Origin of the sequence: Sphingomonas sp. 22176 (assembly GCF_052045505.1) — a bacterium.
In the GTDB taxonomy this organism is placed as follows: Bacteria; Pseudomonadota; Alphaproteobacteria; order Sphingomonadales; family Sphingomonadaceae; genus Sphingomonas.
Window position 1 is genome coordinate 1 of record NZ_JBQEPL010000008.1, and the last position, 115343, is coordinate 115343.

A 115343-nucleotide genomic window follows, 5' to 3' on the forward strand; every position below is an offset into this window, starting at 1 on the left:
GCGGGAGGGGGAGCTAGGCGCTCAAGCCAGCTGGCAGATATCCAGCACCTGCATGTCGGTATAATCCTGGTTCTCGCCGGCCATCGCCCAGATGAAGGCATAGGCCTTGGTGCCCGCACCCATATGGATCGACCAGGGCGGGCTGATCACCGCTTCCTCGTTGGCCAGGACGATATGCCGGGTCGCCTCGCCCTCGCCCATGAAATGCATCACCCGATCCTTCTCCAGGTCGTCGAGCTCGAAATAGAAATAGATCTCGCTGCGGCGCTCATGGACGTGCGGCGGCATGGTGTTCCACACGCTGCCCGGCTTGAGCACGGTCAGCCCCATCACCAGCTGCGCGCTGTCGCACACGCCGGGGATGACCAGCTGGTAGATCGTTCGCTCGTTGGACTCGGCGAGGCTCCCGCGCTCCAGCGCATTGGCATCGGCGATGCCGAGCTTCCGGGTGGTGAACGCCTTGTGCGCCGGGCAGGACGCCAGATAGAAACGCGCGCCTTCGCCGGAGAAGATCACCTCCTGTGCACCCATGGTGACGTAGAGGCAGTCCTTGTTGCCGAGCGCAAACGCCTCGCCGTCCACCGTCACGGTGCCGTCGACCGCGCCGACATTCACGATCGCCAGCTCGCGCCGCTCGAGGAAGGGGTGCCCTTGGGCCGATTTCGGCTCGGCCTGCGCGGGAAGCCGGACATCGCCGCCCGCCACTTGCACCCCGCCGATCACGAAGCGATCGGCATGGGTGTAGTTGAGCACGCATTCGCCCGCCCGGAACAGGCCGGAAATCAGATAGCGGTCGCGCAGTTCCTCGTTCGACACGCAGTCCATCATGTCCGGATGCGTGGCGTAATAGGTGCGGTCGAACATCGTCTCTCTCCCAGGCCGGGCGCTTATGCCACCGGTGTCTATCAGGCTCTATCGAGCTTGTAGGCCTTGCGGACAAGCCCGTTGGTGAGCTCGAACGCGAGTTCCGCCGCCTCCCAGTCGAGCAGCCGCCCCTCGGCGACCAGCTGCGCCAGGAAGCCGCAGTCGATCCGCCGCGCGACGTCGTGGCGCGCCGGGATCGACAGGAAAGCGCGGGTGTCGTCGTTGAAGCCGACGGTGTTGTAGAAGCCCGCCGTCTCGGTCACCTGCTCGCGGAAGCGACGCATGCCCTCGGGGCTGTCGTGGAACCACCAGGCCGGGCCCAGCTTGAGGCACGGATAATGGCCGGCCAGCGGCGCCAGTTCGCGCGAATAGACGGTTTCGTCGAGCGTGAAGAGGATGATCGACAGATCGGTCGACGTGCCGAAGCGATCGAGCAGCGGCTTCAACCCATGGACATAGTCGGTCGCCATCGGGATGTCGGCGCCCTTGTCGCGGCCATGGCTGGCGAACAGGCCGCCATTGTGGTTGCGGAAGCTGCCCGGATGGATCTGCATCACCATCCCGTCCTCGACGCTCATCGCCGCCATTTCGGTGAGCATCTGGGCGCGGAACAGCTCGGCATCGGCCGGGGTCCAGTCGCCGCCGAGGACACGCGCGAACAGCGCGGCGGCTTCCGCCTTGCTCAGGTTCGCGGTGCGGGCGGAGGGGTGGCCGTGATCGGTCGCGGTGGCACCGGCGGCGCGGAAGTCGGCGCGGCGTTTGCGGTGCGCGGCGAGATAGCCGTCCCAGCTGTACACGTCCTCGCCGGTCTTCTCGGCGAAGATCTTGAGCGCGCCGTGGAACTGCTCATGCTCGACGTCGATCACCGCATCCGGGCGATAGGTGGTGACGACGCGCCCCGGCCAGCCCGATGCCTGCACGGCGTGGTGCGCGGAAAGATCATCCTGCGGCCCCTCGGTGGTGGCGAGGAACTCGATGTTGAAGCGGTCGAACAGCGCGCGCGGGCGGAAATCGTCGCTCGCCAGCTTGGCGTTGATCGTGTCGTAGTAGAAATCGGCGGTCTCGCCGTCGAGCGCGACGTCGAAGCCGAACACCTCGCCGAACACATGGCCCAGCCACATGGCGGACGGCGTGCCGCGGAACAGGTAGAGGTGCTCGGCGAAGGTGCGCCATGCCGCGCGCGGATCGGTGGCGGGCATGCCGGCCTTGCTCGGCACGCACAGCGCGTCCAGCGACACGCCCTGCGAATAGAGCATGCGGTAGATGTAGTGGTCCGGCGAGAGCAGCAACTCGGTCGCGTTCGACCAGTTGGCGTTGGTCGAGAACCAGCTCGCATCGGTATGGCCGTGCGGGCTGATGATCGGCAGCTCGGCCACCTCGCGGTACAATTCGCGCGCGATTTCGCGGGTGCGCCCCTCGGCCGGCAACAGCCGGTCGGGATCGAGCTTGAGCGGCTTGGCCATCGGAGACTCCGGACAGGTCAGAGGAAAATCAGGCGTCCATGTCGACGCGGGCGAGCCGCGGCGACAGGAAATGCACGCAGGCGAGCGCGACGAAATAGGCGCTGCCGGCCACCGCGAAGAGCGGCCAGTAGCTGCCGATCCGCGCCAGCACCTGGCCGGCATAGAAGGACATCAGGATGCCGCCCACGGCGCCGACGGTACCGCCGATGCCGATCACCGAACCCACCGCGCCGCGCGGGAACATGTCCGCCGGCAGCGCATAGAGATTGGCGGAAAAGGCCTGGTGCGCCGCGGTCGCGATGCCGATCACGGCAACCGCCATCCACACGCTGCTCAGCGATTCCGCGAACAGCACCGGCAGCACCGCGAAGGCGCAGACCAGCATCGTCAGCTTGCGCGCGACATTGGCGGTATAGCCCGCGCGCATCAGCCGCGAGGACAGCCAGCCGCCGGCGACGCTGCCCATGTCCGACACGAGGTAGATCGCGGCGAGCGGCAGGCCGAACGTCTTGAGATCGAGCTGGTAGCGCTCGAACAGATAGCCCGGCAGCCAGAACAGGAAGAACCACCAGACGGGGTCGATGAAGAACTTGCCGAGCGCATAGGCCCAGGTCTCGCGCTTCAGGAGGACCGAGCCATAGCCGAGCTTCTGCACCTTGTCGGCCGGGTCCTGCTCGATCCACGCAAGCTCGGTCTCGGTCACCTTGGGGTGCTCGCGCGGGGTGCGGTAGAGCATCCACCAGGCGATCAGCCAGACGAAGCTGACCACGCCGGTGATGACGAAGGCCGAACGCCAGCCCCAGGCGATCACCATGTACGGGATGACCAGCGGGGTGAGCACCGCGCCGATGTTCGCCCCGGCGTTGAACACGCCGATCGCAAAGGCGCGCTCCTTGGCCGGGAACCACTCGGTCACCGCCTTGATGCCCGCCGGGAAATTGCCGGATTCGCCGATGCCCAGCGCGAAGCGGGCAATGGCGAACTGGGTGATGTTGTGGGCCGCGCCGTGGAAGATATGCGCCACCTGCCAGACGATGAAGGCGATGGTGTAGCCGACGCGCGCGCCGACCTGGTCGACGATCTTGCCGAACAGGATGTAGCCGACGGCATAGGCGAACTGGAACCAGATGATGACGCCGGCAAAGTCCTGCTCGGTCCAGTGCAGGTCGGCCATCAGCGTGGGCTTGAGCACGCCGATCATCTGGCGATCGATGTAATTGATGATGGTGGCCGCGAACAGCAGCCCGCAAATCACCCAGCGATACCGCCCCACCCGTTCCACGGCGCCGCTTACCGCGGCTTCGCCCTTGCTCGCCATCAACTCTCCAATCCCACTCCGCCGTCCCGGGATCAGGCGATCCCGATCGAGCACTGCACGCACAGCGCCGGCCCGAACCGCGCCTCGACCTTCTGCCCCGGCTGCACCGGGTGGACGCCAGTGACGGCGCCGGTCGATAGCCATTGGCCTGCCGCCAGGGGCAGCCCCTTGGCCGCGCGTTCGAACAGGAAGCGCACCGCTCCGATCGGTCCATCGAGCATGGCGCTCGCAGTGCCGGTTCCAGCGACCTCCCCGTCAATCGTTAGCGACACCGGCCAGTGAAGGAAATCCTCCCCAGAAGATATACGGTATTCGATCAGGAAGCCACCCGCCTTGTCGAGGTCTGAACTGGCGACCGCAGGACCTCAGCGATGTGCTCGACTACCCGGGGGGCCGTCATCGCTTCGATCTCGTCTCGCGCCGACGATCCCATCCGCACAGCCTGATACCGGTAGCAAACTGCCGGATCAACGCCACCGGCGGCGTGGACCGGAAAGGGCGGGCTCAGGCGGCAGCGCGCAGGTCGCGCTCCAGCGCGGCATAGCGTTCGGCTTCGTCCCGGATCCCCAGTTGCGCGTAGAACATCGCCAGGTTGCCGGCCGCCAGATAGCTCCCGCAGCCGATCACCGATCCGTCGAGCATCGGCTGCTCGCCGATCTCCAGGCAGCGCAGCCACGCACCCTCCACCACCGGCAGCAGCTCGTCCAGAGCGATGTCGGGCGCCTGGCTGGCCCATTCGAGATACAGGTCGGCCACGGCGAAATAGAAGTCGGGCGAAGCGGGCCAGGCGGACTGTTCGGCATCGACCAGCGCCAGCGCGTCGTGCAACCGCCCCGCTTCCTTCAGCGCGCGGATCGTGGAGAGCACCACCGCGTGGCGATAGGCCGCGCCGGGCGGGGTCAGGCGATAGGCCGTCTGCAACGGTTCGACCGCCGCCTCAGCCGCGCCGCGAACCAGATGTTCGCGCCCGAGCTGGTGCCAGAGATAGCCATCGTCGGGCGTCTCGGCGAGCGCCGCCTGGAGCAGCGCTAGGTTGCGACCATGTTTCGCGGCAAGCTGCGCCTCGGCATAGCCGTCATGCCCGATGCGAAGAGCGCATGGGACCAGCGGCAACTGCGATACCGGCTGTTCGTGTATCCGACCGGCATAGCGAACGCCGCGCGGCAACAGGCGCGGCAAGAAGCGGCGGGCAGCATTGCTTTCGCCCCCCTCGTTCCGCAGCTGCGGGCAGCCGATGAACTGCGCCGCGGCCACGCGCGCGGGCGGCAGCGCGACGGAGGATAGCGCCTCGAACCCGCCCTCCAGCCATTCGTCGGCGTCGAGCATCAAATTCCAGTCCGCGTCGGAATGATCGAGCGCCGCGTTGCGCGCAGCGGCGAAATCGTCACACCAGCGGAACATGTGCACCATGGCGCCGCAACGCTCGGCGATCGCCACGGTGTCGTCGGTGGAGCCGGTGTCGAGCACGATCATGCGGTCGACATGCTCGCGGGCACTGTCGAGCGCGCGCGCGATCGACCGCCCCTCGTTCCGGGCAATCATCACCAAAGCCAGTCGTGTCACGCCCGTTTCATCTCCTCCCGCTGCGGCATGCATCGCAGCGCCATCCTCATTGTAGCGCGGCGGACAGCCGACCGGGCGCCGAGCGGCCCCGCGCGCCGCTTTTGTCAGCGATGCGTAGAAAATTTTGCGTTCATCCGTGGTTGCGCGCCCCAGACACGTTCCTCGAATAGTGTGGATCGCCTGTCCCGGCCGCCGGCGCGGCTTGGGCGGCTAAATCTTGACGGTCACCCCCTGCCCGCCACCGGGGTGCCCCCGCCCGAAGCAGACGGCTGGGCGAGCTTCTACGCGCCGCACACGCGACGAAAAAAACGGCCGGGAGATCGCTCTCCCGGCCGTTTCATTCCTGTGGCCCCGAAGGTTCAGGCGGCGGCGAGGCGCGCCGTGCTGCGAGCGCGCCGACGCAGCGATGCGCCGACAAAGCCCATGCCCGCGATCATCAGGCCCCAGCTGGCCGGCTCCGGCACGCCGCTCGGGCCGAACACCGCGACCGGGGTCGCCGTGCCGATCGTCGCGCCGGCGAGGCCGGCCGTGCCCAGCGTCGTCTGGAACGCGGCCGCTGCTTCGTTGGTCAGCGTCAGCACCGAACCTGCGCCCAGGTTGAACAGCGAAATGTTGTCGCCGAGCGTGAAGCCGTTGGCCGAGGCGCTGCCCCGCACCAGGCCGGCGGCGGTGTCGATCTCGAAATTGCCGATGCTAAGCTTGTTGCCGCCTAGCGAGAAGTTCAGGCCCGATCCGGCGTGGTCGATCAGCGTCGCGCCAGTGGAATCATTGCGCGATCCGCCGGTGATCAAGAAGGCGGCGACGAGGTCGTTGCCTACCTTGAAGGCGCTGGCGGTGCCATAGGTGGCGACCTTGTAGCCGAGCGAATTGAAGGTGCTGGTCGCGGTAAGGTCGATGGCGGTCGCGCCGCCTATGATCGGTGCGGCCGAAGCCGCGACGGGGGTAAGCGAGAGGCCCGCAACAAGGGCCGCCGCGCTCAAAGCGCCTTTAATCATCCGGATATCTCCTGAACAGGGTACAACACGCCAGGAACGGCCGCATGGATCATGCCCGCATCATGGCAGCCCCCGAACCGCGCGCTGCGGCCACGAGTTCCGTCGACTTGCCTTGGCAACCCATCGACTTGACCGAAAAATTAACCATTTAGCGGCGGACCGCCGGATTCCGTCGACCGCCTGCACGGCGACGCATGAACCTCAGCGATTGAGCCGGTGGAGCAGCTGCGCGCGGAGCCTTCGCGCAGCCATTGCGTCGATCGGCGCCAGCGGCCCGCGCGCGGCCTCCGGCAAATGCGCGGCAGGTCGCGCGGGATCGCCGAACACATAATAGTCGAACAGCGCCTTCCAGGCCTGCTTCTCGGCCGCAGGGCGATCGCGCAGGCTGAGCAGGCCGTGGAGCAGGGTCAGCTGGGGCGTATCCAGCCAGGCCGGGCTGGTGTTCCACCAGTAATTCACCAGCACGTTGAACGGCGCCAGCGCCTCGACATGGTGCCACCACATCGCAGGATAGAAGAGCAGGTCGCCCGCTTCCATCTCCGCCACCTGCGCCGCTGCCATCGCAGCGCGGAAGCCGGGGTGACGATCGAAATCGGGCGCGGCGAAGTCGACCATGCTGACCACCTGGCCGCCCGGCGTCGGCTCAAGCGGGCCGGGGTAGAGATTGGCGATCTGGTCGGGCGGGAACAGCGTGAAGCGCCGCCGGCCGACCGTGCATACCGCCAGATTGTGCGACATGTCGTAGTGACAGGTCGCGGTGGTCCGGTTGCCGATCCAGATGCTCGCGAGGTGCTGTGCAAACATCGGGTGATCGAGCACCAGATCGTTTTCCGCGCGGAAACCCGGCAGATATTGGTCGAGATCGGTCGAGCCGACATAGAAGCTCGGCGCGTCGGGGGCGCCGATGCTCGGGCGCATCGCATCGAGCAGCGCGGTCAGCGGCTCGCGACGACTGCTGAAATTGAGACCGGTGACGGCTCCGTCGTAGAAGAAGCGACCCTGGATTTCGGGCGCGCCGGTGAACGTCACCACGGGGCGACCGGCATCCAAGCGCTGCAGCAGGTCCATCGCCGCATCAACGGAGGCGAGGCCGGCCCGTACCAGCGGCCAGTCGGCGGCGATCCCCTTGAGGATTACAGGCGCCTGGTCGGCCATCAGCTGGTCGAACGGGATCGCATCGGGGGCGATGCCCTCGATCACCCGTACCGCCGGGGCAACACCCGCCAGGATGTTCACCGCACGGCGCCCGCGTTCTTCCGCTCGATCAGCGCGCTGATGTTGCCGAGCGACGCGGCGACGAGATAGGCGAGGCCCAGCACGTTGGCGCGGTGCAGCCGTTCGAGCGCCTCGGGCGCCAGCGCCGCCAGCTTGTCGCGCGACAGCATCTGGAAGCCGTCGATCCGGTAGCGCTGCTCGTCGTGCAGCGTCACTTCGATGACGTTGCTCTCGAGCAGGCCGAACTCCTGAAACAGCGCATAGACCGGCGCCGCCGCGCCGATCCCGCCATGGATCCGCCCCAGCACGCGCGAGACATGCTCGAGATAGCGGCTCGCCCCGCCCTGTGGCAGGAACAGCAACTCGCCCTGCGCCGTGCCGACCCGCGGGTCGTCGAGGTCGACATGCACGGTCGGGCCCTCGTCGGGATCGAGGCCATCGCCGGGGATTCCGATCGAGAAGGGACCGCGCTGCTGGAGCGCGGGGATATAACGGCTGGTCCAGCGTTCGCCGTCGAAGAACAGATTCTCGTCCAGGTCGAAGCCGGTGAGCGCCACGGCCTGCAGCCCCTCGCCTTCCGCCTCGCGGAACAGGATCGGGAACTCGCGCTGCACGGCTTCGAACTCGGTGGGGAAGATGAGGGTCTGGTTGGCGGCATCGCCGAATTCCGCGCCGTGGCGGAAGGCGACGCGCAGATCCTGGTGGAGCACATTGTCCAGCGCGACCGGGTTCGTCATTCGAAACATATCCATCTTTCCGGGCCTCGCGCCCGGTTCGTCGGGACCATGGCGCAAAGCCGCGCCCCCCTCAACCATCCGCATCCGCTCCGGGCAAAGGAAAGGGCCGCTGCCCCCGGCAGCGACCCTCCCTCTCCACTCGCGCGGATGCGCGGTAGCTCAGAACTTGAAGCGCACGCCTGCCAGAAAGCGACGGTCGAGTTCCTGCGCGAACCACAGCTCGCTGGTGTCGCGGGCATAGGTCCGCACGCTCGCCTTGGTCAGGTTGATGCCTTCCAGCGAGAGTGCAATCTGCGGCGTTATCTCGTAGCTCACATTCATGTCGAGCTGGCCGAAGGGCGCGGTGAACTCGGGGTTACGCGAGCCCTGGCGGTTGATGCCCGACAGATAGCTGTCACGCCAGTTATAGGCGAGACGGGCCGAGATGCCGTTCTTGTCGTAGATCAGCGTGGTGCTGAAGGTGTCGCTGAGGCCGAGCAGCGCGAACTGGTCCTGGCCCGGGTCGGCACCCAAGTTGAAGCCCACGTCGCCGCGCACCAACGTGTACGCCGCAGCGACACCGAAGCCGGTGTTGCCGAGGAAGTACTGGCCAGCCAGCTCGACGCCGTAGATCTCGGCGTCCTTGTTGTTGACCGGCTTGGAGACCTGGAACTGATACAGCGGATCGGCCGCGGTACCGCGCAGGTCATACTGGTTGTTGATCGCCTTGACGTAGTTGTCGTCGAGCGCACGGGTCGAGTTGTTGTAATTCGCCTGGAACTCCGTGGTTGCTGCCGCCACCGAACCGCGGTTGGCAATCAGTGAGGACATCACGAACAGATTGACGTCGCTGATGTCGGCACCCAGCCCCTTCAGCGCGTCCTGCGCCTGACCCGAACGCGTACCCGCGGCGCCCGAGCTAGGATCGCGCAGGCCGAACAGCGGCGAGGTGAACTGGCCGTTGCCGACGAAGTTGTGCACCCGCTTGTCGAAGAAGGCGACCGAGACATAGCTGTCCGGCTTGAAGTACCACTCCAGCGACGCGTCGAAGTTATCCGAGATCAGCGGCGATAGGCTGGCGTTGCCCACTGACGCCGTCGGGATGCCGCCATTGTTGGTCGGGCGCGGCGGACCGCCCAGCGTCGTCGCGGTAAACAGGCTGTTGTAGTTCGGACGCGCAATCGTCTTGCTGTACGACAGGCGGGCGAGCAGGTTACGCTGCAGTTCGACCTGGAAGTCGACCTGCGGCAAGATGTTATCGTAGGAATGCGACTCATCAAACTGGGTGGTGTTGGTCAACGAAACCACCACGGTGAAGTCGTTGTCCGAAACCCAATCGACCGCGGACGGGATCGCCACCTGCGAGATCGAGCGCGACTTGGTGTGCTCGTAGCGGATGCCGGCGACCAGGCGTGCGGGCGCATTGCCCACTTCGCCTTTCCAGGTCAGCTGGCCATAGGCTGCCCAGATGTCTTCCTTGACGCGATTATTGTTGTTGCCGGTGATGCCGATCGAATTGCCGCGGCCGCCATAGTAGGAGGACAGGATCGGATAGAGCTTCGCCGCGTCGCCGCGGAAGGCGATCTTCGAGTCCGGATCCGAGCCCGGATCGTACTTGTCGAACTTGCACTCGAGGCAGAACGACGTGACCAGGCCCGGTGCCAGCCGCTGGACGTCGCCCGGATTGGCGATGCCCCAGTCGCCCAGCGTCTGCTGGGTGCTGACGAAGGTCTGGCGCATGTCGGTCTTGCGGTAGTTCGCACCGAACTCGAACTTGCTGTCGCCGCCCAGATCCCAGCCGAAGTCGGCACGCATTTCGCGGACCAGCTGTTCCTGGGTCGACTTGTTGGTGCGGCCGATCTGGCTGCCGAACGAGTTGAGGTCGAGCGGGACCGAGCCGAGCGTGATGTCCTGCTTCGGAATGCCGGCGCCGCTATAGTCGACCGAGTGGGCCGCGACGACGTTGGCACCCATGCCGACCAGCGTCGAGCTGACGCCGTTCGGATTGTCCGGCAGGCTCGACGACTTCGAGATATGCCCGTCGAGGCGCAGCGACAGGTTGCTCGCCATCTGCCATTCGGCGTTGAGGCCGAAATCGGTCAGCTTGTTCTTCTGGGCACGCGACTGCGCCTCGAAGCCCTCGTCCTTGAAGCCGTTGATCGTCTCGTGGAGATAGTTGGCGGTGGCGACGGTGGTGTTGCCGTCGAAATGCACTTCGTCGAACGGACGGCTGAACCAGTTGGACAGGTCTGACCGGGTCTCGCGCTGGCGGTTCTGCGCGAACAGCCCGTCCGCAGTCAGCGTCAGCGCGTCGCTCGGCTTGAATTGCACCACGGCCTGGCCGTTGATGCGCTCGCGGCTGCCTTCGGCATAGTGGTAGCGGCTGTCGTTCGGGATGGCGACCAGCTGGTTAGGGTTGCTGGGCACGCCCTTGACGATGGTGCAGCTGGCGCTCAACGTCGTCTGGCTGGCCGGGCACACCGTGTTGTTGCGGGTGAAGCCGCCGGTGACGAAGCTGCTGTACGGAACGATGTTCCAGTCGTTCGACGTCGCCGAAATCGAGGTGAAGTTGCGCTTCTGGTAGCTGCCGAACAGCTCGACGCCGAAGCGCTGATCCGCGTCGCTCCAGCCGACCACGCCCGAAAATTCCGGCGTGACTTTCGCGCCGCAATCGAGGCAGCCGTCGACGCTGGTGTCGTACACCGCCTTGGCGCCGACGCTGCCGTTGAAACCGGGCTTGCTGCCGCTGTCGAGCGGACGCCGGGTAACGACGTTGATCGTCGCGCCGATACCGCCCGACGGCACCGCGGCGCGGCCGGTCTTGTACACTTCAAGCGTGCGGACGCCTTCGGTGGCGAGGTTCGAGAAGTCGAACGAGCGGGTGGTGCCCTGCGCGCCGTCGGCGTTCTCGTCACCACCCACGACCGAGATCGCCGCCGTCGCAAGCTGGCGGCCGTTCAGCGTAACTAGGTTGTACTGCGGACCGAAGCCGCGGACGGTGACCTGCGAGCCTTCGCCATTGGTGCGGTTGATCGACACGCCCGGGATACGCTGCAGTGATTCCGCCAGGTTGGTATCGGGGAACTTGCCGATGTCTTCCGCGGAGATCGCGTCGACGATACCCGGGGACTCGCGCTTGATCGCGATAGACCGTTCTAGAGAAGCACGAATACCGGTGACGACGATTTCTTCGCCCTGCCCGCCTTCTTGCGGCGCCGCAGCCTTGGCAACGTTGTCGGCCTGTGCGTGTGCAATCGTTGGCAATACCATGCAAGCAGCCACTGCAATCATGGAAGCCGAGCGCGACCATATAGTCGAACGCGAAACGCTCTTCATGTCCCCTCCTATGCCGACATTGTTCGTCGGAAACCGTTATTGTTGCGAACGCCCCGATGCTTTCGCGACGGCGATATCGCTACCATCGGTCTCAACATTGTCAATGTAGGAAACATAAAGCTGTCTGACAGGTTTGATTTTGTCCGTCAGTGTGTTTTCAATGTTACAGCCTGAAATAAGCTTTCAGACGTGAAATACGTTTGCACGCGCTATTGCAGCGCAACAATCTGTTGGACTGAAACGGGTTACACCGACCGTTGTGCGGCAGGCGGGTTATTCCGCGCGCGCTAACAGGCGGCGGGCCTGTTCGAGATGCGGACGGTCGATCATCCGGCCGTTCAGCCGCAGCGCCCCGGCCTCGGGATGGGCGCGGAAAGCCTGCACGATTTCCTCCGCCGCGGCGATTTCGGCGTCGCTCGGGGTGAATCCGCCGTTGATCGCTTCGATTTGCGCCGGGTGAATCGCCAGCATGCCGGTGAAGCCGTCGCGACGGCCACGCGCGACATAGGCCGATAGCCCGTCCAGATCGGCAATATCGGGATAGACCGTCTCGATCGCCGCAACGCCTGCAGCATGCGCGGCGAACAACGCCAGCGAGCGCACCATCGCGAAGGGCGCGGTATAGCCGCCGTCTTCCTCCCGCGCACTGGCCGCGCCGATTGCGGCGGGCAGGTCCTCCGCCCCCCAGGTAAGCCCGGCAAGATGCGCGGCGACTTCGCCATAGCTGCCCAGTTGGAATAGCGCGGCGGGCGTTTCGGTGGCGATGGGGAGGATCGGCGGGCATGCAGCGCCTGCCTGGGCGACCAGCGCCACCAGGCTGCGGATCGCGGCGGCGCCATCGGCCTTGGGGAGCACCAGCCCAGCCGGGCGGCATGTGGCGATGGCGGCGAGATCGTCGGCGATCGCGGGGGTGCCGAGCGGATTGACGCGGACGAAGCAGGGCGTGTCGGGCATGTCGCCCAGCCATTCGGCGATGGCGTCGCGGGCGAAGTCCTTGCGCTCGGCCAGTACCGAATCCTCGAGGTCGAGGATCAGCGCATCGGCGCCGCTCGCCGCCGCCTTGGCAAAGCGCTCCGGCCGATCGCCCGGCACGAACAACAGCGACCTAAGACGCATGGCACCCCTCTCCCGATTTGAGCGGGATGCCATGGCATCATCGGGGCCGGGCTGGCAACTGCCCGGCCTTGGCCCTCATTCGCCGCTGCCGGGCTCGGCGATCTTGCGGTGCTGCTCGGCAGTCACCGATTGCGGCAGCACGCCGGCGCCAGCGACCTGCAGCTTGTTGGACAGGCCGGAGACGATGTTGTCCGTCCCCTTCATCAGCGCCGTCCAGCCATCCTTGGCGACATCGGCCGGATCGGACTTGCTCTCGCTCTGGCCGACCTTGGTGTCCATCATGCCGGCGCGCTCGAAGAACTCAGTCTCGACCGGGCCCGGCAGCAAGGTGGTGATGGTGATACCCTTCACCTCCTTGAGCTCGTTGCGGATCGCAGCGGCGAAATTGTCCACGAACGCCTTGGAGCCGTTGTAGACCGCCTGGAAGCTGCCCGGGATCCAGCCGGCGATCGAGCCGGTGATCAGCACCTTGCCCTCGCCCGCGTCACGCATCTGGCGCAGCACTTTCTGCAGCAGATAGGCGGTGCCGGTGATGTTGGTGTCGATCACATGCCGCCACTCGGAGACCTCCTGATCGAGGAAGCCGCCGCCCAGCCCATGGCCGGCATTGGCGCAGAGCAGGTCGACCCGCCGGCCGCCGGCCGCAGAGAGCAGCCGGTCGACGCCCTCGATGGTCGACAGGTCGGTTTCCACCGATTGCACGTCCACGCCCTCGCCCTTCAGCGCGGCGGCGGCGTCGACCAGCGGGGTGTCTGCCACCACCAGCAGGTCATAGCCGTCGCGCGCCGCAAGCCGCGCAAGTTCCAGCCCGATGCCGCTCGAGGCACCGGTCACGATCGCGAATTTGTCTGCCATTTCCGTGCCTCCTTATTCGGCCGCCAGCGCCATGCCGGGCTTCAGCACGACCTTGGTCACTTCGTTCTGGTTGTCGTGGAACATCTTGTAGCCCTCCGGCGCCTGCTCCAGCGGCAGCGTGTGGCTGATCAGGAAGGTCGTATCGATCTTCTCTTCCATGATCGCGTTGAGCAGCGCAGGCATGTAATGCTGGACATGGGTCTGGCCCGTCTTGAGCGTCAGCCCCTTCTCCATCAGCGCGCCGAGCGGGAACTTGTCGACGAAGCCGCCATAGACCGCGGGCATCGAGACGCGTCCACCCTTGCGGCAGGCGAGGATCGCCTGCCGGATCGAGTGGATGCGATCGGTGCCGAGGAAGGTCGACTTCTTGATCTGGTCGAGCACGTTGTCGACAAAGAAGCCGTGCGCCTCCAGGCCGACGCTGTCGATCACCGCATCGGGGCCGATGCCGCCGGTCATCTCGAACAACGCGGCCGCCGTGTCCGTCTCCTCGAAGTTGATCGTCTCGGCGCCGAAGCGGCGGGCGAGTTCGAGGCGGCGCGGGAAATGGTCGATCGCGATGACGCGCTCGGCCCCCATCAGGAAGGCCGACTGCACCGCGAAGAGACCGACCGGACCGCAGCCCCACACCGCGACGGTGTCGCCCGGCTCGATCTCGGCATTTTCCGCCGCCATCCAGCCGGTGGGCAGGATGTCGGACAAGAACAGAACCTTGTCGTCCTCGACCCCGTCCGGGATGACGATCGGGCCGACATCGCTGAACGGCACGCGGACATATTCGGCCTGGCCGCCGGCATAGCCGCCGGTGAGGTGGCTGTAGCCGAACAGCCCGGCCATGGGCTGGCCGTACATTTCCTGGCCGATGTCCTGGTTGTCGGCGGGCAGCCCGTTCTCGCAGCCCGAATATTGGTGCTTGCCGCAATGGTAGCAGGAGCCGCAGGCGATGGTGAACGGCACCACCACGCGCTGCCCCTTCTTGAGCGTCGAGCCGGCACCCGTTTCCACCACTTCGCCCATGAACTCATGGCCGAGGATGTCGCCGGCCATCATCGTCGGGATGAAGCCGTCATAGAGGTGGAGGTCGGAGCCGCAGATCGCGGTCGAGGTGATCTTGATGATCGCGTCGCGCGGGTTGAGGATCTCGGGGTCGGGCACCGAGTCCACGCGGACGTCGTGCTTGCCGTGCCAGGTGAGTGCGCGCATCAGTTCCGCTCCTCTTCGAGTTGTTGCTTGGTGCGGGACGAGGTTGCGATCTCGCCGGTTTCCATGAGTTGCTTGAAGCGGCGCAGATCGCGCTGCGCCTGCATCTTCGGCTCGCGCTGGAAGATGCGCGATAGGATGCGCCCCAGGGTGCCAAAGGGCTGGTCGTAGTTGATCGTCGCCACCACGACGGTGCCGCGGTTGCCGGCATCGCGAAACTCGATCCGGCCGCTATTCGGGATGTCGGCGCCTTCCTCGGAAGCCCAGGCGATCAACTCGCCTTCGCGATCCTCGGTAATCCGCGAATCCCATTCGACGGTGCCGCCGCCGGGGGATTTCACCACCCAGTGGCTGCGCTCACTATCGAGCACGTCGATCCGCACGACATTGTCGAGGATCGGCGGCAGGTTGCTGAAATCGCGCCAGAAGGCGTAGAGTTCGGCACGCGGGCGGTTGATCGTCACGGCGCGGGCGACGAGCTTGTCGCCGCGCTGGACGATCAGGCCGTCGGTCGCCTGATCGATCGCCTGCGATTCCTTGTTGGCAGTACTCAGCGGCGCGTCGTCGTGCGACGCGCGGTTCATCGTGTCGGCCATAATGCCTCCGTTGGCGGTTCAGCCCTGCGGCGAACCGGGCAGCTTCGGGGGAAGATCGTCGTCGCCCTCGGCGGGTGCCGGGGTCGACGTGGCGGCGGGGTTGGTCTCGGTCGAACCGGGGTCGCGCTGTTCGTCACGCACCTCGGGATCGTTCGGCGGGGTGGCCATGATCCAGTCTCCTGCACTTGGGGGAGGTGCAGAAGGTAACCACCGGGGCGGGCACGGGTTGCAAATTTTGTTTGAAGTAACGTGGGTTAGGTCGCGGTAGGCAGATACCGACCTTACCCCCCTCCCGCATACGGGAGAGGGGGGGGTAAGGTTTACCGCCCGTAGATCCGGTCCAGCACCTCGGCCGAGCGCGCGAAATGCTCGGCGTCGGGATCGAAGCGCGGCGAGCGGGCCAGCTGCTCCGCCCAGGCCGCGGCCGCACGACCGCCCCAGGCGTCCGGCGGGCTCGCCAGCTCCGTCTTGGAGGTGCCGGTGAACCGCTCCGCCACGAAGTCGTAGAAGCTGCCGCCGACATTGCGCAGCGCCGCCCCGCCCTCGGTGCCGTAGAACACCGCGGAGATCTCCGCATCGGTGCCGGCATGCACCCGCCACGAGCAGGCGAGCCGCACATCGGTATCGCCCGCCCGGAACGCCGCGGTAGCATAATCCTCCACCTGCATCGCGCCGAGCGGCTCGCCCTGTGCCCGGAGCGACGCCGAAACACCGTCGACGGCTGGAAAGCCCAGCGTCCACAGCGCCAGATCCACCAGATGCACGCCCAGATCAATCACGCAGCCCCCGCCCGACTGCGCCGGATCGTAGAACCACGGCTTGTCCGGCCCATAGGCGTTGTGGAACACCAGATCGACCGCGAAGACATGGCCAAGCGCCCCACCCTGCACCAACTCGGCAATCGCGCGCATGCCATCGGTATGGCGGTAGGACAGATCGACGCCCAGCAGCCGGTCGGCGCTACGCGCAGCGGCGATCACCGCGTCCACCTCCACAGCCGCCCGGCCCAGCGGCTTCTGGCAGAACACCGCGACACCCGCCTCCAGCGCACGGATACTCTGCTCGGCATGCAGTGCGCTGGGCGTGGCGATGACGATGCCGTCGAGGTCCAGCGCCAGCATCTCCTCCAGCCCTTCGACTGCCTGCGCGTCCGGAGCGAGCGCCCGCGCCTGCTCGGCGCCCTCTGGTGATGGATCGGCAAAGGCGGCCGCTTCAATCGAGCCGGTGGCGAGCATCGCCTCCATCCGGTGACGACCGATCCAGCCGGTGCCGAGGAATCCTACGCGCGGCTTCATCGCAGCATCACCAGCGCTTTGACGAAATGCTCGGGCTTGTCGCGGGTCGCGGCCAGCGCCTCGCCGAGTTCCTCCAGTGCATAACGATGCGTGTAGAGCGGCGTGGGGTCGAGTTGCCCGCTCGCCACCGCGTCCACCGCCTCGCGCAGGCCCTGCATCTGCACCGCGGGATCGCGCTCATGCGCGTTGATCACGTCGATGCCCTTCCAGTTCCAGCCCTGCATGTTCACCTGGCGCGGCCCATCCTGATGATAGCCGGCCACGACCAGCTTGCCGCCGAACCCGACCAGTTCGCCCGCCAGATCGAGCGGCCATTGCTTGCCGACCGCTTCGATCACCCGCGCGCACATCGCCTCCTCCGTCAGCGCTTTGACCGCGTCGATGATCGCGTAGTGATCGTGCATCGGGATCGTCTCGACCGCGCCGAAATGCTTGGCGAGATCCAGCGATTCCTGCCGCCGCGAAATCGCGATCACCCGCGCGCCGGCGTCGCTGGCGAGCTTGGTGAGCACCGCGCCCAGAAAGCCGATACCGATGATCGCCACCGTCTGGCCTTCGCGAATGTCGCTGCGGCGGAAGATGTTGAAGGCGCAGCCCAAGGGCTCGCCGGGAAAGGGCTGGCCGGACAGGCTGTCGGGCAGCTTCACCACCATGTCCGCCTTCGCCACGTCGTAATCGGCGAAGCTGCGGAAGGAGAGCGAGGCCACGCGGTCCCCCGGCATCAACCCCTCCACGCCCTCGCCCACCACATCGATCTCGCCCCAGCCCTCATGGCCGAGCCCGCCCGGATCGCCGGGGAACTGGCTCCAGGGCTGGCCCTGCCAAGGCTCGACATTGGAGGCGCAGACGCCGCAGCCCTCCAGCCGGATGCGGACTTCTCCCGGCCCCGGCGCGGGCAGCGTCGCGGTCTCGATCCGGATCTGCTCCGGACCTTCGAGGATCGCCGCGCGCATCATGCGTTTTCTCCATGCAACCAATTGATTTGACGCGATGTTGTCGAACGATGATCGAACCACGCCAGGGCATGGGCGCCACGCTCCGCCAGAACATCGAAGACCTCACGGCGCGGCAGCGCGAGGATGCCCTTCGCGCACCGCTCAGTGACAAGGTCGCGGATCGGATCACCCGCTTCACGGGATCGATGACGTTCGTGGTGCTGCATCTGGTCCTCTTCGGGCTCTGGATTTCGATAAATCTGGGCGTTTTGCCGGTATTGCCGCGCTTCGACCCCACCTTCGTGGCGCTGGCGATGGTCGCGTCGGTGGAGGCGATCTTCCTCTCGACCTTCGTGCTGATCAGCCAGAACCGCATGGCGGCGGTGGCCGATCGGCGCGCCGACCTCGATCTGCACGTCAACCTGCTCGCCGAGCATGAGCTGACCAAGCTTGCCGGGCTGGTGGCGCGGATCGCGGAGAAGCTGGACATCCGGCCGGACGACCCCGCCTTCGCCGAGATCCACGCCGATGTGGAGCCCGTTCAGGTGCTCGATGCGCTGGACGAGAGTCGCAAGGAAAAGGGGATCGACTGAGGATCCCACCTCACTTCCCCGCGATGAACGCTTCCACCGCCGCGTACGCGTCGTCGTCGGGCATCTGCTCCGGCGGGTGCTTGCAGAACCACGCCGCCGCGGGGAGGATCGCTCCGCCCAGCCCGCGGTCCTGCGCCAGCTTGGCGCAGCGGATCATGTCAATCGCCACCCCGGCGCTGTTCGGGCTGTCCTCCACCGACAGGCGGAGTTCCAGGTTCATCGGCACGCCGCCGAACATCTGGCCTTCCATCCGCAGGAAGCAGATCTTGTTGTCGTTCTGCCACGCCACATAGTCGCTGGGACCGACATGGATGTTCTCGTCCTCCAGCCGCGTCTCGGCGACCGACTGCACCGCCTCGGTCTTCGATTCCTTCTTCGACGCCAGCCGCGAATGGTTGAGCATGTTGAGGAAGTCGGTGTTGCCGCCGGTGTTGAGCTGGTAGGTCCGCTCCAGCTTCACACCCCGCTTGCGGAACAGATCGGTCAGCACACGGTGAACGATCGTCGCGCCGAGCTGTGCCTTGATATCGTCGCCGATAATCGGCACACCCGCCGCCTCGAACCGCGCCGCCCATTCGGGATTGCTGGCGATGAACACGGGGATGTTGTTGACGAACGCCACCCCGGCTTTGAGCGCACATTCGGCGTAGAATTCGGTCGCCGCCTGCGATCCGACCGGCAGATAGTTCATCAGCACATGCGCGTTGGTCTCGCGCAGTGCCTGCACGATCTCTTCCTTGCTCGGCTCGGCACCGTCGCCCAGCATGAAGGTGCGGTCCGGAGCATAGTCCGCCATGTGATCGGCGACGCCGTCCAGCACCTTGCCCATCCGCACCTTGGCGCCGGTCTGCTGCACTTCCTCGCAGAATATCGCGGTGCAGTTCGGCTTGGCGAAGATCGCCTCGGCGACGTCCTGCCCCACCTTGCGGCTGTCCACGTCCCAGGCGGCGACGACCCGGATGTCGCTGGGCGCATAGCCGCCCAGTTCCGGATGCATCAGCCCGACCATGTCGTTGGCGCCGGCGCGATAATGTTCGATGCCCTGGACGAGCGAGCTGGCGCAGTTGCCGACCCCCACGAGCGCGACATTGATGGCATGGCGGTCTGGGGACAGCATCAGGCGGACCTCCTCTCGGCGGCGAGACGCTCGTCGCGGTTGAACAGCAAGGGGTTGAGCTCGGGCTGGCTGGTCGCCAGCGCCACAGGGGTGACCGGCGCCGTCACCGTCGCGGTGCCGGCATAGCGATCGATCATCCAGGCGCAGAAATCGGCAAAGGCCTGCGGATCGCGCGCCGGGCTGGTGTGGTGCGGCGCGACGCCCAGATGCTCGGGGGTGAAGCAGAAGGTGACGGTGACGTCGAAATCCGCCAGCGCCTCCATCTGCCGGTCGAACCAGTCGACCGCGTTCTCGCGAAAGCTGTCCGCCCAGCTGAGCCCGGTGCGGATGCGACGGGTGCCGAGCCGCTTCATCCACGCCACCGCCTCGTCGAGCCGGGGATCGTGGAAGTGGAACCACTGCATCAACCCCACTTCGGCGGCATGCTCGGCATAGACGTCGAGCGCGGGCTTCGGCGTCCCGTCCTCCCGGATCAGGCCAAGGTAGAAGTGACGGTAATAGGAGGAGCCTTCCGCCTCGCGGTGGCGGGTCTCCGCGCCCCAGCTGGTCGGAAGGTCGAACAGCGAATACCAGAAGACGCGCTCCGCCTTGCCGCGCAGCAGCTCGACCGTGCGGCGCAAGCCGAATGCCTGCACTTCCTCGGCACCGAACGAGCTGACACCGACCTCGGTCACCCAGACGGGCTTGTCGGTAACCGCCTGGATCTCGGCGATCTTGTCCGGCCAGGCGGACAGCGGCCACAGGTTCCAGTCGAGCGGGAAGCCATGCACCGCCACCACGTCGACCGCATCGAGCGCGCCATGCGCTTCCATTCGCTTCAGCCAGTGCGGGTCGATCGGCGACATGCCGCCGAGCACGCGCGGCAGCGTGGGGTTCACCGCACGGATAGCGTTGCCTGCCGCAATCACATGCTGCGCGAACAGCGACCAGTCGGGATCGATCGCCGGATCCCAGTGCGACTTGTTGTTGGGCTCGTTCCAGAGCATCGCCGCTTCGATCATGCGGCGTCTCCTTTCGCCGGGTAGACGGCGGCGGGGCCGTACTCCGCGTAGGGAACCTCGGCGACGCGGCACCAATAGACCTCGGACTCCGGGTTTGCCTCGATCGTGAAGCCCGCTGCGCGCAGCATTGCCTGGCTGGCCGCGGCGTTGGCCGCCCACCAGTTGGTCCAGTCGTTGGCGAACTGGCGCTCGATGAAGTGCAGCTTGGGATAGCCGGGATCGTTGAAATAGGCCGGCGGATCGAAGGTGCCGGGCATGTGGAAGGGATGATCTTCCGGCACCTCGGCGACCGAGTCCGATCCCTGCTGCATCGTCTGGAACAGCATGTACTCGCCCGCGACATGTTCGCGGATCAGGTCCAGCGCCAGTAGCGGATGGCGCAGATGGTAGAGCACGCCCATGAAGATCACGATGTCGAACCGGCGGCCGAGCGCCGCGACGTCGTACACCGAGCGGTTCTCGAAGCGTACATCGTCGAAGCCGAGCGCCTCGGCCGCGAAGCGCGCCTGCGCCAGATAGCGTTCGTCGCTGTCGATGCCGAGCACCTCGCCTGCCCCGCGGCGCTTCATCTCGAAAGAATAGAAGCCCGCATTGCAGCCGATATCCAGCACAGATCGACCTTCCAGATCCGCCGGCAGCGCATCGGCGAAGCGCGCGAACTTGAAGGCGGGATAGTCGCCGAGAAAATGGTCGGGCGCGGTTTCTACGCCCTGGATGCGGATGTTCTGGAACCATGGCCCTAGTGCGTCGATCCGCGCGCGCAGATCGTCGGCCGGCGCGGGCCGCGCGGCTGCTAGGTTCTTCATTCCTGTCCCCCGTTGAGCTTGAGCAGACGCGCGCCCCAATTGCCGATCAGCAGCGTGCTGACCGAGCCGGGGTCGACGTCGAAGGCGAGCAGGCGATCGAGGCCCAGCCCGAGATAATGGGCGATCACGCCCCGAATGATGTCGCAGTGGCTGACGCAGAGCAGCGTCCCGTTCCACCCGCGCTGCACCAGCGCATCGAGATGGCCGACGGCGCGGTCGGTAGCCTCCGCCATCTTCTCGCCGTCGGGCGGGCGCACGGCAGAGCGCTGGCGGTTCCATTCGCGCCACTCGGCATCGCGCTCCAGTTCGTCGAAGCTGCGGCCGGTCCAGGCGCCGAAATCCACCTCGTCGAGCGCGTCCACCACCTGCGCCCGCACGCCGATCCGGCCGCCGATGATCTCGGCGGTGGCGCGGGTGCGCTCGCGCGGGCTGGCATGGATCGCGGCGATCGGCTCCTCGCGCGCGAAATAGGCGGCAAGCCACTGCGCCTGCGAATGCCCGGCGGCGGATAGCGGCGAGCGCGCACTGCGGCCGCTCAGCACCTGACCAACATCGTCATGTGCGCCGTGCCGGATCAAATGTACTTTTGCAGTCATCAGCAGGTTTGCAGCCCATCAGCATCAACTTAGATGCTTCCGTAACAACTGCTCTGCCGCAATGGTTCCAATTAACCTAAATCATCTTCGCATATTCAACAAGTTAAATCTACTTGTTACGCCCCGATCGACGGGAACAAAGATGAAGAAGAAGCTGTTTGCTTCATCGGCGGATGATTTCTCTAGCAAGTCATCATTCTGTCACGACTTACCTAGGTTAGTTCTTAAGGCAGGAAAGCATCGACATGGCGGAAAAGGTGCTCGTAACGGGCGGCGCGGGGTTCATCGGGTGCCAGGTATCGGCCGAGCTGCTGCGGAGAGGGCATCAGGTCCGCGTGCTCGATTCCATGCTGGAGCAGGTCCATGGCGACCGCGAGCGACCCGAAGCACTGGACTCTGAGGTCGAACTGATCCGCGCCGACGTGCGCGATGGCGATGCCGTCGCCCGCGCGCTGCAGGGCGTCGACAGCGTGATCCACCTTGCCGCCGAAGTCGGTGTCGGCCAGTCGATGTACGAAGTCGAGCGCTATACCTCCACCAACGATGTCGGCACCGCGGTGCTGTTCGAGCGGCTGATCGACACGCCCGTCCGCCGGGTGGTCACCGCCTCGTCGATGAGCATCTATGGCGAAGGCCTGTACCGAGACGCGGACGGTGAGTTCGTCGAGAATGCCGAGCGTGGCATCGTCCGCGACGGCCAGCAGCAGTGGAACCCGCTCGACGCGCAGGGCCGCCCGCTGGAGCCGGTCGCCACGCCCGAATGGAAGCGGCCGAGCCTCGCCTCGATCTATGCGCTCAACAAATATGTGCAGGAGCGCACCACCCATATCATGGGCGCGCCCTATGGCATCGAGACCGCGTGCCTACGCCTGTTCAACGTCTATGGCCCCGGCCAGGCGCTGTCGAACCCCTATACCGGCGTGCTGGCGATCTTCGCCTCGCGGCTGCTCAACGGCCAGCGCCCGATGATCTTCGAGGACGGCGAGCAGCGCCGCGACTTCGTCCATGTCAGCGACGTCGCCCGCGCCTTTGCCGAGGCGCTCACCCTGCCCGAGGCCGCCGGTCAGACCTTCAACATCGGCTCGGGCGACGATCGCTCGGTGACCCAAGTCGCCGAGGCCCTCGCCCGCGCAATGGGCCGCAACGACGCCGCGCCGGAGATCGTCGGCAAGACGCGCATCGGCGATATCCGCCACTGTTTCTGCGACACTAGCCTGGCGCGCGAGAAGCTCGGCTTCGAAGCACGGCAGGATTTCGAGACCGGACTCGCCGAGCTCGCCGACTGGGTGCAGCAACAGACCGCCGAGGACCGGGTCGGCCACGCACGCGCCGAGCTCGAAAAGCGGGGCCTGGTCGCATGAACGGCGGTGACGAACGGCCGATCCTGATCACCGGCGGCGCCGGCTTCATCGGATCGAACCTCGCCGACCGTCTGGCCCGCCAGGGCGAGACGGTGGTGATCTACGATGCGCTGCGCCGCCCCGGCGTGGAGCGCAACCTCGCCTGGCTGCAGGCGCGGCACGGCGACCGCATTCGCCCGCTGATCGCGGACATTCGCGAGACGGCCACGCTGGTGGAGGCGGTGCGCTCGGCGCGCGCAGTATTCCACTTCGCCGCGCAGGTGGCGGTGACCACCAGCCTCACCGATCCGACTGCCGATTTCGAGGTCAACATCGCCTCGACCTTCGCGCTGCTCGAAGCCGCCCGCACGGCTGCAGCCCCGCCGCCGGTGATCTTCGCCTCGACCAACAAGGTCTATGGCGACCTTGCCGACCTCGACTTCGAGCTGGGCGACAACGGCTACCAGCCCGTCGACCGCGACGTGCATGCGAACGGCATCGGCGAGGCACGCCCGCTCGATTTCCACACGCCCTATGGCTGCTCCAAGGGCGCGGCCGACCAGTATGTGCTCGACTATGCCCGCAGCTTCGGCTTGCCGACCGCGGTGCTACGGATGAGCTGCATCTATGGCCAGCGCCAGATGGGCACCGAGGACCAGGGCTGGGTCGCGCATTTCCTGATCCGCGCGCTCGAAGGGGCGCCGATCACCCTCTATGGCGACGGCCACCAGGTCCGCGACATTCTCGATGTGTCCGACGCAGTCGATGCCTATATCGCCGCCTGGCGACAGATCGACCGGGTTTCGGGCCAGGCCTTCAACCTCGGCGGCGGCCCCGCCAATGCGGTGAGCCTGCGCACGCTGCTCGCGCATGTCGAGACAATCACCGGCCGGCCGCTCGACCTCCATTTCGACGACTGGCGCGCGGGCGACCAACGCTATTTCGTCGCGGACACGAGCAAGGGGCGTGCGGCGCTGGGGCTCGGCACGCCGACCGGCTGGCAGGACGGCGTCACCGCGCTGGCCCGCTGGCTAGGCGAGGAACGCGGCCTGACGATCGGTCGCCCGGCGCAGCGCGAGCGCATGGCGGCGGCCGCACTGTGACCATGGGTGCGCCGCTGCGACTGCTGCTCACCACCGACACGGTCGGCGGCGTGTGGCAGTACAGCATCGACCTTGCTGGCGCACTGGCCGATCACGGCGTCGAGACGGTGCTGGTCCAGCTCGGGCCTGCGCCCAGCGATACGCAACGCGCCGAAGCGCAGGCCATAGCGGGCGTCACCTTCCTCGAAACCGGCCTTCCGCTGGATTGGCTGAGCGACGGCCCCGCCCCCGTACTCGCAGCGGGCGCAGAGATCGGCCGTCTGGCGCGACTGCACGGCGTCGATCTCGTGCAGCTCAACATGCCCACGCTTGCAGCGTCCGCAGAGCCGGGCGTGCCGGTGCTGGCAGTGACGCATGGCTGCGTCTCGACCTGGTGGCAGCATGGTCGCCCCGGGATGGCGCTCGACCCCGGCTTCGTCTGGCACCGGGCGCTGACCGAGCAGGGACTGCGCACGGCCGATCAGGTGGTCGCCCCCTCCGCCGGCTATGCCGAGGTCGTGCGGGACTTTTACAACCTGCCCGTCCTCCCGACCGTGGTGCACAACGGCCGCGCGCCGCTGGTGACGCCCCGGCACGAACCCGCGCAGGACTGTGTGCTGACCGTCGGGCGGCTGTGGGATTCGGTGAAGGGCGCCGAACTGCTCGACGCTGTGGCGGCCCAACTCTCCGTGCCGTTCCACGCCGCGGGCGCCGCTACGGGCCCGCATGGCGAGACCGTGCGGCTGGAGAACCTGCACCTGCTCGGCCAGCTGGACAGCGCGGCGCTCGCCAAGCACCTCGCCGCCCGCCCAATCTTCGTCTCCGCCGCCTGTTTCGAGCCGTTCGGCCTTGCCGTGCTGGAGGCAGCGGCCGCCGGATGCGCGCTGGTGCTCGCCGATATCCCGGTGTTCCGCGAGCTTTGGGAAGGCGCCGCCCTGTTCGTCCCGCCCCGCGACGCCGCCGCCTATCATGCCGCGATCGAGCAGCTGATCGGCGACCTCGCGCTGCGGCACTGTCTGGGTGACGCCGCTGCCGAGCGCGCCCGCCGCTACACGCCTGCCCGCATGGCCGATGCCATGCTCCCCCTCTACCGCCAGCTCGTTGCCGAGCGCGCGCCCGCCGGAAAGGTCGCGGCATGAAGATCGTCTATTTCACCCATTCGCTCGCCTCGTGCTGGAACCATGGCAACGCCCATTTCCTGCGCGGCGTGCTGAGCGAGCTGATCGCCCGCGGCCATGACGTGAAGGTTTGGGAGCCGGAGGACGCCTGGAGCCTCACCAACCTGCTCGCGGATCATGGCCAGGCCGGCCTGGCGCCCTATCGCGAGGCCTATCCCGAACTGAACTCCCATACTTATACGCCGATGTGCACGCCGGCAGAGATGATCGGGGACGCCGATCTGGTGATCGTCCACGAGTGGAATGATCCCAAGCTGGTTTCCCGCATCGGCCATGTCCGCGCGATGGGCGGCAAGTTTACCCTGCTGTTCCACGACACCCATCACCGCGCGGTCAGCGAGCCCGCGGCGATGCAGGCCTATGACCTCAACGATTATGACGGCGTACTCGCCTTCGGGGAGACGCTTGCCGAAGTCTATCGCGGCTGGGGCTGGGGCAACCGCGTCTGGACGTGGCACGAAGCCGCCGATCTGCGCCGCTTCCAGCCGCCCGCGCAGGACGGCGAGCGCGAGGGGCTGGTCTGGATCGGCAACTGGGGCGATGGCGAACGGACCGAGGAGCTGGAGCGCTTCCTGTTCCAGCCCGCCGCCGAGGCCGGCCTGCCGCTCGACATCTACGGCGTCCGCTATCCGGATGAGGCCAAGGCAATGCTCGCCCGGCACGGCGCGCGCTATCATGGCTGGGCCCCCAACGCCCGCGCGCCCGAGATCTTCGCCCGGCACCTCGCCACTGTCCATGTGCCGCGGCGCTATTATGCGACGATCCTGCCCGGCATCCCGACGATCCGCGTGTTCGAGGCGCTGGCGTGCGGCATCCCGCTGGTCTCCGCGCCCTGGGACGACGCCGAGCATCTGTTCCGCCCCGGCACCGACTATCTGGTCGCCCGCGACGGCGTCGAAATGACCCGCCACCTCAAGGCGCTGCGCGACGACCCGGATCTCCGCGCCTCCCTGGTCGCCCACGGCCTGGAGACGGTCCGCAGCCGCCACAGCTGCGCGCACCGCGTCAACGAACTGCTCGCCATCGTCGCCGGCCTCGCCCGCCCCCATTTTGCCAAGGACGCCGCATGAAGATCGCATTCTACGGATCCAGCCTGCTCTCTTCCTACTGGAACGGCGCCGCGACCTATTATCGCGGCATCCTAAAGGCGCTGGCCGCGCGCGGCTATGACATCACCTTCTACGAACCCGACGCCTTTGACCGCCAGCAGCACCGCGACATCGATCCGCCGTCCTGGGCGAAGGTAGTGGTCTATCCCGCCACCAACGAAGGCCTGCGCAGCGTGTTGGCCGAGGCGCGCGATGCCGATGTGGTGGTGAAGGCCAGCGGCGTCGGCGTGTTTGACCGCGAGCTGATCGAGGCACTGCGCACCGCGCCGCGTCCGGATGCCGTCCGCATCTTCTGGGACGTGGATGCCGCCGCGACGCTCGACGAGATGCGCGGTGACCCTGCCCATCCGGTGCGCGCCATGCTGCCGGAGATCGACCTGGTGCTCACCTATGGCGGCGGCCCACCGGTGATCGACGCCTATACCGCGATGGGCGCTCGCGAATGCATCCCGGTCTACAACGCGCTCGATCCCGAGACGCACCACCCCGCCCCCGCGGACCCGCGTTTCACCGCCGATCTCGCGCTGCTCGCCAACCGGCTCCCCGATCGCGAGGCGCGGATCGAGGAATTCTTCCTTCGCGCCGCCTCGCTCGCGCCGGATCGCCGCTTCCTCCTTGGCGGCAATGGCTGGCACGACAAGGGGCTGCCGGGCAACGTCCGCGCGATCGGCCATGTCGGCACCGCGGACCACAACGCCTTCAATTGCACGCCACAAGCGGTGCTCAATGTCGCGCGCGATTCGATGGCGGCGATCGGCTTCTCCCCTGCCACCCGCGTGTTCGAGGCCGCCGGTGCCGCCGCCTGCCTGATCACCGACGCCTGGGAAGGTATCGAGCTGTTCCTCAAGCCCGATTCCGAAGTCCTCGTCGCGCGCGACGGGCAAGACGTGGCCGAGCATCTCGCCACCCTCACCCCCGAACGCGCCCGCGCGATCGGCGTCGCCGCCAAGGCCCGCGTGCTGGCCGAGCACAGCTACGACCTGCGCGGCGCGCAAGTCGACGCGATCCTGAAGTCCCATAAGCCGCGCGAAAGGAAAGCCGCATGAAGCTGATCGTTCTCGGCCTCAGCCTCGGCTCCTCCTGGGGCAATGGCCACGCCACTACCTTCCGTGCCTTGCTGCGCGCATTCTCCGCACGGGGGCATGACGTGCTGTTCCTCGAACGCGAGGTTCCCTGGTACGCCGGCGCGCACCGCGACCTGGTCGATCCGGACTTCTGCCGCCTCGAATATTACCGCACGCTCGCCGATCTCGACGCTTGGCGCGACGCGATCGCCGAGGCCGACGCGGTGATCGTCGGCTCCTATGTGCCGGACGGGGTAGAAGTAGGCGCGTTCGTCCAGGGCACGGCGAAGGGCGTTACCGCCTTTTACGACATCGATACGCCGGTCACCCTCGCCAAGCTGGCGCGCGGCGAGTTCGAGTATCTCACGCCCACGCTGATCCCCGGCTATAACGTCTATCTAAGCTTCACCGGCGGCCCGACGCTGAACCGGATCGAGCGTGAACTCGGCAGCCCCGCCGCCCGCGCGCTCTATTGCTCGGTGGATACCGACTCTTATCGCCCGCTGGACGTGCCAAAGCGCTGGGACCTTACCTATCTCGGCACCTATAGCCCCGATCGCCAGCCGACGCTGGAGAAACTGCTGCTCGAACCCGCGCGCCGCTGCCCGGACAAGCGCTTCGCCGTCGCCGGCCCGCAATATCCGGACAGCATCGACTGGCCCGAAAATGTCGAGCGGATCGAGCATCTGCCCCCGGCGGAGCATCCCGGCTTCTATTCCGCTTCGCGGATGACGCTGAACGTCACCCGCGCCGACATGATCGCGGCGGGCTGGTCGCCCTCGGTGCGGCTGTTCGAGGCGGCGGCGTGCGGCACCCCGATCCTGTCGGATCGGTGGGAAGGCATCGAGAGCCTGTTCGTCCCCGGCGACGAAATCCTGCTCGCCGATACGACCGAAGACGCCGTTACGGCGCTCCACCGCGAGGCCGACGCGATCGGCACGGCCGCGCGGCGGCGCCTGTTCGAAGGTCATGACGCAGCGCACCGCGCCGCGGAACTCGAAACCCATCTCAACGAAGCCAGAGCGCGGCCGCACGGCACGCGCCGGGAGAGGAATGCCCCGATGCAGCACAACGACGAGAAGAACCTGATCCTGGTCGCCGGGGGCGCCGGCTTCATCGGCTCGCATCTTTGCGCCGAGTTGCTCGACCGCGGCGAGCAGGTGGTGTGCCTCGACAATCTCCAGACCTCGAACCTCTCCAACCTGCACGGGCTGGAGGGGCGCCCGGGCTTCGAGTTCGTCCGCGGCGACATCGTCGACGAACTGCCGGAAACCATCCTGGCACGTGCGCATCGCTTCAAGCAGATCTACAACCTTGCCTGCGCGGCATCTCCGCCACAGTACCAGGTCGATCCGGAACATACCATGCTAACCAATGTGGTTGGCACCGACCGACTGCTGCGGCTCACCTCGGCGGCTGGCGCACGGTTCCTGCTGACGTCTACCTCGGAGGTCTATGGCGATCCCGAGATGCATCCGCAGCGCGAGGAGTATCGCGGATGGGTAAGCTGCACCGGCCCGCGCGCCTGCTATGACGAGGGCAAGCGCGCCGCCGAAGCGCTGACCTATGATTTCTGCCGCAGCGGACGCGCCGAGGTCCGCGTCGCGCGGATCTTCAACACCTATGGCCCGCACATGCATTTCGACGACGGCCGCGTCGTCTCGAACCTGATCGTCCAGGCGCTCTCCGGCAAGCCGCTGACGCTCTATGGCGACGGCAGCCAGACCCGCAGCTTCTGCTATGTCTCGGACCTGGTGCGGGGCCTTATTCTGCTAATGAATAGCGATATCACTGGCATGGAGCCAATAAACCTCGGGAATCCCCACGAAATCACCGTAGAGGAGCTGGCAGAGAGCGTTTCGACGTTCACAGGTAGCACCGCTGCTATTGAGTATCATCCGCTTCCCACCGACGACCCAAGGCGTCGTAAGCCCGACATTGCGCGCGCTTCTGCGCTGCTCGGCTGGGAGCCGCAGGTCGCGCTATCCGAGGGGCTGGAGCGCACCTGCGCCTGGTTCGCGCAGGCGATGGACGTCCAGCTGCCACAAACGACAGCACTCGAAGTTGCTGCCGAATAAATCAGCGGCTTCCATGTCCAGCGTGCATCTGCCCTGCCCTTAAGGCCGTAGTTCCTTTCGCTAGCAAGCGGCGTACCCAACAATGCCGCGTCTCGCCCTGCCGCATGCCCTCGGGATGCGGCACCGGCGCAACCCATCCCGCTGGCGAGAGGAACGGTCTCGGGTGACGCAGCCCAACACACGCCCTGCAGTTACCGATACAGGCGTTCAGCTCGGGGTCAGCGGCGGATTAGCAAGTGCCTTTGACCCGGTCTGCACGCCGTCCGCAATCCTGGTGGCGCTGCACGCGCTCGTCGACGGACACCATGCCGATCTCCCCTGTTCCCAGGCTTTCGCCGTCGATGCTAGCGCGCACCAGGCCGGCCGCAACGAAGCCTTGCGGCAGGCGGCCGCGATCGGTGCCACGAACGATGCCGTCGACCTAGAACTGCTGGTGCGCGACGCGCTGCGCGCCTTTCAGTTCGGCGAAGCTCGGGGTATTTCGATCACGGGGCCCGGCGTGCTGCTTCGCCCGGCAGCTGCGCGGCTGCTGACGCTCGTCTTCCACGAGCTCACCACCAACGCCATCAAGTTCGGCGCGCTCAGCGGGGCAACGCCGCACCAAGCCCTGCAGATCGCGTGGAAGCACAATGCGCTGGGCGTAGCGGTAGCGTGGGAAGAACATGGGGTCGCGGTCCTGGCCCCGGCAGAGCGGCCACGCTCTGGTTTTGGACGAAAACTGATCGAGAACAATCTCGCTTCCTGTTGCGACGCGCTACCGAGTTTCCGCTTACTTCCGGGCGGGGTAGACTGCAGGTTCACGATACCAGGACAAACCTTGGTATATTGATCCGTGTTAACCTGTTTATTCTGAACTTTGCTCGTGCCCGGCGCGTTGGCGCGGGATTATGCTGACAGCTCCACCCCAGGCGGCGGACGCATCTGCGTCCAACCGACTAGGCGCGCTTGCATCGCTCAGCGATGCCGAGCGTCGTGCCCTCCGGCAGACGGCGGAGTTTCCCCAGCGTATCCGCTGCACCCGCGACCTGATCCTGGCGGGGCAGCGCACGCCGGGGCCCCTCCTCCTTCTCGACGGCTGGCTGGGGCGCGTGCAGTTGTTCAGCGACGGTCGCCGTCAGATCCTCAGCTTCCTTCTGCCCGGCGACGTCGTCCAGGACGCCCGCACCTTTCAGCCGGTAGCGCCCAGCACGATCACGGCCTTGTGCGACGCCGTCCTGTGCCCCGCTCCGGCCGCCGAAGACGAAGGGCTGCGCGAAGCCTATGCAGCCAGCGCCGCGCTGGACGAGATCTACCTCCTCCGCCAGATCGCCCGACTGGGCCGGATGAGCGCCTATGAACGCATCCAGGATTGGCTCGCCGAAATCCACGAGCGCCTGCTGCTCGCCGGGCGCGCGGGACCCGAGAGCTTCCCGATGCCGCTCACCCAGGAGATGCTGGCCGATGCGCTCGGCCTCACCAGTGTCCATGTGAACCGCACGCTGCAGGCGATGCGCCGCGACGGGATTCTCGAATGGCGGGGTGGCATCGTGCGCCTGCGCCAGAGCATGACCTCCGCGCTACGTGGCCGCCCGATGCCGGACAGTGCGTTTCCCGCCTTTCGCAAGGCGCTGGCAGGCTAGGTCAGGATCCGCGGGAAGAAGCTGCTGCAGCGACGGGCATCCGCGCGGCCATGGCGCGGGCGCGCCGCTCATATTCGTCGGCCAATCGAAAATGCGCGAGCGCGGCGGCATTGTCCTCGCAGGTAGAGGCGATTGCCAGCTCGGCACGTGCGCGGCGCTGGAAATAGCTGCGGTCCTCGGAACTTGGCATGGGCGACACTCCGTTGCTCGGATGCCAACACTACACCCATCGGGCACCCGGCAGCGTTCGCGTAGATCAGGACAACGCAAGACAAAGGGCGCTTCCGGAGTCGACGTATGCGCGGTCGAGCGTCTAAAGGCGCGCGCCATGACCGACGCTGCCCTGCCCCGCCCCACCCGCTGCGACCGCGCCTGGGTGGACGACGCCGTCCGTACGATCGACGCCGAGTTCAACCGCTCCGCCGACACCCATCTGGTCCGCGTCGAGTTGCCGGGCGCACCGGGCGTCACGCTGTACCTCAAGGACGAATCGAGCCACCCGACCGGCAGCCTCAAGCACCGGCTGGGCCGCTCGCTGTTCCTCTACGCGCTGTGCAACGGCTGGATCGGCCCCAAGACGACGATCGTCGAAGCATCCAGCGGCTCGACCGCGGTCTCGGAAGCCTATTTCGCCAAGATGATCGGCCTGCCCTTTGTCGCGGTGCTGCCGCGTGGCACCTCGCCGGAGAAGATCGAGGCGATCGAATTCCATGGCGGCCGTTGCCATGAAGTCGCCGATCCGCGCTCGGTCCGCAGCGAGGCGCAGCGGCTCGCCACCGAACTGGGCGGCCATTTCATGGACCAGTTCACCTATGCCGAGCGCGCGACCGATTGGCGCGGCAACAACAATATCGCCCAGTCGATCTTCGAGCAGATGGCGCAGGAAGCGCATCCGATCCCCACCCACATCGTCTGCGGTGCCGGGACCGGCGGCACCTCCGCGACGATCGGCCGCTATCTGCGCTATCGCCGGCTGGAGACGCGGCTGTGCGTCGCCGATCCCGAGGCTTCGGTGTTCCACCGCCATTATCTGGATCGCCGTGTCACCACCGTGGACGGCGCGCCCTCCTGCGTGGAGGGCATCGGCCGACTCCAGCTAGAGCCCTCCTTCCTGCCCGACGTGATCGACCGGATGATCACCGTGCCCGATGCGGCGAGCCTGGCGGCCGCGCTGCGGATCAGCCGCGTGCTCGGGCGCCCCTGCGGCGTCTCGACCGGCACCAATATCTGGGCCTGCGCGACGCTGATCCGCGAGATGCGCGCCGCCGGCCAGACCGGTTCGATCGTCACCTTGCTGTGCGACGACGGCCGCCGCTATGGTTCGACCTGTTTCGATGCGGGCTGGCGGGCAGCGCATGGCTATGAGACCGACACGCACGATCGGGCACTTGACGATCTTTTCCTGCCCCCTGTCTGAAAACGGTCATCAATTCGTCATCCGGCTGCTGCACCCGCCCGCAGGTATTTTCCTGGCGACATGGGAGTGGGGCGCGCGATGACGGACGGGGGCACGACACGGCGACGGTTCCTGACAGCGGGGGCGCAGGCGGCGGTAGCATCGGCGCTGCCCGCCTCGATCGCGCGAGCGGCGGCGATCCCGGCGGACGTCCGCAGCGGCACCATTGCCGATGTCGCGCATGTCGTGATCCTGATGCAGGAGAACCGCAGCTTCGACCATTATTTCGGCACGCTGAGAGGCGTGCGCGGCTTCGGCGATCCGCTCACCATACCCTTGCCGAACGGCCGCAGCGTGTTCGCGCAGGAAGCCACCGACGGCAGGCTGGTCGCGCCGTTCCATCTCTCCACCAAGGAGCATTTCGAGCTGATGCGGGTGGCGGGCACCCCGCACAGCTGGCCCGATGCACAAGCTGCTTGGGATCAGGGCCGGATGCAGCGCTGGGCCGCCGCCAAGACCGAGCGCGCAATGGGCTATTTCACCCGTGAGGACCTGGCGTTCCAGTTCGCGCTCGCCGAGAGTTTCACCATCTGCGACGCCTATCACTGTGCGGTCCATACCGGCACCAACACCAACCGCCTGTTCCTGTGGACCGGCACCAACGATCCCAGCGGGATGATGGGCGGCCCTTCGATCGGCAATTCGCACGACGAGCTGGCGACCAAGGGGGGCTACCCCGATTCCTATCGCTGGACCACCTATCCCGAGCGGCTCCAGGCGGCCGAAATCGACTGGCGCATCTACCAGGACATGGCGGACAATTTCACCGACAACCCCCTGGTCGGCTTCGCCGCCTATCGCGAGGCGCAGCCCGGCTCGCCGCTGTATGACCGCGCGCTGACCACCCATGGGCTCGACCAGCTCCGCGCCGACGTGCTCGCGAACAAGCTGCCCCAGGTCTCGTGGATCATCGCCGATTCCAAGAGCAGCGAGCACCCTGCTCCGTCCAGCCCCGCCCAAGGCGCGGCCTATACCGCCGCGGTGATCGACGCGCTGACCGCCAATCCCGAGGTGTGGGCGCGCACCGTGCTGATCGTCAATTTCGACGAGAATGACGGCTTTTTCGATCACGTCCCCCCACCGGGGCCGCCTTCGCGCGACCTGGCGGTTGCCGGCGGCTTTCTCGGCGCCTCGCAGGTCGACACATCGAACGACTATCACCAGATCCCCAGCGTCGCCGACGACAAGGCGGAGCGGCCAGAGCTGATCGGCCGTCCCTATGGTCTGGGCCCCCGCGTCCCCTGCTATGTCGTCTCGCCATGGAGCCGCGGCGGCTGGGTGAACTCGCAAGTCTTTGATCACACCTCGGTAATCCGCTTCCTGGAGGCGCGGTTCGGGGTGCAGGAGCCCAATATCTCCGCCTGGAGACGTGCGGTGTGCGGCGACCTGACCAGCGCCTTCGACTTCCGCAGCCCCAACCGCAAGATAGGGCCGGTGCTGCCCGATCCGCGCGATCTCGCCACCCGCGCCGCCGCGCTGCCCAGCCAGCCGGAGCCGAGCGCACCGGTGGCCGCGGGCCAAGCACCGGCGCAGGAGCCGGGCATCCGGCGCGCCCGCGCCCTGCCCTATGCGCTCGAGGTGCGCGAAGCCGCCCTCGATTCTAACCAGATCGTGCTGCGCTTCGAATGCACCGGTGTGCCTGCGGTGGTGCATGTCTATGATCGGCTCAAGCTCGACGCGGTGCCGCGACGCTATACGCTCAAGCAGGGCGGCACGATCGAGGCCGAATGGCCGCTCGATTCGGACGGACGATATGACCTCTGGCTGCTCGGTCCCAACGGCTTTCACCGCCATTTCGCCGGCCGGGGCGCTGCTCATGCAGGTGCGGTGCGCTGGCAGCAGCGCGGCGGGCTCACCCCATCGCTGCTGATTGATGCTCCGCAAGGGCTCGTGTCGGATTGGCCCCGCCATTCGCAGCTTCGCGCCGTCGGTGCCGGCGAATCGAAGGTAGCGCTAACGGTTACCGGTGGCTGGTACGATCTTGTGCTGACCGATCCGGATGACCCCGGTTACCGCCGTCGGCTCGCCGGAAGGATCGAAAATGGCAGCGATGGTTGGTCCGAACCACCATTTACCAATGTTAAGGTTTCACAAACCGATTAGGACGCGATACTGTCAGCGCTGACAGAATAACGCGTTGGGGGGCGGGACAATTGAAGTCAGTGGGCTTGGTCGAGCTGGCAAAGATCGCCGGGGTGTCGGTTTCGACTGCATCCAGGGCGCTTTCCAATCATCCCCGCGTCGCCCGAGGTACGCGCGAGCGTATCGTCGCGCTCGCGCAGGAACATGGCTTCCGCCTCAACCAGACCGCCAGTGCGCTGCGCAAGCAGCGTACCGGTGTAATCGGTGTGGTCGTACCGCTGGGGCATGAGGTGGACCAGGCGCTATCCGACCCCTTCTTCATGGGCCTGCTGGGCGGACTGGCCGATGCGCTGACCAAGCGCGGCTATGATCTGTTCCTGTCGCGCGTGGTGCCGCAGGGCCCGCGCTGGCTGGACGACATCATCGCCTCCGGCCGGGTCGACGGCATCATCCTGATCGGCCAGTCGGACCAGCTGGAGGCGATCGAGCGGATCGCGGGCAGCTACCAGCGCATGGTGGTGTGGGGCGCCGCGCGACTGGGCTCGGACCAGATCACCGTCGGCACCGACAATGTCACCGGTGGCGAGCTGGCCGCCCGTCACCTGCTCGCGCGCGGGTGCAAGCGGCTGGCGTTTCTCGGCAATCCCGAGGCCCCGGAGTTCTCCGATCGCTACAAGGGCTTCCACAGCGCCATCGCCGAGGCGAAGGGCGTCACCGATACGGTGGTACCGATCCATCTGACCATGGAAGACGCCTATCGCGAGATGACCGCCTATCTCGCCGCCAATCCCGCCCCGGACGGCATCCTCGCCGCCTCCGACGTGATCGCGATGAGCGCGATGCGCGCGCTTTCCGAGCGCGGGCTGCGGGTGCCGGAGGACGTGGCAGTGATCGGCTATGACGACATCCTGCTCGCCGGCTACACCACCCCGGCGCTCACCACGATCCGCCAGGACGTGGTCTACGGTGCCAATCTGCTGGTCGAGCTGCTGCTGGCGCGGATCGCCGGGCAGAATGTCGGCTCGGTTGCGATGCTGCCCGAACTGATCGTCCGCGATTCGGCCTAGGCCGGGTCGCGCACGGCGGCGCACACTAGCAGCTGGTGGAGCGCCGCGGCGATCGTACGGGCATCGAACGGCTTCTCGACCACGGTCACCGCGTCCAGCCCGATCGGCAGGTGATCGCGGCCATAGCCGCTGACGAACAGGAAAGGGATGTCGCGCGCGACCAGCAGCGCCGCCACGTCGTCGACCAGCGCGCCCTGGAGATTGCCGTCCAACAGCACGGCATCGACCGGTGTGTCGGCGATCGCCGCCATCGCGTCGGCCGCTGTGGCAACGACGCCCGCCACCACCATGCCCGCGTCGCCGAGGATCGTCGCGAGTTCGAGCGCGACCAGCGGCTCGTCCTCGACGATCAGCACTCGCTTGCCGACCAGCGCCGCGCCGCCGCCCGCCGGCAACGCAGGGATCGCCCTGCGCGCGGCGCGCGGCTCCTCACGCAATCGCACCGCGCTGGCATAGGGGATCGACAGCTTCCAGCCGACGCCGTCCTCGCCATAGCTGGGCACGGCGCTGCCGCCCTCCGCCTTCAGGCTGCGCTCGATCAGCGCGGTGCCGAAGCCGCGCCGGGTCGGCGGTGCCGCGGCCGGGCCGCCGCTCTCCTCCCAATCGAGCTCGAGCATGCCGCCCCGCACGCCCCAGTGCAGCCCCACCCGCCCCTCGGGCACCGACAGCGCGCCATATTTGTGCGCATTGGTCGCCAGTTCGTGGAGGACGAGCGCCAGGTGCAGCGCCGGCTCGGGCGCCAGCTCGACCAACGGTCCACCGGTATCAAACCGTTCCGGATCGATCGTGCCGGTCTGGAGCTGGCCTTCGACCAGCTCCTGCAGGCTCGCACCTTGCCAGGTCGTGCTGCTGAGCAGCGAATGCGCGCGCGCCAGCGCATGGATGCGGCCGATGAAGGTCGGTGCGAAGTCCGACGGGCCCGAGGAATGGCGCAGCGTCTGGGTGGCGATCGCCTGCACCGATGCGAGCGTGTTCTTTACCCGGTGGTTGAGCTCGCCGATCAGCAGCCGCTGGGTCTCCTCGGCACGCACCCGATCGGTGACGTCAAGGATCTGGGTGTTGACCGAGAGCAGGGATCCGTCCGCACCCAGCAGTGCCGAACCATAGACTTCGCAATCGAGCGTCATGCCCACTGCCGTACGCATGCGCAGCGGCCGCATGTCGCGAATATGCTCCCCGGCGATCATGCCGCCGATCATCGTGTCGAACCTGGCAGCATGCTCGTTATCGAGCCATTCGAGCTCCGAAGGGCGCAGGCCTGAGACTTCCACCGCGCGCCAGCCGAACATCCGCTCGGCCCCGGCCGACCAGGCGATGATCCGCTGCTCGGCATCGAACTCGACGATCGCGAGCGGGGAATTGTCGCGATGCGCCTTCAGCCGGGCGAGGGCCGCGGCATGGCGGTCGCGCTGGCGCGAGATTTCCTGCCGCTGCCGCGCCAACTCGACGAAGATCTCGACCTTGTTACGCACGATCTGGGGATCGACCGGCTTGAGCAGATAATCGACCGCCCCGGTTTCATAGCCGCGGAAGCGCCGACGCTCGTCGGTGGCGACCGCGGTGAGGAAGATGATCGGCACGCGGCGGGTACGCTCGGTGCCGCGCATCAGCTCAGCAAGCTCGAACCCATCCATCCCCGGCATCTGCACGTCGAGCAGCGCCAGCGCGACGTCGTGCACCAGCAGCAGCTCCAGCGCCTCCATGCCCGAGGCGGCGGTGAGCAGTTCCAGCCCCTCCTGCGCGAGCAGAGCCTCCAGCGCGATCAGGTTTTCGGGCACGTCGTCGACGGCGAGGACCTTCACCGGATCACGCATCGGCCATCGTCCGCAGCCCGACATTGTTGCGCCGGTAGAGGCGCTCGCCCGCGTCGAAATCGGCAAAGGCGTCGGCATGGCGCGAGAAGCGCAGCGTCTCCCGCGCGCCGAGGCCCAGGAATCCCCCGCGTACCAGCGAATCTCCGAACAATCCCAACGCGCGATCCTGGAGGTCACGATCGAAATGGATCAGCACGTTGCGGCTCGACACGAGATGCGCCTCGGCAAACACCTGGTCGGTGGCGAGGCTATGTTCCGCGAAGACAGCGCGGGCACGGAGGCTCTTGTCGAACACCGCGCCACCATAGGCCGCCGTATAGTAATCGGAAAGCGAACTATGTCCGCCGGATAGCCGGTGATTCTCGGTAAATTGCGGAATCCGGCCCAGATCGAAAACCCCCGCCTCGGCCTTGGCCAGCACCGCCGGGCTAATGTCGGTACAGTAGAAGATCGTCCGGTCCTCTAGCCCCTCCTCCCGAAAGAGGATGGCGAGCGAGTAGAATTCCTCGCCATTGGCACAGCCAGCAATCCATATCTTGAGCGAGGGCCAGGTGCGCAGATGCGGCACAACCTTCTCGCGCAGCGACCGGAAATAGGCTGGATCGCGGAACATCTCGCTCACCTGGATGGTGAGGAAGCCCATCAGCTCGGCGAATACCGCCGGCTCGCGCAGCAGGCGGTGCTGGAGCTGCGAGAAGCCCTCGCAGCCGAAGCGCTGGCACGCCCGCTCCATCCGCTTGTGCAGCGAGCTGCGGGAGTAGCCGCGAAAATCATACTGATAGTGCCGCCAAATCGCCTCGAGCAGCAGGTCCAGCTCGATCTCCGCGTGCGGCGGAACAAGGTCGTCGATCACCGCGGCATCCACACCCGCACCAGGCTGAGCAGCTTGTCGATGTCGAGCGGCTTGGCGAGATAGTCGTTGGCGCCCGCGTCCAGGCATTCCTGCTGGTCGCGCGCCATCGCCTTGGCGGTGAGCATCAGGATCGGCAGCGTCCTGCCCCAGGGCTGCTTGCGGATCTCGCGGGTGGCGGTGAGGCCGTCCATCTCGGGCATCATTACGTCCATCAGCACGAGATCGAGCGGATCGGTGAGATGTCGCGCGGATTCGTCGAGCGCGTGCAGCGCCTCGCGGCCGTTGCGAGCGATACGAACCTTGACCCCATGGGGCTCGAAAATGCTCGTCAGGGCATAAACGTTCCGAATGTCGTCCTCGACCACCAGGATCGAGCGACCTTCCAGCGCCGCGTCGCGGCCCAGCGCCTTGGCGATCAGTGCCTGCTGCGGCTCGGGCAGCTCGGAGACGACCTGGTGGAGGAACAGCGTCACCTCGTCGAGCAGGCGCTCGGGCGACTTGGCACCCTTGACGATGATCGACTTGGAATATTTGCGGAGCCGCAGCTCCTCGTCCTGGCTGAGGTCGCGGCCGGTATAGACGATCACCGGCGGGAAGCCGACGCTGTCGTCCTCGCTCAGCCGGTCGAGCAGGTCAAGGCCCGAGGCGTCCGGCAGGTTGAGGTCGAGCACCATGCAGTCGAACGTCTCCTGGCCGAGCCGCTCGAAGGTCTGCGCGGCGCTATGGGCCTGCACCGTCTCCACCTCGCGCGAGGCGAGCAGCGCCTTGACGCTCTCCGCCTGCTGGGCGTCGTCCTCCACCACCAGCACGCGGCGCATCCGTTGCGACATCCTGGCCTCGAGGCCTTCCAGCATGTCGACCAGCTGCTCGCGCCGCACCGGCTTGAACAGATAACCGACCGCGCCGCTCGACAGCGCTGCCTGGCTGTCGTCGTCCACCGAGACGACGTGCACGGGGATGTGCCGGGTGCGCACGTCGCGCTTGATCCGGTCGAGCACCGAGAGGCCGGTATGGTCCGGCAGGTTCATGTCGAGGATCACCGCGTTCGGCACATATTGCCGCGCGAGCAGCGCGCCCTCGTCCGCGGTGCCCGCGATCAGGCACTGGAAACCGAGGTCATGCGCGATGTCGCACAGGATGCGCGCGAAGACGGGATCGTCCTCGACGATCAGGATCACGCGAGAGTCGCCCGACAGCTTCTCGCGATCGTCCTCGCACGGCTCGGCGCTGCGGCGGCGGCCGGGCTTGGGGTTGGAGGGCTGCGGCTTTACCGGCGCGGGGCTGGGGCTCGGCAGCGGGGCCGGCGTCTGGACCAACGCGGGATCATAGGCGTCGGGCAGGATCAGCGTGAAGGCGCTTCCCTCGCCAGGCATGCTTTCCACTGCGACTTCGCCGCCGAGCAGCCGCGCCAGCTCGCGCGAGATCGACAAGCCGAGGCCGGTGCCACCGTACTTTCGGCTGACGGTACCATCGGCCTGACGGAACGCCTCGAAGATCACCTGCTGCTGCTCGGACGGGATGCCGACACCGGTGTCGCGAACCGTGAAGGCGATCCGCCCGTCCGGGCGCCGCGCCACGCCGAGCGATACTTCGCCCTTCGCGGTAAACTTGATCGCGTTTGACAGGAAGTTCTTGAGCACCTGCTCAAGCCGCTGCGGATCGGTCTCGATCTCGCCCGGCGCACCCGCCGCCTGCTCGATGCGGAAATCCAGCCCCTTAGCAGTCGCCGAGGCACCGAACACCGCCTTGAGCTTGTCGAGTACCGGCGCGATGCGCACGCGACGCGGCTGCAGCTCCAGCTTGCCCGCCTCAATCTTCGAAATGTCGAGAATGTCGTTGATCAGCGTGAGCAGGTCGTTGCCCGAGGTTTCGATCGTCTCGGCATGGCGGACCTGATCGGGGCTGAGATTGCCCGCGCGGTTCTCCGCCAGCAGCCGCGCCATGATCAGCAGCGAATTGAGCGGCGTGCGCAGCTCATGGCTCATGTTCGCGAGGAATTCGGACTTGTAGCGGCTCGCCTGTTCCAGATCGGCGGCCTGCTGCTCCAGCGAGCCCTGCGCGCGAGCCAGCTCGTCGCGCTGCAGCTCTAGCGCCCGGGTCTGCGCCTCCAGCTCGGCATTGCTTTGCTCCAGCGCGGACTGCTGCGCCTCCAGCCGAGCGGCAGTGTCCTGCAGTTCGCGGCTCTGCGCCTCCAGCTCGTCATTGTTGACGCGCAGTTCCTCGCTTTGGACCTGCAGCTCCTCCGCCTGCTTCTGCGTGTGTTCTAGCAGCTCGCGCAGCCGTGCGCGATATTTGCCGGAACGGATCGAGACGCCCAGCTGGCCGCTGATCCGCGCCAAGAGCGCCTGCACCTGCGGATCCACCGCACCGGGAAAGCCCAGCTCGAGCACGCCGTTGATCTCGCCATCGGCCTCGGTGACACCAATCACCAGGGTGCGCGGCTGCGCCTGGCCGAGGCCCGAGCCGAAATAGAGATAACCATCCGGTACCTGCTCCAGCACGAACTGGCGGCGATCGGCGATCGCCTGGCCGAGCAGCCCCTCGCCCGGCTTCACCCATTCGGGCAGCGGCGCATCACCCGGCACGGCATAAGTGCCGCGGCGGCGAAAACCCGCGCCGCTGGGATCGCGCACGAAGATCGCGCCCGCCTGCGCGCCGCTATAGTCGGCGAGGAAGCGCAGCGCCGCGGTGGCGAGTTCGTCGAGGGGCAGCTCGCCGGCCACGGCTTTGGCAAGGCCCACCTGTCCCGATTGCAGCCATTCCTCGCGCCGGATCGCCAGCCGGTTGCGGATGAAGGCGAAGCCGATGCCCGCCAGGATCCAGATGATCGCGGTGCCGAGGATGCGGTTGACCAGCACGACCTGCGGATCGACACCCGGCGGGGCCAGCGTGAAGCCCGCAAAGTTGAGCAGGGTTGCCAGCGCTGCGATCACCAGCGGCACCACCGGCCGCCCGGCCGTATAGGCGATCACCGTCGGGAGCAGATACCCCGCCCAGGTCGCGGTGCCGAGCGGCAGCACCGTGTCGGCACCGAACGGCAGCACCAGCAGGGCGGCAAGGCCGGCATAGAGGGGAAGCGAGGGCTTTCGGCTGCGCTGGCTGGGCGACATATGAAATCTCAAAGGGATAGGAGAACCAAGGGGTACCCGCCTTTGGCCCGTCCTCGCAACCCCGACCTCCTGCGGTTGGTGCGCGACATTGCCACACGCGCACCCCTTCCGCTTGCGGGAGGGGAATGGCTGAACCATCGCCCTCCCCATCGGTTACCCCGAAAACTTCAGGAGACGGCAGATGGCGAAGCAGACGAGCGACTTTTTCGTGGAGCGGCTCAAGGCCTGGGGCGTCACGCGGATCTACGGCTATTCGGGCGACGGCATCAACGGCGTGCTCGGGGCGCTGCAACGCGCCGAGGCAAAGGGGGAAGGCATCGAGTTCATCCAGGTCCGCCATGAAGAAATGGCCGCGTTCATGGCGTCCGCGCACGCCAAGTTCACCGGCGAGATGGGCGTGTGCCTTTCCACCGGCGGGCCCGGCGCGACGCACCTGATCACCGGCATGTACGATGCCAAGCTCGACCATGTCCCGCTGCTCGCCATCGCCGGCCAGGCCGAGACCACCGTGCGCGGCGCCAACTACCAGCAGGAACTCAATCTGGACCGGCTCTTCTCGGACGTTTGCGGCTATGTGCAGGAAGTATCAGCACCCGCGCAGCTGCGCCACGTCACCGATCGCGCGATCCGCATCGCCATCGCCAACCGCGACGTGACCGCGATCGTGCTGCCCAAGGATGTGCAAGACGAGCCCTACCAGGATCCGCCGCTCCAGCACGGCTTCACTCGCTCGGGCCCCGGTTATGTCCGTCCGCAGGTGGTTCCGCCCGCCAGCGCGCTCGCACAAGCCGCAGAGATCCTCGATTCCGGGCAGAAGGTCGCCATCCTGATCGGCGCGGGTGCCCGCGGCGCCGAGGCGCAGGTGATCGAAATCGCCGAGCGGCTCGGTGCGGGCGTGGCCAAGGCATTGCTCGGCAAGGATGTCCTCGCCGACGACCTGCCCTTCGTCACCGGCGCGATCGGGCTGCTCGGCACCAAGCCTTCCTCGGACATGATGGCGGGCTGCGATACGCTGCTGATGATCGGCACCGGCTTCCCCTGGGCCGAATTCCTCCCCAAGGAAGGCCAAGCCCGCGCGGTGCAGATCGACATCGACCCGGCGATGCTCGGCCTGCGCTACCCGGTGGAATGCAACCTGCACGGCGGCGCCCTGGAGACGCTGAAGGCACTGCTCCCGCTCCTCAAGCGCAAGGAGGATCGTAGCTGGCAGGAGGGCATCGTCCATGAGGTCACCAAATGGTGGAAGACGATCGAGGAGCGCGCCATGGCCGAGGCGAACCCGGTCAATCCGCAGCGCGTGGTGTGGGAAATGTCGCCGCGCCTCCCCGCAAACGCTATCGTCACTTCGGACTCCGGCTCCTGCGCCAACTGGTATGCGCGCGACTATCGGGTGAAGGCGGGACAGCGTGCCTCGTTGTCGGGCGGGCTCGCCTCGATGGGCGCGGCGGTGCCCTATGCGATCGGCGCCAAATTCGCGCATCCCGATCGGCCGGTGGTGGCGCTGGTCGGCGACGGCGCGATGCAGATGAACAACATGGCCGAGCTGATCACCGTCGCTAAATATTGGCAGCGCTGGGCCGATCCGCGCTTCATCGTCTGCGTGTTCAACAACCAGGACCTGAACGAAGTCACCTGGGAGCAGCGGGTGATGGAGGGCAATCCGCGCTTCCCGACCACGCAGGACATCCCGGACGTCCCCTATGCCCGCTTCGCCGAGCTGATCGGACTGCAGGGCATCCATGTCGACACGCCCGAGGCGCTGGGCGATGCCTGGGACGCGGCACTGCGCGCGGATCGCCCGGTGGTGCTGGAGGTCAAGACCGATCCCGATGTCGCGCCCTTCCCGCCCCACCTCACCTTTGCCCAGGCCAAGGGCTTCATGTCCTCGATGCTCAAGGGCGATGCCGGGCGCGGCGGGGTGATCAAGGAAACCGTGCGGCAGATCGCCAAGGAAATTACTGGCTGACGCGTGCGCGTCGGCAGCGATGCGGCGGGGGCGTGGACGGGCCCTCGCCGTGCAGCGTTTCTACCCGCTCCCGCTGGTGCTCGAGAAACAGATCCCGCCGCGCTGCATAGGGATCGTCGGACTGGCGAACCTTGACCAGCATCTCTTCCTTCCGGTCGCGCCGGTCGAGGATGCGAACCGCAGCCGATCCGAGGACATAGGGACGCGCCCGAAACGGCCCGCCGATCATGGCGGGCGAGGCGAAGAAGTCGACAAAGCCGCCCACCATGTCGCGAACCGTCGTCGGGCCGGCGACCGGCACGAACAGGAAGGGGCCCGGCTTGACGCCGTAATATCCGAGCGTGTCGGAAAAGCCGTTGATCCGCAGCGGCAGGTTGAACGGGCAGCGCTGGGCCATGTCGATCACCCCGCCTACCCCCAGCGTCGTGTTGATCGCAAAGCGGCCGGCGGTCTCGAAGGCCCTGCCCGGCTTCAGCTGGAGCAGGAAATTGGCGAACACCACTGGCTCGCGCAAATTCCGGAAGAAGTTGCGGAGGCCTGATCGGATTGGCTTGGGCACCACGTGCACATAGGTGCGGGCCGCAGGTGCCGTGACGGCATCGTCGATATGGCTGGTCAGCGAAAAGGAGATCGCGTTGACCTTCTCGAACGGGTCCACCGGCGTCTTGTGCGCGCGGGCGGAGACGACGATTTCCGGCTCCTCCCCGCGCTCCGCACTCTGGGTTTCGGCTCCTGCCCCCTGCGTCACCACGGGCCGGGCGGCCGTACCCGCCTGCCGCTCCTGCAGCACGAAGACTGCCGCAGCAATGGCGGGCGCCGCGGGCGGTACAAGCAACGTCGCGACGATCACCGGAACATCGCTCCCGCTACGGCACTGGCGGAGCGGTGGATCGCGGTGGGGTGGGTCACGGGAAATCTTTCGTCAACGGTTCAGTAACAAGACGTCACCGTCGCAACAAACCCGTACCTGCCGACATCGCAAGGGTCCGACCATTACATCCCCAGTACCCCGCGATCCGCCGTTGCCGCCGCAAGATCGGCACGCGCCACCAGTGCCTGGTAGCGGGCATCGAGCGCGCGCAGCCGGGCGTCCGTCGCGCTTTCCTCGCGCTGGTTGATCAGGAAGAAGTCGCTGGCGCCCATGTCGAAGCGGCGCTGCTCCGCTGCGGCCATCTTGCCCGCCAGCTCCGCCTCCTGCGCCGCGAGATCGGCAACCTTGTCGGCGCCGTCGATCCCGATCGCGATGCCCTTCACTTCGATCGCGATCTGCTCTTCGAGCATGCGGTGGCGGGTGCGCAGCCCGTCGATCTCCGCCTTGGCTTCGGCGATCCGGCCGCGGGCGCTGCGCCGTTCGAGCGGCACCGAGAATTTGACGCCGACCATCGCTTCGGCCGGGGTACGCGACGGGCCGCCCGGCCCGATCGCGCCGACATCCTTGCCCAGCTCGGCCCGCGCATCGAGCCGCGGCTTCAGGTCGTTCTCGGCAAGGTCGAGCCGGGCCAGCGACTGGTCCATCCGCACGAGCACCGTCTTCAGGTCAGGCCGAAGGATGGGGCCCGCTTTGCGCGGCGCGATCGCCAGTTCGGGCAGCGCATCGGGCAATTGTTCGGTCGCCGGTAGCAGCGGCACGCCATTGGCATCACGCCAGAAGAAGGAGAGCGCATTGGCCGTCTCCGCCAGCTTCTGCTCGGCCTGCGCCACCAGCGAACGGCGGCGAGCAAGGTTCTGGTCATTCTCGGTGATCAGGATCTGCGGACGTGCACCAAGCTGCACCTGCCGCGCCAGCTGCGACCGGCGCTTCTCGGACAGCGCCAGCAGGTCGCGATAGGCCTTGAGCCGCAGCCCGGCGATCGCCCAGGCCTGATAGGCGCCCATCGCGCGGCGCTGCACCCCGATCGCCACCATCTCGCGCTCCAGCCGGGCAACGTCGACATCCTGGTCGGCAAGGCGCAGCCTGGTGCGGCGCTCGTCGGTCACCCGGTCGCGGAGCAGCGAGAACACCGCGCCGACTTTGAATTCGCCGAGCTGGTTGGTGTAAGCCTTGTCCTCATAGACCGGGAACTTGCCCCGCGAAACGCGGTAGCCCGCGTAGAGCCCGCCGCCGTTGTTATCCAAGGCGCGGCTGGCCTTCGCCTCGACGACCGATCCGTCATAATAGCCGAAGGGCCGTGCTTGCGCGTCGACGTCGAACACCACGTCGAACGCACCCTCGGCGCTCAGCGCCTTGCCCTCGGCCTGGCGCTGCTTGGCCAGCGCCTCGATGATCTGGGGCGCGTTCTGCGCCGAGGAACGCAGCACCTGGTCGAGGGTGAGCGGCCCCTGCGCGGCGGCAGGCACCGCGATCACCAGGGCACAGAGCGCGAGCAGCAGCCGGATCATTTCTTTTTCTTCTTGTAGACGTCCATGCTCTTCTCCTCGGCCTTGTCGGTCGCGGTGCCGAATTCGAGCGGGAAGTCGTTGAGCTGGCGCCAGAGTTCGTAGCCGACCGGCACCGTCTCGCCCTGCACCCAGCCGCGCACCTTGGCGCCGAGGCGGACAAAGCGGTCCCCCGGCCAGGCGAGCGTGCCCGGCATCGGCTCGATCAGCACGCGGAAGAGGCCATCGGGCATCGCCGAGGGATCGACCGAGCGGACCCGCCCGTCGAACAGCCCCCAGGCCATGGACGGCCAGCCGCTCAGCTGGATCGCCGGCCAGCCCTCGAACTCCAGCCGCACGCGGCGGCCGGGGCGGACCAGCGCGATGTCGCGCCCGTCGACCATCAGCTCGACAACGCGCTCGGTGCCGCCCTCGGGCGCCAGCGTCGCCAGTTCGGCGCCGGCGCTGACCAGCGTCGCGCCCGCGGCGGCGTTAAGCGTCTGGATGCGACCATCGCGCGGGGCACGCACAATCTGCACCGCCTGGCGGTTGAGCGACACTTCGATCCGGTTGAGCTTTGCCCGCGATTCCGCGAGCTTGGCGCCCTGATCGGCGACGCGGATCTGCGCCTGTTCATAGTCGCGCCGCGCTGCCAGCCCTTCGTTGAACAGGGTGCGCGCGCGGTTGACCTCGATCGAGGCGACCGCACGCGCGCTTTCGAGCGAGGCGATCTCGGCATGGACCTGGTCGCGTTCGGCGGCGAGGCGATCGAGCAGCGCCGGGTCGTTGTCCGAAATCTTGGCGATCGGGTCGCCTTTCTTCACCGCCTGGCCGTCGGTGACGAACCAGCGCTCGACCCGGCCCGGCACCAGTGCGGTGACCGACTGGACCCGATCATGCGGATCGAGTGCGACCACCTGCCCCCGCCCGGGCGCGGTTTGTACCCAGGGCACATAGACCATGGTGACGCCGAGCAGCGCGATGGCAATCACGATCATCCAGGCGATCGCACGGGCGATGCGCGGCGGGCGCATGCCGGCCAGCGTCGGGAAGTGGCCGATATGGTCAGGCCTGAAGGGCATTGCCTGCCTCCTGCGCAGTGAGGGCGGCGCGGAGCGCGTCGAGCGTTTCGAAGTGTGCCTGGGCGGTCTTGCCCAGCCAGAGATAGCCGTCGCGGCGGATCGCCTCGGGGCGACCGGTGAAGAGGAGCACGGTGGTTCCTGCGTCGCGCAGCGCATCGAGCGCGGCGGTCAATCGTGTTGGAGGGATCAGATCGTAGAGCGGGCCGAGCAGCAGCACCTTCGGCTGCGCGAGCAGCGCGTTGGCGAGCTTGAGCGCCATCAGTTCGCCGATCGACAGCGGATAGCCCGAGGCGGCGAGCGGCGTATCCATGCCCTCGGGCAACTGGCCGATACGCGCGTCGAGCCCGACCAGCGCCAGCGCATCGAGCACCTTGCCCGCCGGGATGCCGGCCCCGGCGAGGCCCAGATAGTCGCGGATGCTGATCTCGACGATGGTCGGACGGTCGAGAACGATGAGGTCCGAGCGAAGGCGATAGACGTCGAGCGCCTCCAGATCGACGCCGCCAACCATCACCAGCCCGCGGTCGGGCTGCAAGTTGCGTTTGAGCAGCATGGCCAGGCGGCTGTCCATCGTCGGGGCGCCGACCACCACCAGCTGCGTGGCCGCCGGGATGGTCAGGTCGATGCGCGCATCCCCGGCCTCCACCTCGCGCAGCCGCACCTCGCCATTGCCCGGCGCTTCGCTGCTGCGGGTGTGGGTTTCGTGGGGGATGGCGTAGAGCAGCGACACTTCCTCGGCCGCCGCGACCATGTCGTAAAAGGCGTCGAGATAGGTGCCGAGCTGGCCCAGCCCGTAGAACACGCCCGACAGGATCAGCTCGGCGGCGACCAGCTGGCCGATCGAGAGCTGGCCCTGCAGGATCAGCCAGCCGCCCATCGCCAGCAGCGCCGCGCTGGCGGTGGCGTAGAGCAGCAGATAGGCGCAGGTCTGGGCGAAGCTGAAGCGGAAGTGGCGGCGGTGCGCGTCGACATAGGCCGCGGTCATCGTCTCGGAACCGTCCATCGCGAAGTCGAGATGGCGGCTCGACTTGTAAAAGCCGTTCGAGGTGCCCAGCCCCTCCAGCCAGCGCGCGGCGTCGTGCTTGGCATGGCTGAGCGCCACCGCCGAGCGGATCGCGCCCGGCGACCAGAGCTGCCAGATCAGCCACACCAGCGCGATCAGGATCACGTTGAAGCCGAGGAAGAACGGGTGGTAGAAGCTCGTCACCGCCAGCCCCACCACCGATTGCAGCAGGATGGTGAAGCCGCCGATGACGAGGCTCGGCACGCTCTTCTGCACCGTCATCAGGTCGAAATAGCGGTTGAACAGGTCTACCCGGCGGGCATCGGCGAAGAAGGGGTTGCGGGCGTGGACCGCGCGGATGGTGATTTCCGCCATGGTGCGCGCGAAGATCCGCCGCTCGAACAACGCCATGATGTGGACGCGCAGGGCCGAGAGGATCACCACGATCAGCAGCAGCGTGAACAGCAGCGCGGAAAGCGTGATCAGCGGCGCGGGCAGCGCGATCTTCGCGACGCTGTTGATCAGCAGCTGCACCGAGATCGGCGTCGCCAGCGACAGCAGGCTGATCGCGATGCCATAGACCATCGCCAGCCGCAGATAGCCGCCATCGGGGCCGATCACCTCGCCCAGCCAGCCGCGTACCTGCCCCCAGCCGATCTTCTGTTTCGCCATCGCTCCACCTTCTCCCTTCCAGATCGATGAAGTGCGGGCCGTGCGCGATAAGCACAATGGCAGCCCGGCTATATCATCGATAGGAAATACCTATGTCTTCGACGCAGGCGACGAGTTCCTGCGCCAGTCTCTTATAGGCGGCGGCGCGTGCCACCCCGCTGCGCCACAGCAGCCCCATCTCCCGATAGTGCCGCCCCCCGCGGAACGGCCGCGCGACCACGTCGTCGCCGGGACGGATCTCCTGTCGCACATAGAGTTCGGGCAGCACCGCCAGCCCCATCCCCATGCCGGCCATCTGGCGGATCGCATCGAGGCTGGTGCCCTCATATTCCTCGCGCACCCGCGCGCCGGCTTCCTCGGCAATCGCGATGGTCTGCTCGGCGAGCCGGTAGCCGCGCTGGAGGGTGAGCAGGTCCTGCCCCGCCAGATCCTCTCGGCCGATCGTCTCGCGCGCCGCGAGTGGATGATCGGCGGCCATGGCGAGGTGTAGCGGCTCGCGGAACAGCCGCTCGACCTGTGCGCCGGGCGCCGCGAGCGGCAGCTGGGCGAGGATGAGGTCATGCGTGCCGGCAGCGAGTCCCTCGACCAGCGCAGCCGGCGGGTTCTCGCGGACATGCACGCGCAGCTCGTGGAATTGCTGGTGCAGCCGGGCGACTAGGCGCGGCAGCAGATAGGCGCCGATCGTGGGCGTCACCCCCAACCGGATCGTGCCGAGCAGCGCCGCGTCCCCCGCGCCGGTGAGTTCGCCCAGATCGCGCACCTCCAGCAGGATGCGCCGCGCGCGCTCCGCCACCTCGCGGCCGAGCGGGGTGAGGAAGGCGCGGGCGCCCCGTTCGACGAGCGGCGCGCCCAATGCCTCCTCGAACTGGCGGATCGCCTGGGAGAGCGAGGGCTGGCTTACCCCGCACAGCGCGGCGGCGCGGGTGAAGCTCGCCTCGCTGCCCAGCGCCACCAGATAGCGGAGCTGGCGCAGGCTGATCTGCTGTTCGAAACCGGAGGCGGCCTTCACATCCATACAGCGTTGCAGTGAAGCACAAACGGCGCCGTTTCGCCTACGGTGTTTCCCTTCAATTCGGCGCTGCCGCCGCCAGAACCGCATATGCCGTGCTCCGCGGCAACAGCAGGTGCCGCAGCATCTCGACATCGTTGGCGATTGCCATCGGATCCTCCACCAGCGCAGCCTGCAACGCGGTGCGCAGCCAGCGGCTGGTACCCGGGTGCGCAAGCACCCAGGCGATCCGGCGGTCGATCGCGGCGATCTCCACCTCGGGCTCCACCGCGCGTCGCGGCGGCGCAATCTCGATCCGCATCGTCAGTCCTCCTGCGCGAAGGGCTGCCACGTCAGGCCGCCGGCATAGCGCCAGGCGACCCGGCCGGCATCGTCGATCGCCAGCAGGTGCAGCCAGTGGTTGTCGAACAGCGCGCGTACCCCGTCGTGCCGGGCGAGGATCTCGGCGATCGCCTCGGGGGGCGCCTCGATCACCACCGTCAGCCGCAGCGGATCATGGACGAGGCGTTCGCCGTCATGCACCGATTGCCAGGGCAGCCCGCCGCGCAGCGTCCCGCCATTGCCTTCGAGCACGCCGATCCCACCCACCGCGTTGTGGAGCAGCTTGTTGCCCGCGCCGAACACGCCCGGCGCGACGCTGGAGCCGTAATATTGCAGGCTGATCCAGCTCGCCACCACCACCGGCGCGGTGAGGATCAGCTCCAGCACCGAGAGATCGGCATCGGCCCCCCAATCGTAATCGTGGAGGAAGGCGCGACCGCCCATCGCGCGGCCCGCCGTCCGTGCGCGCGGCGCGGCGATGAAGGCGCTGCACCCGGCAAGTCCCCATTCGGGCCGCACCTCGGCCCAGTCGCGACCCCGTGCGACGATCTGCGCGACGCCCTCCGCCCGCGGCAGCTTCGCCGCACGGGCAATCGCCGCCTCGACCGAGGCACGGGCCAGCGCCTGCTCCACCTCGGCGAGCAACGGTGCGGGCACGTCCACGTCCTCGGCGAACAGCTGGATGCGGTCGCTGGTGGTGTCGTGCAGCCCGCCGAGCGCCACCGTCTCGGCGGGGATCACGATCCCTCTCGCCGCCAGCCCGCCGCGCACGACGGGATCGTTGAGCAGCCCTGCCAGCAGCCGCGCATTGACGTCGCCGGCATGGCCGCCGCACGCGCCGCACTGGAGCGCGCTGGCGTGGAGATTGTTGGTCACGCCCGCGCCATGTCCCACCAGGATCAGCAGCGGCGCGAAGTCGCTGGTCAGCGACATGGCGCGGAGGATCCGTTCCGCAGCATCGACGGCGTCATGGTGCGGCAAGGGCGGATGGAAGCGCGGCTTGCCCTTCGCCGCCTTCGCCTTGGCCATCCCCAGCGTGCCCTTGAGCAGCTTGGCCGCATAGACCAGCCCGGCCGACTCCACGAAGGCGAAGGAGGATACCGCCGCCTGCTTGAACCGCCCCCAGGCACGGTCGCCGCGGGCATTGGCATGGTCGAGCGCTTCCAGGTGCGGATCGCCGCCATCGTCACTGGCCAGGCCCGGGCGCAGCAGCACCGGCAGCCGCGCCTCGCCTGCACACGCGCCGTGCGGCCGATGCGCCGTGCCGACCCCGAAGAAGCCGGCAAAGCCCTTGGTCCGGATGCCCGGCGCCACCCGCTCGATCGCGGCGCGGATCGGCTCGGAGCGGACGTCGATGCAGAAGGCCATCTGTGCGATCGGCGTCGTCGCGGCCGCCGCTTCCACCGGCAGGTGCAGCCGCTCGGCGAGCCGGCGCTGCTCGGCCCGTTCCGCCGCATGCTGGAGGATCGCGTCGATGCAGCTGTCCTGGCCCGGCTGCGCCGGTGCCTCGTACCGGCCTGCCGCCTCGGCCCAGCGTGCGCGCACGGGAGCATCACCTAGTTCCCACAGCGCCGCTTCCCAGACCAGCCGTACCGCGAGCAGATCTATCAGCGCGGCGTCGACCTCGCCGGCCAGTTCGGCCTGCCAGCCGCGATAACGGGCAAACTGCGCCCAGCCGCCCAGGTCCATCAGCAGCCGCTCGAAATAGCGCGCCGCCGCATCGGCCCGCAGCCCCAGCCGCGCGGCGCTGACGGCGATCGTATCGCTAGCACTTTCCGGCGTCTTGGCGACGAAGGCGCGGAAGCCCGCCAGCCCGAAGATCTCGGGCGTCCGGTCGAGACAGGCTTGCGCCCGCCAGCCGGCATAGGCGCCCTCCCCTTGCGGCGCTGCCCACAAAGCCTGGCCCGCATCGAAATAGCTACCGGCCCAGCCGCCGATCTGGTCCGCGACCACCGAAGGCCAGTCGATCGCGCCCGAAGCCGCGGCGATTTCAGCAAGGGTAGGCAGTGCCACGGGATCGGCCGCGTCGTCGCCGATCTGGACCAGGAACCGCTCGAAGCTATGCGGGCGCTCGATCGGTCGAGCGGCCTGCCAGGCAGCATACAGGTCGATTTCGTGGATCGCGCTCTCGGCGATCCGGGTGCGGTACCAGGCGCGCGGCATGGTCGCCCGGGCACCCCCGCTCCGCGCCAGCCAAGCCGAGGCCTGGGCGAGGCTGCGGCCGGTATGGCCGAGGAAGGGGTTCACCGCGACGCTGGTCGCCAGCGGCCAGAGCGGCGGGATGGCGCGCGCTGCCTGTTCGGCGGCTTCGAGGAGCAGCCTGACATAGCTGGGCTGCGGCGTCTGGGATTGCGGGTCGGCACTGCGGTACATGGGATCAAGCCTTTCCGAGAACCCGGCCGCCGATCATTCGATCGAGCAGCGCGTTGACATAGAAACCGTGGGAGAGATGCGTGCGCAGCCGCTGCGCCGCGGGATGGTCGCACCACAGCGGCAGCATCGCCTGCGCCACCGCGATGCCGCCAAAGGCGACCAGCGCGACGGCGAGCAGCGCCCATTGGAACGGCCCCGGCGCGGGCACTGCGGGGAGCGTGCCGGCGGTCAGCCGCTCGGCCGCGTCGTGCAGCAGGAAATAGGCGGTGGTGGCAAGGATCGCGAAGCCGAGCGTCCGCTGGAGCAGCGCGCGCGGCGCGGCGGGGCTCATGCCTTGCACGATCAGATAGGCGACGCCGAACACCAGGATCGCGCCGAGCGCCACCGCCTGGGGCGGCTTGGTCCAGGCGCCGAAGCCGATCGCCAGCGCGCCATAGAGGATCGCGGCGCCGAGCATCGCCAGCGCCACCGCCGTGCCGTCGGGCTTGGCGACAGGTCCCAGCCGCCGCGCCGATGCGATCCGCTCGACCGCGCCGCCCGAGGACAGGAAGGCGTGCGCCTTGTAGAGCGAATGGGCGACGATGTGCAGCAGCGCCAAGTAGAACAGCCCCAGCCCGCACTGCATGATCATGAAGCCCATCTGCGCGACGGTGGACCAGGCGAGCTGGGTCTTGATCGCCGGCTGAGTGGGCAGCACCAGGCTGCCGAACAGCGCCGTGAAGCCACCCAAAACCGCCAGCAGCGCCAGCGCCGCCGGCGAGGCCAGCATCACATCGGCCAGCCGGATCAGCAGGAAACCGCCGGCATTGATCACGCCGGCGTGGAGCAGCGCGGAAACCGGCGTCGGCGCTTCCATCACTTCGGTCAGCCAGCCGTGCAGCGGGAACTGCGCGGACTTGAGCATCGCGGCGATGCCGATGCCCCAGGCGGCAAGCGCCATCGCCTCGGGCGCGGTGCCGGCGCGCGCGGCGGCGAGCAACTGGGCGATGTCGGTCGTGCCGGTCGCCCGCCAGAGGAGCACCGCCGATCCGATCAGCAGCACGTCGGCAAGGCCGGTGCTCAGCGCCTTCTTGCGCGCGGCACGGCGCGCGGCGGCACGTTCCGGATAGAAGAGCAGCAGCCGGCGCAGACCCTGCCCCGTCGCGATCCACGCGAGCACCAACTGCGGCAGCGTACCGGCGCTGACCAGCAGCATCACGCTCGCCAAGGTCACCGCCAGCCAGGCGAGAAAGCGGCCCTGCCGCGCCTCGCCATCGAGATAGGTCGCGGCGAACCGCACCACTACCCAGCCGACAAAGGCGACCAGCACCAGCATGGTCATGCTCACCACGTCCAGCCGGGTTGCGATGAGGGCGTCTACCCCCGCCAGCGCGAGCGTGCGCGGTCCGGCCCATGCGGTCCATGCCGCAAGTGCGATCGCGGCAACCAGCGCAGCAAGCGCCGCGAGCGGCACGACCTGCCGCGTCCAGCCGGGGCGGAACTGCCGCCCCGCACCCGCCGCGACTGCCGCCGCAGCCAGGAGCCCCGGCCCCATATTCGCCAACCACCACATGCTCACACCGACCTCCTTGTGCTGTCGAGCGGAGCGTTAGGGCTGCGGAACGATCCGATAAAATTCATTGTTTGTCGCGTAACGTTCACTTAAAAAGAACGGATGCGTGACCTGAACTACAACCACCTTCGCTATTTCTGGGCCGTGGCGCATGACGGGAACCTCACCCGTACGGCGGAGCGGATGGCGGTGTCGCAGTCCGCGCTCTCCACCCAGATCCGCAAGCTGGAGGAACGGCTGGGCCACGCCCTGTTCGAGCGCGAGGGCCGCCGGCTGGTGCTCACCGAGGCCGGCCGCATCGCACTCGACCATGCCGACGCGATCTTCGCGACCGGCGACGAGTTGCTCGACGTGCTGCGCGAGACCGGCCGTGCCCGTCAGGCGGTGCGGATCGGCGCGCTCGCCACGCTGTCGCGCAACTTCCAGATCGGCTTTGTCCAGCCGCTGCTCCACCGCGCCGATGTCGAGCTGGTGCTGCGCTCGGGCAGCGCGGCGGAGCTGATGCAGGCGCTCGCCGCGCTCCAGCTGGACGTTGTCCTCGCCAATCGCCCGCCGGCGCGCGACGCGATCACCCCCTATCTCGCGCACAAGATCGCCGAGCAGCGCGTCAGCCTGATCGGCCAGCCCGGCATCGCGGGCGACACCAGCCTCGCCGCGCTGCTCGCCACCCAGCCGCTGGTGCTGCCGACGCTGGAGAGCAGCGTCCGCGCCGCCTTCGACGCGCTCGCCGCGACGCTGGGCGTCCGCCCCCAGATCGCCGCCGAGGTCGACGACATGGCGCTGATGCGCCTGCTCGCGCGCGAAGGCGTGGGGCTGGCGGTGCTGCCGCCGATCGTCGTGCAGGACGAGCTGGCGGCAGGCAGCCTCGTCGAATTCGATCAGTTGCCGCAGATTACCGAGAGCTTCTACGCCGTTACGCTGGAGCGCCGCTTCCCCAATCCGTTGGTAGCCGAGCTGCTCCGGGCCGCGCGAAGCTGAGCTAACACGCTGTTACCGCGAACATTTTCGTGCCAGGATCGCGCAGGCATTCTATAGAAGAGCATGGAAATGCGGAAAATCTGCACGGGGTGCCGCGACGGGGTCGATTTCGACATCCCGTTCGCCATGGCCTTTCAGCCGATCGTCGATGTCGAGACGGGCGCGCCCTTCGCCTACGAGGCGCTGGTGCGCGGCCTCGACGGGTCCGGCGCCTATGGCGTCCTGTCACAAGTGACCGACGCGAACCGCTATGCTTTTGACCAGGCCTGCCGGGTCAAGGCGATCGAAACCGCGATGGCGGCCGGGCTGATGGACAGCGACGCGCGGCTCTCGATCAACTTCCTGCCCAACGCGGTCTACTCCCCCGTCGCCTGCATCCAGCTGACGCTGCAGACCGCCCGCGCCGTGGCGATGCCGCTGGACCGACTGATCTTCGAGTTCACCGAGAACCAGCTGATCGCCGATCCGGACCATGTCGCGACGATCATCGATTCCTACAAGCAGATCGGCTTCAAGGTCGCGGTCGACGATTTCGGCGCTGGCCATTCGGGGCTCGACCTGTTCGCCCGCTTCGCGCCCGACGAAGTGAAGCTCGACATGGCGCTGGTCCGCGGTATCGATCGCGAGCCGCGCCGCCAGGCGATCGTCCGCGCGATGGTCGGCATGTGCAAGGAGCTCGACACGCTGCTGATCGCCGAGGGGATCGAGACGGCGGAAGAGGCGGACGTGCTGCGCAACCTCGGCGTGCGCTACCACCAGGGCTATTGGTATGCCCGTCCCGCGCTCGGCGTGCTCCCCCGGATCAGCCCGGGGGCCTAGTCCTGCCGCGACTTGGCCTATAGAGGAACGGTGACGCCCGCACCGGGCCCCATTTTCTGCAGGCAGGATCCATGACCGTCCTCATCAAGGAAGCCGATCTGATCGAGAGCGTCGCCGACGCGCTCCAGTACATCTCCTATTACCACCCGATGGATTATATCCGCGCGCTGGGCGACGCCTATGAGGCCGAGCAGGGCCCCGCCGCCAAGGACGCCATCGCCCAGATCCTGACCAACAGCCGGATGTGCGCCGAGGGGCATCGCCCGATCTGCCAGGACACCGGCATCGTGACGGTCTTCATCCAGTGGGGCCAGAAGTGCGTGCTGGACAGCGAGCGCTCGCTGCAGGACGTCGTCGATGAAGGCGTGCGCCGCGCGTACCTGCACCCGGAGAACCGCCTGCGCGCCTCGATCCTGCGCGATCCGGCCTTCAGCCGCGTCAACACCAAGGACAACACGCCGTGCGTGCTCAACGTCGAGATGGTCCCCGGCGACCATGTCCATGTCGAGCTCGCGGCCAAGGGCGGCGGCTCCGAGAACAAGTCCAAGTTCGCGATGCTTAACCCGAGCGACTCGATCGTCGACTGGGTGCTTGAGATGGTCCCGAAGATGGGCGCCGGCTGGTGCCCGCCGGGCATGCTCGGTATCGGCATCGGCGGCACGGCCGAAAAGGCGGTGACGCTCGCCAAGAAGTCGCTGATGGGTGATATCGATATGGCCCAGCTCAAGCTGCGCGGGCCGCAGAACGATATCGAAAAGCTCCGCATCGAGATCTTCGACAAGGTCAACGCGCTCGGCATCGGTGCGCAGGGCCTGGGCGGGCTGGCGACGATCCTCGACGTGAAGATCCTCGACTATCCGACCCACGCGGCGTCCAAGCCGATCGCGATGATCCCGAACTGCGCCGCCACCCGCCACGCACATTTCAGCCTCGACGGCAGCGGCCCGGTCTATCTCGACCCGCCGAGCCTCGACGAATGGCCGAAGGTGGAATGGACGCCGTCGAAGGAATCGATCCGCGTCGATCTCGACACGCTCACCCCCGAGGTGGTGGCGAGCTGGAAGCCGGGCGACCGACTGCTGCTCAACGGCAAGATGCTCACCGGCCGCGACGCCGCGCACAAGCGCATCCAGGACATGCTGTCGCGCGGCGAGGAACTGCCGGTCGATTTCAAGGGCCGCGTGATTTATTATGTCGGCCCGGTCGATCCGGTGCGCGACGAGGTGGTCGGCCCGGCGGGTCCCACCACCGCGACCCGCATGGACAAGTTCACCGAGATGATGCTCGCCCAGACCGGGCTGATCGCGATGGTCGGCAAGGCCGAGCGCGGTCCGGTGGCGATCGAGGCGATCCGCAATCACAAGGCCGCCTATCTGATGGCGGTGGGCGGCGCGGCCTATCTCGTCGCCCGCGCGATCAAGGGGGCGCGCGTCGTCGGCTTCGAAGATCTCGGCATGGAAGCGATCTACGAGTTCGACGTGAAGGACATGCCCGTCACCGTCGCGGTGGATGCGACCGGCGAGAGCGTCCACCACACCGGCCCGCTGGTGTGGCGCGAGAAGATCGCCAAGGAACGGCTGCTCCAGCAGGCCTGAGGTCATGGGCACGCCAGACGAGACACGGGCGCGCCGCCGCGCGCGCATCACGCTGGCGTGCCTGTACCTGTTGGCGGGCGTGCTGCACCTGCTGGTGCCACGCCCGTTCCTGCACATCACGCCCGGCTGGGTGCCCTACCCCGCGCTGGTGATCGCAGGCACCGGGCTCTGCGAGATCGCCGGGGCCCTCGCACTGCTGAGTGTACGGCTCCGGAAGCTCGCCGGCGTGATGCTGGCGCTCTATGCGCTGTGCGTGTTCCCGGCGAACCTCCAGCATGCGGTGCAGGATCTTTCGACCGGCACCGGGCTGGGCTGGGCCTATCATGCGCCGCGGCTATTCGTGCAGCCGCTACTCTGCTGGTGGGCGCTGTGGGCGGGCGGGGTTCGCCGCTAGCCGCCGAGCGCGTCCGACAGGTGGCAGTTCTTGCCCGGCGTCAGATTCTCGACGCGCTCGACCTGCAGGATCGAGCCGCCATCCTTCCCTTCCACATAGCGCCCGATCACCTCGCCATAGGCGGGCAGCTTGGCCTTGCGGAGCGTGTCCAGCACATGCCCGCCGGGCGCATCCACCAGAGCATAGCGGTTCTCGGCGAGGTCGCAGCGCCGCAGGATGAGGGTGGTGCCGTCCAACTCGACCGTGCCGATGAAGACATCGGCGCCCTCCTGTACCGGCGTGGCCGCCGCGGCGAACGCGATCAGCATCCCGATCACAGCGGGTTCCCGTCCTTGTCGAGCATTTCCATCTTGTACGAGCAGCCGTACAGCGTCTTGCCCGGATGCGAGGTGACGTTGGACACGTTGAGCGCGATGCGGGTGCGCGCACGAAAATGATCGCCATCGGCGGGGTCGGTGACGTCGCTGATCACCCGCTCGCCGAGGAACTTCCGAAATTTGATCTGCGCTTCCGCCTGCGCCCGCGTCACCTTGCCCGTGGCGACCATCGCGTCGACCAGCCCCTCGGGCCCCATCGCGTTCTCGATCTTCTCCTTGCGCGCGACGACCGCGGGATCGGGCTCGTCGAGGATCGCCAGGATGCCGCTGGAAGTGAAGGCGATGCGCCGCGTGCTGTACGCACCTGCCACGGTGATCGGGGCGGGCAGGTCATATTCCTTCATCAGGAAATTGCCCGACTTCACCGGCTTCCAGCCGAGCTTGGCAGCCAGCGCGTCGTCGCCCGCCACGGCCATAGCGAAGCCGTTATAAGTCGGCGCGTCGAGGCGGCAGGCGATCGCGTCGCGCACATCGATCTTGGTGGGGTCGACCTCATCGTCCTGCACTGCGGCAGCAAAGGCGGATGCCGGCAGCAACGCGGCGAGCAGGGCGATGCGGAAAAATGGAATTGTCATGTCGGCCGGTTATTACGCTGCCGACGAGGCGACAATGGTTTCGCGCCGAAGCGATGCGCCGGCAAGATCATTCTATTCCGGAAGGATGCGTATCCGGCGCTTGCCCCAATAGCTGAGATCGATCGAGAAATGGGCCGGCGCCCCCTTCTTGGTGAAGATCATCTGGTCGCCCCGTCCGCCCTCGCCGGTATAGCTGTACGCCCAGCCCTGCTTCTTCAGCGCCTCGCCCACCTTCATCACCGCGGACTGGTCGCGATCGTGCCACAGCGTTATCTGGCGGAAACCGCTGGCACCGTCGCCGCCGATCAGGTCGAGCGCCGCCTCATAGGGGCCTTCGCCGAGCAGCATCACCCCCGAGCGGCGGCAGCGTAAGTGGCCGCCGTCCATCTGAAGGCATTGGTCGAACCCGGCGCGCTTGGCATCGGCAAGGCTGCCGCTGACCGGCAGGCCGGCATAGGCGAGCGAAGGCGGCGGCGGCGCAGGGGGCTCGCTGTTGCATCCGGCGATCAGCAGGAACGGCGCCAGGGCCAAAGCCCGCCGCCGCCGTCGCGTCGCCTGCAAAGTTGCTCGCATGTCCGGTTCCCCCTTGCTGGGAGCCTAGGCGGCTGCCGGCTCGGGCGCAAACGCGCGCAGGAAGAGATCGACGATATAGTCGGCCTCCTCCTCAATCTCCCCGTCGCTGAACTGGTGGCCCAGCATCGCCCGCTGCTGGGAGCCCATGCAGAGGCTGGTCAGCGCAAATGCGGCCTTGAGCGGATCGGAGCTGCGCAGCTGCCCCTTGTGCATCGCATCCTGAAGATGCGCGGCCAGCAACTCGCGGGTGCGCTGAGGGCCCCGACGGAAAAAAATCTCGCCCATTTCCGGCGAGCGCTCGACCTCGGCATGGATTACCCGATGCAGCTGGATCGCGTCCTTCGACGTCACCTTACGCAACAGGCTGCGGATGAACGCGCACAACGTCGCCTTCAGATTGTCCGACGGCACCAGGAGCTGCATCACCTGCTCGCGATAATCCCGCGTCGCCTCATCGACACAGGCGTCGAACAATTCTTCCTTCGACGCGAAATAGCTCCACAAGGTGCCCTTGGAGCCACCTAATTCCGCCGCAATCGCCGACATGGAAACGCCGACATAGCCCTGCTCCATGAAGTGGCGCTTGGCGATGGCGAGGATGGCGGCGCGCCGATCCTGCTTGCGCGCCTCCCGCTTGCCGAGACATTTGGGGGTTACAATTTCCATAACCGTACTATAGGGTACGATTTTCTATTGACAAGAGGAGAACCGCTCTCCATCTGGAACTCGTACCCAATAGTACGGTTTTTCCAGACCATGATGAGTCGTTTCCCAACAAGGCACTTGTTGCTGTCTGCTGCTGCCGCTTCGGCGCTGGCGGCGTGTGCGCCGGTGCCGAATCTCGGTGCCCGCCCGGAAGTCCGCGCGGCGGACAGCTATGCCGCCAGCCAGTCCTTCGCCGGCACCGCGCAGGCGCAGTGGCCCGTCACCAACTGGTGGACCGCCTATAATGATCCGCAGCTCAACGCATTGATGGACGAGGCTTTCCGCGGTGCGCCCAATCTGGCGGCAGCCGCGGCGCGGCTGCGTTCGGCCCAGGCTTATATCGTCCAAGTGGGCGCCGCTCGGCTCCCGCGCGTCGACGCCAGCGGCTCGGCCGCCGCCAACCAGATCAACACCGGCGACAGCCTGCCGATCGACATCGGGTCGAACGTCCAGACGATCGGCTATGGCACGCTGAACCTCGCGTTCGATCTCGACATCTGGGGCAAGAACCGCGCCCAGCTCGCCGCGGCAACGTCCCAGGCGGAAGCGGCACGGCTGGAGCTGGAACAGGCACGCCTCGCGCTCTCCACCAACATCGCCGCTGCCTATGCCGACCTCGCCCGCCTCGCAGCCGATCGCCGGGTGCAGGAGCGCGCGCTGGACGTTCGCCTCGCGACGCAGAAGCTGGTCACCGATCGCGTGACCAACGGCCTCGAGACGCGTGCCGAAGAGAAGCAGGCGGCCTCTGCCGTACCCGCCGCCCGCGCGCAGCTCGCCGCGATCGACGAGGATATCGGCCTCACCCGCAACCGCATCGCGGCCCTGCTCGGCCAGGGTCCGGATCGCGGGTTGAGCATCGCCCTGCCCGCGGCACCGACCGAGGCGCGCAGCATTCCGGCGGACGTGACGACCGATCTGATCGGGCGTCGTCCCGATATCGCCGCTGCCCGCGCCCGGGTCGAGGCCGCCGCAAGCCAGATCAAGGCCGCCCGTGCCGACTTCTACCCGTCGATCCGCTTGAGCGCATTGGCAGGCTATGGCGCGCTTGGCATTGACAACCTTGTCAAAGGCAATGGCGCTTCGGTCTTCCAGGCGGGTCCGGCGATCAGCCTGCCGATCTTCCATGGCGGCGAGCTGCGCGGTCAATATGCCCGCGCCCGCGCCACCTATGACGAAGCGGTTGCCAATTACGACAACAGCGTCACCACCGCCTTTCACGACGTGGCGGATGCGGTGACCAGCCAGAAGGCGCTCGCCACGCGCCTGGCCCAGAGCCGGCAGGCGCTGGACGATTCCGAACAGGCCTATTCCATCGCCCAGCAACGCTATCAAGGCGGGCTGTCGCGCTTTCTCGATGTTCTGACCGCCGAGGAGAGGGTGTTGCAGAACCGCCAGATCGTTGCCGAATTGGAGGCTCGCGCGTTTGCGCTCGACGTCCAGCTCGTTCGCGCGCTCGGCGGAGGCTTTTCCACCAACAACGCGGCCGCTGCCGCCGCTTCCGAGGTTAAGACCCATGGCTGATGCAGAACCCGCCATCCACTCCGCGCGTGGCGATGCTGCCAATCGCAGCGAACCCTCCCAGGCCCCTGCCCAAACCGACATGGACGCCGGCAAGCGCAAGAACCTGCGCAAGCGGCTGATGCTGGGCATCGGCGGCCTCGTGCTGGTCGCCGGCATTGGCTATGGCGGCTATTACATGGTCGTCGGCAGCCATTTCGTGAGCACCGACAACGCCTATGTCGGCGCCGACAGCGCCAGCATCACGCCGATGACCGGAGGCCAGGTGCTGCGCGTCGCGGTGTCCGACACCCAGACGGTGAAGAAGGGCGACGTGCTCGTCCAGATCGACGACAGCGACGCCAAGATCGCGCTGGCGCAGGCCGAGGCCGATCTCGGCCGCGCCACCCGCCAGTTCGGCCAGACCTCGGCGACCAGCGAAGCGCTGGCCGCGCAGGTCCAGGCCCGCCAGGCCGATATCGCCCGCGCGAATGCACAGGTGACCGCGGCGCAAGCCGATTTCGAAAAGGCCCGCATCGATCTCAGCCGTCGCCAGAAGCTCGCCCCCAACGGCGCTGTCTCGGGCGAAGAGCTGACCTCGGCGACCAACGCCTTCCAGGCAGCGCGCGCCAATCTCGAACTCGCCAAGGCGGGTCTTGCCCAAGCGACCTCGACCCGCGTGGCGGCCAGCGGCCAGCTGGCGGCGAACCAGGCGCTGGTCAGCGGCACCAACGCCAACACCGCGCCGGAAGTGCTCGCCGCGCGCGCCAAGGTGGACCAGGCCAAGCTCGATCTCGCCCGCACGACGATCCGCGCTCCGTTCGACGGCGTGGTCACACGTCGCAACGTCCAGGTCGGCCAGCGCGTCGCGCCGGGCGCCCAGCTGATGCTGATCGTGCCGCTCAACCAGCTCTATGTCGATGCCAACTTCAAGGAAGGCCAGCTGACCCGCGTGAAGGTCGGTCAGCCGGTCGAGCTGAAGTCCGATCTGTACGGCGGCGACGTGAAGTATCACGGCCGGGTCGTCGGCTTCTCGGGCGGCACCGGTTCGTCCTTCGCGCTGATCCCTGCGCAGAACGCGACCGGCAACTGGATCAAGGTAGTCCAGCGCCTGCCGGTGCGCGTGGCGCTCGATCCCAAGGAGTTGCAGCAGCACCCGCTGCGCGTCGGCCTGTCGATGGATGCCGAGATCGACACCTCGGCGAAGTAAGGATTGCCTGCCATGAACGGCCAGACGCAGCGCGGGGGCTTCCTGGAGGGGCCCTCGCTGATCCTCGCCGGCGTGGTGCTGGCGTTGACCAACTTCATGGTGGTGCTCGACACCACCATCGCCAATGTCTCGGTACCGCACATCGCCGGCAGCCTGGGCATCTCGTCGAGCCAGGGTACCTGGATCATCACCTCCTACGCGGTCGCCGAGGCCGTCTGCGTGCCGCTGACCGGCTGGCTCGCGGGCCGGTTCGGCGTGGTGCGCGTGTTCATCTTCGGCGTGATCGGCTTCGGCATCTTCTCGGTGCTGTGCGGCATGTCGACGACGCTCGGCATGCTGGTCGCCTGCCGCATCGGCCAGGGGCTGTGCGGCGGCCCGCTGATGCCGCTGACCCAGACGCTGCTGCTGCGCATCTTCAAGCCCGAACAGCACGCCCAGGCCATGGGCCTGTGGGCGATGACCACCGTCGTCGCGCCGATCCTCGGCCCGATCGCCGGCGGCACGATCAGCGACAACTGGTCGTGGCACTGGATCTTCTTCATCAACATCCCCGTCGCCGCGCTCTGCGCCTTCGGTGCGATGCGGCTGCTCACCAAGGCCGAGACGCCGACGCAGAAGCTGTCCGTTGACCAGGGCGGCCTGTGGCTGCTGATCCTGTGGATCGCCGCGCTGCAGATCATGCTCGACCTTGGCCGCGAGCATGACTGGTTCAACGATCCGACGATCGTGTGGCTCGGCGTGGTTGCCGCGATCGGTTTCCTCGTCTTTCTGGCCTGGGAGATTACCGAGAAGAACCCGGTCGTCGATCTGCGGGTGTTCCGCCACCGCGGCTTCACCGTGTCGGTGATATCTCTGTCCTTCGCTTTTGCGACCTTCTTCGCCTCGGCGGTGATCATCCCGCAATGGCTCCAGTCGAGCCAGGGGTACACCGCGACCTATGCCGGCTATGCCACCGCCTTCTCGGGCGTGGCGGCGGTGTTCATGTCGCCGGTGGTCGCAAAGCTGTCGAACAAGGTGGATCCGCGGCTGCTGGTGTCGTTCGGCATCCTCTGGCTGGGCGTGTCGGCGCTGCTCCGCGTCTACTGGAACAGCCAGGCCGGGTTCTGGACCTTCGCCTTTCCGCAGTTCCTCCAGGGCTTCGGCATGCCCTTCTTCTTCATCCCGCTGACCACGCTGGCGCTGGGATCGGTGCTGCCGGAGGAGACCGCCTCGGCGGCGGGTGTGATGAGCTTCCTGCGGACCATGGCGGGCGCGATCGGCACCTCGATCTCGACCAGCATCTGGGATGACAGCTCGCGCATTGCCCGAAGCGAGATCGTTTCGCGGATGAACACCGATCCGACGGTGAACGCGATGACGGCACAGGGCTTCTCGATCGGCCAGGTGCGCTCCGCGGTGGAGCGCATCGTCAACCAGGAAAGCCTGACGCTGGCGACCACCCATGTGTTCCTGCTGTCGGCGATCATCTTCGTGTTCGCAGCGGGGATCATCTGGCTGACCCCGCGCCCGCGCGGCAAGGTGGATACCAGCGCCGCGCACTGATCTGGATGTATTGGTAGAGCCGCATGGCCCGTTCCAGCGATGGAGCGGGCCATGTGTCGTATATGCGACAGAAACATGACAACATACGTCATTCGCGCATTGACACCGAGCCCCCGAGGGATAGCATCCTGATTGCAAGAAAGAAAAATTTCAGGGGTCGGATGTCTGAATCGGTGCTTTGATCAATAACAGGGTGATCAAATGACCGAATATCGATTTCCAGGCGACGCTTCGGCGCTGCCCGTGCAGATGGTACAGCGGATACGGTCATGCTCTCGTGATCGATACGGCCTGCCTCCTTTCAAATAATTCAGACGGTGCACCGCCAGGGTCCATGCGATCCGGGTAAATCGGTGGCATGCCGGGATGACGTGTTCAGGTCGACAAAAGCAATAGCTTCTCTGTCTTCCCACTATTCGGTCCGACGATTGCGCGGGCCCGGTTCGAACCTGTTTCGATGTGATGTCGCCGCGCTCTCGCAGGGGAGCATGGCATGAGGACGTGCGGCTGCGCCCCAAGGCGCCCCCGCACCTGCGTACCCAATGTCGGCACGACCAACTCCGTTCGCGAAGCCACGCCTCGGGGAAAGGGCAGTCATGCCCCGGGCGGGGCCGACACCCAGCGAACAAGAAAGAACAGACCGCAATCTGAGGAACGAACGAACGACAACCATCAGCCTTCGGGGGGCACGATCGAATGCAATTTCGCGAAACGGCATCGTTCACGGTTCTGGCCATCACCCTGGCGCTCGCCGCCACACCTGCCTTTGCGCAGGACAGCGAAGCCCAGGCTCCGCAAGGGGACGACATCATCGTCACCGGCACGCGCGTCACCGGCCTGCGCGCCGCGGACAGCCCCGCGCCGATCCAGCTGCTGAGCGCCGCTGACCTTTCCCGCACCGGCCAACCGGACCTGATCCAGGCGCTCGCCCAGAACCTGCCGAGCGTGCAGGCGCAGGCGTTCGGCAGCGATCTCCAGGCGCACAATCTGCAGATGAAGCTGCGCGGCCTCAGCCCCAACCACACGCTGATCCTGCTCAACGGCAAGCGCCGCCACGGCACCGCCAACGTGTCGGTCGCCGGCGGCCCCTATGGCGGCAGCGCCGCGCCCGACATCAGCTTCATCCTGCCGGACTCGATCGACCATATCGAAGTGCTGCAGGACGGTGCCGCCGCGCAATACGGCACCGATGCGATCGCGGGTGTGATCAACATCATCCAGAAAAAGGCCGATCACGGCGGCGTGATCGACGTCACCGGCGGCCGCTATTACGACCAGGGCGGCAAGACCTACGCCTTCTCGGGCAATGTCGGCTTCGCACCGATCGAGAATGCCCATGTGAACATCACTGCCGAGAAGAAGCACAAGGGCTTCAGCTTCCGCGGCGACGTCAACCCGCAGGTCTATGGCAACAACGCCAACGCCAGCAAATATCTGACGCTGTATCCGGGCATCAAGAACCTGCCCTACTACCCCTATACGAACCGCATTCTCGGCGACCCGGAGGTCGACCAGACCTCGGTAATGGTGAATGCCGGCTATGATTTCGGCGGGTTCGAATTCTACAGCTTCGGCAGCTACGGCCACAAGAACGCCCGCGCCTATGAGAATGTCCGCACGCCGGACGTGGTGGTCAGCAAGGCGGGCACACCGCTCTATCCGAACGGCTTCCAGCCGCTCGAGGCGATCTCCGAGACCGACTACGCCGTCACCGGCGGCTTCCGCGGCACGATCGGCAGCACCACCTTCGATATCGCCACCACCTATGGCGACGATTTCGTCGGCGTGTACGTCCAGAACTCTGCCAACGCCGCGCTCTACAAGGACACCGGCTTCACCCCCACCGAGTTCCACAATGGCGACTTCAAGGCCAGCCAGTGGAGCAACACGCTCGACCTGACCCACGCCTTCGACATAGGCCTGGCCGAGCCGCTCAACGTCGCGGGCGGCCTCGAATATCGCCGCGAGACCTATGGCATCGTCTCGGGCGACCCCGCTTCCTATTATGGCAGCGGCGCCCAGTCCTTCTTCGGCTACAGCCCGAACGACGCCGGCAATCACAACCGCACCAACTTCTCGCAATATCTCGACATCAGCGTGAAGCCGGTCGAGGCCTGGCTGATCGACGGCGCGGTCCGCCACGAGCATTACAGCGACTTCGGCGACACCACCGTCTTCAAGCTGACCAGCCGCTACGACATCACCAAGGCGATCGCGATCCGGGGCACCGTCTCCACCGGCTTCCGCGCGCCGACGCTGGCGGAGGGCTTCTATTCGGGCATCAATGTCGGCCCGAACAGCGTCTCGGGCGTGCTGCCGGCCAACTCGCCGGGGGCCAAGGCACTGGGCTTCGGAGGCCTCAAGCCGGAGAAATCGACCAACTTCAGCGCCGGCTTCGTCTTCACCCCCAGCCCCCATGTGAACGTCACGCTCGACGCCTATTGGATCGAGATCCGTGATCGCATCCTGATCTCGAGCACCTTCTACGGGTTCAACGGCAAATACTGCCCGCAAGGCTATGCCGGCGCGAACGCGGCGAACTGCGTGGTCTACAATGCCGACGCCTTCAACACCTACAACCAGCAGGCGGTGTATAACGCAGTCGCGACCGCGCTGGGCGGCACCATCCCCAGCTATGTGCTCACCGACGTCAATGGCGAGCGCAACATCGACGGCACCGTCTCGGTCCAGACCTTCGTCAACGGTGCCAAGATGCGCACCCGCGGCATCGACTTCGTCGCCAGCTACGACATGGACAGCGGATTCGGGAAGGTGAACTGGACGCTGTCGGCCAATTACAACGACAACAAGGTCAAGAACATCGCGGCGCTGCCCGCGGCGCTCTACGTCAACAAGGCCAATCCGGCGCTGTCGGCGCTGATCAACAATTACTCGATCATCGAGCTGGAGAACAGCACGCCCAAGTTCCGCGCGACGCTGGGGGCCTTCTGGGAATCGGGCCGGTTCAGCCTGAACTTCCGTGAGAGCTTCTACTCGAAGGTCTATGCGCTGGAATCGACGCCGGGCAACAGCCCGCTCAAGGGCGCCGATCTCCAGGTGCCGGTCAACGCCGCCTTCATCACCGATCTCGAAGGCAGCGCGAAGATCACCGGCGGGCTCAAGCTCTCGGTCGGCGCGAACAACCTGTTCAACCATTATCCGACGGAACGCTCTTTCGACAATATCCGCTCGGCCCAGCTCGCCGCAGGGTCCCGCAGCTATTCGTCGAACCTCTACCCGACCATTTCGCCCTACGGGATCAACGGCGGTTATTATTACGGCCGGCTCAGCCTGAAATTCTGAAGCCTGGCCGGCCGGGGGCGGTTGCCCCCGGCCGGTCGCGTCGCGTGCAAGAACATAACTCGGGAGTGATGTCCTTTGCTTACCTCATCCATGGACTGGCTGATCCCCCTTCTGGGCCTGCTGGTCGCCGGGCTCGCTGCCGGCTTTGCCGGCGGTGTGTTCGGCATTGGCGGCGGCTTCGTCGTCGTCCCCGCCCTGCTGCTGATGCTGCCCCTGCTGGGGGGCGAGCATAGCCAATACGCCCATGTCGCCATCGGCACGTCCGCGGCGACGATCATCATCACCTCGATCCGATCGGTGCTGAGCCACCACAAGCGGGGCTCGGTCGACTTCGAGATCCTCAAATCCTGGGCGCCGTGGGTGGTGCTGGGCGACGGGATCGGCGTGCTGCTCGCCAGCCATGTCGACGGCCGCGTACTTACCCTGGTGTTCGCCAGCGGCGTGCTGCTGATGTCGATCAACTTCCTGGTGCCGAAGCTCGGCAACCGAGTGATCAGCGATCAGATGCCGATCGGCGTCACCCGCGTCGCCATCGCCGGGGGCCTGGGCACCTTCTCCTCGCTGCTCGGCATCGGCGGCGGCACGATCGCGATCATGGTGATGACGCTGTGCGGCCGCTCGATCCACCGCGCGGTGGGCACCGCCAGCGGCATCGGCACGCTGATCGCCATTCCCAGCGCGATCGGCTTCGCGATCATCGGGTTGCGCGAGCCGGGGCTGCCCTGGGGGTCGCTCGGCTTCGTGAACCTGCCGGCGACGGTCGCCATCGCTTCGATGTCGATGCTCACCGCCCCGCTGGGAGTCGCGGCGGCCCACGCCTTACAGCCAGCCATGCTGAAACGGGTATTCGGCATTTACCTCATCGTCATCGCGCTGGTGATGTTCCACAACGCGCTGAAGTTCTGACGCGCGTCTCGATCGAAACAGGGAGACCCACGACATGACCATCCTCGAAACGCTCGATAAGCCCGAAATCACCGAGGACCTGCGCGGTCGCGGCTATTCGCGCCGCGACATGGGGCGCATCGCCGCGCTGCTCGGCGGCACCGTCGCGCTCGGCCGCGCTGCGCCTGCCTTCGCCCAGCAATCGGCCAAGGCGGTGGTCGGTGCGGTGCGCATCGGCTCCAACGAATGCTGGACGGGCCCGCTGCCCGCCGGCGCCGCCGCGGCGATGAAGATCGTCACCGAAGGCAATCGCTACGAACCCAATGGCGAGCACGACCAGCTGTTTGCCGCAGTCTCCGCCGTAGAGGGCCTGCCCGCCACCCATATCAAGGCATGGCCGGGATCGAGCGACCCGCTCAACCGCGCGGCCGTGACCTTTGCCTCGCCGACGCGCGGCATCGTCACCGCCGATCCCACCTATGAGCAGATCTGGCGCACGGCCGCCTGGATCGGCGCCAAGGTCACCAAGGCGCCGCTCGGCCCGCAATACCAGCATGATGTCAAGGCGATGCTGGCCGCGGACCCCAATGCCGGGCTCTATTATGTCTGCTCGCCCAACAACCCCACCGGCACGCTGACCCCGATCGCCGACATCGTCTGGCTGGCCGAGAACAAGCCCAAGGACGCGGTGCTGATCGTCGACGAGGCCTATATCCACTTCGCCGACGCGCCAAACGCCGCCAAGCTGGTGGCCAGCCGCGAGGACGTGCTGGTGATGCGCACCTTCTCCAAGCTGTTCGGCATGGCCGGCATGCGGCTGGGCCTCACCTTCGCGTCGCCCGCGCTGCACGAGAAGATGATGCGCTATGACGGCTTCCAGGTAACCAACATGCTGCCGATGACCGCGGTGGCCTGCGGCACCGCTTCGATCCCGCTGGCCGGCGAGATCAAGGCGCGGCGCGACGAGATGATCGCGGTGCGCGAAAAGACGATCGCGCATCTCCAGAGCCGCGGCCTGAAGGTGCTGCCGGGCAGCCATGCCAACATGTTCATGGTTGAATGGAAGGGCAAGGCGCCCAAGGAAATGATGGCGGCGCTGCTCGCCCAGAACGTGCAGATCGGCCGCTCCTGGACCGCCTATCCCACGATGTCGCGCGTCACCGTCGGCTCGGCAGCGGACATGGAGAAGTTCCGGATCGCGGTCGACAAGGTGCTGATGGCCTGAGGTTTGCGGTGCCTGGCCCGCGTCGCTCCTCCGGGCGGCGCGGGTCCGTTTTGCTCAGCCCTGCGGCGCGATCGGCAACATCGCCTCGAACCGCGCGCCGCCCTCGCCTTCCAGCAGCGTCAGGTCGCCGCCATGCGCGAGCAGGATCTGCCGGGCCAGCGCCAACCCTACCCCGCTGCCCTGCGGCTTGGTGGTGAAGAAGGGGCGGAAGATCGCCGCACGGTCCGCCTCGGCGACGCCGGGACCATTGTCCCAAACCTGCCAATAGGCGGCGCGCTCGTCCCGCCACAGCGCCAGCCCCACCTGCCCGCCTGTCCCCTCGCCCACCGCCTCGGCGGCATTCTGGAGCAGCGCCCAGAGCGCCGCGCTCAGCTGATCGGCATCACCGTGCAGGCGAAGCGGCGCTGGAGCCTCGAACGCCAGCGGCAAGCTCGGCCACCGCGTGGCAAACAGGCGCGCCAGATCCTCCGCGCCTTCGCGCAGGTCGAGCGGCGCGAAGCGCGGCGCCGGCAGCCGCGCCAGCGAGCGATAGGCCTCGCCGAACCGCTGCAGCCCCTCGGCGCGGCGGGCGACGGTGCCCACCGCATCGCGGAGCGCCGGGATCGACGGTGCGGGCTCCTCCAGCATGTCCGCCGCGGTACGGCTAAGCGACGCGATCGGGGTGAGCGCGTTGACGATCTCGTGGCTCAGCACCTGCACCAGGTCGCGCAGCGTCGCCGCCTCGGCGGCCTTGAGCTCGGCATCGATGTCGATCAGCGCGGCGAGCCGGCTCTGCGCGCCACCCAGCGCGAAGTCGCTGGTGGTTAGCGCATAGCTGCGCCCGCCGATCGTCACCGTGGCGGCGCGGCCCGATGCATCGCCGATCGCCTCGACCAGCAGTGCCGGCGGATCGGCGACGAGGTCCGCCGCCCCGAACAGCCGCCGCGCCGCACGGTTGATCGCGGTGAGCCGTCCCTCGCCGTCTAGCGTGACGATCGGCGCGGGGGAAAGGTCAAGCAGCGCGGTCAGCCGCCGCTCGCGATGCGCAGGGTCCGGCGCGGGCATGGGTGCGGCCACCGGCACCAGCTTGGGCCGCTGCGCCTCGGCGATGCCGGTCCCCAGCCCCCAGAGCGCTGCCAGTGCCGACACCAGCGCGCTGGCATAGAGCCCCATGCTCCACGCGGCGGCGAACGCGCCGCCCGCCAGCAGCAGCAAGATGCCCCGCAGCAGCGCGAACCAGCCTCTGGAGGTCACGACTGCCCCACCCTCCCCTAACCCCTCCCGCTTGCGGGAGGGGTTAGGGGAGGGTGTGTGAGGGTAACAAAGGCGACCGTCGCAAACGCGCTGAAGCCTTCCATCCCACGTCTTCCAGCACCTCGCTCAACTTCCCGCACGCACCCTCCCCCTGCCCCTCCCGCAAGCGGGAGGGGAGAAAAGCGCGCGCTAGGCGGTGTGACCTGCGACTCACAGCCCATATTTCGCCATCCGCCGATAGAGCGCCGCGCGGGTCAGCCCCAGTTCCGCCGCCGCGCGACTGACGTTGAACGCATGCCGCTTGAGCGCAGCCGATACCAGCGCCGCCTCGCTTCGCCCGATATTGAGGTCCGCCTTGATCGCACGCGGCTCCAGCGTGTCTTCGGGCAGACTAAGTCCCAGCGCGGGGACATCGATCGCCTCGCCGCCACCGAGCAGCACCGCGCGCTCGATCGCCTGGCGCAGGCCGTGGACACCGTCGGGCCAGGGATCCGCGGCGATTGCCCGCGCCGCCTCGTCGGTCAGCGGGCGCAAGGGCTGGGCGTAGCGCCCGGCATACAGGGCGCAGAAATGCCGGGCGAGCAGCAGCGCGTCCCCGCCGCGATCTGCGAGCGGCGGCAGGTCGATCTCCACCGTGTTGAGCCGAAATCGCAGGTCGTCGCTCAGCGCAGCACGGATGCCCGCCCGATCGCGCCGGCTGGTGGCAAGCACCCGCAGCCCACCCAGGCGGCGCGCCAGTTCTGGCTGCAGCGCCAGCGCGAGCTGGTCCACCGCCTCGATCAGCAGCGTTCCGCCCTCGGCCGCCGCGACCCGCGCCTCGATCATCGCCAGATCCGCAACCGCCGCGTCCAGCGTGACCAGCGGCCGCTCGGCGCGCGAAGACGCGCGGTGGAGCATCTGCGCCGCCAGCGTCTTGCCGCTTCCCGCCGGGCCGGTGAGCAGCACCGCCGCATCGGTCGGCCCCACCCGCGCGATCAGCCCGCGTGCCGCCTCGATCGCGGGCGCCTCGCCGAGCAGCAGGAGCGCCTCCTCGCCGCTCGGCGCCGGGGCGGCGGCCAGCTTCGCTCGGCGCAGCGCCACCGCGCGCTCTACGGTAGCGAGCAGCCGCTCGTTGCTCCACGGCTTGATCACGAAGTCGCTCGCGCCGCCGCGCATCGCCTGCACCGCCACCGCAATGCCGCTATGGCCGGTAACCACCACCACCACCGCATTGCGATCGGCCGCGATCAGCCGGTCGAGCATTCGGAACCCCTCCTCCCCGCTCGTCCGCCCCCGCGCGAAGTTGAGGTCGAGCAGGATCGCGTCGACCGGCCCCTCGGCCAGTCGCACCCAGGCGGCATCGGGATCGGGGGCGCCGAGCACCCGCATGCCATTACGCTCCAGCAGCAGCGTCGCCGCACGGACGATGTCGGGATCGTCGTCGATCACCAGGATGGTCGGCGATTCGGTGGGCACAGGCTTGACCGCTCCGGCTAAGTGTTCGGAATCGGACACTAGCTTGGACACTGTTCGCTTCGAGCGCCAGCCCCTTCTACATTACCTATCAATATCAGCGCTTTAGGTCCGCACGCTGGCGTACCGTACACTGTCCGCCATGGACGTTACGCCTCTTCATACCAACGGCGCCGCAATGGACCGGCGGATCGAGCGCCCGCATGCGCGCCGCCGCAAATTGGCTGTCCGCATCGGCCTCGGCATAGCGGTGGTCGCCGCGGCGGCTGCGCTCTGGTGGTTCCTCCCCAGCTCCGGCAGCCTCGCGGTCGACGCGGCGACGATCCGCATCGCGCCCGTCACCCGTGCCGCCTTTGCCGACTATGTGCCGCTGCGCGCGCAGGTTGCCCCGCTCCAGACCGTGTACGTCACGGCGATCAGCGGCGGACAGGTGGAAGCGCTGATCGCCAGCGACGGCCAGTCGGTCGCCGCCGGTGCCCCGCTCGCCCGGCTCGCCAACCCGACGCTGGCGCTCGACGTCGCCAGCCGCTCAGCCAACATCGCCGGGCAGCTCAGCGCTATCAGCGGTCAGCGCCTGTCGATCCAGCAGAGCCGCGAACAGACCGAGCGCGACATCGCCTCCGCCCGCAACGAGCTCGCTAAATCCGAGGCGCTGCTCCGCCAGAAGCAAATCCTATTCGACAAGCAGATCGTCACCGCCGCCGCCGTCACCCCGCTACGCGACGAAGTCAGCTATCAGCGTGCGCGACTGACTGCCCTCACCCGCAGTGCGGCTGAGGCAGGCAAGATGCTTGCCGACCAGTCGACGGGCGTCGACGCCACCGCCGGCGAATTGCGCGAGAGCCTCGCCATGACCCGCGCCGGCCTTGCGGCGCTGGTGGTGCGCGCGCCGGTCGCCGGGCGGCTGACCGCCTTCACGCTGCAACCGGGGCAGATGATTAAGCCCGGGGACGCCGTCGGCCAGGTCGATTCCGAAAGCGCCTGGAAGCTCACCGCGGACATCGACCAATTCTATCTCGGCCGCGTCCATACCGGCCTCAGCGCGGTTGCCGATCTCGACGGGCGCAGCCTGCCGCTCACCGTGATCAAGGTGCTGCCGCAAGTCACCGAAGGGCGATTTCGTGTCGAGCTCGGCTTTAAGGGCGCCGCGCCCGCGGGGCTGAACCGCGGCCAGACGCTCGACGTGCGCCTCGTCCTCGGCGCCGATCGGCCGGCCGTGGTCGCGCCTTCGGGCGGCTGGCTGGATGCCGGCGGCACCACCGCCTTCGTGCTGACCAGCGACAGCCGCGCCGAGCGCCGGGCAATCACCACCGGCCGCCGCAATCCCGATCAGGTCGAAGTGACCAGCGGCCTCGCCCCGGGCGACCGCATCGTCACGACGCCGCTCGGCACCTACGCCCCCTACCAGACCCTGCTCATCCACTAGGAGCCCGCCATGATCCAGCTCAACGCCATCCACCGCGCTTATCGCTCCGACGAAGTGGAGACGACCGCGCTCGCCGAGATTGATCTCACCGTAGCGGCAGGCGAGTTCCTCGCGATCATGGGCCCTTCGGGCTGCGGCAAATCGACGCTGCTTAACATCCTCGGCACGATCGACCGGCCTACCAGCGGCGCCTATCTGTTCGAGGGCGAGGATATCGCCAAGGTGCCCGAGGCGCAGCTGGCGAAGCTCCGCCGGGATCGGTTGGGCTTCGTGTTCCAGAGCTTCAACCTGATCGACGAGCTGACCATCGCCGAGAATGTCGCGCTGGCGCTGGCCTATCGCTCGATGCCTGCGCGCGAAAAGCGCGAGCGGGTGGACGCCGCGATGGACCGGGTCGGCATCGCCCATCGCCGCAACCACCACCCGCACCAGCTTTCGGGCGGCCAGCAGCAGCGCGCCGCGATCGCCCGCGCGATCGTCAGCGAGCCCAGGCTGATCCTCGCCGACGAACCGACCGGCAACCTCGATACCGAGAACGGCGCGCAAGTGATGGACATCCTCACCCGTTTGAACGCCGACGGCGCGACGATCGTGATGGTCACCCACTCGCCCGCCCATGCCGATATCGCCAAGCGGACGGTGCACATGCTCGACGGGCGGATCCTCTCCGCGGTGCGGCGGGCGGCGTGAAGCTCGATCGTGCGCTGACGGTGCTGGTGCTGCTGCTCCTCGCCGTCGCCCTGCTCCGCCACCTCTCCGCCACCCGCGAACCGGGAACGACGCCATGACCTCCGCGCTGACCAGCTTTTACCGCTCGCTGACCCGCCACAAACTGTTCGCCGCGCTCAATATCGGCGGATTGGCGCTCGGCATCGCGGTATTCCTGGTGCTGACCCTGTTCGTGCGGTTCGAGACCGGTTTCGACCGGTGGATCCCGGGGGCGGACCAGCTCTACATCATCCAGGAAACCTACCACATGCCGGGCTATCCGGAGAAGCCGAGCCCCTACACGATGGGCAACGAGCTGCTGCATCTGCGCGCGGACTATCCGCAGCTGCAGGGCTTCCGGATCGCGCAGATGGATGCGACGGTGCGGCAGGGCACATCGAACACCCGCGAGACCATGGCGGCGGTCGATCCCAATTTCTTCACGCTGATGCGGCTCCCCGTCCTCGCCGGGGACCCGACGCGCACGCTGGCCGATCCGGACGGGCTGATCATCACCCAGCGCGCCGCGACCAGCTATTTCGGCCTCACGTCGCCGATCGGCCGCACCCTCACCGTCATCGCCAACGGCACGACCTATACCTACCGCGTCGGCGCGGTGATCGCCGACATGCGCAAGGACCAGAGCTACACCGCCGAGCTGTTCGTGCCGCTGGTCGCATCCCGCTTCGCCACCGAGTGGTTCGAGCATTGGGGCAGCACCTCGCTGGTGACACTGCTGCGTTTCCCCGACCGCGCCGCCGCGAAGCAGTTCGAAGGCGAGCTGGCCCGCTTCGCCGACCGCCGCGTGTTCGGCGGCGACATCAAGAAGGGGGAATGGGAACAGTCGCTGCGGCCGCTGGTCGACAACCATCTCTACGAGGCGTCCGATCGCGCGGTGGTGACCACCTTGGGCGCGGTAGGCGTGCTCACCCTGCTGATCGCGATCGTGAACTATATCAATCTAGCCACCGCGCGCGCCGGATTGCGGGCCCGCGAGGTGGCCGTGCGCAAGGTGCTGGGCGGCACGCGCCGCACGCTGATCCGCCAGTTCATGACCGAGGCGATGCTGACCGTGCTCCTCTCGGCGGTGATCGGCCTCGCGCTCGCGGAAATCGCACTGCCGCTGGTCAACGCCGCCGGCGGCATGTCGCTGCGCCTCACCTATTGGGGAACGGACAGCGTGCTGCTGCTGTTGGTACCGCTCGTCCTGCTGGTCGGGGCCATTGCCGGACTCTATCCAGCCGCGGTGCTGGCCGGCTTCCGGCCTGCCGCGGTGCTCGCCGCCGCCCGTGCCCCCGGCGGGGGGCGGGCCGGTGCGCGGGTCCGCGCGGCGCTGGTCGTCGTCCAGTTCGCCGTCGCCATTGCGTTTGCGATCGGGACCACCGTGATGCTCGCCCAGGCGAACCATGTTCGCAACGCCGATCTCGGCTTCCGCCGCGACGGCCTTTATGTCGTGCGCTCGCTCAACAGCGGCTCGGTGCTGCCCGAGCAGAAACGCGCGCTGCTGCGTACTTTCGCCGCACTGCCGGGCGTCAGCCATCTTACCCTCGCGCAGAACACACCCGGCGATCAGAGCGTCACCAATTTCTCGTCGATCTATCAACCGGGCATGCAAGGGATTCGGTCGCCATCGCTGATGGATGTGCGGATCGGGGAGAGGTACTTCGACACGTTCGGCGCGCGACTGATCGCCGGCCGGCACTTCGATCCGTCTCGTCCCGCAGACGACATGGCGCAACAGGTTAAAGGCAGCAAACCTGCTTTTAACACCGTAATCAATCGCACCGCGGTAGGCTTGCTCGGCTTCGCCAGCCCGCAGGCGGCGCTTGGCAAGCAGGTGGACGGCAACGGCATGATGACGATCATCGGCGTCGTCGACGATCTTCGCTTCCGCGGCCCGCGCGAGGCTATCGCCGGAACCTTCTACCGCTATGACAGCCGCCCGCTCAACGACGCCTTCATCACGCTGCGGTATAGCGGCAGTCCGCAGAAGATGGCCGACGCGGTGGAAGCGGCATGGAAGCGCATCGTGCCGACCGAGCCTTTCGCTGGCCGCACCATCGAGGAAAATCTCTACAAGGCCTATTACGAGGAGGACACGCGCCGCGGCCGCCTGTTCACCATGGGCGCGGTGCTGGCGATCGCGATCGGCTGCATCGGGCTCTATGGCCTCGCCGCCTTCGACACGACGCGCCGGATCAAGGAGATCGGAATCCGCAAGGCGCTGGGCGCCTCCACCCGCGACGTGCTCCAGCTGCTGGTCGCCAAGTTCCTGCGGCCGGTGCTGCTCGCCAACCTGATCGCGTGGCCGCTCGCCTGGGTGGCGATGCAGCGATGGCTCTCCACCTTCGACGACCGGATCGGGCTGTCGCCGCTCTACTTCCTCCTCGCCTCCGCCATCGCCGTGCTGATCGCGGTGGCGACTGTCATCGGCCAGTCCTGGCGCGTCGCCCGCGCCGAGCCCGCCCGCGCGCTGCGCTACGAATAAGGATCGCACGATGCACCGCCTCGCCTGGCTCGCCCTCTATCGCTCGTTCACCCGGCACAAGCTGTTCACGCTCGTCAATGTCGGCGGGCTGGCGCTGGGCGTGGCGGTGTTCCTGATCCTGTATCTGTTCGTCCGCTACGAGACGAGCTTCGATCATGACGTGCCCGGCTGGGATCGGACCTGGATCGTCGAGCGCACGCTGCAATTCCCCGGCGCGAACCAGGTGAACATCCCGTCGCGGCAGGAGATGCTGGCGCAGCTGCAGGCCGAGCATAGCGGTCTGCAGGGTACGCGATTGCTGCCCGGCGAGGCGGCGCTCCAGCTCGGCACCGGCAGCACCCAGACCACCATCGGGCAGGTCGACGGCAATTTCTTCCAGCTCTTCCCCTTCCCCGTCGTCGCCGGCAACCCCACGGCCACGCTGGCGACACCCGACGGCGCGGTCATCACCGAACGCGTGGCGCAGACCTATCTGCCGGGCGCTCCCGCCGTCGGCCGCGTGCTGAAGCTCACGCTCGGCGGCAAGCCTCGACTGGTGCGGGTCGGCGCGGTGGTGCGGCTGAGCAAGGCAATGACCCAGCCCGGTGACATCTTCCTTCGTCTGCCCGCCGAGGCCGACCTGTACGGCGGGGGAAGCCAAGGCCTGCAGACCCTGCTGCGCATCGATCCGGCCGAAGCTCCCGCCCTGCAGCAGCGGGTCGCCGGGTTCGACCAGCGCCACCCCGATCCCAGCTTGGCCGGCGCGCCCAACGGCATCCGTGTCGCGACCAGCCTGATCCCGCTCAGCGCACTGCACCTGCGCGCGCCCCGTGACAGGATCGTTGTCGCGACGCTGGGCCTGGTTGGGCTGCTCGCGCTGCTGGTGGCAATCGGCAATTATGTGAACCTGGCGACCGCGCGCGCCGGCCTGCGTGCCCGCGAAGTGGCGATGCGCAAGACGCTCGGCGCGACCCGCGGCGCCCTGATCGGCCAATTCCTTGCGGAGTCGGTTGCCACGACAGCGCTTGCCGCCCTGCTGGGTCTGGCGCTGGTCGAGCTCGCGCTGCCGATGGTCAACGCGGTCGGCGGCACCGACCTGCACCTGCACTATTGGGGCAGCGGGACGATCCTGCCGGCGCTGCTGGCGCTGATCCTCGGCGTCGGGCTCGTCGCCGGCGCGTACCCCGCCTTCGTCCTCTCCCGCTTCCGGCCAGCCGCCGTACTCGCGAGCGCGGGCGCAACCGGGGGCGGGCGCAGCGGCCGGCTACTGCGCGCGACGCTGGTGGTGCTGCAGTTCGCCATCGCCATCGCGCTGATGATCGGCACCGGAGTACTGCTCGCCCAGGTGCGCTACACCCAGACCGCCGATCTCGGCTTCGAGCGGCATGGGCTGGCGATGCTCCCGTCCTTCGGTGATCCGGGGCTCGACGCCGCCCAACGCCGCGATCTCGCTGCCGCGATCGCCGTCCTGCCCGGCGTCACCGGGACGGCCCAGTCCGCCATCGCGCCCGGCGGGGGTAGTTTCGGCATCATGGAGGCGCAGCGCGAAGGTGGCGGCGGCAACAAGGTTTCGGTGATCCAGGCGGCGATCGGCCCGGGCTTTTTCCAGCTCTATCGCGCACGGCTGCTCGCCGGGCGCTGGTTCGATCCGAGCCGCTTCGCCAGCGACGATGCCGCCGGTGGGAAGGTCCATGCCGTCCTGATCAACCGGACCGCAGCTGCCCGGCTCGGCTTCGCGAGCCCCGCCGCTGCCATCGGCAAGGCGGTGGTCGGCGGAAAGGAACGGCAGACCATCATCGGCGTGATCGACGATGTGCGCCTGATGGGACCGATCCAGCCGATGGAGGCGCAGGCCTATGCGCTCCAGACCAGCGGCCTGCCGTCGCCGGTGCTGAGCCTGCGCTATACGGGGGACGACACGCGCGGGCTGCTCGACCGTATCGAGACGGTGTGGCGCCGCTACGCCTCGGCCGTACCGCTCAAGGCGCATACCGTCGACCAGCAGCTCTACGAAACCTATGTCCGGGCCGATCTCGAGCGCGCCCGCCTGTTCACCGCCGGCGCAGCGCTCGCGGTGCTGATCGGCTGTATCGGCCTATACGGCCTCGCCGCCTTCGATACCGAGCGCCGGATCAAGGAGATCGGCATCCGCAAGGCACTCGGCGCCTCCACCCGCGACGTGCTGCAGCTGCTCGTCGCCAAGTTCCTGCGGCCGGTGCTGCTCGCCAACCTGATCGCCTGGCCGCTCGCCTGGGTGGCGATGCAGCGCTGGCTCGCCGGCTTCGACGACCGGATCGCGCTGACGCCCTGGTATTTCGTGGTCGCCTCGGCGTTGGCAGCGGCGATCGCGGTGCTCACCGTCCTCGGCCAGTCCTGGCGCGTCGCCCGAGCCGAGCCTGCCCGCGCGCTGCGCTATGAATAAGGCAGGGAGCGCCGGCGCGCGACGCCGGCGCTCCTATCGCAGATGGGTCGCCAGAAAGTCGACGAATACCCGCACCCGCGCCGGCACGTTCGCCCCGCCGACGAACACCGCGTGGATCTGCTCGACGTCGCCGGGGTTAAACGCCTCGAGGATCGGCACCAGCGTGCCGTTGGCGATGTCCTCGGCCACGCTGAACGCACCAACTCGGGCGATGCCGATGCCGATCGCTGCGAGTTGCCCCAGCGTCTCGCCGTTATTGGCCTCCACCCCACCCCGCACCGAAAGGGCAAAGTCGCGGCCGTCCCGGCGGAACGGCCAGACCGGTTCGGCGCGGCGGAAGCTGAAGTTCAGGCAGTTGTGCGCGTAAAGATCCTCGGGCACCTGCGGCGTCCCGTGGCGTGCCATATAGGCAGGTGACGCGACGATCACCCGCCGGGTCTCGCCTAGTTTGCGGGCGGTGAGGCTGCTGTCGGGCAGCGGCCCGAACCGCACCGCCACATCGGCCTGCCCGCCCGCAATGTCGACCAGCGTGTCGGTAAGAGCGATGTCGACCAGAATATCGGGGTACAGCGCCGCGAAGGTGCCGAGCAGCGGCACGACGCATAGCCGCCCGTGCGACAGCGCCGCGGTGACCCGCAACCGCCCTCGCGGACTGCCCTGGTCGGCGATCTGCTGCTCCGCATCGTCGAGATCGGCGAGGATCCGGCGCGCCGCCTGCAGATAGGCGCGGCCCTCGGTGGTGAGCGTGAGCGCCCGCGTCGAGCGCAGCAGCAGGCGCACCCCCAATCGCATCTCGATCCGGTCCACCGCGCGCGCAACGGCCGAAGGGCTCATGCCCAGTTGCCGCCCGGCGCCCGAGAAGCTGCCCTGCTCGATAACCGCGGCGAACAGGGCCAGCGCATGGGCCCGATCGCTACCGCCGTTCAGCTTTGCGTCCATCACACAAATCCTTCGCGTCCACCCCAGGTACCCGGACCGGGCCGCGCCGTCCATCTTTGCTCCGAACAAGCAACAGGAGTGCGACCATGGAATATCGGCAATTGGGACGATCGGGGCTGCGCGTCCCCGCGCTCAGCTTCGGCGCGGGCACCTTTGGCGGCCAGGGACCGCTGTTCAGCGCCTGGGGGCAAAGCGATGCGGCCGAGGCACGGCGGCTGATCGACATCTGCATCGAGGCCGGGGTGACGCTGTTCGATACCGCCGACGTCTATTCGGGCGGCGCATCGGAAGAGATATTGGGCGAGGCGATCCGCGGCCGGCGCGACGCGGTGCTGCTCTCGACCAAGACCGGGTTGCCGATGGGCGATGGCCCGCAGGATTGGGGTGCGTCGCGCGCCCGGCTGATCCGCGCGGTGGAGGATGCGCTACGCCGGCTCGGCACCGACTATATCGATCTGCTCCAGCTGCACGCCTTCGACGCCTCCACGCCGACCGAGGAAGTGATGGGCACGTTCGATCTGCTGATCGCATCGGGCAAGATCCGCTATGCCGGCGTGTCCAACTATCCGGGCTGGCAGGTGATGAAGGCGCAGGCGATCGCCGAACGCCATGGCTGGCCGCGGCTGGTCGCCCATCAGGTCTATTACTCGCTGATCGGGCGCGCCTATGAGGCGGACCTGATGCCGCTCGCCGCCGATCAGGGCGTGGGCGCGCTGGTGTGGAGCCCACTCGGCTGGGGCCGGCTCACCGGAAAGATCGGCCGCGATCGTCCGGTGCCGCCGGGCAGCCGCCTGCACGAAACCGAGCAGTTCGCGCCGCCGGTCGAGGCCGAGCATCTCTACCGCGTCGTCGATGCGCTGGAAGCCGTGGCCGCTGAAACGGGCAAGTCGGTACCGCAGATTGCGATCAACTGGCTGCTGCAGCGCCCCACCGTGTCGTCGGTGATCATCGGCGCCCGCAACGAGGCGCAGCTGCGCCAGAATCTCGGTGCCGTCGGCTGGGCGCTCAGCGCGGAGCAGATCGCCACACTGGATCGCGCCAGCGAGATACTGCCGCCCTATCCCCATACTCCCTATCGCCAGCAGGAGGGCTTTGCCCGTCTGGCCCCGAGGCTCGCATGAAGAACCAGCTGGGCCTCCTCGCCCTGGCCGTCGGCGCGTTCGGCATCGGCGTTACCGAATTCGCGCCGATGGGGCTGCTCCCCGTCATTGCCCACGACCTGCAGGTCTCCATTCCCGCAGCGGGGCTGTTGATCAGCGCCTATGCGCTGGGCGTGGTGATCGGTGCACCGCTGATGACGCTCACCACCGGCCGGGTGCCGCGGCGGATGCTGCTGATCGGGCTGGCGGGCATCTTTACCGCGGGCAACCTGCTCGCTGCCGTTTCCGACAGCTACGCCATGCTGCTCGTCGCGCGCGTGCTGACCTCGTTCAATCACGGCGCCTTTTTCGGCGTCGGCTCGGTGGTGGCCGCCGGACTGGTGGCACCGGAGCGGAGGGCGAGCGCCGTCGCGTCGATGTTCATGGGGCTGACCACCGCCAATGTCGTGGGCGTGCCGCTGGCCACCTGGGCGGGCGATCATCTCGGGTGGCGCGCGTCCTTCTGGGGGATCGCCGCCTTGGGCGTGGTGACGATCGCCGCCCTGCGGATAACCCTGCCCCCGCTCCCCGCCCCCAGCGGCGGGAACGCCCTCGCGGAATTGCGAGTCCTCACCCGCAAGCAGGTGCTGGGCGCGCTGGCGCTGACCGTGGTCGGATCGAGCGCGATGTTCACGGTGTTCACCTACATCACGCCGATCCTGCGCGACGCGACGCATGCGTCGCTGGGCTTCATCACCGCGATGCTGGTGCTCTACGGCCTCGGGCTCACCGCGGGCAACTGGCTGGGCGGCCGGTTTGCCGATCGCTCGGTCGATCGCACCCTGCTGATCACCCTGGCAGGCCTGTCCGCCATCCTGGTCGCCTTCGCACTGTCGATGCCGCACGCCGGCCCTACCGCGGTGCTGATCTTCCTCTGGGGCGTCGCGAGCTTCGCGCTGGTGCCGCCGCTGCAGGTGCGGGTGATGAGCGCAGCGGCGGACGCACCCAATCTTGCCTCCGCGGTCAATATCGGCGCGTTCAACCTCGGCAATGCGTTCGGCGCAGCGCTGGGCGGTGCCGTGATCGCCGCCGGGCTGGGCTATCCGGCGGTGGCACTCGCGGGTGCAGCGACGTCCTTGATCGGCCTGATCGCACTCTGGGCGACCAGCCGCCGCCCGGCCACACCGCAGGAAAGCTGGAGCGGCGGGCAGCGCCCCGCGCCGACCAAGTAATCGCCCTCCAAGCGCGCGCGTGCCTACCCGGCGGGTGCGTGCGCGCTTACTTCCAGCCGGCGGCGCGCGCCTTGCGTTCCGCTGCAGGATCGAGGGGGTCGCCTGCCATCATCTCCTGCGCCGCCGCTATCAGCGCCGGATCTGCCGAGCGGGCCTGCGCATAGCTGGCGGTCGATGCGCGGCCGCCTCCCATCGTCTGCCGCAGCGCCCATCCTTCCGCCTCGTGACAGGCAATGCCGTCGGCCGGCTGCGACCGGAACACGCGGCAATAGCGCCCCTGCCCGTCGCGGAACGAGACGACCATCTGCACGCTGCCCATGGTCGCGGCCAGCTGCTGATCCAGCGCCTTTGCCAGGGCCCCGGCGGCATAGAGCTTGCCCGCCCTTGTCTGCACCACGCCCTGGTCGGGCATTGCCCTGCCGACGAACAGCCCGAGGACCAACGCCGCCGCGACGGCCCCGCCCCAGCGCGCCCATCCCGGTGCCTGCCGGGTGTGTTTGCGGGTCGGCAGCTCGACGACGTTCGTGCGGATCATGGCGGCAAGGTGTTCGGGAACCGGCTCCTGCGCCACCGCGGCGAAATGGCCGTCGAGCCGGGCACGCAGCGCGCGGTGCCGCGCGACTTCCTCCCCGAGTGCGGGATCTGCGGCAATGGCGCGCTCGACCCGCTTCGCCTCGATCGGGCCAAGCTCGCCATCAGCATAGGCCATCAGCAGTTCGGGATTGACGCCCATCATTCTTCTCCCAACTGCGCCATCAGCGCCTGCCGCCCGCGGACCAGCCGCGAGGTGAGCGTGCCCATCGGCACGTCGAGCACCGCGGCCGCCTCCTTGTATGCCAGCCCTTCGATCAGCACGAGCGCGACGGCCTCGCGCTGCTCGTCGGGCAGGGCATGCAGTGCCGCATCGACCTCGCTCAGCGCAACCCGCGCCTCCGCGCCGCCGTCGGCGCCGACATGGAGGCCTGCGTCGGCGTCCACGAAGGTCTCCCCGGCGCGGCGCCGGCTGCGCGTCATGTCGATCCAGCTGTTGCGCATGATCCGATACATCCAACTGTCCATCCGGGTGCCTGGATGCGACGACGCTCGGCCCAGCAGGGCTTTTTCCAGCGCGACCTGGCAAAGATCGTCGGCATCCGCCGGATTCCGGGCAAGCGCACGCGCGAACCGCCGCAGGCGCGGCAGCAACGCTAGCAGATCGTCCTCGAAAGCCGCCAAAGCCCAGTCCCTCGTCTATGGATGAAACGGGTGGTCCGTGCCGTTTCATCCACAGCTTCCGAATTTCGTGCAAGGATGATCCGGTGATGCGACGACTCTGGCACGCGATCGGGCTGCTCCCGCTGTTCACCGCCATGCCGGTCTATGCCCAGCTCGTGCCCGGGCTGCCGCCGCTGCCCTCCCCTTTGTCGCCCGCCACCTTGTCGCCGGATCGCGTTTTGGGGCGCGTCGCCGAAAGGGCCGAGGACGCCACCGGCCAGGCGGCACAGCGGCTCGAGAGCCTGCGCCGAAGTGCCGCCGCCCGACTGGTGCGCGAATATCCCGATCGCATCGCGCTCGATCCCGACGGCTTCCCGGCCCGCGCCGGCGAGGTCGTGGTCGACGATCCGGACGCAGCGTTGTTCGCGCGCATCCAGGAAAAGGGTTATGCCGTGCTCGCGCGCGAGGACGTGCTGGGCGTCCGCTATGCCCGCCTTGCCGTGCCGAGCGGGCGTTCGCTGCGCCAGGGGATCCGCGAACTGCAGAAACTGGGCGCGAGCGGAGTCACCGCCGATCAGCTGCACGCACCTAGCGGCTCCGTGCCCGCAAGGCCGGCGCCGCTCGTCGCGGGCAGCGGGCCGTTCGTGGGCGTGATCGACGGCGGCGCCGCCGGTGCGGGACTCCGCGCCGGTTTCGCCAGCGGTGCGCCGCGCGACAACGACCATGCAACTGCGGTAGCGTCGCTGATCGCAGGTGCGGGTCCGGTCCGTGGCGGCCTCCCCGGCGCGCGGATCGCCTCTGCCGACGTCTATGGCAGCGATCCCGCCGGCGGCAACGCAACCGCGATCGCTAGGGCGATCGGGTGGATGGTGCAAAACCGGGTGAGCGTGGTGACGATCAGCCTGGTCGGACCGGCCAACCCGGTGCTGGCCAAGGTGATCGCGGCGGCGCAGACGCGCGGGACGGCGATCGTGGCCGCGGTGGGCAATAACGGGCCGGCCGCGCCGCCCGCCTATCCGGCATCCTATCCCGGCGTCGTCGCGGTGACCGGGGTGGACGCGCGCGGCCGGGTGTTGATCGAAGCGGGGCACGCCGGGCATCTCGATTACGCAGCCCCCGGCGCCGACATGCTCGCGATGGCAGCGAATGGCCGGGCGATGCGGGTGCGCGGCACCTCCTTCGCCGCCCCCCTGGCGGCCGCCACGCTCGCGCGCTTTTATCCGGAGGCGAGCCCGGGCACGCTGCGGTCCGCCATCGCCAGGGTAGACGCCACCGCACGCGACGCAGGCGCGCGCGGGCCGGACCCCGTCTTCGGCCGCGGGATCGTCTGCGAGCCATGCCGAACCCCGACCCAATAGCCTGAAATCTCACCAAAAAATGCGCTTGGTAAAAATTTTCGGATTTTCGGGATTAAACCGCAAACGGGCGCCGTTCTCCCTTTGTAAGTAGCTTTTTGGGAGAACGGAAATGTTCAAGATCCTCGGTGCCAGTGCGCTTCTCGCCATCGCCGTCGCCTCGCCGGCCTCTGCACAGATCCTCGGCGGCCGCGGCGGGCTTGGCGGTAGCATGGGCGGCACGCTTGGCGGGCTCGGCGGCAGCATGGGTGGTCCCGGCATGCTCGGCAGCACGATCGATCGCTCGTCGCGCGATCTGCCGTTCGGCGGTGACGCGACCAGCAGCCTGCGCGGCTCCACTCGCACCGACCGCAGCGTCGACACCCGCAAGGGCCACGTTAAGGCATCGAACGACAGCAGCCTGGACTCCGCCGTGACGAACAGCGCGCGGGTCGGCAACCGGGCGATCGGCAGCACCGCCTCGGGCAATGCCAGCGGCGGCGGCAGCGCCGATGCGCAGCTGATCGGCACCGACGCGGTGCGCAGCGCGGCGGGCACTGCCCTGGATGGCACCCGGAGCACCGCATCCGCCGTGCGCGATCGTGCCACCACGGGCGCGAACAGCCTTCGGGACACGACGAGCAATGCGGTCGGCCGCGCCCGTGGTGCGGTGCCCAACCCCGGCACCGCTGCCGCCAACGCGGCCGGCGCTGCCAACGGCGCCCTCGCGTCCGGCGCAGGCACGCTCGCCCTTACCGGCTCCACCGCGGCAAGCGCCGCCGGCGCCTTCCCCGTGTCGACGGGGATGCCCGTCACCGATGCCAAGGGCCGGCTGGTCGGCACCGTGCAATCTGTGCGCACTGCCGCCAATGGTACGGTTCAGCAGGTGCTCGTTCGCGTGAAGAACAAGACTGCGACGCTGCCCGCGACGAACTTCACCGGCTCGGGCGATGCGCTGGTGTCGGCCATGGGTCGCGGCGAGGTGCAGAAGACGGCAAACTGAGCGACCCCGAACGTTGCGAACGGACGGACGGCGCACCCGATCAGCTCGGGTGCGCCGTTCTCGACGTCAAGCGTTCGCTAGACGAGCCCCCGCGGCGCATCGGGATCCGCTTCCTCGACGACATTGCCCCGGGGCAAGGCGGAGCAGTCGCCCCGCGCGCGCTCGGCAAAGGCCTGGTGGATCACGCTGCCCGGCGGCACGCTTTCGGTGAGCCAGACATTGCCGCCGATCACCGCACCTGCCCCGACCGTGACGCGGCCCAGGATCGTCGCCCCGGCATAGATCACCACGTCGTCCTCGACGATCGGATGGCGCGGCACGCCCTTGGTGAGCGTGCCGTCCTTCTCCGAAGGGAAGCTTCGCGCACCCAGGGTCACCGCCTGGTAGATCCGCACACGCTCGCCGACGATCGCGGTCTCCCCGATCACCACGCCGTTGCCGTGATCGATGAAGAAGCTGCCGCCGATGCGCGCGCCGGGATGGATGTCGATGCCGGTCTGCGAATGGGCGATTTCCGCGATCACGCGGGCGATCAGCGGCGCGCCGTGCCGGTAGAGGCTGTGCGCGAGCCGATAGGGAATCACCGCATGGATGCCGGGGTAACAGATCAGCACTTCGTCGACACTGCGGGCGGCAGGATCGCCGGCATAGGCCGCCTCGATATCGCTATCGAGAATGCGGCGGATGGCCGGCAGTTCCTGCGCGAACGCCGCCACGATACGCCCTGCTTCCGTGCCCGCCTCCGCTTCGGAGGTCGTGCAGCGCGCCACGATTTCCAGCTGCACCTGCTCGCGTAAAGCCGTCAGCGCCCGTTCGAGCGCCTGTTCGACATAGCGGTGCTCATTATCGGCGTGCACCGAGCTCGGCCCCAGCCGCAGCGGGAACAACGCGCCGGACAAATCGGAGAGGATCAGTTCTAGCCGCCGGCGCGACGGGAAGCGGGCCAGGCCGCACTCCCCCGGCCGATGCGCGGCGCGCCAGTCCTCGCGCGCATGCAGCAGCCCTTGCGCGATGTCGGCGACGTCCCACGCGGCCGCTGCCGGGGCGGTGTCCTTTGAAGGTTCGTTCATCGCGGCTGTGCCGGCGCGTACCGGCGGCCGCCGGGCATCGCTTCCATGGGATCGCTGTTCACTGTCATTGCCGGAATGATATGCCTACTCCAATGCCGCGAAAGGGATAAGAGCTTCGCCGCAGGAAAGGCGAAATTGCTCCCATGGGCCCTCGTACCGGACTAACAACGTTCCGGGCGCGGCCTCTGTTGCCCCTCACCGCCGCGTGACCGCCCAATGCTCCAGTCGCTTGTAGACGATCACCTTGTCGCCGAGCAGGTCGCCATGCCGGCGGCAAAAGAGGTCGAGCTGATCGCGGTCGCCGACCAGCTCGACGCAGATCGTCAGATGCGGATCGGCAATCTCCGACCCGTTCTCCCGGATCGGGCCGCGATTGCTGAAGCCGTACTGGGTGTGCTGCGCGACCGCGTTGAGGATGCCGTCGACCTTCGCGGTGCGGATCAGCTCGCGATAGAGCGGTTTCGCGCGCCACAAGCGCCGCGGGCCGACCTTGTCGGAAGGCTTCAGATAGATGCGCAGCATCCCGACTTCGCGGTGCTGAACGAGGAAACCATCAGGCATGGCAGGGCTTTCGATGAGAAGCAGGGTCAGACGCGCGCGCGCCAGCGGGAGGCGCGGTGCGTGCGGGCATCGCGGAGGGTCGCATCGGGGGTGAGGTGCGCGGCCGGCACCTTGGGCACGGCGACGCGCTGCGACAGGTAGATGCCGTTATGGCCCGAACAGAGATAGGCGACGAAGCACGCAACCGCGATCGGCACCGCATAGGCCGCCCCGAACAGTTCGATCCCCATGAAGGTGCAGGCCAGCGGGGTGTTGGCCGCACCCGCGAACACCGCGACGAAGCCGATCGCCGCGAACACCCCCGTCGGCACCCCGAACATCGGCGCGAGCGCGTTGCCGATCGCCGCGCCGATGAAAAACAGCGGTGTCACCTCCCCGCCCTTGAAGCCTGCGCTGAGGGTGACGATGGTGAACAGCAGCTTCAGCGCCCAGCTCCAAGGATGCGTATCGGGACCGAAGAAGCTGGCGATGGTCAGCCCGCCCGGCGTCGCCGCCAGCGTGCCGAGACCGAGATAGTCGCGCGTGCCGAACAGCCAGACCAGCGCGATCACGGCCACGCCGCCGATGACGGGGCGCAGCGGGCCATAGGGCACCATGCGCTTCAGCCAGCCGCCGAGGGCATGGTTGGCTTCCGCAAAGGCCAGCCCAACCACCCCGAAGGCGACGCCCGCGACACCGGCCTTGACGACGAGCAGCGCGTCGACGGGCACCGTCGCACCGACAGCGTAGACGCTATGATGAATGCCCCAGGCAAGACAGGTCCAGTCGCCGACCAGCGCAGCAACCAGGCATGGCACCAGCGCGCGATACTCGACCCGGCCGATCGCCAGCACCTCCAGCGCGAAGACCGCGCCCGCGATCGGCGTTCCGAACACCGCGCCGAACCCTGCCGCGATGCCGGTCATCAGCAGGATGCGCGTCGCTTCCGCATCCAGTTTGAGCGCGCGGCCGAACCCGCTGGACAGACTGCCGCCCAATTGCACGGCGGTGCCTTCGCGCCCCGCCGATCCGCCGAACAGATGCGTCACGACCGTGCCGAAGAAGATGAGTGGCGCCATGCGCAGCGGTACGCCGCCGCCCGGTTGGTGAATCTGCTCGACGATGAGGTTGTTTCCGCCCTCCACCGAACGCCCGGTCAGATGATAGAGCAACCCGACGGCGCCCCCCCCGATCGGCAGCAGGTAGAGCAGCCAGGGAAACGCGAAGCGGAGCCGCGTCGCCGCATCTAGGCTCCACAGAAACGCCGCGCAGAGGGTTCCTACGGCGGCGGCCATGGGGATCAGGATCAGCGCCCAGCGCAGAACCGACATGGCATGGCTGTGCCGATCGCGGACGAACGCCGCCACATTGAACTGATCGTAGAGATTGCGAAACGTTGCGCGCACGATTCCTCCTTGCTGCCTTGCGGCGCCTGGTAGGAATCATCGGCCCTTGCGAGGGCGGTTCGGCCGAATGGCCTGGTGGAAATCCATCACCGTGTCCGCGCATATGCCGTCCGAGGACGCGCCGGTCAACCGGCGGCTGCACTCTCGTCAGGATTGGCGCGCGGTCGCAATGCTGGACAGGTCGGTCGCGGCGTCGACCGGCACCCCGGTTTCCTTCCGCTCCGAGTAGCGATCCACCAGTTGCCCGGTATGCGGGCGCAACAGGACGGTGAAACGCACCAGTTCCTCCATCACGTCCACGATCCGGTCATAATAGCTCGACGGCTTCATGCGGCCGGCATCGTCGAACTCGTTGAACGCCTTGGCGACCGATGATTGGTTGGGAATCGTCACCATCCGCATCCAACGGCCCAGCACACGCAGCGTGTTGACGCTGTTGAACGACTGCGATCCGGCCGACACCTGCATGACTGCGAGGGTGCGGCCTTGCGTCGGACGCATCCCGCCCGTGTTGAGCGGCAGGTGATCGATCTGCAGCTTCATGATGCCGGTAATCTGGCCGTGGCGTTCTGGGCTGCACCACACTTGCCCCTCCGACCAGATCGACAGTTCACGCAGTTCGTGGACGGCGGGATGATCGTCGCCCGCATGTTGGTCGGGCAGCGGCAGCGTCGCAGGGTCGAAGATCCGCGTTTCGCAGCCGAAGAACTGGAGAAGCCTTGCCGCCTCCTCGATGCACAGGCGCGAATAGGATCGCTCTCGAAGCGATCCGTAGAGCAGCAGGATGCGAGGCGGCGGATCACCAGCACCCAGCCCCAGGGCAGGACGATCGAGCGCATAGCGACGATGAAGCGCCGGCAGATAGTCAGGGTCGGCAAGGTCGCGGAGCGGCATCAGGCAAATCCTATTCGCAGCGCGAGCGCCGCCAGCGTGATGAGCAGGACCGGCACGGTGAGCGTGGCTCCGACCCGGAAATAATAGCCCCATCCGATCCGAACGCCCTTCTGCCCCAGCACGTGCAGCCACAGCAGTGTCGCGAGCGAGCCGATCGGAGTCAGCTTGGGGCCGAGATCGCAGCCGATCACGTTGGCATAGAGCATCGCTTCCCGCACCGCGCCCGTCGCGTGGGCGGCGTCGATCGACAGCGCGCCGACCAGCACGGTCGGCATGTTGTTCATCACCGACGACAGAAGCGCCGCGATCACGCCCGTTCCCAGCGCCGCGCCCCACACCCCGCCCTGCGCGGTGCGATCGAGCAGCGTCGCCAGATGATCGGTCAAGCCGGCGTTCCGCAGGCCATAGACGACCAGGTACATGCCCAGCGAGAAGAGGACGACCTGCCACGGCGCGCCGCGCAGCACCTTGCCGGTCTGGATCACCTGACCCCGCGCCGCGATCACCAGCAGCAGGATCGCGCCGGCAGCGGCGACGGCGCTGACCGGCACGCCGAGCGGTTCGAGCAGGAAGAAGCCGGCGAGCAGCAGGACGAGCACGATCCATCCGGCGCGGAAGGTCGCGGCGTCGCGGATCGCGGCATGCGGTGCGCGTAGCGCCGCCACATCATATGCTTGCGGTATGTCGCGTCGGAAGAAGATCAGCAGCGCGCCCAGCGTGGCGGCAATCGACACCAGGTCGACCGGCACCATCACCGCGGCATAGTCGCCGAACCCGATCTTGAAGAAGTCGGCCGACACGATGTTGACGAGGTTCGACACGATCAGCGGCAGGCTGGCGGTGTCGGCGATGAACCCCGCAGCCATTACGAACGCCAGCGTTGCCCTGTCTTTGAACCCCAGCGCCCGCAGCATGGCGATGACGATCGGCGTGAGGATCAGCGCCGCACCATCATTGGCGAACAGCGCGGACACCGCCGCGCCGAGCAGCACGATCAGGACGAACAGCCGGCGCCCCTTCCCCCCGCCCCAGCGGGCGACATGCAGCGCCGCCCATTCGAAGAACCCGGCTTCATCCAGCAACAGGCTGATGACGATGATCGCGACGAACGCGGCGGTCGCGTTCCACACGATGCCCCATACCACCGGCACGTCGGATAGGGTGACGACACCCGCGAGCAGCGCCACGACGGCCCCACCCATCGCGCTCCACCCGATGCCGATACCCTTGGGTTGCCAGATGACGAGCGCGATCGTCGTGGCGAAGATCAGGACGGCAAGGAGCATCAGGCGACGCGCTGGCCCGAAGCATCAATCACCTGCTCGCCGCCTTCCTTGGCGAACGCACCGCGCTGGCCGCTCGGCAGCAGATCGAGGACGGCTTCAGAGGGGCGGCACAGCTTCACGCCGAGCGGCGAGACGACCAGCGGCCGGTTGCTGAGGATCGGATGCGCCATCATCGCATCCACCAGCGCGTCCTCGGACAGCGACGTATCGCCCAGGCCAAGCGCCGCATAGGGCGTTCCCTTTTCGCGCAGCAGATCGCGCGGCGTGCTGCCGGCACGGTCGATCAACTCGACCAGCAACGCGCGCGCGGGCGGGGTCTTCAGATACTCGACCACATGCGGCTCGATGCCCGCATTGCGGATCATGGCGAGCGTGTTCCGGGACGTGCCACACGCGGGGTTATGGTAGAGGACGATATCGACGGCCACGGGGCGTCCTTTCAGCAGCAGGGGCGAGTTCAGCGATCAGCGGCGCACATAACGCTGCGTCACCCGCGCAGCAGTCTTTGATGAGAAACAGCGTCAGCGCGCGCAGCGCGTCCAGATCGGCTCGGTAGATGATCGACCGGCTATAGCGTTCGGATCGAACCAGGCCTGCGCGGGCGAGAATGCCGAGATGCGCCGACATGGTATTCTGCGGCACCCCGAGCTGGCGCGCGATATCGCCTGCCGCCAGCCCGGCCGGCTCCTCGCGGACCAGCAGGCGGAAGGTGTCCAGGCGCGTTGCCTGCGCGAGAGCGCCCAAGGTGGAGATTGCCGACTCTGTTTCCATATATCCAGCATAGAGGATATAATTTGCGCCGCTAGCCCTTCGATCGTCTTGATCGTCGCGGGCCTGCTGCAGCCGCATTGGAGGAGGTCCACGCGTGCGGCCATGTGGCCGCGACCTGCACGGCACACCGCGGCGAAGCGAAACAGAGCACGCGCGAGGACACCGCCCGCCGAGGTCAGACTGCAAGCATGGCGTTCAGGACGGCACGACCGCTCCATAGCCACCCCCGCCGGGGGTCTCGATGACGATCCGGTCGCCCTTGCCGAGCTCGGCGCGGGCGGTGCCGGCGATCGGTTCGATCCGGCCGTCCGCACGCTCGATCCCCTGGGCCCCGGTCGCCCCGGCGCTGCCCCCCGCCAGGCCGAACGGCGCAACCGTGCGGCGCGAGGCGACCAGCGTCACCGTCATCGGCTCGAGCATGGTGACGGCGCGGACTGCACCGTCTCCCCCCGGCCATTGCCCGGCGCCACCCGATCCGCGCCGGATCGCAAACCGGTCAAGCCGCACCGGATAGCGCAGCTCCAGGATCTCGGGATCGGTGATCCGGGTGTTGGTCATATGGGTGTGGACTGCCGAGGCGCCGGCAAAGCCCGGCCCCGCCCCTGCCCCGCCGCAGATCGTCTCGTAATATTGGTCGGCATCATTGCCGAACAGGAAATTGTTCATCGTCCCCTGCGAGGCCGCCGCAGCGCCCAACGCACCGAGCAGCGCATTGCACAGCGCCTGGCTGACCTCGGTATTGCCGGCGACCACCGCGCTGCCCGGCGGCGGGGCGAGGAACGAGCCTTCGGGAATGATGATCTGGAGCGGCGCCAGACAGCCTTCGTTGAGCGGGATCGCCTCGCCTGCCAGGCAGCGAAACGCGTAGAGCACCACCGCCCGCGTCACCGATGGCGGCGCGTTGAAATTGCCCGCGCTCGCTGGGCCGGTGCCGGTGAAGTCGATCACCGCGGTGCGTGTCGCCGGGTCGATCGTCACCGCCACCTTGAGCGGCGCGCCGTTGTCGAGCCGGTCCTCGAACACACCGTCGCGTAGCCCTGCCACGACCCGGCGGATGCTCTCCTCGGCATTGGCCATGACATGGCCCATATATGCGCAGACCATCGGCCACCCCCGCGCAGCGACCAGCGCCTGCAGCTCGGCCACGCCGCTGGCATTGGCGGCGAGCTGGGCCTTAATGTCGGCGACGTTGACGTCCGGATTGCGCGCCGGCCATTCGGCCTCGGTCAGCAGCCGGCGGAAGGCGGCTTCCTGGAATACCCCGCCATCGACGAGCAGGAAGTCGTCGATTACCACGCCTTCCTCGGCGAGCCGCGTGGATTCCGGTGGAGTCGATCCCGGCGTGAGGCCGCCGATATCGGCATGATGACCGCGATTGGCGACGAAGAAGCGGAGTTCGCCGTCGTCGAACACCGGGGTGATCACGGTCACGTCGGGCAAATGCGTGCCGCCATGGAAGGGATCGTTGAGCGCGATCGCGTCGCCCGGCTTCAGCGTGGAACCGCGCTGCGCCAGCACCGTGCGCACGCTGTCGCTCATCGCGCCGAGATGGACGGGAACGTGCGGCGCATTGGCCACCAGCTGCCCCTCGGCATCGAACAGCGCGCAGGAGAAATCGAGCCGCTCCTTCATGTTGACGCTGCTCGAAGTGTTGCGCAGCACCACGCCCATCCGCTCGGCGATGCCCATAAACTGGGTGTTGAACAGCTCCAGCTGCACCGGATCGGCTACGGCCGGATCGGTCCCGACACGAGCACCGGCGCCGTCATGGTCCAGCACCAGTTCCCCGCCACTGCCCACGCCGAGGACCCAGCCGGGCTCGACCATCGTCGTCGCGGTGGCTTCGCGGATCAGCACCGGCCCTTCCAGCCGATCGCCGGGGCGCAGCGCCCCGCGATCGAGCACCGGCACCGCATGCTCGGCTCCCCCGGTCCATACCGGCACCACCGCCAGCGGGGCTGGGAGCGGCCCGTCCCGCGGCGGCAGCGGCGGCGGTGCCGCGGTGTCGCCGGGCAGCACCGCCTCGACCATCAGGCTCTCGATCACGATCCCGCGACCGGGACTGGCAAAGCCGAAGCGCGCCTGATGCGCAGCTTCGAATGCCGCACGCATCGCCGCCACACCGTCGAGCGGCACGCCGAGCGCGGTGTCGGTGCCAGCATAGCGCAGATGCGCCGTGGCGGTGCGACGCACCTCCACGCCGTCGCCAAGATCCCCGGCGGCTTCGTCGCCCAGCCTTGCCGCCAGCGCATCGAGATCGGCCACGACGGCTAGGGTCAGCAGCTGCTCGACCGAGCGCTGGCGGAGCGCCGCGCGATCGGCCAGCCCCATGCCATAGGCCGAAAGCACCCCCGCCAGCGGATGGATCAGCACCTGCCGCATGCCGAGCAGCTCGGCGACGCGGCAGGCATGCTGCCCGCCAGCACCGCCGAAACATTGCAGCACGAAGCCGGCGACATCCTCGCCGCGCTCCAAGGCGACGCGCTTGATCGCTGCCGCCATGTTGGCGACCGCGATCGACAGGAACCCCTCTGCAACGGCACGCGGGTCCTGCGGCGTACCCGTCGCCGCCGCGATCCGCTCCGCCAGCGCGGCAAAACCCTGCACCACGGCGCCTCGGTCGAGCGGCTGGTCGCCGGCGGGGCCGAAGACGGCGGGGAAATGCTCCGGCCGGATCTTGCCGACCAGCACGTTCGCGTCGGTCACGGTGAGCGGCCCGCCGCGCCGATAGGCCGCCGGGCCGGGATTGGCCCCGGCGCTGTCGGGTCCCACCCGGTAGCGCGCCCCGTCGAAGTGCAGGATCGACCCGCCGCCGGCCGCCACCGTTTCGATCGCCATCATCGGCACGCGCATCTCGACGCCCGCCACCTCTGCATCGAACACCCGCTCGAAACTGCCGGCATAGAGCGCCACGTCGGTGGAGGTGCCGCCCATGTCGAAGCCGATCACGCGGGCGAACCCGGCCCGCTCGGCGGTGCGCGCCGCGGCGACCACGCCCCCGGCCGGGCCGGAAAGGATCGCGTCCTTGCCCTGGAAATGCGCCGCATCGGCAAGCCCGCCATTGGACTGCATGAAGTGGAGCGGCGTGCTGCCCAGCGCACCCGCGACCCGATCGACATAACGGCGCAGCACCGGCGACAGATAGGCGTCGACCACGCTCGTCCGCCCCCGCGCGACGAGCCCGATCAGCGGGCTGACGGCATGGCTGGCGGAGACCTGCGCGAATCCTGCCATGCGCGCGAGTTCGGCCACGCGCGCCTCGGTCCCCGGATATGCCCAGGCATGGGCGAGCACGATCGCGACCGCTTCATGGCCCGCCGCCCGCGCCGCGCGCAGATCGGCGAGCACCGCCGCCTCGTCGAGCGGCACGATGGTGCGTCCCTCGCGGTCGATCCGCCCCCCGATTTCCAGCACCGTGTCGTAGAGCGGGATCGCCGGGCGGATCGCCAGGTCGAACAGCTCCGGCCGCGCCTGGTTGCCGATCGCCAGCAGATCCGCGAACCCGCGATCGACCACCAGCAGCGTGCGTGCGCCCTTGCGCTCCAGCAGCGCATTGGTGGCGACGGTGGTACCCATCTTCACTTCGTTAATGAGGCCCGCGGGCCAGGAATCGTCTGCGCCCAGCCTCAGGATCTGGCGGATGCCGGCAATCGCCGCGTCGGCGTAAAGCTCGGGATTCTCGCTCAGCAGCTTGGCGGTGGAGAGCGTGCCGTCCGGCGCCCGCGCGACGATGTCCGTAAAGGTGCCGCCGCGATCGATCCAGAACCGCCATCCGCCCATGCCGCGCATCCTCACTGACAATTTATCGACGAATCGCAGCATAAATGTTGACAGTTCGCTTGCCTAGCGCAACCTTCCGTCCGGCGCAGGGAGGCAAGGGATGTCGGGTCAGCAGCGGGCGAAAGCGATCGTATCGTCGGCGCATCTCGCCGATGGCGCCGCGCCGGCCCTGTCGGAGCTGGAATTCAGCCTCACCCTCGCCGCCACCGCCTATCATCGCTGGATCGCGCGCTGCGCCGCCGCTTCCGGCATCGCGCTGGCGCCGCTGGAGGTACTGATCCTCCACACCGTCCGCCATCGCGACCGGCCCAAGCGGCTTGCCGACATCGCACTCGTGCTTGATGTCGAGGACACCCACCTCGTCACCTATGCGATCCGCAAGCTCGAAAAGGCGGAGCTGGTGACGACGCACCGCGCGGGCAAGGAAAAGCTGATCGGCGCGACGCAGACAGGCATCGATTTCTGCGCCGCCTATCGCACGATCCGCGAGACCGTGCTCGCCGAACCGATCGCCGCCGACGGTCCGGACGCCGCCGCGCTGGCCCAGGCCGCCGGACTGCTCCGCCGTCTCTCCGGCCAGTACAACCAGGCGGCCCGCGCCGCCGCAACGCTGTAAAGGGCGCGGCGATGCTGGTCCTGTCGGGCATCGTCATCATCGTCCTCGGCTTCGCGCTGCGCATCCATCCGCTGCTCGTCGTCACCGTCGCGGCCTTCGCCAGCGCGGCGGCGGCCGGGCATGGGCCGATCGCGGTGATCGCGCTGATCGGCAAGGCCTTTGTCGACGCGCGCTTCCTGGCCGTCGCCTGGTTGGCGCTGCCGGCAATCGGACTGCTCGAACGTGCCGGGCTGCGCGAACAGGCCCGCGCCATGGTGCAACGCCTGCGGCGTGCCACGGCGGGCCGGGTACTGCTCGGCTATTTCCTGCTGCGACAGGCGGCGGCCGCGCTCGGCCTCACCGCGCTCGGCGGCCATGTGCAGATGGTCCGGCCGATCGTCGCGCCGATGGTGGAAGGCGCCGCCGAGCGCGATGCCGACGCGCCGCTCGACGACGACACTCGCCAGCGCCTGCGCGCCCATGCTGCCGCGGTCGACAATATCGCGCTGTTCTTCGGCGAGGACGTGTTCATCGCGATCGGCTCCATCCTGCTGATCCGGGCGATCCTGCAGCAGGAGGGCGTGCTCGTCACGCCGCTGGAGGTGGCGATGTGGGCGATTCCCACCGCGCTTGCCGCGCTGCTGATCCACGGCGCGCGGCTGCTGCGGCTGGACCGGAAGACATCGCGATGATCGGGCTGGACGCGATCGGGATCGCCGCCGCGACGCTGCCCGCCGCCGTCGCGCTGCACCATGTCCTCGACACGCAGTCTCCGCGGCATTGGCGCAACGCCGCCTTCTGGGGCGCCTTCGCGACGACGCTCGGCGCCGGCCCCTGGCTGCCGGACCTCGTCAATGGCTGCCTCGTCCTCGCCATGGTCGCGCTGGCCACGCTGGGCCTCAAGCCCGCGCCGGTCGCGACCACCGACGACGCCACCCGGGGCACGCTCGCCCGCCGCTGGGGCGGCCGGTTGTTCCTGCCCGCGCTGGCGCTACCGCTGGTCACGCTCGGCGGCACGCTGGCGCTGCCAAATGGAAAGCTGGGGGGCATCGCGCTGATCGAACCCAAGCAGGTCACGCTGGTCGCGCTTGCCGCAGGCGCGGCGGTCGCGCTCGTGCTTGCGCTGCTCCTCACGCGCCCGCCCCGCGGCGCCAGTGCCAGCGAGGCGCGGCGCCTGATCGACGGGATCGGTTGGCCGATGGTGCTGCCCCAGATGCTCGCGGCGCTGGGCGGGATCTTCGCGCTGGCCGGCGTCGGCAAGGTAGTGGCGGGCGGCGTGCTCGGGCTGGTCGCGGTCGACACGCCCTTCGTCGCGACGCTGGTCTATTGCCTGGGCATGGCGGTGTTCACGGTGGTGATGGGCAACGCCTTTGCCGCCTTCCCGATCATGACGCTGGGCATCGGCGTACCGATCCTGATCCACCAGCTGCACGGCGATCCCGCTGCGGTGGCAGCGCTGGGCATGTTGTCGGGCTTTTGCGGCACCCTGCTCACCCCGATGGCGGCCAATTTCAACATCGTGCCCGTTGCCGCGCTGGAGCTTCGCGACCGGTTCGCGGTGATCCCCGTCCAGGCGCCGACCGCGCTGCTGCTGCTCGTCTTCAACATTGCGGCGCTCACGCTGCTCGCCTTTCCCGGAAGCCCGAAATGACCCCCGATCTCGCCGCCAGCTTTACCCGCATCGCGCTCGGCCATGTCGAGCGCGAATATCCGCACAAGGCGGACCATGTGATGGAAGGCGACGCGGACGCCTATATCCCGCATGTCGTCCATCCGATCTTCTACGGCAGCTTCGACTGGCACAGCTGCGTTCACGGCTATTGGCTGCTTGCCCGCGTGCAGCGGCTGTTCCCCGCGCTTCCGGAGGTGCCCGCCATCGACGCCCTGTTCGCGCGCGCTTTCACGCCCGAGAAAGTCGAGGCGGAGCGGGCCTATCTCGACCGGCCCAGCGCACGTGGCTTCGAGCGCCCTTACGGCTGGGCATGGGCGCTGATGCTGGTCAGCGAACTGATCGTCGCCGGCAGCCCCCATGCGGCAACGCTGCAGCCGCTGGCGGATGCGTTCGTCGCGCGGCTCCACGATTTCCTGCCTAAGCTGCACTATCCCGTGCGGGCCGGCTTCCATTCCAACACCGCCTTCGCGCTGGTGCTGGCCGAGCGCTACGCCCGGGTGACCCGTGACGAGGCGCTCCGCACGATGCTCCGCGATCGCGCATGGGCGTGGTTCTCGAACGATCGCAATGCCCAGGCATGGGAGCCGAGCGGCGAGGACTTCCTGTCTCCGACGCTGACCGAGGCACTGGCGATGCAGGCGCTGCTGCCGCGAGACACGTTTGCGCCGTGGTTCGCCGCGTTCCTTCCCGACCTTGCCACCCGCGAGCCCGCCAGCCTGTTCACGCCCGCGCAGGTCAGCGATCGCAGCGACGGCAAGATCGCCCATCTCGACGGCCTCAACCTCAGCCGCGCCTGGGCGATGCAGCGCTTGGCGCGATCGGGCTCCGATGCCGTCGCACGCGCGCTGGACGACGGCGCCGCCCAGCATCTCCAAACCGCCATCGGGGAAGTGGCGGGAGACTATATGGGCGAACACTGGCTCGCCAGCTTTGCGCTGCTCGCGCTCACCGGCACCGATGGAGGATAGCGCCGAAGCGTTCGTCAGCACGCCGCTGCACGACGCCGGAATCGCGCTTGCCTCCGCGTTGGAGCGCCTCTCGTTGCCCTGATCCGCGCTTCAACGCCGCACGATCCACCGATTTGGCTTGAAGCAAGCCACTTCCATCTCGCAGAGTGTGGCCCCTAACAAAGGCCGATGCGGGAGAGAACGGGATGCGTAAGCTGTTGGCGGTACTGGCGCTTCTCACCATGGCGCAAACCACGCCGGACCCACATCTCCCCAAGCCGACGATGGATTCCGTCGCACCCGCCTTGCCCCCGGGATTGCAGCACGCGGTGCTGATCGTGTCGAAGACCAATGGCTGGCGGCATATCGAGCATATCCCACACTCCAACACCGTGCTGGCGGAGATCGCCAAGGGTCTCGGCCGCGCGAGCTTCGTCACCGAGAATGCGGCAGTGTTCAACGACGACCAGTTGCGACACTTCTCCGTCGTCGTGCTCAACAGCGCGAGCGGCGAGTTCCTCACGCCCGAGCAGCGCGCCGCCTTTGCCCGGTTCGTCGCGCGCGGCGGCGGCGTGGTGGCGCTGCACGCGGCGGGCGACAACAGCCACACCGATCCCTGGTATGTCCGGACCGTGATCGGCACCACCTTCATCGGCCATCCGGGCGGCGAGGATCATCTCCAGTCCGCGAAGCTGCTGGTCGACAAGCCGGATCACCCCGCCATGGCCGGCGTGACGCTGCCCTGGTCGCTGGTAGACGAATGGTATTCCTTCGATACGAACCCGGCCGCGAAGGGCATGACCGTGCTCGCGCGGATCGACGAGGGGAGCTATCGGCCAGGCGCCAAGCTGGCGATGGGCGTGCATCCTGTGATCTGGGTCAATCCCTCCAGCAACGGGCGGGTATTCTATTCGGCGCTCGGCCATTCGCCCGAAACCTATGACGATCCCAATTACCGGCGCATTCTCACCAATGCGATCCGCTGGGCTGCACACTAAGCAGCCACATACTGCGCGGCCTAACGTCGCCACCTTTTCGCCCGGTGGGCGTTCAGCGTGCACGTATGCTGAAAAGTGCAATCAACCCCCGCGTGTTCTGGGGCGCTTCTGCGCTCATCCTGGCGCTGCTTGGCGTCACCATCGCCATGCCCGGCAGCGCCGACCTGGCCTTCAAGGCGGCACAGGCCTGGACCATTGATACGTTCGGCTGGTTCTACATCGCCTCGGTCGCGGTGTTCCTCGTCGTCGTCCTGGCACTCGGCTTCGGCCCGGCGGGCAAGTTGAAGCTGGGGCCAGACGACGCCGAGCCGGACTTCCCCTATCTCTCCTGGCTGGCGATGCTGTTCGCCGCGGGCATGGGGATCGGGCTGATGTACTTCGCGGTGGCCGAGCCGATCCAGCATTACATCTCGCCCCCCGAAGCGAAGAGCGGCACGATCGACGCGGCGCGCGAGGCGATGGCGATCACCTTCCACCATTACGGCGTGCACGCCTGGGCGATCTACGCGCTGGTCGGGCTGAGCCTCGCCTATTTCACCTATCGCAAGGATCTGCCGCTCACCCTGCGCTCGGGGCTGGCGCCGATCCTAGGCAAGCGCATCAACGGACCGCTCGGCGACGCGATCGACATCTTTGCGGTGTGCGGCACGGTGTTTGGTGTCGCCACGTCGCTGGGCTTCGGCGTGTCCCAGATGACCGCGGGCCTCGCCTATATCTATGCCCTTCCCGATACGCTGACGACCAAGATCATCGTGATCGTGCTGGTGATGGGCGCGGCCACGCTGTCGGTGCTGAGCGGCGCCGATCGCGGCGTTCGACGCCTGTCCGAGCTGAACCTCGCCATGGCCGTGCTGCTGATGCTGTTCGTGCTGGTACTCGGCCCCACGCTGTTCCTGCTGCGCGCGCTGGTGCAGAATTTCGGCCTGTACCTCGATCACTTCGTGATGCGCACCTTCACGCTCTACGCCTATGAGCCGCGCGCCTGGATGGCCGACTGGACGCTGTTCTACTGGGCGTGGTGGATCGCCTGGTCGCCCTTTGTGGGCATGTTCATCGCCCGCATCTCGCGCGGACGAACGATCCGCGAGTTCGTCATTGGGGTGCTGTTCGTGCCGACCGCCTTCACCTTCCTGTGGATGACGGTGTTCGGCAACACGGCGATCTCGCTGGATCTGGGCCAGGCCTCTGGCGGCATTGCACAGGCGGTGCAGGCGAACCTGTCCACCGCATTGTTCAAGTTCCTCGAATATCTGCCGGCGGCGAGCGTCACCTCGACGCTGGCCATCCTGCTCGTGGCGGTGTTCTTCGTCACCTCCGCCGATTCCGGCGCGCTGGTGATCGACACGCTGGCCTCCGGCGGCAAGGAAGATACGCCGCGCTGGCAGCGTATGTACTGGTGCGTCCTGCTGGGCGCGACCGCGACCCTGTTGCTGGTCGCGGGCGGGCTCGGTGCGCTCCAGGCGGCGACGCTGCTGGCCGCCCTGCCCTTCTGCTTCATCATGCTGCTGCTTGCCTTCGGGCTGGTGCGCCAGACCAATGCCGACCTCGCCGGTGTGGCGCTGTCCGACGACTCCCCGTCGATCAGCGAGCGGCTCAAGCGGCTGGTCGCGCCCGCACGACGGGCGGAGATCCTGCGGCAGATGCATGGCAATGGCGAGCCTGCCTTGCGCGCCGTCTATACGGGCATGCAGGGCGAAGGCTGGACCGACCTGCGGCTCGAGATCGAAGAGGCGCAGCTGACCCTCACCGTCGGCCAGCAAAGCGATCGGCCGTTCACCTATCGCATCCTGCCCCGCTCCCGCCCCCTGGCCGCCTATACCGCGCTGGAAGCCTCGGAGGCGCGGCGCAGTGTCGCCTGGACGCTGGTGGTGCAGACCAGCCAGGGCACCCGCCCGCGCGACATCACCGGCTTCTCGACCGAGCAGATCACCGGCGACCTGCTGAACGAACTGGAACGCTGGCGAACGGGCTGAACACGGCGCGCGAAGGGAGCGATCGGCGGGTGGCAGGCGTTGGCAACGACATGACCTCCAAAAAGCTTCGTTTCTGCTGCACGCTTGCGGCTTCGACTGCCCTGTCGTTCGCCATCCCCGCCATCGCCATGCAGGCGTCCTCCCGAGGCGAGACTGCGCAGCCCTCCCCCAAGGCGACGGAGTCCGCGCTGCGGGCGCTGGCGACGGAGCCGGACGTGCAGCGCTTCTATGCGCATATCGGCTGGCACCCGGTCTGGACCGATGCGCGCGTGCAGGCGCTGAAAGACACCCTCGCAAGACGCGCCGACCACGGGCTGGAGCGGCTGCGGTTTCTACCGGAACCGGCCCCGGCCGAAACGCCGGCAGCGCGCGACGTCGCGTTCACGCGCGCCGCGCTGCTGTATGCCCACGCGCTGGCCATGGGGGTGGTGGATCCCAAGTCGCTGCACGCCGTCTATACTCTGCCCCGCCCGGCCCCCGACCTCGTCGATGGGCTGGCGAAGGCCCTTGAACGCCACGACCTGCAACCCTGGTTGACCGGGCTCGCACCCGGCGATGCAGACTATGCCCGCCTGTCCGAAGCCTATCGCACAGCCGTTGCAAAGCAGCGCGCCGAGAGCGGGCACGCGGACACCATCGCCGCTGCGGGACTGATCCGTCCCGGCGAACGCGACGACCGGGTGCCGGCGATCGCGAAGCAGCTGGCCGCCGAGGGCTATCTGCTGGGGACGGAGGCGGGGCAGCCGCAAGCCGGCGCCCCTGCCAGCCTCTACAGCAACGCACTCGCGGACGCGGTCCGATCGCTCCAACGCGACTACGGCCTTGCCGAGGACGGCGTGATCGGCCCGCGCACGATCGAGGTGCTCAACCTCGGCCCCGCAGACCGGGCGCGGGCGATCGCCGTGGCGATGGAGCGGCTGCGCTGGCTGGATCGCACGCCGCCGGCGACGCGCATCGACGTCAACATCGCCGCCGCGCGCCTCACTTACTATCGCGACGGCGTGGCGGTCGACACGCGCAAGGTGATCGTCGGCAAGCCGGGCCGCGAGACGCCGCTCCTGTCTTCGCCGATCTACCGGCTGGTCGCCAACCCGACCTGGACGATCCCGAAATCCATCGAGAATAGCGAGCTGGCGCATGTCGGCCCCGACTATCTCGCCAGCCACAACATGGTGCGCAGGGGCGGCTATATCGTCCAGCAGCCGGGGCCGGACAATGCGCTGGGTCTGGTCAAGTTCGACATGGTCAACGACCAGGCGATCTATCTGCACGATACCAGCGCGCCCGGCCTGTTCGAGCGCAGCCAGCGGCATCTCAGCCATGGCTGCGTGCGGGTGGAGGACGCACTCGGCTTCGCGCAACGCATCGCCGAGGATGAAGGCGTGGGCGGTCGCTGGCAGGCGGCCAGCGCTAGCGGCGAGCAGAGCTTCGTGCCGCTCCCGGTGCGCATCCCGGTGCGGCTGCTCTACCAGAACGCCTTTGTCGACGAGGTTGGCCGAGTGACGGTCCGCACCGATCCCTATGACTGGAACGGCCCGGTCGCACGGGCGCTCGGCTTCGACGACGGCGCGCATACGACGACGAAGGCCGACGCCATCGACATCGGCCCCTAGGTCAATACCCGGCAACCTCCGCGCCAGGCCTCATTCCGCGGTGCGGATCACCGCGCGCGTAACGTCTCCCATCAGCCGCATGCGTACCGGGATCGGCTGGCGCGTGCTGGCGATCATGACCGCGACCGCGTAGCGGTGCCCGTTGGGCGCGGTGAGCAGGCCGACATCGTTATAGCCGGTGGCGAGCCCACCGAGTTCCTGGCCAGTGCCCGTCTTGTGCGCCATCTTCCAGCCTGGCTGCAGCCCCGACTTCAGCCGCAGGGGACCGGTCTTGCTCGCCAGCATGATTCCGAACAGGCGTTCGGTGGAGGCGTGGCTGAGCAGCTTGTCCTGTGCCAGCAGCGACAGGCCCAAGGTGACGCCGTTGGCGGTCGCGCCGTCACAAGGCGCTGCCAGATAGCGATCGAGTGCCTTGCGGCGTTCAGCCGCAGGCATCGCCTCGCGCGCCTGGAGAAAGCCCCAGCCGCCTGCCCATTCCTTGCGCCAGACCAGACCGGCGGTCTTCGCCTGGAGTTCGCGCTCGCCGGGGCCGAAGCCGACGCCCTCGACGCCCTTCTCCTTCAGCATGCGGCGGACCGCGGCAGGGCCGCCGACCTTCCACAGCAGCACGTCGTTGCAGGTATTGTCGCTGCGGGTCAGCGCGCATTCGAGCAGCGCGCCCACCGTGGTGCGATAGCCGTCCGGGCCGATCAGCGCACGGATCGGCTGATGGAACACCGTCAGGTCGTCCCGCGTCACCGTCACCGGCGTGGCGAGTGACAGGCGCTGGTGGTCGATCGCGTCGAACACCGCGATCGCGACCCACAGCTTGCTGACGCTCTGCTGCGGATGCGGCCGGTCGCCGTTCCAGGCGATCATCCAGCCACGGTCGACATCTCGGACGGAGATCGCCACCTGCCCCTGGAACCCGGCACCGAGGGACTGGACCGCATTGAGCAAGGCTGCGGGGGCCTCGTCGGATCGCCTGGGCCTTTGTGTCGCGGAGGTTGCGTCGATCGGCGGCGCGACTAGCGCGGGGCGTGCAACGGGCGGCGGCGGTGGCGCCTTAACGGCGGCAGGGGGTGCGGCGGGAACACAGGCGGCGAGCAGGACGACCGGCGCGACGCGTGCGCCAATCCGGGCGGCAGTGACGATGAACGGCAAACAACTCTCCCTTTGCCCACCGCTTACAAGCGAACGCTGGAAGATGCACAGCAACCGGCTTCGGTTCGTCGTTCGATAGCCATCATTCGTCGCCGCCGAAGAATCGGCGCGGCAGCGCGGGAAGAGGGGCGCCGCATTTCCCCGAAACGTCTTACCGCCTCAGGACGGCAGGATGGGCGTGTCGCCGAGACGCTCCGCGCCCGAAAACAGCCCTTCGAGCCTGCGCCGGAGATGCGCCGCAAAGGCCGCATCATGTCGGCGGGCGGGCGCTGCCTGTTCCATCAGTTCGTTGAACATCGCCTCGCGCACGCGGTCGATCGCCTCGGGAGGAAGAAGCTTTGCGGTCTCCAACTCGCGGCAAAGCTGCAACAGGCCGGCCGCCGTCGCCAGCGCGCGGAAACCCGCCAGGTTGAGCGAGTGGTGCAATTCGGTCTTGGAATCCTCTGCCATGAGTCTTCTCGGTTCGATGCAGTGAATGATCGCGCGGCCGGTCGGTCGCGCGGAGCATGCGCCTCCCGCCGGGCCATTGGAAAGGTACGCCTCTCAACTCTTTGATACCATTGCACTCGAAGCAATCGAAGATGCACGTCCCGGAAGGTCGCGGGAGACCGGGTGGTGAAGCAAGGCAAGCGGGTCGCGACGGTCTGCATCGCCGGAAACCGCTCGCCGACGTCCTACGACGGCAGCGCGTAGGCGACGACTTCATCTCCGATCGGCGTCTTCATAAAGTGGTGGCCGCCGGCATAGATGGCCAGATATTGCTTGCCGCCGATCTCATAGGTGATCGGGGTAGCCTGCCCTCCGGCGGGCAGCACGTCTTTCCACAGCGTCTTGCCGGTGCGCAGGTCGATCGCGCGGATCAGGTTGTCGGTCGCCGCCGCCACGAAGATCAGCCCGCCGGCGGTTACCACCGATCCGCCATTGTTGGGCGTGCCGATGGTGATCGGCAGCATCGACGGGATGCCGAACGGCCCGTTGGTCCGCGCCTCGCCGAGCGGGCGGTCCCAGATCGTCTTGCCCGTCGCCATGTCGATCGCACGGATGCCGCCATAGGGGGGCTGCTTGCAGAGCATGCCGGTAAAGGGCAGCTGCCAGCCGGCATTGACGTCGATGGCGTAGGGCGTGTGCGCCTGGGGATCGCCGGCACCTTCGGCCCCGCCGATCTTCCCACGGGCCTGGTCGCGCGGTGTCCAGCCACGCTTGTTTGCCTCGGCGCGCGGCACCAGCCGATTGTAATTGGGCATGTCGTTGTAATTGGCGACGATCACCCCGCGCTGGGGATCGACCGCGATGCCGCCCCAATCGGTGCCGCCATTATAGCCGGGATATTCGATCGAATGGCGGTCCGCCTCGGGGGGCGTGAAGAAGCCCTTGTAGCTCGCTTGGCGGAACTGGATGCGGCAGACCATCTGGTCGATGGGCGACATGCCCCACATGTCGCGCTCGGTCAGGTCGCGCTTGCGGAGCGTATGCCACAGCGACACCGGCTGGGTGGCGGCGCGCTGCTGCGGCTCGACACCGATTTGCGGGGCCTTGATCGCGCCGACCGGGGTCAGCGGACGGCCGGTGCGACGGTCGAGGATGTAGATGTCGCCCTGCTTGGACGGCAGCACCATCGCCGGCACCCCCTTATAGTCGACCAGCGTCGCCTGTGCGCCGAAGTCATAGTCCCACACGTCCTTGCGAACGGCCTGGAAGCGCCAGCGCGGCTTGCCGGTGGTCACGTCGAGCGCGACCAGCGAGGTGGCGAACTGGTTCTCCTCCGGACGCCGCAGGCTCGAATAATAGTCTGCCGCGGCATTGCCCATCGGCAGGTAGACAAGCCCGAGCTGCTCGTCGCCGCTCGCCATGGTCCACATGTTCGGCGTGCCGCGCGCCCATTCCTGGCCCGCCGGCGGATAGCCGTTCCAGTCGGGGTGCATCATGTCCCACGCCCACCGCAGCTTGCCGGTGTGCGCGTCGAAGCCTTGGATCACGCCGGAGGGCGCCCAGCGATCCTGCCCGTCGAGCACCTGATGCCCGACGACCAGGATCCCGCGCACCAGGGTCGGCGGCGAATTGATCGAGACATAGCCCCAGGGCACCTTGCCCATGCCCTGCTTGATGTCCGCCTGGCCGTTCGTGCCGAAATCGGCGCAGGGGCGGCCGCTCCGCGCATCGACCGCGATCAGCCGCGCATCGAGCGTGCCTTCGATGACCCGCGTCGCGCAGGGCTGGTCCGCCGCCATGCCGGGCACGGCGTAATAGACCACGCCCCGGCAGGCGGCCGTATACGGAATGGCCTTGTCCGGCACATTGGGATCATAGCGCCAGCGCTGCTCGCCATTGGCGGCGTTCAGTGCGATCAGGATGTTCTTCGGCGTGCAGAGATACAGGCTGTCGCCGATCTTCAGCGGCGTGTTCTCGGCCCCATAGGTCTTGGCGATCTTGGCCGAGCTGGGCATGTCGCCGGTATGGATCAGCCACGCGCGCTTGAGGTTGCCGACGTTGGCGGCGTTGATCTGCGCCAGCGGGGAATATCGCCGGGCGCTGCCGGTACCGCCATAGCTCGGCCAGTCGGCGCCGGTCTGCTGCCCGGAAGGATCTGCCATGCCCTGCGTGCCCGGAGCGGGCAGCGCGCCTTGCATCCAGCCAGGCTGACCGCCGGCGGCGAGCGCCAGATCTACCGCGAGGAGCCCGACCGCAGCCACCGCGCCGCCCATGGCGAACCGCCAGCGCGCGTGCCTGCCGCTCAACGTCGCCATCGCGATCAGCACCGGGACCAGCAGCACCACCGGCGCAATCACCCGTGGCACCTGCGCCCAGGCATTGGCGCCGACCTCCCACCATGCCCAGACGACGGTGAGCACGACGACGGCACTATAGAGCCAGCCGCCGAGTATCCGTCCGCGCACGAGCAACACGCCGGATACCACCATCGCCACGCCGGTGAGCAGATAGTAGAGCGAGCCGCCCAATAGCCCAAGCCACGCCCCGCCGATGGCGAGCACCAGCCCGATCAGCGCAAGCACGGCGCCGACGATGCGCCCGGTCCAGCTCGGATGGGACGGCCCGCTGAAGAAGGCGCTGGTTCGTGTGCGGAACTCGGACATCATCGGCTCTCCCAAGAGCGCCGCGCGGCAGCATCGCGACCGTGCAGCCGGCGCTTTCGTCAGCTTCAGCGCTCAACCGAACCGTCGCGAGCAATGTTCCGTAACAGTCTTAAAAGGGGAGCTCTTCGGCTGCACGCGGGTGGAACCTTGAGCTGGACAGGCAGACCATGGACCGGCGCAATCCTCGTCCATCGATCGGCAAAGCGCGCATCACGCGCCGTCGGTGTCGGACGCCCGACCGGGTGTCGCTGGGCGTGCGGATGGTGCTGGCACTGATCGGGATCGCATTTGCCGCCCCCTGAGCGGACCGCGACCAACTCGCCGGTACAAGTAGCGACGTCGCCCAAGCCCAAGCGCACATGCCGAGGCTGCGGCCGCGCGCGGGCAGACACGGCGGCGCTGAGCCCTATTGGTTCAGCCGGCGCTGAGCAGCGGCCGCGCGGTGGTGTGGCAATGGACCGGCACGTCTAACCCCATCGCGCACGCCGAGAATGCGCGCCGAAGACCCACCGGCACGCTTCAGCAGCCCCAATAATTTCTTCGCCACAAATCCTATCAATATGGAGGACATTGATCCTGCCGGTCGTCGGCCACAGGAGGATTTCCATGTCGCTCAAGATTCTCGACACCTTCCCCGACTTCACCCAGGAATCGACGCAGGGCCCGCTCAACTTCTACGACTGGGCAGGCAACAGCTGGGTCGTGCTGTTCTCGCACCCCAAGGATTTCACCCCGGTCTGCACCACCGAACTCGGCGCGGTGGCGAAGCTGAAGCCCGAGTTCGACAAGCGAAACGTCAAGGCGATCGGCCTGTCGGTCGATGCGGTCGCCCAGCACCTTGCCTGGGCCGGCGACATCGAACGGACGCAAGGCGCGGCACTCAATTTTCCGCTGATCGCCGATGTCGACCGCCGCGTGGCGACGCTGCTCGACCTGATCCACCCCAACGCTTCGGATACCAACACCGTGCGCAGCGTGTTCGTGGTCGATCCCGCCAAACGCGTCCGCCTCACCCTCACCTACCCCGCCTCGACCGGCCGCAACTTCGACGAGCTGCTCCGCACGATCGACAGCCTCCAGCTGACCGACGCCCACAAGATCGCGACCCCGGCCAACTGGCATCAGGGCGACGACGTGATCATCCTGCCTTCGCTCGACACAGAAGCCGCCAAGGCGCTATTCCCGCTCGGCTGGACCGAGCACACCCCCTATCTGCGCACGGTGCCGCAGCCCCAAGCGGCGGACTGAGCGCATGGCCCGCTTCGTCCGCCGCGATCCAAGCCCGGCCGCCCAGCGGCCGGTGATCGGCGTGCTCTGCTGCAACGAGGTGGCGGACCGGCCGATTCAGGCGGTGGCCAGCCGCTTCATCGAGCCGCTCTCGCGCATCTCGGGGGCGACCGTGCTGCTGGTCCCCGCCCTGGCGGAGGTCGCAGACGTGGCGGCGCTCACTGGGCGACTGGACGGGCTGCTGCTCACCGGCTCGCGCTCGGATATCGAGCCGCATCATTATGGAGGCCAAGCAGCACCGGAGTCACGTGCCGACCCGCAGCGCGATCGCGTCGCCCTCGCCCTGGCCGAGCGGATGATCGAAAGCGGCCGGCCGGTGTTCGGCATCTGTCGCGGTCTCCAGGAGATCAACGTGCTGTTCGGCGGCTCGCTGCGCCGGGATCTCGGCGAGGAGCATCACCGCGCAGGTGACATGCCGTTCGAGGCACTGTTCGAGCACCGCCACCACGTGACCCTCACGCCTGGCGGGTTGCTGGCCGGGGTTACGCGGGATGCTGCTATCATCGTCAACTCGGTCCACCGCGAAGGCGTTGACCGGCTGGGCGACGGGCTGACCATCGAAGCGCTCTCGCCGGGCGATGGCTTGGTCGAGGCGATCTCCGCCCGTCCCTGCGGCGCGGAGGTGCTCGCCGTTCAGTGGCACCCCGAATGGAACGGCGCACGCACGGCGACCGATCGCAGGTTTTTTGAAAGGATCGGCGCCGCTTTGCACCCGGCAGCGTTCGGGGGAACGAGCAGGTTTGCTTGCCACCCGCGGGGCCACTAACTACCTGATTTCACCTGCAATGACTTTCAGAACAGGTGCCCCGCGGCCTGAACCTTCACGTGTCTTTGGAGAACGTGCGGCTCTGTGCTGAGCAACGCATTGGGGCAAGGGCAAGCGCTTATACCTACCCTCGCATCACCTGATGCGCCCAGTGGCCTCAGGCGGTTAGCCACACTCGTTGATCGATGCGGCCGAAATGGTCGGCATGTTCGCCCACCTGCATCGCCACGCGATCCCCTGCCCCGAGGAAGCCGGTGCGGAAGGCGCCATGGGCGATCTTCTCGATGGCCCGGCGCTCGGAGATGCAGGTCGATCCGACGAGGGCGTAATCGGCGTTGGAGACGGTGCCCGATCCGATGATCGTCCCCGCGGCCAGGCTGCGGCTATGCGCGGCATGGGCGATCAGCTCGTGAAAGCCATAGACCATGGCGCTGCCATTGGGGCTGCCGAACCATGTCCCGTTCACCGTCACGGTCAGCGGCAGGCAGACACGGCCCTCGTTCCAGGCGTCGCCCAGTTCGTCCGGGGTCACGGCAAACGGCGCGACGCTGCAGGCCGGCTTGGCCTGGATCCAGCCAAAGCCGGTCTTCATTTCGATGGGCGCGATGGTGCGCAGCGACCAGTCGTTGAGCAGGATGATCAGCCGGACATGCGCCAGCGCGTCCTCGGCAGAACAGCCCATCGGCACCGCGCCGGTGATCACGCCGAACTCTCCCTCGAAGTCGATGCCGTCGGCGGCGGAGGGGAACCGCGCATCTTCGGTCGGCGCGAGGAACTGGTGGCTCATGCCCTGATACATCAACGGCCTGTCCGTCTCGATGGGCGGCAGGTTGAACGCCTGCTGCATCAGTTCGCCATGTGTCGCGAACGCCGAACCGTCGAGCCACTGCCAGGTGCGGGGGAGCGGCGCGCGCAGGGTCGCGGGATCGAGCGGCGCGCCCTCCCCGGCCGCCAGCCGCATGTCGAGACCCTGCAGCGCCGGGCGAACCTGGTCCCACCGCTCCACGGCAGAGAGCAGGTTCGGGCACAGGGATCCGGCGGACAGGCAGCGCGCGCCGTCGGCAGAGACGATGACGAGTTCCCCATCGGGCGTGGCATTGTCCCGGGTGGCTAGGCGCATGAGGGGCCTCCTTGTGTCGGGATCGAGGGAAGATCGGCCAGAACCGCATCGACAAGTGCGTCGAGATCGGGTTCGACGGCAAAGCCCCGCGCAGCCGCGCGCGGCGTGACGAGGGGCGGATAGCTGGCGAAGGCCCGGCGCAGCGCGAGGTCCTCGGCATGGGTGATCGCCGTGCCGGGAAAACGGCGCGCAAGCGCGGTGACGAGATCGCCGATCCGAACCCGGAGCGCTGGAAGGGTTACCGGGTCCTGCTCCACGCCGTCGGCGAGCAACGCGTGGGCAAGGTTCGTCGCACAGGCGCGCAGGGAGCTCAGCCAACTCGTTGCATCGGGTGCGACCGGCACGACATAGGCCCGGCCCGTCGCCGCCGCGTGAAACACCTCGCTCAGAAAGGCGGAGCCGAACCCTGCCGCCGCCGGCGGCCGCGCCACAATCCCCGGCAGACGCAGCACGGCCCCCGTGAGCGCACCGCGCCGTGCTGAGTCCGCAAAGGCGAGCTCCACCATGCGCTTGTGCGTGCCATAGACGCTGTCCGGCACCGGCACGGTGCGATCGTCGACCGGTCCGCTAGGCGCCGCCCCGAACACCGCGATCGAGCCGGCAAGCACCAGCCGCCGCCCCGACATCGCCTCGATCAGCCGCAGCGGCACGTCGAGGTTGATCGCGCGCGAAGCCGCGGGATCGCGCTCCGCCGCGCCGCCGGGAAGCGCGGCCAGATGCAGCAGCGCATCGCAGTCACGCGTCGCCGTCTCAATCAGCGCGGGGTCGGTCAGGTCCCCCGCCAGTCGACGTTCCGGACCGGGCTCGGCAAATACCCGGTCGACCAGCAGCAGCTCGGCGGCAGCGCCGCTTTGGCGGAGCTGCCGGACGATCGCCCGGCCGACAAAGCCGTCGGCGCCGGTGATGGTAAGCCGCATGGTCAGCGCTTCAGCGGCTCGTCGAACGCGCCGTCGACCAGGATGAAGGCGATGCGGCAGTTCTTGTCCGACCGGTTCGACCAGCCATGGTTGGTACCGCGCTGGATGACGATGTCGCCGGCGCGCACCGTCGTCTCGCCCTCGTCCAGGATCAGCACCAGCTCGCCTTCGAGGACGATGCCATAGTCGATCGTCTCGGTCCGGTGCATCAGGGCGTGGCGCGAACCTTCGCCATGTGCCGAGGCGCTGCCGGCGCCGACTTCGGCGAAATGGGCACGCGCTTCTTCCGGCGTCATGTTGCGGATGCCGTCGCCTTCGGGCGGAATGTCGAGCACGCGGATGCGGGTGCCTTTCTTCGGCGGCGCGAGCACGATGCCGTCCTCGTGCGGCTCGCCCGAGACTGCGTCGATCGGCGCGGGCGACGCCTGGGTGTTCCAGACTTCATGGAACATCGGGCCAATCGCGCCGCCGACACGCTGGACGCGCGGCACGGTGCCGTCTTCCTGGATGATCGCGCGACCCTGGGCATCATGACCGGTGACGACGCGGCGAATGGGCTTTTCCATCGATAGATCCTTCAAGCGGAGGTGAGCATGGGGGTGCGGCTGCCGGCGATCAGCGCAGCGAGCGCTCCCGCCAGTGCCAGCCCGGTGTAGAGCAGCAGGGTTTGAGAGAGGCCGCCCGTGGCGGGCGCCAGCAGGGAGGCGATCAGCGGGGCGGCGAACTGGCCGAGGAAGAAGGCGCCGGTCCAGGCGCCGGTGCCGGAACCGCGCGCGGCCGCAGGCAGACGGCGCATCGCCCAGGCGAGCATGTTGGGCAGCATCAGGCCGCTGCCGATACAGGCGAGGATCGCGAAGCCGGTGATCGCCTCGAAACCCGGCGCTAGTGCCGCGCCGGCATAGCCGATGGCAACCACGGCGAGGCCCGCGGCGAGCAGCCGCGGCCCGGCATGGGCTTTCCACCGTCCGAACAACATGCTGCCGATCGCGACGCCGAGATTGGTGCCGGCCGCGGCGAGGCCGATCCGCGCGGGCGAGGTCACCCCGCTCCGTTCCAGGATCGGACCGACCTGGACGATGATCGTGTAGAACAGCACGCCGACGGCGACGGTAATCAGCAACACCGGCAGCAACGTGCCGAGCGGCAGCTTGGCCCTACCCGCCGCGCGGCTTGCCCGGTGCACCGGCTCGAACAGCATCGCCGCAACCGCCACGGCGATCGGTAGCGCGACCAGATAGAGCAGGAACGGCCCGCGCGATCCCAGCAGCTCGCCAAGCGCGCCGCCCAGCGCTACCAGCAATATCGCGCTGACGCTCACCGCGGCCATCTGGATGGCAATCCAGCGTTCGCGGCGGGCCCCGTCGAAATAGTCTCCGAGCATCGCGGTGGAGACGGTCATGATCGCCGCCTCGGCCAGCCCGAGCACCGCGCGCGCGCCGATGATCGCGGTGAGGTCCTTCAGCAGCAGCGGCAGCGCGCCGACCAGCCCATAGACCAGCATCGCCGCCAGCAGCACCGGTTTGCGCCCGAACCGATCCGAGAGCGCGCCCGCCACCGGCGAGAACAGCGCGATGCACAGGGCCGGGATGGTCAGCGCCACCGGCACCAGCACCGCCGATCCGGGCACGGGTGCAAACTCGCGCAGCAGCATCGGCAGCACCGGCACCAGCGCGACGATGCCCATTGTCGGCATCACCGCGGTTACGATCAGCAGGATCGCGTGCCGGCTGGACGCGACCTGCGCTCCTGCTGCCCCGCTCATGCGGTGTGCCCGCCTAGCGTTTCGGCGAACCAGTCGGCAATATAGTCGCGGCCATAGGACATGTTGTCGGCCCCGACATGCTCCACCCCGCCCTCCCGCGCGGTGAAGATCTTGAGCTCGCGCTTCGGGCTGTTGACCAGCTGGTCGTAGCAGTCGTGCGCGTACTGGACGCTGATCTGGCGATCCTGGGCACCGTGGGTGACGAGGAAAGGCACCGTCACTCCGTCCATATGGCCGTTGAGGTTCATGTCGGCGGCCTTGGCGAAGAAATCGTCCATGTCGGTGGCGCCGAACGCCCACATCACGTGCGCCCAATAATGCGGCACCGGGTTCTCGCCCTCGCGCTTCAGGCGCTTCTGCTGCACCTCGGCCCAATTATGGTTGGCGCCCCAGCAGGCGCCCGAGGCGAAGCGCGGCTCATAGGCGACCGCACGAGGCGCGAAATGGCCGCCCAGCGAAATACCGGTCATGCCGATGCGCTTGGGATCGACGTCGGGCTGCTGCTCCAGCCAGTCGACCGCCTTCGAGGCCCAATGCTCGGAATGCGGATCGACCGGGAGATTCTGCAGCCGCAGTGCCTCGCCCGATCCGGGCTGGTCGACGCACAGCGTGGAAATGCCGCGCCGCGCCAGCGCCTCGGGCAGGCGCGACCAGTAGAGCAGCTCCTTGCAGCTATCGAGGCCGTTGCAATAGACCACGACCGGCTTGGGCCCGTCGCCGGCTGCGCGGGTGTAGAGCGCCGGCATGGTGCCGGTCTCCAGCGGAATTTCCACCCGTTCGCGGTCGATTTGTCCAAGGACGGTGGAGCGATCGAAGGTCGCCCGCGCCTTGGCATAGGTCTCCTTGCGGCCGGGATGGCCATGGCCCTGCATCCGCTCGCCGGTGAACAGATACAGCGCCGCGCGCTCCAGCTTGGTCGAGGCGGAGAAGGCACGGCCCCGCGCCTCGTCCTCGGCAGCCAGCTCGATCAGCTTGTCGGCCATCGCGACCCACTGCGCCATGAACTGCGGCGTGCCGGCATCGGCACCCGCGGCAGCGGCGTCCTTGATCGGCTGGCACATGTCGACAAGCTCGCCGATCTGCCCCCCGCTCTCCATCGCGATCGCGACCGACAGGTTCCAGATATAGTTGGGGAAATATTCGAACAGCGCCATGGGATCAGGCCTCCACCGCCACGAACAGGCCAGGATTGGGCGCAGGGTGCGGCAGCGTCTGCGGGCCGCCGGTGCCGATGCCCCACTGGTCCATGATCAGCGGTGCGGGCGCGTAGACCTGATGTTGGTGGGCATCGAAATCGACCTCGTCCAGTTCCGAGGTATATTCGGTGACGAACCCGCTGGGGGTCACGAAATAGCTGAAGGTGTTGTTGCCGGCGGTGTGCCGCCCGGGGCCCCAGCCGATATTGATGCCGTTCAGCTTCAGCCGGTGGGCACCGCGCATCATCCCGTCGATCCCTTCCATGTCATAGGCGACATGGTTGAGGCAGGCCGGCCCGGGCAGCAGCGCGATGCGGTGGTGCGCCGAGTTGCAGCGCAGGAAGCACATGAAGTCGCCCAGCCAGTCGCTCACCTTGAAGCCGAGCACCTCGGCGAAGAATTTCACCGCGGCCTGATGATCGGGCGAGTGCAGCACGATATGGCTGATCTTCACCGGCACGCCGTCCCAGCGCGCGATCTCCCGCCGCTGGCCACGCGCGACGTCGCTGGAGACTTCGAACAACAGGCCGTCGGGCGAGAAGAAGCGGAAGCCATAGCCGCCACCAGGCGTGGTAAGGTCGGC

Annotated in this window: 98 protein-coding genes, 1 pseudogene and 1 riboswitch (1 of these 100 running past the window's edge); of the genes and pseudogenes, 41 read left to right on the forward strand and 58 right to left on the reverse strand. The window is 67.7% G+C overall.

Annotated elements, in window-relative coordinates; translation table 11 throughout:
* Nucleotides 1–21: 21 nt before the first annotated feature.
* The 16 genes from kduI to ACTJKY_RS18840 form a co-directional block, all read right to left on the reverse strand.
* Entirely contained in the window at nt 22–864 is an 843-nt protein-coding gene (gene kduI / locus ACTJKY_RS18765) for a 5-dehydro-4-deoxy-D-glucuronate isomerase (protein ID WP_440847619.1), read from the reverse strand.
* Between the two features lie 41 nt (nt 865–905).
* Nucleotides 906–2327: a glucuronate isomerase gene (gene uxaC, locus ACTJKY_RS18770; RefSeq protein WP_440847620.1), complete on the reverse strand. Its 1422-nt coding sequence runs from the start codon at nt 2325–2327 to the stop codon at nt 906–908.
* Between the two features lie 28 nt (nt 2328–2355).
* The gene (locus tag ACTJKY_RS18775; RefSeq protein WP_440847621.1) at nt 2356–3645 is read right to left on the reverse strand and encodes an MFS transporter; all 1290 of its coding nucleotides are present in this window, start codon (nt 3643–3645) and stop codon (nt 2356–2358) included.
* Between the two features lie 32 nt (nt 3646–3677).
* Nucleotides 3678–3866, reverse strand: a complete 189-nt coding sequence (locus tag ACTJKY_RS18780) for a hypothetical protein (RefSeq protein WP_440847622.1) — start codon at nt 3864–3866, stop codon at nt 3678–3680.
* A 283-nt stretch (nt 3867–4149) separates the two neighbouring features.
* Nucleotides 4150–5208, reverse strand: coding sequence for a glycosyltransferase family 2 protein (locus ACTJKY_RS18785; protein WP_440847623.1), 1059 nt, complete (start codon nt 5206–5208; stop codon nt 4150–4152).
* Nucleotides 5209–5567: 359 nt separating this feature from the next.
* Nucleotides 5568–6203 carry a PEPxxWA-CTERM sorting domain-containing protein gene (locus ACTJKY_RS18790; RefSeq protein ID WP_440847624.1) on the reverse strand — a complete coding sequence of 212 codons (636 nt, stop codon included), beginning with the start codon at nt 6201–6203 and terminating at the stop codon, nt 5568–5570.
* Between the two features lie 201 nt (nt 6204–6404).
* Complete coding sequence (locus tag ACTJKY_RS18795; RefSeq protein WP_440847746.1) at nt 6405–7430, reverse strand: cupin-like domain-containing protein; 1026 nt, start codon at nt 7428–7430, stop codon at nt 6405–6407.
* A 5-nt stretch (nt 7431–7435) separates the two neighbouring features.
* The gene (locus ACTJKY_RS18800; RefSeq protein WP_440847625.1) at nt 7436–8155 is read right to left on the reverse strand and encodes a SapC family protein; all 720 of its coding nucleotides are present in this window, start codon (nt 8153–8155) and stop codon (nt 7436–7438) included.
* A 159-nt stretch (nt 8156–8314) separates the two neighbouring features.
* On the reverse strand, nt 8315–11470 hold the full coding sequence (locus tag ACTJKY_RS18805) for a TonB-dependent receptor (RefSeq protein ID WP_440847626.1): 3156 nt from the start codon (nt 11468–11470) through the stop codon (nt 8315–8317).
* 273 nt (nt 11471–11743) lie between these two features.
* On the reverse strand, nt 11744–12586 hold the full coding sequence (locus ACTJKY_RS18810; protein ID WP_440847627.1) for an HpcH/HpaI aldolase/citrate lyase family protein: 843 nt from the start codon (nt 12584–12586) through the stop codon (nt 11744–11746).
* Between the two features lie 75 nt (nt 12587–12661).
* Entirely contained in the window at nt 12662–13441 is a 780-nt protein-coding gene (locus tag ACTJKY_RS18815) for an SDR family NAD(P)-dependent oxidoreductase (RefSeq protein ID WP_440847628.1), read from the reverse strand.
* Between the two features lie 12 nt (nt 13442–13453).
* The gene (locus ACTJKY_RS18820) at nt 13454–14644 is read right to left on the reverse strand and encodes a zinc-dependent alcohol dehydrogenase (protein ID WP_440847629.1); all 1191 of its coding nucleotides are present in this window, start codon (nt 14642–14644) and stop codon (nt 13454–13456) included.
* On the reverse strand, nt 14644–15237 hold the full coding sequence (locus ACTJKY_RS18825) for an SRPBCC family protein (protein WP_440847630.1): 594 nt from the start codon (nt 15235–15237) through the stop codon (nt 14644–14646). Before ACTJKY_RS18825 ends, ACTJKY_RS18820 begins: the two co-directional genes overlap by 1 nt.
* 18 nt (nt 15238–15255) lie before the next feature.
* Nucleotides 15256–15405 (reverse strand): hypothetical protein, encoded by a 150-nt coding sequence (locus tag ACTJKY_RS18830; RefSeq protein WP_164521791.1) that lies wholly within the window; start codon nt 15403–15405, stop codon nt 15256–15258.
* Between the two features lie 152 nt (nt 15406–15557).
* The gene (locus tag ACTJKY_RS18835) at nt 15558–16532 is read right to left on the reverse strand and encodes a Gfo/Idh/MocA family protein (RefSeq protein ID WP_440847631.1); all 975 of its coding nucleotides are present in this window, start codon (nt 16530–16532) and stop codon (nt 15558–15560) included.
* The gene (locus ACTJKY_RS18840; RefSeq protein ID WP_440847632.1) at nt 16529–17488 is read right to left on the reverse strand and encodes an MDR/zinc-dependent alcohol dehydrogenase-like family protein; all 960 of its coding nucleotides are present in this window, start codon (nt 17486–17488) and stop codon (nt 16529–16531) included. The genes ACTJKY_RS18835 and ACTJKY_RS18840 overlap by 4 nt, the downstream gene beginning before the upstream one ends.
* Nucleotides 17489–17535: 47 nt before the next feature.
* On the opposite strand from ACTJKY_RS18840, the gene ACTJKY_RS18845 reads away from it, so the two are divergent.
* Nucleotides 17536–18060 carry a DUF1003 domain-containing protein gene (locus ACTJKY_RS18845; RefSeq protein WP_440847633.1) on the forward strand — a complete coding sequence of 175 codons (525 nt, stop codon included), beginning with the start codon at nt 17536–17538 and terminating at the stop codon, nt 18058–18060.
* Between the two features lie 10 nt (nt 18061–18070).
* Here ACTJKY_RS18845 and ACTJKY_RS18850 read toward each other — a convergent pair whose 3' ends face one another.
* Genes ACTJKY_RS18850 through ACTJKY_RS18865 form a run of 4 tightly spaced genes read right to left on the reverse strand, consistent with a single transcriptional unit; the run spans nt 18071 to nt 21580 of the window.
* Entirely contained in the window at nt 18071–19177 is a 1107-nt protein-coding gene (locus tag ACTJKY_RS18850; RefSeq protein ID WP_440847634.1) for an inositol-3-phosphate synthase, read from the reverse strand.
* Nucleotides 19177–20178: a glycosyl hydrolase gene (locus ACTJKY_RS18855; protein WP_440847635.1), complete on the reverse strand. Its 1002-nt coding sequence runs from the start codon at nt 20176–20178 to the stop codon at nt 19177–19179. Before ACTJKY_RS18855 ends, ACTJKY_RS18850 begins: the two co-directional genes overlap by 1 nt.
* A complete protein-coding gene (locus ACTJKY_RS18860) occupies nt 20175–20984 on the reverse strand; it encodes a TIGR04290 family methyltransferase (RefSeq protein ID WP_440847636.1) in 810 nt (269 codons plus the stop codon). Before ACTJKY_RS18860 ends, ACTJKY_RS18855 begins: the two co-directional genes overlap by 4 nt.
* Nucleotides 20981–21580: a histidine phosphatase family protein gene (locus tag ACTJKY_RS18865; RefSeq protein ID WP_440847637.1), complete on the reverse strand. Its 600-nt coding sequence runs from the start codon at nt 21578–21580 to the stop codon at nt 20981–20983. The genes ACTJKY_RS18860 and ACTJKY_RS18865 overlap by 4 nt, the downstream gene beginning before the upstream one ends.
* Before the next feature lie 245 nt (nt 21581–21825).
* On the opposite strand from ACTJKY_RS18865, the gene ACTJKY_RS18870 reads away from it, so the two are divergent.
* The 9 genes and pseudogenes from ACTJKY_RS18870 to ACTJKY_RS18910 all read left to right on the forward strand — a co-directional run bounded on the left by ACTJKY_RS18870 (nt 21826) and on the right by ACTJKY_RS18910 (nt 31050).
* Nucleotides 21826–22941 carry an NAD-dependent epimerase/dehydratase family protein gene (locus tag ACTJKY_RS18870; protein ID WP_440847638.1) on the forward strand — a complete coding sequence of 372 codons (1116 nt, stop codon included), beginning with the start codon at nt 21826–21828 and terminating at the stop codon, nt 22939–22941.
* On the forward strand, nt 22938–24023 hold the full coding sequence (locus ACTJKY_RS18875) for an NAD-dependent epimerase/dehydratase family protein (protein WP_440847639.1): 1086 nt from the start codon (nt 22938–22940) through the stop codon (nt 24021–24023). Before ACTJKY_RS18870 ends, ACTJKY_RS18875 begins: the two co-directional genes overlap by 4 nt.
* Before the next feature lie 2 nt (nt 24024–24025).
* Nucleotides 24026–25141: a glycosyltransferase family 4 protein gene (locus ACTJKY_RS18880; protein WP_440847640.1), complete on the forward strand. Its 1116-nt coding sequence runs from the start codon at nt 24026–24028 to the stop codon at nt 25139–25141.
* Nucleotides 25138–26250 (forward strand): CgeB family protein, encoded by a 1113-nt coding sequence (locus ACTJKY_RS18885; RefSeq protein WP_440847641.1) that lies wholly within the window; start codon nt 25138–25140, stop codon nt 26248–26250. The genes ACTJKY_RS18880 and ACTJKY_RS18885 overlap by 4 nt, the downstream gene beginning before the upstream one ends.
* Entirely contained in the window at nt 26247–27335 is a 1089-nt protein-coding gene (locus ACTJKY_RS18890) for a CgeB family protein (protein ID WP_440847642.1), read from the forward strand. The genes ACTJKY_RS18885 and ACTJKY_RS18890 overlap by 4 nt, the downstream gene beginning before the upstream one ends.
* Nucleotides 27332–28342: pseudogene (locus tag ACTJKY_RS18895) on the forward strand (CgeB family protein); the annotation flags it as partial. The gene ACTJKY_RS18890 and the pseudogene ACTJKY_RS18895, both read left to right, overlap by 4 nt.
* Before the next feature lie 72 nt (nt 28343–28414).
* Nucleotides 28415–29431 carry a UDP-glucuronic acid decarboxylase family protein gene (locus ACTJKY_RS18900; RefSeq protein ID WP_440847747.1) on the forward strand — a complete coding sequence of 339 codons (1017 nt, stop codon included), beginning with the start codon at nt 28415–28417 and terminating at the stop codon, nt 29429–29431.
* A gap of 163 nt (nt 29432–29594) precedes the next feature.
* The gene (locus ACTJKY_RS18905; RefSeq protein WP_440847643.1) at nt 29595–30260 is read left to right on the forward strand and encodes a hypothetical protein; all 666 of its coding nucleotides are present in this window, start codon (nt 29595–29597) and stop codon (nt 30258–30260) included.
* A 58-nt stretch (nt 30261–30318) separates the two neighbouring features.
* Nucleotides 30319–31050 (forward strand): Crp/Fnr family transcriptional regulator, encoded by a 732-nt coding sequence (locus tag ACTJKY_RS18910; RefSeq protein ID WP_440847644.1) that lies wholly within the window; start codon nt 30319–30321, stop codon nt 31048–31050.
* Between the two features lies 1 nt (nt 31051).
* On the opposite strand, the gene ACTJKY_RS18915 is transcribed toward ACTJKY_RS18910, so the two are convergent.
* The gene (locus ACTJKY_RS18915) at nt 31052–31240 is read right to left on the reverse strand and encodes a hypothetical protein (RefSeq protein WP_440847645.1); all 189 of its coding nucleotides are present in this window, start codon (nt 31238–31240) and stop codon (nt 31052–31054) included.
* Nucleotides 31241–31378: 138 nt separating this feature from the next.
* Here ACTJKY_RS18915 and ACTJKY_RS18920 point away from each other — a divergent pair, with 138 nt between their 5' ends.
* The 3 genes from ACTJKY_RS18920 to ACTJKY_RS18930 all read left to right on the forward strand — a co-directional run bounded on the left by ACTJKY_RS18920 (nt 31379) and on the right by ACTJKY_RS18930 (nt 35655).
* Nucleotides 31379–32467, forward strand: a complete 1089-nt coding sequence (locus ACTJKY_RS18920; protein WP_440847646.1) for a PLP-dependent cysteine synthase family protein — start codon at nt 31379–31381, stop codon at nt 32465–32467.
* Between the two features lie 78 nt (nt 32468–32545).
* Nucleotides 32546–34609, forward strand: a complete 2064-nt coding sequence (locus tag ACTJKY_RS18925) for a phosphocholine-specific phospholipase C (protein ID WP_440847647.1) — start codon at nt 32546–32548, stop codon at nt 34607–34609.
* A 59-nt stretch (nt 34610–34668) separates the two neighbouring features.
* A complete protein-coding gene (locus ACTJKY_RS18930; protein ID WP_440847748.1) occupies nt 34669–35655 on the forward strand; it encodes a LacI family DNA-binding transcriptional regulator in 987 nt (328 codons plus the stop codon).
* On the opposite strand, the gene ACTJKY_RS18935 is transcribed toward ACTJKY_RS18930, so the two are convergent.
* Genes ACTJKY_RS18935 through ACTJKY_RS18945 form a run of 3 tightly spaced genes read right to left on the reverse strand, consistent with a single transcriptional unit; the run spans nt 35652 to nt 41432 of the window.
* Nucleotides 35652–37469 (reverse strand): response regulator, encoded by a 1818-nt coding sequence (locus ACTJKY_RS18935; protein ID WP_440847648.1) that lies wholly within the window; start codon nt 37467–37469, stop codon nt 35652–35654. The two genes, ACTJKY_RS18930 and ACTJKY_RS18935, sit on opposite strands and share 4 nt — an antisense overlap.
* Nucleotides 37462–38334 (reverse strand): CheR family methyltransferase, encoded by an 873-nt coding sequence (locus ACTJKY_RS18940; protein WP_440847649.1) that lies wholly within the window; start codon nt 38332–38334, stop codon nt 37462–37464. Before ACTJKY_RS18940 ends, ACTJKY_RS18935 begins: the two co-directional genes overlap by 8 nt.
* On the reverse strand, nt 38319–41432 hold the full coding sequence (locus ACTJKY_RS18945) for a response regulator (RefSeq protein ID WP_440847650.1): 3114 nt from the start codon (nt 41430–41432) through the stop codon (nt 38319–38321). The genes ACTJKY_RS18940 and ACTJKY_RS18945 overlap by 16 nt, the downstream gene beginning before the upstream one ends.
* A gap of 181 nt (nt 41433–41613) precedes the next feature.
* On the opposite strand from ACTJKY_RS18945, the gene ACTJKY_RS18950 reads away from it, so the two are divergent.
* Nucleotides 41614–43398: a thiamine pyrophosphate-requiring protein gene (locus tag ACTJKY_RS18950; RefSeq protein WP_440847651.1), complete on the forward strand. Its 1785-nt coding sequence runs from the start codon at nt 41614–41616 to the stop codon at nt 43396–43398.
* Here the strand turns inward: ACTJKY_RS18950 and ACTJKY_RS18955 are convergent.
* From ACTJKY_RS18955 to ACTJKY_RS18990, 8 genes are all read right to left on the reverse strand, one after another.
* Nucleotides 43388–44248 carry an MlaA family lipoprotein gene (locus ACTJKY_RS18955; protein WP_440847652.1) on the reverse strand — a complete coding sequence of 287 codons (861 nt, stop codon included), beginning with the start codon at nt 44246–44248 and terminating at the stop codon, nt 43388–43390. The genes ACTJKY_RS18950 and ACTJKY_RS18955 overlap by 11 nt on opposite strands.
* A gap of 143 nt (nt 44249–44391) precedes the next feature.
* A complete protein-coding gene (locus tag ACTJKY_RS18960; RefSeq protein WP_440847653.1) occupies nt 44392–45777 on the reverse strand; it encodes a TolC family protein in 1386 nt (461 codons plus the stop codon).
* On the reverse strand, nt 45774–46835 hold the full coding sequence (locus ACTJKY_RS18965) for an HlyD family secretion protein (RefSeq protein WP_440847654.1): 1062 nt from the start codon (nt 46833–46835) through the stop codon (nt 45774–45776). The genes ACTJKY_RS18960 and ACTJKY_RS18965 overlap by 4 nt, the downstream gene beginning before the upstream one ends.
* A complete protein-coding gene (locus tag ACTJKY_RS18970; RefSeq protein ID WP_440847655.1) occupies nt 46819–48510 on the reverse strand; it encodes an ABC transporter ATP-binding protein in 1692 nt (563 codons plus the stop codon). Before ACTJKY_RS18970 ends, ACTJKY_RS18965 begins: the two co-directional genes overlap by 17 nt.
* 73 nt (nt 48511–48583) lie before the next feature.
* Complete coding sequence (locus ACTJKY_RS18975) at nt 48584–49525, reverse strand: hydrogen peroxide-inducible genes activator (RefSeq protein ID WP_440847656.1); 942 nt, start codon at nt 49523–49525, stop codon at nt 48584–48586.
* A gap of 52 nt (nt 49526–49577) precedes the next feature.
* The gene (locus ACTJKY_RS18980; RefSeq protein WP_440847657.1) at nt 49578–49820 is read right to left on the reverse strand and encodes a hypothetical protein; all 243 of its coding nucleotides are present in this window, start codon (nt 49818–49820) and stop codon (nt 49578–49580) included.
* A gap of 2 nt (nt 49821–49822) precedes the next feature.
* Nucleotides 49823–52213 carry a YbcC family protein gene (locus ACTJKY_RS18985; RefSeq protein ID WP_440847658.1) on the reverse strand — a complete coding sequence of 797 codons (2391 nt, stop codon included), beginning with the start codon at nt 52211–52213 and terminating at the stop codon, nt 49823–49825.
* A gap of 4 nt (nt 52214–52217) precedes the next feature.
* Nucleotides 52218–53765, reverse strand: coding sequence for a proton-conducting transporter transmembrane domain-containing protein (locus ACTJKY_RS18990; protein ID WP_440847749.1), 1548 nt, complete (start codon nt 53763–53765; stop codon nt 52218–52220).
* Nucleotides 53766–53867: 102 nt separating this feature from the next.
* Between ACTJKY_RS18990 and ACTJKY_RS18995 the strand changes: the two genes are divergently transcribed.
* The 4 genes from ACTJKY_RS18995 to ACTJKY_RS19010 all read left to right on the forward strand — a co-directional run bounded on the left by ACTJKY_RS18995 (nt 53868) and on the right by ACTJKY_RS19010 (nt 57551).
* On the forward strand, nt 53868–54743 hold the full coding sequence (locus ACTJKY_RS18995; RefSeq protein WP_440847659.1) for a LysR family transcriptional regulator: 876 nt from the start codon (nt 53868–53870) through the stop codon (nt 54741–54743).
* A gap of 69 nt (nt 54744–54812) precedes the next feature.
* Nucleotides 54813–55562, forward strand: a complete 750-nt coding sequence (locus tag ACTJKY_RS19000; protein WP_440847660.1) for an EAL domain-containing protein — start codon at nt 54813–54815, stop codon at nt 55560–55562.
* A 71-nt stretch (nt 55563–55633) separates the two neighbouring features.
* Complete coding sequence (locus ACTJKY_RS19005; protein WP_440847661.1) at nt 55634–57157, forward strand: fumarate hydratase; 1524 nt, start codon at nt 55634–55636, stop codon at nt 57155–57157.
* Between the two features lie 4 nt (nt 57158–57161).
* Nucleotides 57162–57551 (forward strand): DoxX family protein, encoded by a 390-nt coding sequence (locus ACTJKY_RS19010; RefSeq protein WP_440847662.1) that lies wholly within the window; start codon nt 57162–57164, stop codon nt 57549–57551.
* On the opposite strand, the gene ACTJKY_RS19015 is transcribed toward ACTJKY_RS19010, so the two are convergent.
* The 4 genes from ACTJKY_RS19015 to ACTJKY_RS19030 all read right to left on the reverse strand — a co-directional run bounded on the left by ACTJKY_RS19015 (nt 57548) and on the right by ACTJKY_RS19030 (nt 59742).
* Nucleotides 57548–57868 carry a hypothetical protein gene (locus tag ACTJKY_RS19015; protein ID WP_440847663.1) on the reverse strand — a complete coding sequence of 107 codons (321 nt, stop codon included), beginning with the start codon at nt 57866–57868 and terminating at the stop codon, nt 57548–57550. The genes ACTJKY_RS19010 and ACTJKY_RS19015 overlap by 4 nt on opposite strands.
* Nucleotides 57865–58503, reverse strand: a complete 639-nt coding sequence (locus tag ACTJKY_RS19020; RefSeq protein ID WP_440847664.1) for a hypothetical protein — start codon at nt 58501–58503, stop codon at nt 57865–57867. Before ACTJKY_RS19020 ends, ACTJKY_RS19015 begins: the two co-directional genes overlap by 4 nt.
* A gap of 72 nt (nt 58504–58575) precedes the next feature.
* Nucleotides 58576–59076 carry a hypothetical protein gene (locus ACTJKY_RS19025; protein WP_440847665.1) on the reverse strand — a complete coding sequence of 167 codons (501 nt, stop codon included), beginning with the start codon at nt 59074–59076 and terminating at the stop codon, nt 58576–58578.
* A 24-nt stretch (nt 59077–59100) separates the two neighbouring features.
* Nucleotides 59101–59742: a TetR/AcrR family transcriptional regulator gene (locus ACTJKY_RS19030; protein WP_440847666.1), complete on the reverse strand. Its 642-nt coding sequence runs from the start codon at nt 59740–59742 to the stop codon at nt 59101–59103.
* Nucleotides 59743–59859: 117 nt separating this feature from the next.
* Between ACTJKY_RS19030 and ACTJKY_RS19035 the strand changes: the two genes are divergently transcribed.
* From ACTJKY_RS19035 to ACTJKY_RS19060, 6 genes are all read left to right on the forward strand, one after another.
* A complete protein-coding gene (locus ACTJKY_RS19035) occupies nt 59860–61302 on the forward strand; it encodes an efflux transporter outer membrane subunit (protein ID WP_440847667.1) in 1443 nt (480 codons plus the stop codon).
* Nucleotides 61295–62488 (forward strand): HlyD family secretion protein, encoded by a 1194-nt coding sequence (locus tag ACTJKY_RS19040; RefSeq protein WP_440847668.1) that lies wholly within the window; start codon nt 61295–61297, stop codon nt 62486–62488. The genes ACTJKY_RS19035 and ACTJKY_RS19040 overlap by 8 nt, the downstream gene beginning before the upstream one ends.
* A 12-nt stretch (nt 62489–62500) precedes the next feature.
* On the forward strand, nt 62501–64030 hold the full coding sequence (locus ACTJKY_RS19045; protein WP_440847669.1) for a DHA2 family efflux MFS transporter permease subunit: 1530 nt from the start codon (nt 62501–62503) through the stop codon (nt 64028–64030).
* A gap of 696 nt (nt 64031–64726) precedes the next feature.
* On the forward strand, nt 64727–67333 hold the full coding sequence (locus ACTJKY_RS19050) for a TonB-dependent receptor plug domain-containing protein (protein ID WP_440847670.1): 2607 nt from the start codon (nt 64727–64729) through the stop codon (nt 67331–67333).
* A 90-nt stretch (nt 67334–67423) separates the two neighbouring features.
* Entirely contained in the window at nt 67424–68239 is an 816-nt protein-coding gene (locus ACTJKY_RS19055; protein ID WP_440847671.1) for a sulfite exporter TauE/SafE family protein, read from the forward strand.
* A 34-nt stretch (nt 68240–68273) separates the two neighbouring features.
* Nucleotides 68274–69443 (forward strand): pyridoxal phosphate-dependent aminotransferase, encoded by a 1170-nt coding sequence (locus ACTJKY_RS19060; RefSeq protein WP_440847672.1) that lies wholly within the window; start codon nt 68274–68276, stop codon nt 69441–69443.
* A gap of 54 nt (nt 69444–69497) precedes the next feature.
* Here ACTJKY_RS19060 and ACTJKY_RS19065 read toward each other — a convergent pair whose 3' ends face one another.
* The gene (locus ACTJKY_RS19065; protein WP_440847673.1) at nt 69498–70676 is read right to left on the reverse strand and encodes a sensor histidine kinase; all 1179 of its coding nucleotides are present in this window, start codon (nt 70674–70676) and stop codon (nt 69498–69500) included.
* A 210-nt stretch (nt 70677–70886) separates the two neighbouring features.
* Entirely contained in the window at nt 70887–72131 is a 1245-nt protein-coding gene (locus ACTJKY_RS19070) for a sigma-54-dependent transcriptional regulator (protein WP_440847674.1), read from the reverse strand.
* A 139-nt stretch (nt 72132–72270) separates the two neighbouring features.
* On the opposite strand from ACTJKY_RS19070, the gene ACTJKY_RS19075 reads away from it, so the two are divergent.
* From ACTJKY_RS19075 to ACTJKY_RS19090, 4 genes are all read left to right on the forward strand, one after another.
* Nucleotides 72271–73554, forward strand: coding sequence for an efflux RND transporter periplasmic adaptor subunit (locus tag ACTJKY_RS19075; RefSeq protein ID WP_440847675.1), 1284 nt, complete (start codon nt 72271–72273; stop codon nt 73552–73554).
* Nucleotides 73555–73563: 9 nt separating this feature from the next.
* Nucleotides 73564–74244: an ABC transporter ATP-binding protein gene (locus ACTJKY_RS19080; RefSeq protein ID WP_440847676.1), complete on the forward strand. Its 681-nt coding sequence runs from the start codon at nt 73564–73566 to the stop codon at nt 74242–74244.
* A 94-nt stretch (nt 74245–74338) separates the two neighbouring features.
* Nucleotides 74339–76750, forward strand: coding sequence for an FtsX-like permease family protein (locus ACTJKY_RS19085; protein WP_440847677.1), 2412 nt, complete (start codon nt 74339–74341; stop codon nt 76748–76750).
* Nucleotides 76751–76760: 10 nt separating this feature from the next.
* Complete coding sequence (locus tag ACTJKY_RS19090; protein WP_440847678.1) at nt 76761–79151, forward strand: FtsX-like permease family protein; 2391 nt, start codon at nt 76761–76763, stop codon at nt 79149–79151.
* 33 nt (nt 79152–79184) lie between these two features.
* Here ACTJKY_RS19090 and ACTJKY_RS19095 read toward each other — a convergent pair whose 3' ends face one another.
* A complete protein-coding gene (locus tag ACTJKY_RS19095; protein ID WP_440847679.1) occupies nt 79185–80090 on the reverse strand; it encodes a LysR family transcriptional regulator in 906 nt (301 codons plus the stop codon).
* A gap of 86 nt (nt 80091–80176) precedes the next feature.
* Here ACTJKY_RS19095 and ACTJKY_RS19100 point away from each other — a divergent pair, with 86 nt between their 5' ends.
* A complete protein-coding gene (locus tag ACTJKY_RS19100; RefSeq protein ID WP_440847680.1) occupies nt 80177–81211 on the forward strand; it encodes an aldo/keto reductase in 1035 nt (344 codons plus the stop codon).
* The gene (locus ACTJKY_RS19105; protein ID WP_440847681.1) at nt 81208–82401 is read left to right on the forward strand and encodes an MFS transporter; all 1194 of its coding nucleotides are present in this window, start codon (nt 81208–81210) and stop codon (nt 82399–82401) included. The genes ACTJKY_RS19100 and ACTJKY_RS19105 overlap by 4 nt, the downstream gene beginning before the upstream one ends.
* 46 nt (nt 82402–82447) lie before the next feature.
* Here ACTJKY_RS19105 and ACTJKY_RS19110 read toward each other — a convergent pair whose 3' ends face one another.
* The gene (locus ACTJKY_RS19110; RefSeq protein WP_440847682.1) at nt 82448–83134 is read right to left on the reverse strand and encodes an anti-sigma factor family protein; all 687 of its coding nucleotides are present in this window, start codon (nt 83132–83134) and stop codon (nt 82448–82450) included.
* Nucleotides 83134–83616: a sigma-70 family RNA polymerase sigma factor gene (locus tag ACTJKY_RS19115; RefSeq protein WP_440847683.1), complete on the reverse strand. Its 483-nt coding sequence runs from the start codon at nt 83614–83616 to the stop codon at nt 83134–83136. The genes ACTJKY_RS19110 and ACTJKY_RS19115 overlap by 1 nt, the downstream gene beginning before the upstream one ends.
* A gap of 86 nt (nt 83617–83702) precedes the next feature.
* Between ACTJKY_RS19115 and ACTJKY_RS19120 the strand changes: the two genes are divergently transcribed.
* Nucleotides 83703–84953: a S8 family serine peptidase gene (locus tag ACTJKY_RS19120; RefSeq protein WP_440847684.1), complete on the forward strand. Its 1251-nt coding sequence runs from the start codon at nt 83703–83705 to the stop codon at nt 84951–84953.
* 109 nt (nt 84954–85062) lie between these two features.
* Nucleotides 85063–85932 carry a hypothetical protein gene (locus tag ACTJKY_RS19125; protein ID WP_440847685.1) on the forward strand — a complete coding sequence of 290 codons (870 nt, stop codon included), beginning with the start codon at nt 85063–85065 and terminating at the stop codon, nt 85930–85932.
* Between the two features lie 77 nt (nt 85933–86009).
* Here the strand turns inward: ACTJKY_RS19125 and epsC are convergent, their stop codons facing one another.
* The 8 genes from epsC to ACTJKY_RS19165 form a co-directional block, all read right to left on the reverse strand.
* A complete protein-coding gene (gene epsC / locus ACTJKY_RS19130; RefSeq protein ID WP_440847686.1) occupies nt 86010–87002 on the reverse strand; it encodes a serine O-acetyltransferase EpsC in 993 nt (330 codons plus the stop codon).
* 195 nt (nt 87003–87197) lie between these two features.
* On the reverse strand, nt 87198–87563 hold the full coding sequence (locus tag ACTJKY_RS19135) for a DUF190 domain-containing protein (protein ID WP_440847687.1): 366 nt from the start codon (nt 87561–87563) through the stop codon (nt 87198–87200).
* Nucleotides 87564–87589: 26 nt separating this feature from the next.
* Nucleotides 87590–88948 (reverse strand): voltage-gated chloride channel family protein, encoded by a 1359-nt coding sequence (locus ACTJKY_RS19140; RefSeq protein ID WP_440847688.1) that lies wholly within the window; start codon nt 88946–88948, stop codon nt 87590–87592.
* A gap of 23 nt (nt 88949–88971) precedes the next feature.
* A riboswitch (Fluoride riboswitch) is annotated at nt 88972–89048 on the reverse strand.
* Nucleotides 89049–89095: 47 nt separating this feature from the next.
* Nucleotides 89096–89842 (reverse strand): arsenical resistance protein ArsH, encoded by a 747-nt coding sequence (arsH, locus tag ACTJKY_RS19145; protein ID WP_440847689.1) that lies wholly within the window; start codon nt 89840–89842, stop codon nt 89096–89098.
* Nucleotides 89842–91128: an arsenic transporter gene (locus ACTJKY_RS19150; RefSeq protein ID WP_440847690.1), complete on the reverse strand. Its 1287-nt coding sequence runs from the start codon at nt 91126–91128 to the stop codon at nt 89842–89844. Before ACTJKY_RS19150 ends, arsH begins: the two co-directional genes overlap by 1 nt.
* Nucleotides 91128–91556 carry an arsenate reductase (glutaredoxin) gene (arsC, locus tag ACTJKY_RS19155; protein ID WP_440847691.1) on the reverse strand — a complete coding sequence of 143 codons (429 nt, stop codon included), beginning with the start codon at nt 91554–91556 and terminating at the stop codon, nt 91128–91130. The genes ACTJKY_RS19150 and arsC overlap by 1 nt, the downstream gene beginning before the upstream one ends.
* Entirely contained in the window at nt 91528–91899 is a 372-nt protein-coding gene (locus tag ACTJKY_RS19160; RefSeq protein WP_440847750.1) for an ArsR/SmtB family transcription factor, read from the reverse strand. The genes arsC and ACTJKY_RS19160 overlap by 29 nt, the downstream gene beginning before the upstream one ends.
* Before the next feature lie 195 nt (nt 91900–92094).
* Complete coding sequence (locus ACTJKY_RS19165) at nt 92095–95679, reverse strand: hydantoinase B/oxoprolinase family protein (RefSeq protein ID WP_440847692.1); 3585 nt, start codon at nt 95677–95679, stop codon at nt 92095–92097.
* Between the two features lie 100 nt (nt 95680–95779).
* On the opposite strand from ACTJKY_RS19165, the gene ACTJKY_RS19170 reads away from it, so the two are divergent.
* The 7 genes from ACTJKY_RS19170 to ACTJKY_RS19200 all read left to right on the forward strand — a co-directional run bounded on the left by ACTJKY_RS19170 (nt 95780) and on the right by ACTJKY_RS19200 (nt 103477).
* Nucleotides 95780–96295: a winged helix DNA-binding protein gene (locus ACTJKY_RS19170; protein WP_440847693.1), complete on the forward strand. Its 516-nt coding sequence runs from the start codon at nt 95780–95782 to the stop codon at nt 96293–96295.
* Between the two features lie 11 nt (nt 96296–96306).
* The gene (locus tag ACTJKY_RS19175) at nt 96307–96966 is read left to right on the forward strand and encodes a DUF969 domain-containing protein (RefSeq protein WP_440847694.1); all 660 of its coding nucleotides are present in this window, start codon (nt 96307–96309) and stop codon (nt 96964–96966) included.
* Nucleotides 96963–97925, forward strand: a complete 963-nt coding sequence (locus ACTJKY_RS19180; RefSeq protein WP_440847695.1) for a 5-oxoproline transporter, DUF979 family subunit — start codon at nt 96963–96965, stop codon at nt 97923–97925. The genes ACTJKY_RS19175 and ACTJKY_RS19180 overlap by 4 nt, the downstream gene beginning before the upstream one ends.
* Nucleotides 97922–98914: a DUF2891 domain-containing protein gene (locus ACTJKY_RS19185; protein ID WP_440847696.1), complete on the forward strand. Its 993-nt coding sequence runs from the start codon at nt 97922–97924 to the stop codon at nt 98912–98914. The genes ACTJKY_RS19180 and ACTJKY_RS19185 overlap by 4 nt, the downstream gene beginning before the upstream one ends.
* A gap of 185 nt (nt 98915–99099) precedes the next feature.
* Entirely contained in the window at nt 99100–99891 is a 792-nt protein-coding gene (locus ACTJKY_RS19190; RefSeq protein ID WP_440847697.1) for a ThuA domain-containing protein, read from the forward strand.
* A gap of 65 nt (nt 99892–99956) precedes the next feature.
* Nucleotides 99957–101864 (forward strand): BCCT family transporter, encoded by a 1908-nt coding sequence (locus tag ACTJKY_RS19195; protein ID WP_440847698.1) that lies wholly within the window; start codon nt 99957–99959, stop codon nt 101862–101864.
* Nucleotides 101865–101914: 50 nt separating this feature from the next.
* Nucleotides 101915–103477 carry a L,D-transpeptidase family protein gene (locus ACTJKY_RS19200; protein ID WP_440847699.1) on the forward strand — a complete coding sequence of 521 codons (1563 nt, stop codon included), beginning with the start codon at nt 101915–101917 and terminating at the stop codon, nt 103475–103477.
* 30 nt (nt 103478–103507) lie between these two features.
* On the opposite strand, the gene ACTJKY_RS19205 is transcribed toward ACTJKY_RS19200, so the two are convergent.
* The 3 genes from ACTJKY_RS19205 to ACTJKY_RS19215 all read right to left on the reverse strand — a co-directional run bounded on the left by ACTJKY_RS19205 (nt 103508) and on the right by ACTJKY_RS19215 (nt 107715).
* Nucleotides 103508–104473, reverse strand: coding sequence for a serine hydrolase (locus tag ACTJKY_RS19205; protein ID WP_440847751.1), 966 nt, complete (start codon nt 104471–104473; stop codon nt 103508–103510).
* A gap of 306 nt (nt 104474–104779) precedes the next feature.
* On the reverse strand, nt 104780–105046 hold the full coding sequence (locus ACTJKY_RS19210) for a hypothetical protein (protein WP_440847700.1): 267 nt from the start codon (nt 105044–105046) through the stop codon (nt 104780–104782).
* A gap of 248 nt (nt 105047–105294) precedes the next feature.
* Complete coding sequence (locus tag ACTJKY_RS19215; protein ID WP_440847701.1) at nt 105295–107715, reverse strand: membrane-bound PQQ-dependent dehydrogenase, glucose/quinate/shikimate family; 2421 nt, start codon at nt 107713–107715, stop codon at nt 105295–105297.
* 603 nt (nt 107716–108318) lie between these two features.
* On the opposite strand from ACTJKY_RS19215, the gene ACTJKY_RS19220 reads away from it, so the two are divergent.
* Together ACTJKY_RS19220 and ACTJKY_RS19225 are read left to right on the forward strand one after the other, a co-directional pair.
* On the forward strand, nt 108319–108960 hold the full coding sequence (locus tag ACTJKY_RS19220; protein WP_440847702.1) for a peroxiredoxin: 642 nt from the start codon (nt 108319–108321) through the stop codon (nt 108958–108960).
* Between the two features lie 4 nt (nt 108961–108964).
* Nucleotides 108965–109765, forward strand: a complete 801-nt coding sequence (locus tag ACTJKY_RS19225) for a gamma-glutamyl-gamma-aminobutyrate hydrolase family protein (RefSeq protein WP_440847703.1) — start codon at nt 108965–108967, stop codon at nt 109763–109765.
* Between the two features lie 157 nt (nt 109766–109922).
* Here the strand turns inward: ACTJKY_RS19225 and ACTJKY_RS19230 are convergent, their stop codons facing one another.
* The 6 genes in view from ACTJKY_RS19230 to ACTJKY_RS19255 are tightly spaced (at most 11 nt apart) and all read right to left on the reverse strand, a layout consistent with a single transcriptional unit that may run on beyond the window.
* A complete protein-coding gene (locus ACTJKY_RS19230; RefSeq protein ID WP_440847704.1) occupies nt 109923–110885 on the reverse strand; it encodes a fumarylacetoacetate hydrolase family protein in 963 nt (320 codons plus the stop codon).
* A complete protein-coding gene (locus ACTJKY_RS19235; protein WP_440847705.1) occupies nt 110876–111802 on the reverse strand; it encodes an NAD-dependent epimerase/dehydratase family protein in 927 nt (308 codons plus the stop codon). The genes ACTJKY_RS19230 and ACTJKY_RS19235 overlap by 10 nt, the downstream gene beginning before the upstream one ends.
* Nucleotides 111803–111804: 2 nt before the next feature.
* Complete coding sequence (locus ACTJKY_RS19240; RefSeq protein WP_440847706.1) at nt 111805–112368, reverse strand: cupin domain-containing protein; 564 nt, start codon at nt 112366–112368, stop codon at nt 111805–111807.
* An 11-nt stretch (nt 112369–112379) separates the two neighbouring features.
* Nucleotides 112380–113564 carry an MFS transporter gene (locus ACTJKY_RS19245; RefSeq protein WP_440847707.1) on the reverse strand — a complete coding sequence of 395 codons (1185 nt, stop codon included), beginning with the start codon at nt 113562–113564 and terminating at the stop codon, nt 112380–112382.
* Nucleotides 113561–114718, reverse strand: coding sequence for an alpha/beta hydrolase family protein (locus ACTJKY_RS19250; protein ID WP_440847708.1), 1158 nt, complete (start codon nt 114716–114718; stop codon nt 113561–113563). The genes ACTJKY_RS19245 and ACTJKY_RS19250 overlap by 4 nt, the downstream gene beginning before the upstream one ends.
* Before the next feature lie 4 nt (nt 114719–114722).
* A protein-coding gene (locus ACTJKY_RS19255) for a VOC family protein (protein ID WP_440847709.1) crosses the window boundary here: on the reverse strand, nt 114723–115343 show its 3' portion. 282 nt of this gene lie beyond the right edge of the window; only the last 621 of its 903 coding nucleotides appear in the window; its start codon lies beyond the right edge, outside the window — the gene reads right to left on this strand; the stop codon is at nt 114723–114725.

Coding starts and splice junctions, on each gene's coding strand:
- kduI (WP_440847619.1), bottom strand. CDS start 864: ATGTTCGACCGCACCTATTACGCCACGCATCCGGACATGATGGACTGC.
- uxaC (WP_440847620.1), bottom strand. CDS start 2,327: ATGGCCAAGCCGCTCAAGCTCGATCCCGACCGGCTGTTGCCGGCCGAG.
- ACTJKY_RS18775 (WP_440847621.1), bottom strand. CDS start 3,645: ATGGCGAGCAAGGGCGAAGCCGCGGTAAGCGGCGCCGTGGAACGGGTG.
- ACTJKY_RS18780 (WP_440847622.1), bottom strand. CDS start 3,866: ATGCTCGATGGACCGATCGGAGCGGTGCGCTTCCTGTTCGAACGCGCG.
- ACTJKY_RS18790 (WP_440847624.1), bottom strand. CDS start 6,203: ATGATTAAAGGCGCTTTGAGCGCGGCGGCCCTTGTTGCGGGCCTCTCG.
- ACTJKY_RS18800 (WP_440847625.1), bottom strand. CDS start 8,155: ATGACGAACCCGGTCGCGCTGGACAATGTGCTCCACCAGGATCTGCGC.
- ACTJKY_RS18805 (WP_440847626.1), bottom strand. CDS start 11,470: ATGAAGAGCGTTTCGCGTTCGACTATATGGTCGCGCTCGGCTTCCATG.
- ACTJKY_RS18810 (WP_440847627.1), bottom strand. CDS start 12,586: ATGCGTCTTAGGTCGCTGTTGTTCGTGCCGGGCGATCGGCCGGAGCGC.
- ACTJKY_RS18815 (WP_440847628.1), bottom strand. CDS start 13,441: ATGGCAGACAAATTCGCGATCGTGACCGGTGCCTCGAGCGGCATCGGG.
- ACTJKY_RS18820 (WP_440847629.1), bottom strand. CDS start 14,644: ATGCGCGCACTCACCTGGCACGGCAAGCACGACGTCCGCGTGGACTCG.
- ACTJKY_RS18825 (WP_440847630.1), bottom strand. CDS start 15,237: ATGGCCGACACGATGAACCGCGCGTCGCACGACGACGCGCCGCTGAGT.
- ACTJKY_RS18830 (WP_164521791.1), bottom strand. CDS start 15,405: ATGGCCACCCCGCCGAACGATCCCGAGGTGCGTGACGAACAGCGCGAC.
- ACTJKY_RS18835 (WP_440847631.1), bottom strand. CDS start 16,532: ATGAAGCCGCGCGTAGGATTCCTCGGCACCGGCTGGATCGGTCGTCAC.
- ACTJKY_RS18840 (WP_440847632.1), bottom strand. CDS start 17,488: ATGATGCGCGCGGCGATCCTCGAAGGTCCGGAGCAGATCCGGATCGAG.
- ACTJKY_RS18845 (WP_440847633.1), top strand. CDS start 17,536: ATGATCGAACCACGCCAGGGCATGGGCGCCACGCTCCGCCAGAACATC.
- ACTJKY_RS18850 (WP_440847634.1), bottom strand. CDS start 19,177: ATGCTGTCCCCAGACCGCCATGCCATCAATGTCGCGCTCGTGGGGGTC.
- ACTJKY_RS18855 (WP_440847635.1), bottom strand. CDS start 20,178: ATGATCGAAGCGGCGATGCTCTGGAACGAGCCCAACAACAAGTCGCAC.
- ACTJKY_RS18860 (WP_440847636.1), bottom strand. CDS start 20,984: ATGAAGAACCTAGCAGCCGCGCGGCCCGCGCCGGCCGACGATCTGCGC.
- ACTJKY_RS18865 (WP_440847637.1), bottom strand. CDS start 21,580: ATGACTGCAAAAGTACATTTGATCCGGCACGGCGCACATGACGATGTT.
- ACTJKY_RS18870 (WP_440847638.1), top strand. CDS start 21,826: ATGGCGGAAAAGGTGCTCGTAACGGGCGGCGCGGGGTTCATCGGGTGC.
- ACTJKY_RS18875 (WP_440847639.1), top strand. CDS start 22,938: ATGAACGGCGGTGACGAACGGCCGATCCTGATCACCGGCGGCGCCGGC.
- ACTJKY_RS18880 (WP_440847640.1), top strand. CDS start 24,026: ATGGGTGCGCCGCTGCGACTGCTGCTCACCACCGACACGGTCGGCGGC.
- ACTJKY_RS18885 (WP_440847641.1), top strand. CDS start 25,138: ATGAAGATCGTCTATTTCACCCATTCGCTCGCCTCGTGCTGGAACCAT.
- ACTJKY_RS18890 (WP_440847642.1), top strand. CDS start 26,247: ATGAAGATCGCATTCTACGGATCCAGCCTGCTCTCTTCCTACTGGAAC.
- ACTJKY_RS18900 (WP_440847747.1), top strand. CDS start 28,415: ATGCAGCACAACGACGAGAAGAACCTGATCCTGGTCGCCGGGGGCGCC.
- ACTJKY_RS18910 (WP_440847644.1), top strand. CDS start 30,319: ATGCTGACAGCTCCACCCCAGGCGGCGGACGCATCTGCGTCCAACCGA.
- ACTJKY_RS18915 (WP_440847645.1), bottom strand. CDS start 31,240: ATGCCAAGTTCCGAGGACCGCAGCTATTTCCAGCGCCGCGCACGTGCC.
- ACTJKY_RS18920 (WP_440847646.1), top strand. CDS start 31,379: ATGACCGACGCTGCCCTGCCCCGCCCCACCCGCTGCGACCGCGCCTGG.
- ACTJKY_RS18925 (WP_440847647.1), top strand. CDS start 32,546: ATGACGGACGGGGGCACGACACGGCGACGGTTCCTGACAGCGGGGGCG.
- ACTJKY_RS18935 (WP_440847648.1), bottom strand. CDS start 37,469: ATGCGTGATCCGGTGAAGGTCCTCGCCGTCGACGACGTGCCCGAAAAC.
- ACTJKY_RS18945 (WP_440847650.1), bottom strand. CDS start 41,432: ATGTCGCCCAGCCAGCGCAGCCGAAAGCCCTCGCTTCCCCTCTATGCC.
- ACTJKY_RS18950 (WP_440847651.1), top strand. CDS start 41,614: ATGGCGAAGCAGACGAGCGACTTTTTCGTGGAGCGGCTCAAGGCCTGG.
- ACTJKY_RS18960 (WP_440847653.1), bottom strand. CDS start 45,777: ATGATCCGGCTGCTGCTCGCGCTCTGTGCCCTGGTGATCGCGGTGCCT.
- ACTJKY_RS18965 (WP_440847654.1), bottom strand. CDS start 46,835: ATGCCCTTCAGGCCTGACCATATCGGCCACTTCCCGACGCTGGCCGGC.
- ACTJKY_RS18970 (WP_440847655.1), bottom strand. CDS start 48,510: ATGGCGAAACAGAAGATCGGCTGGGGGCAGGTACGCGGCTGGCTGGGC.
- ACTJKY_RS18975 (WP_440847656.1), bottom strand. CDS start 49,525: ATGGATGTGAAGGCCGCCTCCGGTTTCGAACAGCAGATCAGCCTGCGC.
- ACTJKY_RS18980 (WP_440847657.1), bottom strand. CDS start 49,820: ATGCGGATCGAGATTGCGCCGCCGCGACGCGCGGTGGAGCCCGAGGTG.
- ACTJKY_RS18985 (WP_440847658.1), bottom strand. CDS start 52,213: ATGTACCGCAGTGCCGACCCGCAATCCCAGACGCCGCAGCCCAGCTAT.
- ACTJKY_RS18990 (WP_440847749.1), bottom strand. CDS start 53,765: ATGTGGTGGTTGGCGAATATGGGGCCGGGGCTCCTGGCTGCGGCGGCA.
- ACTJKY_RS18995 (WP_440847659.1), top strand. CDS start 53,868: ATGCGTGACCTGAACTACAACCACCTTCGCTATTTCTGGGCCGTGGCG.
- ACTJKY_RS19000 (WP_440847660.1), top strand. CDS start 54,813: ATGCGGAAAATCTGCACGGGGTGCCGCGACGGGGTCGATTTCGACATC.
- ACTJKY_RS19005 (WP_440847661.1), top strand. CDS start 55,634: ATGACCGTCCTCATCAAGGAAGCCGATCTGATCGAGAGCGTCGCCGAC.
- ACTJKY_RS19010 (WP_440847662.1), top strand. CDS start 57,162: ATGGGCACGCCAGACGAGACACGGGCGCGCCGCCGCGCGCGCATCACG.
- ACTJKY_RS19020 (WP_440847664.1), bottom strand. CDS start 58,503: ATGACAATTCCATTTTTCCGCATCGCCCTGCTCGCCGCGTTGCTGCCG.
- ACTJKY_RS19025 (WP_440847665.1), bottom strand. CDS start 59,076: ATGCGAGCAACTTTGCAGGCGACGCGACGGCGGCGGCGGGCTTTGGCC.
- ACTJKY_RS19030 (WP_440847666.1), bottom strand. CDS start 59,742: ATGGAAATTGTAACCCCCAAATGTCTCGGCAAGCGGGAGGCGCGCAAG.
- ACTJKY_RS19040 (WP_440847668.1), top strand. CDS start 61,295: ATGGCTGATGCAGAACCCGCCATCCACTCCGCGCGTGGCGATGCTGCC.
- ACTJKY_RS19045 (WP_440847669.1), top strand. CDS start 62,501: ATGAACGGCCAGACGCAGCGCGGGGGCTTCCTGGAGGGGCCCTCGCTG.
- ACTJKY_RS19050 (WP_440847670.1), top strand. CDS start 64,727: ATGCAATTTCGCGAAACGGCATCGTTCACGGTTCTGGCCATCACCCTG.
- ACTJKY_RS19055 (WP_440847671.1), top strand. CDS start 67,424: ATGGACTGGCTGATCCCCCTTCTGGGCCTGCTGGTCGCCGGGCTCGCT.
- ACTJKY_RS19060 (WP_440847672.1), top strand. CDS start 68,274: ATGACCATCCTCGAAACGCTCGATAAGCCCGAAATCACCGAGGACCTG.
- ACTJKY_RS19075 (WP_440847675.1), top strand. CDS start 72,271: ATGGACGTTACGCCTCTTCATACCAACGGCGCCGCAATGGACCGGCGG.
- ACTJKY_RS19080 (WP_440847676.1), top strand. CDS start 73,564: ATGATCCAGCTCAACGCCATCCACCGCGCTTATCGCTCCGACGAAGTG.
- ACTJKY_RS19085 (WP_440847677.1), top strand. CDS start 74,339: ATGACCTCCGCGCTGACCAGCTTTTACCGCTCGCTGACCCGCCACAAA.
- ACTJKY_RS19090 (WP_440847678.1), top strand. CDS start 76,761: ATGCACCGCCTCGCCTGGCTCGCCCTCTATCGCTCGTTCACCCGGCAC.
- ACTJKY_RS19095 (WP_440847679.1), bottom strand. CDS start 80,090: ATGGACGCAAAGCTGAACGGCGGTAGCGATCGGGCCCATGCGCTGGCC.
- ACTJKY_RS19100 (WP_440847680.1), top strand. CDS start 80,177: ATGGAATATCGGCAATTGGGACGATCGGGGCTGCGCGTCCCCGCGCTC.
- ACTJKY_RS19105 (WP_440847681.1), top strand. CDS start 81,208: ATGAAGAACCAGCTGGGCCTCCTCGCCCTGGCCGTCGGCGCGTTCGGC.
- ACTJKY_RS19110 (WP_440847682.1), bottom strand. CDS start 83,134: ATGGGCGTCAATCCCGAACTGCTGATGGCCTATGCTGATGGCGAGCTT.
- ACTJKY_RS19120 (WP_440847684.1), top strand. CDS start 83,703: ATGCGACGACTCTGGCACGCGATCGGGCTGCTCCCGCTGTTCACCGCC.
- ACTJKY_RS19125 (WP_440847685.1), top strand. CDS start 85,063: ATGTTCAAGATCCTCGGTGCCAGTGCGCTTCTCGCCATCGCCGTCGCC.
- epsC (WP_440847686.1), bottom strand. CDS start 87,002: ATGAACGAACCTTCAAAGGACACCGCCCCGGCAGCGGCCGCGTGGGAC.
- ACTJKY_RS19135 (WP_440847687.1), bottom strand. CDS start 87,563: ATGCCTGATGGTTTCCTCGTTCAGCACCGCGAAGTCGGGATGCTGCGC.
- arsH (WP_440847689.1), bottom strand. CDS start 89,842: ATGCCGCTCCGCGACCTTGCCGACCCTGACTATCTGCCGGCGCTTCAT.
- ACTJKY_RS19150 (WP_440847690.1), bottom strand. CDS start 91,128: ATGCTCCTTGCCGTCCTGATCTTCGCCACGACGATCGCGCTCGTCATC.
- ACTJKY_RS19160 (WP_440847750.1), bottom strand. CDS start 91,899: ATGGAAACAGAGTCGGCAATCTCCACCTTGGGCGCTCTCGCGCAGGCA.
- ACTJKY_RS19165 (WP_440847692.1), bottom strand. CDS start 95,679: ATGGGCGGATGGCGGTTCTGGATCGATCGCGGCGGCACCTTTACGGAC.
- ACTJKY_RS19170 (WP_440847693.1), top strand. CDS start 95,780: ATGTCGGGTCAGCAGCGGGCGAAAGCGATCGTATCGTCGGCGCATCTC.
- ACTJKY_RS19175 (WP_440847694.1), top strand. CDS start 96,307: ATGCTGGTCCTGTCGGGCATCGTCATCATCGTCCTCGGCTTCGCGCTG.
- ACTJKY_RS19180 (WP_440847695.1), top strand. CDS start 96,963: ATGATCGGGCTGGACGCGATCGGGATCGCCGCCGCGACGCTGCCCGCC.
- ACTJKY_RS19185 (WP_440847696.1), top strand. CDS start 97,922: ATGACCCCCGATCTCGCCGCCAGCTTTACCCGCATCGCGCTCGGCCAT.
- ACTJKY_RS19190 (WP_440847697.1), top strand. CDS start 99,100: ATGCGTAAGCTGTTGGCGGTACTGGCGCTTCTCACCATGGCGCAAACC.
- ACTJKY_RS19195 (WP_440847698.1), top strand. CDS start 99,957: ATGCTGAAAAGTGCAATCAACCCCCGCGTGTTCTGGGGCGCTTCTGCG.
- ACTJKY_RS19200 (WP_440847699.1), top strand. CDS start 101,915: ATGACCTCCAAAAAGCTTCGTTTCTGCTGCACGCTTGCGGCTTCGACT.
- ACTJKY_RS19215 (WP_440847701.1), bottom strand. CDS start 107,715: ATGATGTCCGAGTTCCGCACACGAACCAGCGCCTTCTTCAGCGGGCCG.
- ACTJKY_RS19220 (WP_440847702.1), top strand. CDS start 108,319: ATGTCGCTCAAGATTCTCGACACCTTCCCCGACTTCACCCAGGAATCG.
- ACTJKY_RS19225 (WP_440847703.1), top strand. CDS start 108,965: ATGGCCCGCTTCGTCCGCCGCGATCCAAGCCCGGCCGCCCAGCGGCCG.
- ACTJKY_RS19230 (WP_440847704.1), bottom strand. CDS start 110,885: ATGCGCCTAGCCACCCGGGACAATGCCACGCCCGATGGGGAACTCGTC.
- ACTJKY_RS19235 (WP_440847705.1), bottom strand. CDS start 111,802: ATGCGGCTTACCATCACCGGCGCCGACGGCTTTGTCGGCCGGGCGATC.
- ACTJKY_RS19240 (WP_440847706.1), bottom strand. CDS start 112,368: ATGGAAAAGCCCATTCGCCGCGTCGTCACCGGTCATGATGCCCAGGGT.
- ACTJKY_RS19245 (WP_440847707.1), bottom strand. CDS start 113,564: ATGAGCGGGGCAGCAGGAGCGCAGGTCGCGTCCAGCCGGCACGCGATC.
- ACTJKY_RS19250 (WP_440847708.1), bottom strand. CDS start 114,718: ATGGCGCTGTTCGAATATTTCCCCAACTATATCTGGAACCTGTCGGTC.